At 71.0% G+C, this 114022-nt stretch carries 97 protein-coding genes, 1 tRNA gene and 2 pseudogenes (1 of these 100 only partly in view); 45 read left to right on the top strand and 55 right to left on the bottom strand.

All coding sequences use genetic code 11. From position 1 onward, the window contains the following. The 3 genes in view from zwf to pgl are tightly spaced (each overlapping or abutting the next) and all read left to right on the top strand, a layout consistent with a single transcriptional unit that may run on beyond the window. Positions 1-1239 carry the 3' portion of a glucose-6-phosphate dehydrogenase gene (gene zwf / locus ACFY2Z_RS02255; protein WP_390742266.1) on the top strand. Its footprint begins 294 nt before the window's first position, so only the last 1239 of its 1533 coding nucleotides appear in the window; its start codon lies beyond the left edge, outside the window; the stop codon is at positions 1237-1239. Beyond that, positions 1236-2324 (top strand): glucose-6-phosphate dehydrogenase assembly protein OpcA, encoded by a 1089-nt coding sequence (gene opcA, locus ACFY2Z_RS02250; protein ID WP_390742265.1) that lies wholly within the window; start codon positions 1236-1238, stop codon positions 2322-2324. Before zwf ends, opcA begins: the two co-directional genes overlap by 4 nt. Next, positions 2321-3103, top strand: coding sequence for a 6-phosphogluconolactonase (gene pgl, locus ACFY2Z_RS02245; RefSeq protein ID WP_390742264.1), 783 nt, complete (start codon positions 2321-2323; stop codon positions 3101-3103). Before opcA ends, pgl begins: the two co-directional genes overlap by 4 nt. A gap of 73 nt (positions 3104-3176) precedes the next feature. Here the strand turns inward: pgl and ACFY2Z_RS02240 are convergent, their stop codons facing one another. The 5 genes from ACFY2Z_RS02240 to ACFY2Z_RS02220 form a co-directional block, all read right to left on the bottom strand. Next, entirely contained in the window at positions 3177-4016 is an 840-nt protein-coding gene (locus tag ACFY2Z_RS02240; RefSeq protein ID WP_390742263.1) for a carbohydrate ABC transporter permease, read from the bottom strand. Further along, entirely contained in the window at positions 4013-5374 is a 1362-nt protein-coding gene (locus ACFY2Z_RS02235; protein ID WP_390742262.1) for an ABC transporter permease subunit, read from the bottom strand. The genes ACFY2Z_RS02240 and ACFY2Z_RS02235 overlap by 4 nt, the downstream gene beginning before the upstream one ends. 6 nt (positions 5375-5380) lie before the next feature. Further along, positions 5381-6706 (bottom strand): ABC transporter substrate-binding protein, encoded by a 1326-nt coding sequence (locus ACFY2Z_RS02230; RefSeq protein WP_390742261.1) that lies wholly within the window; start codon positions 6704-6706, stop codon positions 5381-5383. 37 nt (positions 6707-6743) lie between these two features. Next, positions 6744-8378 (bottom strand): alpha-amylase family glycosyl hydrolase, encoded by a 1635-nt coding sequence (locus tag ACFY2Z_RS02225; protein WP_390742426.1) that lies wholly within the window; start codon positions 8376-8378, stop codon positions 6744-6746. Between the two features lie 245 nt (positions 8379-8623). Then, entirely contained in the window at positions 8624-9895 is a 1272-nt protein-coding gene (locus ACFY2Z_RS02220) for an ABC transporter substrate-binding protein (RefSeq protein WP_390742260.1), read from the bottom strand. Positions 9896-10016: 121 nt separating this feature from the next. Between ACFY2Z_RS02220 and ACFY2Z_RS02215 the strand changes: the two genes are divergently transcribed. The 4 genes and pseudogenes from ACFY2Z_RS02215 to ACFY2Z_RS02200 all read left to right on the top strand — a co-directional run. Continuing rightward, on the top strand, positions 10017-10532 hold the full coding sequence (locus ACFY2Z_RS02215) for a PadR family transcriptional regulator (protein WP_355903542.1): 516 nt from the start codon (positions 10017-10019) through the stop codon (positions 10530-10532). Next, positions 10529-11278, top strand: a complete 750-nt coding sequence (locus tag ACFY2Z_RS02210) for an ABC transporter ATP-binding protein (RefSeq protein WP_390742259.1) — start codon at positions 10529-10531, stop codon at positions 11276-11278. Before ACFY2Z_RS02215 ends, ACFY2Z_RS02210 begins: the two co-directional genes overlap by 4 nt. Before the next feature lie 63 nt (positions 11279-11341). Continuing rightward, positions 11342-13624, top strand: coding sequence for an FtsX-like permease family protein (locus tag ACFY2Z_RS02205; RefSeq protein ID WP_390742258.1), 2283 nt, complete (start codon positions 11342-11344; stop codon positions 13622-13624). A 73-nt stretch (positions 13625-13697) separates the two neighbouring features. Then, a pseudogene (locus ACFY2Z_RS02200) lies at positions 13698-13903 on the top strand (integrase core domain-containing protein); the annotation flags it as partial. Here ACFY2Z_RS02200 and pgi read toward each other — a convergent pair. From pgi to ACFY2Z_RS02140, 12 genes and pseudogenes are all read right to left on the bottom strand, one after another. After that, the gene (gene pgi, locus ACFY2Z_RS02195; protein ID WP_390742257.1) at positions 13900-15552 is read right to left on the bottom strand and encodes a glucose-6-phosphate isomerase; all 1653 of its coding nucleotides are present in this window, start codon (positions 15550-15552) and stop codon (positions 13900-13902) included. The pseudogene ACFY2Z_RS02200 and the gene pgi sit on opposite strands and share 4 nt — an antisense overlap. 347 nt (positions 15553-15899) lie before the next feature. Next, positions 15900-16187, bottom strand: a complete 288-nt coding sequence (locus ACFY2Z_RS02190; RefSeq protein WP_210719133.1) for an RNA polymerase-binding protein RbpA — start codon at positions 16185-16187, stop codon at positions 15900-15902. Positions 16188-16462: 275 nt separating this feature from the next. Then, complete coding sequence (gene secG / locus ACFY2Z_RS02185) at positions 16463-16699, bottom strand: preprotein translocase subunit SecG (protein WP_311697112.1); 237 nt, start codon at positions 16697-16699, stop codon at positions 16463-16465. A 131-nt stretch (positions 16700-16830) separates the two neighbouring features. Next, the gene (gene tpiA, locus ACFY2Z_RS02180; protein WP_390742256.1) at positions 16831-17607 is read right to left on the bottom strand and encodes a triose-phosphate isomerase; all 777 of its coding nucleotides are present in this window, start codon (positions 17605-17607) and stop codon (positions 16831-16833) included. A 6-nt stretch (positions 17608-17613) separates the two neighbouring features. Next, a complete protein-coding gene (locus ACFY2Z_RS02175; protein WP_390742255.1) occupies positions 17614-18825 on the bottom strand; it encodes a phosphoglycerate kinase in 1212 nt (403 codons plus the stop codon). 165 nt (positions 18826-18990) lie between these two features. After that, positions 18991-19998: a type I glyceraldehyde-3-phosphate dehydrogenase gene (gene gap / locus ACFY2Z_RS02170; protein ID WP_311697109.1), complete on the bottom strand. Its 1008-nt coding sequence runs from the start codon at positions 19996-19998 to the stop codon at positions 18991-18993. Positions 19999-20225: 227 nt separating this feature from the next. Next, a pseudogene (locus ACFY2Z_RS02165) lies at positions 20226-23179 on the bottom strand (M14 family zinc carboxypeptidase). Between the two features lie 153 nt (positions 23180-23332). Then, a complete protein-coding gene (gene whiA / locus ACFY2Z_RS02160; protein ID WP_390742254.1) occupies positions 23333-24322 on the bottom strand; it encodes a DNA-binding protein WhiA in 990 nt (329 codons plus the stop codon). Beyond that, entirely contained in the window at positions 24313-25356 is a 1044-nt protein-coding gene (gene yvcK, locus ACFY2Z_RS02155; RefSeq protein WP_355903572.1) for a uridine diphosphate-N-acetylglucosamine-binding protein YvcK, read from the bottom strand. Before yvcK ends, whiA begins: the two co-directional genes overlap by 10 nt. Then, positions 25353-26357, bottom strand: coding sequence for an RNase adapter RapZ (gene rapZ / locus ACFY2Z_RS02150; RefSeq protein WP_390742253.1), 1005 nt, complete (start codon positions 26355-26357; stop codon positions 25353-25355). Before rapZ ends, yvcK begins: the two co-directional genes overlap by 4 nt. Further along, entirely contained in the window at positions 26354-28390 is a 2037-nt protein-coding gene (gene uvrC, locus ACFY2Z_RS02145) for an excinuclease ABC subunit UvrC (protein ID WP_390742252.1), read from the bottom strand. The genes rapZ and uvrC overlap by 4 nt, the downstream gene beginning before the upstream one ends. Positions 28391-28400: 10 nt before the next feature. Next, a complete protein-coding gene (locus tag ACFY2Z_RS02140; protein ID WP_390742251.1) occupies positions 28401-28655 on the bottom strand; it encodes a hypothetical protein in 255 nt (84 codons plus the stop codon). 186 nt (positions 28656-28841) lie between these two features. On the opposite strand from ACFY2Z_RS02140, the gene ACFY2Z_RS02135 reads away from it, so the two are divergent. Further along, a complete protein-coding gene (locus ACFY2Z_RS02135) occupies positions 28842-29798 on the top strand; it encodes a hypothetical protein (protein ID WP_390742250.1) in 957 nt (318 codons plus the stop codon). A gap of 534 nt (positions 29799-30332) precedes the next feature. On the opposite strand, the gene ACFY2Z_RS02130 is transcribed toward ACFY2Z_RS02135, so the two are convergent. Continuing rightward, the gene (locus ACFY2Z_RS02130) at positions 30333-30761 is read right to left on the bottom strand and encodes a Rieske 2Fe-2S domain-containing protein (protein WP_390742249.1); all 429 of its coding nucleotides are present in this window, start codon (positions 30759-30761) and stop codon (positions 30333-30335) included. 237 nt (positions 30762-30998) lie between these two features. On the opposite strand from ACFY2Z_RS02130, the gene ACFY2Z_RS02125 reads away from it, so the two are divergent. Both ACFY2Z_RS02125 and ACFY2Z_RS02120 read left to right on the top strand, forming a co-directional pair. Further along, on the top strand, positions 30999-32087 hold the full coding sequence (locus ACFY2Z_RS02125) for a LacI family DNA-binding transcriptional regulator (RefSeq protein WP_390742248.1): 1089 nt from the start codon (positions 30999-31001) through the stop codon (positions 32085-32087). Next, positions 32084-32995, top strand: coding sequence for a carbohydrate kinase (locus ACFY2Z_RS02120; protein ID WP_390742247.1), 912 nt, complete (start codon positions 32084-32086; stop codon positions 32993-32995). Before ACFY2Z_RS02125 ends, ACFY2Z_RS02120 begins: the two co-directional genes overlap by 4 nt. A 73-nt stretch (positions 32996-33068) precedes the next feature. On the opposite strand, the gene uvrA is transcribed toward ACFY2Z_RS02120, so the two are convergent. After that, positions 33069-36131: an excinuclease ABC subunit UvrA gene (uvrA, locus tag ACFY2Z_RS02115; protein ID WP_390742246.1), complete on the bottom strand. Its 3063-nt coding sequence runs from the start codon at positions 36129-36131 to the stop codon at positions 33069-33071. Between the two features lie 224 nt (positions 36132-36355). On the opposite strand from uvrA, the gene ACFY2Z_RS02110 reads away from it, so the two are divergent. The 5 genes from ACFY2Z_RS02110 to ACFY2Z_RS02090 all read left to right on the top strand — a co-directional run bounded on the left by ACFY2Z_RS02110 (position 36356) and on the right by ACFY2Z_RS02090 (position 40667). Then, a complete protein-coding gene (locus ACFY2Z_RS02110; protein WP_390742245.1) occupies positions 36356-37042 on the top strand; it encodes a maleylpyruvate isomerase family mycothiol-dependent enzyme in 687 nt (228 codons plus the stop codon). 42 nt (positions 37043-37084) lie between these two features. Further along, on the top strand, positions 37085-37741 hold the full coding sequence (locus tag ACFY2Z_RS02105) for an MBL fold metallo-hydrolase (protein ID WP_390742244.1): 657 nt from the start codon (positions 37085-37087) through the stop codon (positions 37739-37741). Positions 37742-38053: 312 nt separating this feature from the next. Beyond that, positions 38054-38938, top strand: coding sequence for an ABC transporter substrate-binding protein (locus ACFY2Z_RS02100; protein WP_390742243.1), 885 nt, complete (start codon positions 38054-38056; stop codon positions 38936-38938). Continuing rightward, positions 38935-39873, top strand: a complete 939-nt coding sequence (locus ACFY2Z_RS02095; protein WP_390742242.1) for an amino acid ABC transporter permease — start codon at positions 38935-38937, stop codon at positions 39871-39873. Before ACFY2Z_RS02100 ends, ACFY2Z_RS02095 begins: the two co-directional genes overlap by 4 nt. Further along, a complete protein-coding gene (locus ACFY2Z_RS02090; protein WP_390742241.1) occupies positions 39870-40667 on the top strand; it encodes an amino acid ABC transporter ATP-binding protein in 798 nt (265 codons plus the stop codon). The genes ACFY2Z_RS02095 and ACFY2Z_RS02090 overlap by 4 nt, the downstream gene beginning before the upstream one ends. Positions 40668-41034: 367 nt before the next feature. On the opposite strand, the gene aroQ is transcribed toward ACFY2Z_RS02090, so the two are convergent. Next, a complete protein-coding gene (gene aroQ, locus ACFY2Z_RS02085; RefSeq protein ID WP_390742240.1) occupies positions 41035-41508 on the bottom strand; it encodes a type II 3-dehydroquinate dehydratase in 474 nt (157 codons plus the stop codon). A 229-nt stretch (positions 41509-41737) separates the two neighbouring features. On the opposite strand from aroQ, the gene ACFY2Z_RS02080 reads away from it, so the two are divergent. Continuing rightward, positions 41738-43009 carry an MFS transporter gene (locus ACFY2Z_RS02080; RefSeq protein WP_390742425.1) on the top strand — a complete coding sequence of 424 codons (1272 nt, stop codon included), beginning with the start codon at positions 41738-41740 and terminating at the stop codon, positions 43007-43009. Between the two features lie 63 nt (positions 43010-43072). Here the strand turns inward: ACFY2Z_RS02080 and ACFY2Z_RS02075 are convergent, their stop codons facing one another. From ACFY2Z_RS02075 to ACFY2Z_RS02050, 6 genes are all read right to left on the bottom strand, one after another. Continuing rightward, a complete protein-coding gene (locus tag ACFY2Z_RS02075) occupies positions 43073-44173 on the bottom strand; it encodes a calcium:proton antiporter (RefSeq protein ID WP_390742239.1) in 1101 nt (366 codons plus the stop codon). Positions 44174-44311: 138 nt separating this feature from the next. Beyond that, positions 44312-45316, bottom strand: coding sequence for a TerC/Alx family metal homeostasis membrane protein (locus tag ACFY2Z_RS02070; protein ID WP_390742238.1), 1005 nt, complete (start codon positions 45314-45316; stop codon positions 44312-44314). Positions 45317-45598: 282 nt separating this feature from the next. Beyond that, entirely contained in the window at positions 45599-47563 is a 1965-nt protein-coding gene (locus ACFY2Z_RS02065; RefSeq protein WP_390742237.1) for a TerD family protein, read from the bottom strand. A 42-nt stretch (positions 47564-47605) separates the two neighbouring features. After that, entirely contained in the window at positions 47606-48184 is a 579-nt protein-coding gene (locus ACFY2Z_RS02060) for a TerD family protein (protein WP_311697090.1), read from the bottom strand. Positions 48185-48342: 158 nt separating this feature from the next. Then, positions 48343-50481 carry an excinuclease ABC subunit UvrB gene (gene uvrB, locus ACFY2Z_RS02055; protein WP_390742236.1) on the bottom strand — a complete coding sequence of 713 codons (2139 nt, stop codon included), beginning with the start codon at positions 50479-50481 and terminating at the stop codon, positions 48343-48345. Positions 50482-50520: 39 nt separating this feature from the next. After that, complete coding sequence (locus tag ACFY2Z_RS02050; protein ID WP_390742235.1) at positions 50521-51387, bottom strand: MHYT domain-containing protein; 867 nt, start codon at positions 51385-51387, stop codon at positions 50521-50523. 281 nt (positions 51388-51668) lie between these two features. Here ACFY2Z_RS02050 and ACFY2Z_RS02045 point away from each other — a divergent pair, with 281 nt between their 5' ends. The 4 genes from ACFY2Z_RS02045 to ACFY2Z_RS02030 all read left to right on the top strand — a co-directional run bounded on the left by ACFY2Z_RS02045 (position 51669) and on the right by ACFY2Z_RS02030 (position 55227). Beyond that, positions 51669-52544, top strand: a complete 876-nt coding sequence (locus tag ACFY2Z_RS02045) for a glycerophosphodiester phosphodiesterase (protein ID WP_390742234.1) — start codon at positions 51669-51671, stop codon at positions 52542-52544. Between the two features lie 78 nt (positions 52545-52622). Next, entirely contained in the window at positions 52623-53177 is a 555-nt protein-coding gene (locus ACFY2Z_RS02040) for a methylated-DNA--[protein]-cysteine S-methyltransferase (RefSeq protein ID WP_390742233.1), read from the top strand. A gap of 242 nt (positions 53178-53419) precedes the next feature. Next, on the top strand, positions 53420-54325 hold the full coding sequence (locus ACFY2Z_RS02035; protein ID WP_390742232.1) for a pseudouridine-5'-phosphate glycosidase: 906 nt from the start codon (positions 53420-53422) through the stop codon (positions 54323-54325). Then, entirely contained in the window at positions 54322-55227 is a 906-nt protein-coding gene (locus ACFY2Z_RS02030) for a carbohydrate kinase family protein (protein ID WP_390742231.1), read from the top strand. Before ACFY2Z_RS02035 ends, ACFY2Z_RS02030 begins: the two co-directional genes overlap by 4 nt. A gap of 48 nt (positions 55228-55275) precedes the next feature. On the opposite strand, the gene ACFY2Z_RS02025 is transcribed toward ACFY2Z_RS02030, so the two are convergent. After that, positions 55276-56070 (bottom strand): methyltransferase, encoded by a 795-nt coding sequence (locus tag ACFY2Z_RS02025; protein ID WP_390742230.1) that lies wholly within the window; start codon positions 56068-56070, stop codon positions 55276-55278. 196 nt (positions 56071-56266) lie between these two features. Between ACFY2Z_RS02025 and ACFY2Z_RS02020 the strand changes: the two genes are divergently transcribed. Further along, on the top strand, positions 56267-57394 hold the full coding sequence (locus ACFY2Z_RS02020; RefSeq protein WP_390742229.1) for a magnesium and cobalt transport protein CorA: 1128 nt from the start codon (positions 56267-56269) through the stop codon (positions 57392-57394). A 189-nt stretch (positions 57395-57583) separates the two neighbouring features. Here ACFY2Z_RS02020 and ACFY2Z_RS02015 read toward each other — a convergent pair whose 3' ends face one another. Both ACFY2Z_RS02015 and ACFY2Z_RS02010 read right to left on the bottom strand, forming a co-directional pair. Further along, positions 57584-58012: a CBS domain-containing protein gene (locus ACFY2Z_RS02015; protein ID WP_390742228.1), complete on the bottom strand. Its 429-nt coding sequence runs from the start codon at positions 58010-58012 to the stop codon at positions 57584-57586. Between the two features lie 154 nt (positions 58013-58166). Beyond that, positions 58167-58808: a uridine kinase gene (locus ACFY2Z_RS02010; protein ID WP_390742227.1), complete on the bottom strand. Its 642-nt coding sequence runs from the start codon at positions 58806-58808 to the stop codon at positions 58167-58169. 129 nt (positions 58809-58937) lie between these two features. Here ACFY2Z_RS02010 and ACFY2Z_RS02005 point away from each other — a divergent pair, with 129 nt between their 5' ends. Together ACFY2Z_RS02005 and ACFY2Z_RS02000 are read left to right on the top strand one after the other, a co-directional pair. Continuing rightward, positions 58938-59627 carry a DUF2293 domain-containing protein gene (locus tag ACFY2Z_RS02005; protein ID WP_390742226.1) on the top strand — a complete coding sequence of 230 codons (690 nt, stop codon included), beginning with the start codon at positions 58938-58940 and terminating at the stop codon, positions 59625-59627. Between the two features lie 368 nt (positions 59628-59995). Continuing rightward, complete coding sequence (locus tag ACFY2Z_RS02000) at positions 59996-61486, top strand: glutamate synthase subunit beta (protein ID WP_390742225.1); 1491 nt, start codon at positions 59996-59998, stop codon at positions 61484-61486. 172 nt (positions 61487-61658) lie between these two features. Here the strand turns inward: ACFY2Z_RS02000 and ACFY2Z_RS01995 are convergent, their stop codons facing one another. The 3 genes from ACFY2Z_RS01995 to ACFY2Z_RS01985 form a co-directional block, all read right to left on the bottom strand. Continuing rightward, positions 61659-62474 (bottom strand): SAM-dependent methyltransferase, encoded by an 816-nt coding sequence (locus ACFY2Z_RS01995; RefSeq protein ID WP_390742224.1) that lies wholly within the window; start codon positions 62472-62474, stop codon positions 61659-61661. A gap of 103 nt (positions 62475-62577) precedes the next feature. Next, a complete protein-coding gene (locus ACFY2Z_RS01990) occupies positions 62578-62832 on the bottom strand; it encodes a DUF397 domain-containing protein (RefSeq protein WP_365159110.1) in 255 nt (84 codons plus the stop codon). Next, positions 62833-63693, bottom strand: coding sequence for a helix-turn-helix domain-containing protein (locus ACFY2Z_RS01985; protein WP_390742223.1), 861 nt, complete (start codon positions 63691-63693; stop codon positions 62833-62835). 363 nt (positions 63694-64056) lie between these two features. Between ACFY2Z_RS01985 and ACFY2Z_RS01980 the strand changes: the two genes are divergently transcribed. Both ACFY2Z_RS01980 and ACFY2Z_RS01975 read left to right on the top strand, forming a co-directional pair. Next, on the top strand, positions 64057-64767 hold the full coding sequence (locus tag ACFY2Z_RS01980; RefSeq protein WP_390742222.1) for an ATP-binding protein: 711 nt from the start codon (positions 64057-64059) through the stop codon (positions 64765-64767). A 41-nt stretch (positions 64768-64808) separates the two neighbouring features. Continuing rightward, on the top strand, positions 64809-65222 hold the full coding sequence (locus ACFY2Z_RS01975) for a hypothetical protein (protein WP_390742221.1): 414 nt from the start codon (positions 64809-64811) through the stop codon (positions 65220-65222). A gap of 11 nt (positions 65223-65233) precedes the next feature. On the opposite strand, the gene ACFY2Z_RS01970 is transcribed toward ACFY2Z_RS01975, so the two are convergent. Continuing rightward, on the bottom strand, positions 65234-65407 hold the full coding sequence (locus ACFY2Z_RS01970) for a hypothetical protein (protein WP_390742220.1): 174 nt from the start codon (positions 65405-65407) through the stop codon (positions 65234-65236). Positions 65408-66242: 835 nt separating this feature from the next. Further along, positions 66243-67067 carry a nucleotidyltransferase domain-containing protein gene (locus ACFY2Z_RS01965; RefSeq protein ID WP_390742219.1) on the bottom strand — a complete coding sequence of 275 codons (825 nt, stop codon included), beginning with the start codon at positions 67065-67067 and terminating at the stop codon, positions 66243-66245. Between the two features lie 272 nt (positions 67068-67339). On the opposite strand from ACFY2Z_RS01965, the gene ACFY2Z_RS01960 reads away from it, so the two are divergent. Then, a complete protein-coding gene (locus tag ACFY2Z_RS01960) occupies positions 67340-67747 on the top strand; it encodes a RidA family protein (RefSeq protein ID WP_390742218.1) in 408 nt (135 codons plus the stop codon). A 28-nt stretch (positions 67748-67775) separates the two neighbouring features. Here ACFY2Z_RS01960 and ACFY2Z_RS01955 read toward each other — a convergent pair whose 3' ends face one another. Further along, the gene (locus tag ACFY2Z_RS01955) at positions 67776-68477 is read right to left on the bottom strand and encodes a uracil-DNA glycosylase (protein WP_390742217.1); all 702 of its coding nucleotides are present in this window, start codon (positions 68475-68477) and stop codon (positions 67776-67778) included. 97 nt (positions 68478-68574) lie between these two features. On the opposite strand from ACFY2Z_RS01955, the gene ACFY2Z_RS01950 reads away from it, so the two are divergent. Next, entirely contained in the window at positions 68575-69351 is a 777-nt protein-coding gene (locus ACFY2Z_RS01950; protein WP_390742216.1) for an RNA-binding S4 domain-containing protein, read from the top strand. A 17-nt stretch (positions 69352-69368) separates the two neighbouring features. Here ACFY2Z_RS01950 and ACFY2Z_RS01945 read toward each other — a convergent pair whose 3' ends face one another. Together ACFY2Z_RS01945 and ACFY2Z_RS01940 are read right to left on the bottom strand one after the other, a co-directional pair. Beyond that, positions 69369-69851: a DoxX family protein gene (locus tag ACFY2Z_RS01945; RefSeq protein ID WP_390742215.1), complete on the bottom strand. Its 483-nt coding sequence runs from the start codon at positions 69849-69851 to the stop codon at positions 69369-69371. A 162-nt stretch (positions 69852-70013) separates the two neighbouring features. Then, positions 70014-71000 carry an acyltransferase domain-containing protein gene (locus tag ACFY2Z_RS01940; RefSeq protein WP_390742424.1) on the bottom strand — a complete coding sequence of 329 codons (987 nt, stop codon included), beginning with the start codon at positions 70998-71000 and terminating at the stop codon, positions 70014-70016. Positions 71001-71109: 109 nt separating this feature from the next. On the opposite strand from ACFY2Z_RS01940, the gene ACFY2Z_RS01935 reads away from it, so the two are divergent. Further along, positions 71110-71382 (top strand): DUF6343 family protein, encoded by a 273-nt coding sequence (locus ACFY2Z_RS01935; protein WP_390742214.1) that lies wholly within the window; start codon positions 71110-71112, stop codon positions 71380-71382. Positions 71383-71536: 154 nt separating this feature from the next. Here ACFY2Z_RS01935 and ACFY2Z_RS01930 read toward each other — a convergent pair whose 3' ends face one another. The 4 genes from ACFY2Z_RS01930 to rpsA all read right to left on the bottom strand — a co-directional run bounded on the left by ACFY2Z_RS01930 (position 71537) and on the right by rpsA (position 75340). Beyond that, the gene (locus ACFY2Z_RS01930; RefSeq protein ID WP_311697067.1) at positions 71537-71917 is read right to left on the bottom strand and encodes a tetratricopeptide repeat protein; all 381 of its coding nucleotides are present in this window, start codon (positions 71915-71917) and stop codon (positions 71537-71539) included. Positions 71918-71967: 50 nt separating this feature from the next. Next, positions 71968-72576, bottom strand: coding sequence for a dephospho-CoA kinase (gene coaE / locus ACFY2Z_RS01925; protein WP_390742213.1), 609 nt, complete (start codon positions 72574-72576; stop codon positions 71968-71970). Positions 72577-72627: 51 nt separating this feature from the next. After that, positions 72628-73566: a PAC2 family protein gene (locus ACFY2Z_RS01920; protein WP_390742212.1), complete on the bottom strand. Its 939-nt coding sequence runs from the start codon at positions 73564-73566 to the stop codon at positions 72628-72630. A gap of 283 nt (positions 73567-73849) precedes the next feature. After that, positions 73850-75340, bottom strand: coding sequence for a 30S ribosomal protein S1 (gene rpsA, locus ACFY2Z_RS01915; protein ID WP_390742211.1), 1491 nt, complete (start codon positions 75338-75340; stop codon positions 73850-73852). A 344-nt stretch (positions 75341-75684) separates the two neighbouring features. Here rpsA and ACFY2Z_RS01910 point away from each other — a divergent pair, with 344 nt between their 5' ends. From ACFY2Z_RS01910 to hrpB, 3 genes are all read left to right on the top strand, one after another. Then, positions 75685-76545 carry a class I SAM-dependent methyltransferase gene (locus tag ACFY2Z_RS01910; protein ID WP_390742210.1) on the top strand — a complete coding sequence of 287 codons (861 nt, stop codon included), beginning with the start codon at positions 75685-75687 and terminating at the stop codon, positions 76543-76545. Positions 76546-76721: 176 nt separating this feature from the next. Continuing rightward, positions 76722-77057, top strand: a complete 336-nt coding sequence (locus tag ACFY2Z_RS01905) for a hypothetical protein (RefSeq protein ID WP_390742209.1) — start codon at positions 76722-76724, stop codon at positions 77055-77057. Between the two features lie 102 nt (positions 77058-77159). After that, a complete protein-coding gene (hrpB, locus tag ACFY2Z_RS01900) occupies positions 77160-79694 on the top strand; it encodes an ATP-dependent helicase HrpB (RefSeq protein WP_390742208.1) in 2535 nt (844 codons plus the stop codon). On the opposite strand, the gene ACFY2Z_RS01895 is transcribed toward hrpB, so the two are convergent. From ACFY2Z_RS01895 to ACFY2Z_RS01885, 3 genes are all read right to left on the bottom strand, one after another. Further along, entirely contained in the window at positions 79684-80676 is a 993-nt protein-coding gene (locus tag ACFY2Z_RS01895) for a DUF3068 domain-containing protein (RefSeq protein WP_390742207.1), read from the bottom strand. The genes hrpB and ACFY2Z_RS01895 overlap by 11 nt on opposite strands. 52 nt (positions 80677-80728) lie before the next feature. Further along, positions 80729-80863, bottom strand: coding sequence for an SPW_0924 family protein (locus tag ACFY2Z_RS01890; RefSeq protein ID WP_390742206.1), 135 nt, complete (start codon positions 80861-80863; stop codon positions 80729-80731). A gap of 139 nt (positions 80864-81002) precedes the next feature. Then, a complete protein-coding gene (locus ACFY2Z_RS01885; protein WP_390742205.1) occupies positions 81003-82760 on the bottom strand; it encodes a lytic murein transglycosylase in 1758 nt (585 codons plus the stop codon). Between the two features lie 266 nt (positions 82761-83026). Here ACFY2Z_RS01885 and ACFY2Z_RS01880 point away from each other — a divergent pair, with 266 nt between their 5' ends. Next, positions 83027-83881 carry a DUF4184 family protein gene (locus ACFY2Z_RS01880; protein ID WP_390742204.1) on the top strand — a complete coding sequence of 285 codons (855 nt, stop codon included), beginning with the start codon at positions 83027-83029 and terminating at the stop codon, positions 83879-83881. A gap of 98 nt (positions 83882-83979) precedes the next feature. Here ACFY2Z_RS01880 and polA read toward each other — a convergent pair whose 3' ends face one another. Beyond that, on the bottom strand, positions 83980-86706 hold the full coding sequence (polA, locus tag ACFY2Z_RS01875; protein ID WP_390742203.1) for a DNA polymerase I: 2727 nt from the start codon (positions 86704-86706) through the stop codon (positions 83980-83982). Positions 86707-86897: 191 nt separating this feature from the next. Between polA and ACFY2Z_RS01870 the strand changes: the two genes are divergently transcribed. From ACFY2Z_RS01870 to ACFY2Z_RS01835, 8 genes are all read left to right on the top strand, one after another. Continuing rightward, complete coding sequence (locus tag ACFY2Z_RS01870; RefSeq protein ID WP_390742202.1) at positions 86898-89177, top strand: FdhF/YdeP family oxidoreductase; 2280 nt, start codon at positions 86898-86900, stop codon at positions 89175-89177. 54 nt (positions 89178-89231) lie between these two features. After that, the gene (locus ACFY2Z_RS01865) at positions 89232-89720 is read left to right on the top strand and encodes a PaaI family thioesterase (protein WP_390742201.1); all 489 of its coding nucleotides are present in this window, start codon (positions 89232-89234) and stop codon (positions 89718-89720) included. Between the two features lie 371 nt (positions 89721-90091). Next, a complete protein-coding gene (locus ACFY2Z_RS01860) occupies positions 90092-90709 on the top strand; it encodes a Tat pathway signal sequence domain protein (protein WP_390742423.1) in 618 nt (205 codons plus the stop codon). A 289-nt stretch (positions 90710-90998) separates the two neighbouring features. After that, positions 90999-92231 carry a branched-chain amino acid ABC transporter substrate-binding protein gene (locus tag ACFY2Z_RS01855; protein ID WP_390742200.1) on the top strand — a complete coding sequence of 411 codons (1233 nt, stop codon included), beginning with the start codon at positions 90999-91001 and terminating at the stop codon, positions 92229-92231. Positions 92232-92342: 111 nt separating this feature from the next. Further along, positions 92343-93275 carry a branched-chain amino acid ABC transporter permease gene (locus ACFY2Z_RS01850; protein WP_390742199.1) on the top strand — a complete coding sequence of 311 codons (933 nt, stop codon included), beginning with the start codon at positions 92343-92345 and terminating at the stop codon, positions 93273-93275. Between the two features lie 5 nt (positions 93276-93280). Then, positions 93281-95107, top strand: coding sequence for a branched-chain amino acid ABC transporter permease (locus ACFY2Z_RS01845; RefSeq protein ID WP_390742198.1), 1827 nt, complete (start codon positions 93281-93283; stop codon positions 95105-95107). 5 nt (positions 95108-95112) lie between these two features. Beyond that, positions 95113-96024: an ABC transporter ATP-binding protein gene (locus ACFY2Z_RS01840; RefSeq protein ID WP_390742197.1), complete on the top strand. Its 912-nt coding sequence runs from the start codon at positions 95113-95115 to the stop codon at positions 96022-96024. Further along, positions 96021-96737: an ABC transporter ATP-binding protein gene (locus ACFY2Z_RS01835; protein WP_390742196.1), complete on the top strand. Its 717-nt coding sequence runs from the start codon at positions 96021-96023 to the stop codon at positions 96735-96737. Before ACFY2Z_RS01840 ends, ACFY2Z_RS01835 begins: the two co-directional genes overlap by 4 nt. A 79-nt stretch (positions 96738-96816) precedes the next feature. Here the strand turns inward: ACFY2Z_RS01835 and ACFY2Z_RS01830 are convergent, their stop codons facing one another. Further along, on the bottom strand, positions 96817-97467 hold the full coding sequence (locus tag ACFY2Z_RS01830) for a response regulator (protein WP_311697048.1): 651 nt from the start codon (positions 97465-97467) through the stop codon (positions 96817-96819). 97 nt (positions 97468-97564) lie between these two features. Here ACFY2Z_RS01830 and ACFY2Z_RS01825 point away from each other — a divergent pair. Together ACFY2Z_RS01825 and ACFY2Z_RS01820 are read left to right on the top strand one after the other, a co-directional pair. Beyond that, positions 97565-97647 (top strand) — tRNA-Leu (locus ACFY2Z_RS01825). Between the two features lie 84 nt (positions 97648-97731). Next, positions 97732-98508: a helix-turn-helix domain-containing protein gene (locus ACFY2Z_RS01820; protein ID WP_390742195.1), complete on the top strand. Its 777-nt coding sequence runs from the start codon at positions 97732-97734 to the stop codon at positions 98506-98508. Positions 98509-98561: 53 nt separating this feature from the next. Here ACFY2Z_RS01820 and pyk read toward each other — a convergent pair whose 3' ends face one another. Together pyk and ACFY2Z_RS01810 are read right to left on the bottom strand one after the other, a co-directional pair. After that, positions 98562-99998: a pyruvate kinase gene (pyk, locus tag ACFY2Z_RS01815; RefSeq protein WP_390742194.1), complete on the bottom strand. Its 1437-nt coding sequence runs from the start codon at positions 99996-99998 to the stop codon at positions 98562-98564. A 188-nt stretch (positions 99999-100186) separates the two neighbouring features. Next, positions 100187-100903 carry an SIMPL domain-containing protein gene (locus tag ACFY2Z_RS01810; protein WP_390742193.1) on the bottom strand — a complete coding sequence of 239 codons (717 nt, stop codon included), beginning with the start codon at positions 100901-100903 and terminating at the stop codon, positions 100187-100189. Positions 100904-101043: 140 nt separating this feature from the next. On the opposite strand from ACFY2Z_RS01810, the gene ACFY2Z_RS01805 reads away from it, so the two are divergent. After that, complete coding sequence (locus ACFY2Z_RS01805; protein WP_390742192.1) at positions 101044-102849, top strand: bifunctional metallophosphatase/5'-nucleotidase; 1806 nt, start codon at positions 101044-101046, stop codon at positions 102847-102849. A gap of 122 nt (positions 102850-102971) precedes the next feature. Here the strand turns inward: ACFY2Z_RS01805 and ACFY2Z_RS01800 are convergent, their stop codons facing one another. The 6 genes from ACFY2Z_RS01800 to ACFY2Z_RS01775 form a co-directional block, all read right to left on the bottom strand. After that, complete coding sequence (locus tag ACFY2Z_RS01800) at positions 102972-104381, bottom strand: lysine N(6)-hydroxylase/L-ornithine N(5)-oxygenase family protein (protein ID WP_390742191.1); 1410 nt, start codon at positions 104379-104381, stop codon at positions 102972-102974. Then, positions 104378-105742 (bottom strand): pyridoxal phosphate-dependent decarboxylase family protein, encoded by a 1365-nt coding sequence (locus tag ACFY2Z_RS01795; RefSeq protein ID WP_390742190.1) that lies wholly within the window; start codon positions 105740-105742, stop codon positions 104378-104380. The genes ACFY2Z_RS01800 and ACFY2Z_RS01795 overlap by 4 nt, the downstream gene beginning before the upstream one ends. A 208-nt stretch (positions 105743-105950) precedes the next feature. Then, positions 105951-108461: an aminopeptidase N gene (gene pepN, locus ACFY2Z_RS01790; RefSeq protein ID WP_390742189.1), complete on the bottom strand. Its 2511-nt coding sequence runs from the start codon at positions 108459-108461 to the stop codon at positions 105951-105953. A 133-nt stretch (positions 108462-108594) separates the two neighbouring features. After that, the gene (locus tag ACFY2Z_RS01785; protein WP_390742188.1) at positions 108595-109152 is read right to left on the bottom strand and encodes a two-component system response regulator; all 558 of its coding nucleotides are present in this window, start codon (positions 109150-109152) and stop codon (positions 108595-108597) included. A gap of 136 nt (positions 109153-109288) precedes the next feature. Then, positions 109289-109639 (bottom strand): chorismate mutase, encoded by a 351-nt coding sequence (locus ACFY2Z_RS01780; RefSeq protein WP_390742187.1) that lies wholly within the window; start codon positions 109637-109639, stop codon positions 109289-109291. Positions 109640-109890: 251 nt separating this feature from the next. After that, positions 109891-110661, bottom strand: coding sequence for a serine protease (locus tag ACFY2Z_RS01775; RefSeq protein WP_390742422.1), 771 nt, complete (start codon positions 110659-110661; stop codon positions 109891-109893). A gap of 239 nt (positions 110662-110900) precedes the next feature. Between ACFY2Z_RS01775 and ACFY2Z_RS01770 the strand changes: the two genes are divergently transcribed. Together ACFY2Z_RS01770 and ACFY2Z_RS01765 are read left to right on the top strand one after the other, a co-directional pair. Beyond that, positions 110901-111797 carry a hypothetical protein gene (locus ACFY2Z_RS01770; protein WP_390742186.1) on the top strand — a complete coding sequence of 299 codons (897 nt, stop codon included), beginning with the start codon at positions 110901-110903 and terminating at the stop codon, positions 111795-111797. A 106-nt stretch (positions 111798-111903) separates the two neighbouring features. Continuing rightward, the gene (locus ACFY2Z_RS01765; protein ID WP_390742185.1) at positions 111904-112647 is read left to right on the top strand and encodes an ankyrin repeat domain-containing protein; all 744 of its coding nucleotides are present in this window, start codon (positions 111904-111906) and stop codon (positions 112645-112647) included. 252 nt (positions 112648-112899) lie between these two features. Here ACFY2Z_RS01765 and ACFY2Z_RS01760 read toward each other — a convergent pair whose 3' ends face one another. Beyond that, complete coding sequence (locus tag ACFY2Z_RS01760; protein ID WP_390742184.1) at positions 112900-113808, bottom strand: SDR family oxidoreductase; 909 nt, start codon at positions 113806-113808, stop codon at positions 112900-112902. Positions 113809-114022 lie beyond the last annotated feature (214 nt).

Genomic DNA, 114022 nt, shown 5'->3' with positions numbered 1-114022 from the left:
CAGGGCATGCGCTTCGTCCAGGGCACCTTCGACGACGACGACGCGTTCGAGCGGCTGCGCGCCACCATCGAGGAACTGGACAAGGCACAGGGCACGGGAGGCAACTTCGCCTTCTATCTCTCGGTGCCGCCGCGCTCCTTCCCGGTGGTCATCCAGCAGCTGAAGAAGCACGGCCTGGCCGACCAGACGGAGGACTCCTGGCGCCGGGCGGTCATCGAGAAGCCCTTCGGCCACGACCTGAAGTCGGCCGAGGAGCTCAACGCGATCGTGCACGAGGTCTTCGCGCCGGACCAGGTCTTCCGCATCGACCACTATCTGGGCAAGGAGACCGTCCAGAACATCCTGGCGCTGCGCTTCGCCAACCAGCTGTTCGAGCCGGTCTGGAACCGGTCCTTCGTGGACCATGTGCAGATCACCATGGCCGAGGACATCGGCATCGGCGGCCGGGCCGGCTACTACGACGGCATCGGCGCCGCCCGGGACGTCATTCAGAACCACCTGCTCCAGCTGATGGCGCTGACGGCCATGGAGGAGCCCTCCTCCTTCGGCGCGGACGCGCTCGCGGCCGAGAAGACCAAGGTGCTCGGGGCCGTCCGGCTGCCCAAGGACCTGGGCCGGGACACCGTGTTCGCCCAGTACACGGCCGGCTGGCAGGGCGGCGAGAAGGTCATCGGCTACCTCCAGGAGGAGGGCATCGACCCGCAGTCGAAGACCGACACCTACGCCGCGGTCAAGCTGGAGATCGACAACCGCCGCTGGGCGGGCGTCCCCTTCTATCTGCGTACCGGCAAGCGGCTGGGCCGCCGGGTCACCGAGATCGCGGTCGTCTTCCAGCGCGCCCCGCACTCCCCCTTCGACACCACCGCCACCGAGGAACTCGGGCAGAACGCGATCGTCATCCGCGTCCAGCCGGACGAGGGCGTCACCGTGCGCTTCGGCTCCAAGGTGCCGGGCACGTCGATGGAGATCCGGGACGTGTCCATGGACTTCGCCTACGGCGAGTCGTTCACGGAGTCCAGCCCGGAGGCCTACGAGCGTCTGATCCTGGACGTACTGCTGGGCGATGCCAACCTGTTCCCGCGCACCGAGGAGGTCGAGCTGTCCTGGAAGATCCTCGACCCGATCGAGGAGTACTGGGACAAGCACGGCAAGCCCGCGCAGTACCCGGCCGGCACCTGGGGGCCTGTCCAGGCCGACAAGATGCTGGAACGAGACGGACGGAGCTGGCGCCGCCCATGAAGATAGACCTGACGGACTCCACGGCCAGCAAGATCAACAAGGCGCTGGTGGACGGCCGCCGCGCCATCGGCACCCCAGCCGTCGGCATGGTGCTCACGCTGGTCATCGTCACCGACGAGGAGAACGCCTACGACGCCCTGAAGGCCGCCAACGACGCGTCCCGCGAGCACCCCTCGCGGACCCTGGTGGTCATCAAGCGCGTGTCGCGTTCCCCGCGCGACCGCACGTCCTCGCGGCTGGACGCCGAGGTGCGGGTGGGTGCCGAGGCGGGCACCGGCGAGACGGTCGTCCTGCGGCTGTACGGCGAGGTGGTCAACCACGCCGACTCGGTGGTGCTGCCGCTGCTGCTGCCGGACGCGCCCGTGGTCGTGTGGTGGCCGGTGGACGCACCCCTCGACCCGGCCAACGACCCGCTGGGCGCGCTCGCCCAGCGCCGGGTCACCGACACCTACACGGCCGAGGCGCCGGTGCGGGAGCTGAGCGCCCGCGCCGATGCCTACGCGCCCGGTGACACCGACCTGTCCTGGACCCGCATCACGCCCTGGCGCTCGATGCTGGCCGCCGCGCTCGACCAGGTCACCTGCAAGGTCAAGGCCGTCGAGGTGGAGGGCGAGGAGTTCAATCCGAGCTGCGAGCTGCTCGCGATGTGGCTCGCGGACCGGCTGGACGTCCCCGTCAAGCGTTCCCTGTCCGCCGGCCCCGGCCTCACGGCCGTCCGTATGGACACGAACTGCGGCCCGATCGTCCTGGACCGGGCGGACGGCGCGCTGGCCACGCTCTCGATCGAGGGTCAGCCGGACCGGGCGGTGGCGCTCAAACGCCGCGACACGTCCGAGCTGATCGCGGAAGAGCTGCGCCGGCTCGACCCCGACGACACCTACGCGTCCGCGCTGCGGTACGGCGTCGACCGACTGACCAGCCCGGCCGCACCGGCCTCGGCCGGGACACCCGGAGCGGAGAAGTCCGCGGCCGGGGCACCCGGAGCGGAGAAGTCCGCGGCCGGGGCACCGGGGCGGACCGCCGCGAAGACGGCCCCGAAGCCGACCGCCCCGAAGGCCCCGGAGACGAAGGCGGCGGCGAAGTGAGTACCCCCCAGCTCGTGGTGCACCGCGACAAGGAGCTGATGGCCCAGGCCGCGGCCGCCAGGCTGATCACCAAGATCGTGGACGCGCAGGCCTCGCGGGGCTCCGCCTCGGTGGTGCTCACCGGCGGACGCAACGGCAACGGGCTGCTCGCCGCGCTCGCCGCCGCGCCCGCCCGTGACGCCATCGACTGGGGCCGGCTCGACCTGTGGTGGGGCGATGAGCGCTACCTGCCGGAGGGCGACCCGGAGCGCAACCACACCCAGGCGCGCGAGGTGCTCCTCGACGCCGTCCCGCTGGACCCGAAGCGCGTGCACCCGATGCCCGCGTCGGACGGCCCGTACGGGGCCGACGTGGAGGCGGCGGCCGAGGCGTACGCCGCGGAGCTGGCCCGGGCCGCGGGTCCCGAGAACCATGGCTCGGTGCCGACCTTCGACGTCCTGATGCTGGGCGTCGGCCCGGACACCCATGTGGCCTCGCTCTTCCCGGAGTTGCCCGCGGTGCGGGAGACGGAGCGGACGGTGGTCGGCGTGCACGGCGCGCCGAAGCCGCCGCCGACCCGGATCACCCTCACGCTGCCGGCGATCCGTTCGGCGCGTGAGGTGTGGCTCCTGGCGGCCGGCGAGGACAAGGCGCAGGCCGTGGCGATCGCGCTGTCGGGCGCGGGCGAGATCCAGGCTCCGGCGGCCGGCGCGTACGGCAGGTCCCGCACGCTGTGGCTGCTGGACGCGGCGGCGGCCGCCCAGCTGCCGCGTTCGCTGTATCCACCGGCGTCCGCCTGAGACACGGACGGGATCGAACGCCGGACGGGCCGCATCACGGTCCGTCCGGCGTTTCGCTGTTCCGGGAGCGGGGCTACTTGACCGACCCCGCCATGACCCCCTGCACAAAGTGCCGCTGGAAGGCGAAGAACACCACCACAGGCACGATCAGGGACAGAAACGCGCCCGGCGCGAGGACGTCGATGTTGCTGCCGAACTGCCGTATCTGTGACTGGAGTTCGACGGTCAGCGGCTGGGAGGAGCTGTCGGCGAACAGCAGGGCCACCAGCATGTCGTTCCACACCCACAGGAACTGGAAGATCGCGAGGCTGGCGATGGCGGGCCGCCCCACCGGCAGCACGAGCCGGGTGAAGATGCGCCATTCGCTCCCGCCGTCCATCCGCGCCGCCTCCAGCATCTCCTTCGGCATCTCGGCGAAGTAGTTCCGCAGCAGGAACACGGCGAACGGCAGACCGTAGGCCACGTGGAAGAGGACGACACCGGGAATCGTGCCGAACAGCCCCAGCTGCCCGAAGAGCTTGGCGACCGGCAGCAGACCGATCTGTACCGGCACCACCAGCAGCGCGACCACCAGCAGGAAGAGCGGCTCGCGCCCGGGGAAGTCCAGCCAGGCGAAGGCGTATCCGGCGAGCGCCGCGATGACGACGACCAGTGCGGTGGTCGGCACGGAGATCAGCACCGTGTTCCAGAACGCCTGGGTGATCCCGGCGTTCCTCAGCAGCGCCGAGTAGTTGTCGAAGGACAGCTGCCCCGGGCTGGCCAGTGCGGTCCACCACCCGCCCTTCGCGGTGTCCTCGGCCGACCGCAGCGACGAGACGAACAGCCCTGCCAGCGGGGTGAGCCAGATCAGGCCGATCACCACGAGGAAGGCCTGCACCAGCCCGTTTCCCAGACCGCGCCTGACCGCGTTCATCGCTGACTCCTTCGGAAGCGGCGGACGTTGAACACCATCGCGGGGATCACCAGCAGCAGAAGCAGCACACCGAGCGCGCTGCCGAGGCCCTGGTTGTTGCCGCCGCCGAACGAGACCAGCCACATCTGGGTGGCGAGCACGGTCGCGTCCTCCTGCACCGGGCCGGGCGCGATGATGTAGACGAGGTCGAAGACCTTCATCACATTGATGACGAGGGTCACGAAGACGACGGTCAGCACGGGGGCGAGCAGCGGCACGGTGATGCGCCGGAAGATCTGCCACTCGTTCGCCCCGTCCATCCGCGCCGCCTCCAGCGCGTCCCGCGGCAGGGTGGCCAGGCCCGCACCGATCAGCACCATCGCGAAGCCCGTCCAGATCCACAGATACGCCCCGATGATCGCGGGGGTGACCAGGGCCGGCCCGAGCCAGGAGACGCCCTGGTATGGCGGCGCGAAGTTCGCCGCCGGCAGCCTCACCGTGTAGGTGCCGGAGGCCAGCTTCGGGAAGCGGAAGGAGCCGTCGGACGCGGTCGCGGTACGCGCCACGGTCCGCCCGTCCTTCACCGCCTCGACCTTCATCCCCGGCAGGCCGCTCTCCCGCGGGTCCACCTTGCCCTGCCGCCCTCCCCCGCCCGGTGTGAAGTCCAGGTAGACGACTCCGCGCAGCTCGTCGGGGGCGGCCCGGCGCCCGGCCGCCGCAGCGGCGGGAGCGGCGCCCCGGGGCAGGTCCTTGGGCAGCACGCCGACCATCGGGAGCGTCACCGAGGCACCGGGTGACACGGCCTCGCTCGTGGCGTAGGAGCCGTCCCGGCTCTGGGCCAGCCCCTGCCCCTGGCGGGCGCGGGCGGCCGGATACGAGGAGGTGCCCTCGAAGGCGTCGTGGACCGAGACCACGGCGGCGTTCAGCACGCCCTTGCTCGGGTCCTCGTCGTAGGCGAGCCGGAAGATGATGCCCGCGGCGAGGAAGGACACGGCCATCGGCATGAAGAGCAGCAGTTTGAACGCGGTCGCCCAGCGGACCTTCTCGACCAGGACTGCCAGGATCAGGCCCAGCCCGGTCAGCAGCGCGGGGGCGACGACGACCCAGATCGCGGTGTTGCGGATGGCCTTCAGCGTCGCCGGGTCGCGGAACATCTCGGTGTAGTTGTCGCCGCCGACGAAGCGGGTGCCGGAGGCGTCGAAGAAGCTGCGGCCGACGGAGAACAGCACCGGGTAGACGACGAGCGCGCCGAGCAGCAGCAGCGCGGGGAGAACGAACAGCAGGGCGACGGTCCGGCCGCGCCGTCGCGTGCGCCGTGTGCGGGCGGCGGACGCGACGGGCGGGGGGCTCGCCTCTTTCGCGAGCGTGGTGGCGGTCATGACCGGTCAGCCCTGGTAGGCCTTGGCCGCGGCGGCCTCCAGCGCCGTGGCGGTCGCCTTCGGGTTCGACGGGTCGCGCAGGAAGTCCTGCAGCAGCTTCCACTCGCCCGTGCCCTTGGTGCCGCCGAAGGCCGCAGGTGCCTGGTCGGACATGTCGAAGCGGACCGAGTCCCCGGCGCCGACGAGGGACTGGGCGGTGGCACGGGTGACGTCGTCACCGTAGGAGGCGAGGTCGAGCTTCTTGTTCGGGGAGAGGAAGCCGCCCGCCTTCGCCCACACGGCCGCCGCCTGAGGGGTCGCCAGGTACTCCAGGAGCTTCATGCCGGCCTTGGCGTTCTTGCCGTCCTTCAGGACGACCGCCGCGTCACCGCCGCTGACCACCGGCGCGGTGCCGCCGTCGACCGCCGGGAACGGGAAGAAGTCCGCGTCCTTGCCGATGGACTTGCCGAACTGGTCGTGGGCCACACCGGCGACGAAGTCACCCTCGTAGACCATGCCCGCCTCGGGCTTGGGTCCGAAGACCTTCTCGACGGAGCCCGGGAAGTCGGTGTCAAGGGCTTCCTTCTGGCCGCCCGCGATCAGCTGCTTGTCCTTGAAGAGCTTGCCGAGCGTGGTGAGCGCCCTGACCACGCTCGGGTCGGTCCACTTGAGCTTGTGCGCGGCGAGGGCGTCGTACTTCTCGGGTCCGGCCTGGGAGAGGTAGACGTTCTCGAACCAGTCGGTGAGCGTCCAGCCGTCCTGCCCGGCGACGGCGAAGGCGGCGAGACCGGAGTCGGAGACCGTGTGCCCGGCCTTGAGCATCTCGTCGTACGTCTTCGGCGCCTTGACGCCGGCCTGGTTGAGGGCCTCGGGGCTGTACCAGACGGTCGACTTGTGGGCGGCCTTGAAGTACAGGCCGTAGAGGGTGCCGTCGACGCTGCCGTACTTCTTCCAGACGGGCGCGTAGTCGGCGTCGACGGACTGCTGCGTGGTGGCCGACAGCGGCTTGAGCCAGCCCTTCTTCGCGAACTGCTGGAGCACGCCGACCTGCGGAACCATCACCACGTCGGGGGCGTTGCCGCCCTCGATCTTGCTGCCGACGACGGTGGAGACGTTGTCGCCGGTGGACACGAACTGCGTCTTGGCGCCGGTCTTCTCGGTGAACGCGTCCAGCACCTTCTGGAAGTTCTTCTGTTCGCTGCCCGACCAGACGCCGGCCACGGTGACCGTCTGGCCGCTGAGCGCCTTGGCGCCGCCGCCGGCGGAGACCGGTCCGCCGCCGCAGGCCGTCGCGCCGAGCGCCAGCGCCAGGGCGGTGCAGCCGGTGAGCAGGGTGGTACGTCGTCGCATCATCGTCGATGTCCCTTCGGGGAGTGGGAAACTGAGGGGTTCAGAGAGCGAGGGCCTCGTCGCCGATCCACCAGGCGGCGGTGGAGCCGGCGAGCACACCGGGCGGGCAGGGGCCGCTGGCCAGCAGCGGGGTGCCGGAGACGGGGGCCGGGGTGGGGGCGGTGCCGAAGTTGACGGCGCAGACCAGGCCGTCGCCGCGGACGAAGCCGAGGACGCCGGGCGGTGTGTCCAGCCAGCGCAGATCGCCCTCGCCCAACTGGGGCAGCGCGGCGCGCAGTTGCAGACCGTCTCGGTACAGGTGCCAGAAGGAGCGGGTGTCGGCGAGGGCCCGGTCGGTGGCGTGCTCGGCGAACCACTCGGGCTGCGGCAGCCAGGGCTTGGCGCTCTCGGCGCCGGAGGTGAAGCCGAACGGGGAGGCCTGCCCCGACCACGGCAGCGGCACCCGGCAGCCGTCGCGGATCCTGGCACGGCTGCCGGTGCGGTGGAAGATCGGGTCGGTGAGGACGTCGTCGGGCAGATCGACGACCTCCGGCAGGCCCAGTTCCTCCCCCTGGTAGATGTACGCGGCCCCGGGCAGCGCCAGCATCAGCAGCGCGGCGGCGCGTGCCCGGGCGGTACCCAGGCCGCTGCCCTCGGTGGCGGGTTCTCCGTAGCGGGTGACGGTGCGGACCTGGTCGTGGTTGTTGAGCACCCAGGTGACCGTGGAGCCCGTGCCGGCGATGTCCTGCATGGCCTCCGAGATCACCTTGCGGAAGGCGTCGGGGTCCCAGGGGGCGCCGAGCAGGTCGAAGAAGAACGCCTGGTGCAGCTCGTCCGGGCGCACGTATCGGGCGTGGTCCCGGGCGGTCGGCACAGAGACCTCGCCGACCAGCAGGCGTTCGCGGCCGTCCCGCGCGGTGTACTCCTCGCACACCGCCCGCCAGTGCCGCCAGACCTCGTGCACCTCGGGCTGGTTCCAGGCGAGCGGGTTGACCGAGTCGCGGGTCCGGGCGTCGGCCTGCGGGTCCGGGGAGTCCGGCAGTGCGGGGTGCTTGAAGAGCCCGGCGGCGACGTCGATACGGAAGCCGTCGACGCCCCGGTCCAGCCAGAAGCGCAGCACCCGGTCGAACTCGGCGGCGACCTCGGAGGTCCGCCAGTTCCAGTCGGGCTGCCCGGGCGTGAACATGTGCAGGTACCACTGGCCGGGGCGGCCGTCCGCCTCGGTGACGCGGGTCCAGGCCGGGCCGCCGAACATGGCGTGCCAGTTGTTGGGCGGCTCTGCGCCGTCCGGTCCCCGGCCGTCGGCGAAGTGGAAGCGGGCGCGGGCCGGGCTTCCGGGCACGGCGGCGAGCGCCTCGCGGAACCACGGGTGCTCGCTGGAACAGTGGTTGGGGACGACGTCGAGAAGGACCTTGAGACCGAGCCGGTGGGCGGCCGCCGTCAGCCGGTCGAACTCGGTGAGATCGCCGAAGAGCGGGTCCACGTCGCAGTAGTCGGCGACGTCGTAGCCGTGGTCGTGCTGCGGTGAGGGGTAGAAGGGGCTCAGCCAGATCCCGTCGACGCCGAGCTTCCGCAGGTACGGCAACCCTGCCCTGACCCCGGCGAGATCACCGATGCCGTCGCCGGTGCTGTCCAGGAAGCTGCGGACGTACACCTGGTAGATCACTGCGTCGCGCCACCAGCGGTGGGTGCGGATGCGCTCGAGACTCACCCCGTCGACCTGTCTGTGCGTGCGGGAGGGCCCATGACGATGACCGGCGAGGGGCCCTGTGGTTATGCATGCATGTTAAGTAGGCGTGTCATAAGGGTGTCAACGAACCGGCGAAAGATACTGAGCAGTTGGGGAGTAATAGAGGGATATATCAACCCACTCAAGGGTCAGGTGAGACCTCCGCGTTACCTAACAAGTAACTAGGTGGCTGGTATCGGGACCGGGACGGCTCAGTGGCCGGAGACGGCGGCCAGTTCCCGCGCCAGCCGTCGCACCGCGCTCTCGGGCGTCTCGTGCCCGGTCAGCGCGTCATGGACGACCGCCTGCACGGCCAGGCTCACCTGGTCGTAGCGCGGGCTCTTGGGGCGCGGCGCGGCGGCCAGCACACTCGCGCGCAGGGTCGGCAGATACGGGAACCGCCGCACCAGTTCCGGATCGTCGTAGAGCGCCGCCCGTACGGGCGGCAGGGCGCCGCGGGTGAGGACCTGGCGCTGGACCCGTTCGCCGGTCAGATAGGCGATCAGACGCTCGGCGGAATCCGGGTGCCGCGCATGTGTGTTGACGGCCAGGTTGGAGCCGCCGAGGACGCTGGTCCCGGGCCCGTGCGGTCCCGGCAGCGGAACGGCGCCCACCTTGCCCGCGACCCTCGATCCCTTGGCGGAGGCGGCGACGTACGCGTAGGGCCAGTTGCGCAGGAAGAGCAGCCGGCCGTCCTGGAAGGCCTGCCTGGACTCCTCCTCCTTGTACGTCAGCGCCGCTTCGGGTATCCACCCCTCCCGCACACCGCGGGCCAGGAACCCGATGCCCTCGCGGGCCGCGGCCGAGTCCACGGTGACGCGCTCGCCCTCGTCACCGAGGATCGAGCCGCCCGCCGAGTACACGGCCTCGGCCGCGTTGACGGTGAGGCCCTCGTACGGCAGGAACTGGCCCGCGTAGCCGCCCAGTCCGTACTTCGGGGCGACGGCCTTGGCGTCCCGCTCCAGTTCCGCCCAGGTGCGCGGCGGCGCCACGCCCTCCCTGGCGAGGATGTCCTTGCGATACAGCAGCAGACCGGCGTTGGTGACGTACGGGACCGCGTACAGCCGCCCGTCGTAGGTCGCCGTACCGACGACCGGCGGCAGGAAGCTCTTCAGCGGGAAACGATCGCGCGGCAACGGGCGGATCCAGCCGGCCGCCGCGAACTCGGAGGTCCAGGCGACATCGATGTTGAGGACGTCGAACCGGCTGCGGTCGCCGCCGCGCAGGTCCGTCGTCATCTGCGCATGGGTCTCGTCGGCGGAGTCCGGCAGCTCGACCAGGGTCACCTTCTCGCCGGGGTGGGTGCGGTTCCAGCCCTGGAGAAGCGGGCCGAGATAGCCGGTGAGATCGCCCGCGGTGGCCAGGGTGATCGGCCCGCGGCCGCTGCCGCTCCCGTCGTCGGCGCGGGCCCCCGAGGCGACATAGCCGGTCAGGACCACGGCGAGGACGAGGAGGCCCCTACCGGCGGCGCGCATCCACCGCATAGGTTCCTCCCTGTACACCGGCACCGGGCACCCTCGCCCGGGGTCAGAGGCCATGTATACCTGTTAGGTATGGGCGATACTAGGGCCTGGAGCACATTACGAGCACAGGAGGACTGCACGCGTGCGCCTGCCTCTCCTGGCACTCCTCGCCCGCGGGCCCGCTCACGGCTACGAGCTCAAACAGGACCTTGAGCAACTGCTGGGGTCCGCGTACCCTCAGCCGAACGTCGGCCAGATCTACGTCACCCTCGGCCGCCTGGAGAAGTCGGGGCTGATCGAGGGCGAGGAGGTCGAGCAGTCCAGCCGGCCCAACAAGAAGATCTACCACCTCACCGACGCCGGGCGGGAGGCCCTGGCCGCCTGGTTCGAGGAGACCGAGGACGAACCGCGGGTGCGGGACGAGTTCTTCATGAAGCTGGCACTCGCTCCGCAGACCGGTCTCGCCGACCAGATCGCCCTGATCAACAAGCAGCGGCGCCAGTACCTCAACACCATGCGCAGCCTGTCGAGACTGGCCGCCGCCGAAGACCGTGACAACCGGATCGCCCAACTGCTGATCGAGGGCGCGATGCTGCATCTGCAGGCCGATCTCGACTGGCTGGAGCGGTGCCAGGAGGAATTGGAGGGGCTGCAGTGACCGAGGGCTCCCCACCTCTGCTGCGAGCCGAGGGCCTCGTCAAGACCCATCACGGCGAGGGCGCACCCGCCCACGCGGTGCGCGGGGTCGATCTGCGCGTCACCCGGGGCGAGTTCGTGGCCGTCACCGGTCCCTCCGGCGCCGGCAAGTCGACGCTGCTGCATCTGCTGGGCGGGCTGCAACGGCCGGACGCCGGGCGTATCTGGCTGGACGGCGAGCGTACGGACTTCTACACCGAGGCACGCTGGGCCATCGAGCGCAGAAAGCGCATCGGGATCGTCTTCCAGTTCTTCAACCTGGTCTCCGGACTGTCGGTCGCGGACAACGTCGAGCTGCCCGCGCTGCTCGCCGGGGTGCCGCCGAAGCAGGCGCGCGCCGGCCGCGAGGAACTGCTGGCGGAGCTGGGCCTCACCGGCAAGGAACGCAGCATGCCCGGCGAACTGTCCGGCGGCGAGCAGCAGCGGGTCGCGCTGGCCCGGGCCCTGGTCAACCATCCGCCGCTGCTGCTCGCCGACGAACCCGCGGGCAGCCTCGACAGCAAGGGCACCCGCGAGGTGATGCGCCTGCTCACCCGCTTCCACCAGCGCGGCCAGACCATCGTGCTGGTCACCCATGACGCCCGGCTGGCGAGCGCCGCCGACCGCGTGATCAGCTTCTTCGACGGCCGGATCGTCGACGACGCGGAGCTGGACGGGGCGCCCTCCCCGCGCGGGGGGACCTCCGGTGTGCTGGAACTGAAGGACTGATCGCGGTGCACGACCGTCCGACGCCGACCCGTTCCCCCCGCCGCGGGCAGAGGGGCTGACGCCGTGCGGGCCACCCTGCGCTGGGCGCACTCCGATCTGCGCGCGCACCGCGGCGAGGCGCTGTTCCTCGTGCTCGTCTCCGCCGGCATCGTCGCCTCGCTGCTCCTCGCCACCGCCCTGTTCGGGTATGCGACCAACCCCTGGCAGCGGGTCTTCACCCAGGCCCACGACGCCCATGTGTGGATCCACTCCGGCCGCTCGTCCGACGCCTCGAAACTGGCCCGGCTGGACGGTGTCGAGTCCGTCGCCGGCCCCTACCCCACCGAGTCCGTGACCGTCACCTCCCGCGGCACCCGGGCCTCGGTCGAGCTGCGCGGCACGCTCCGGCCGCCGTCCGTCGGCCGGCCGCTGCTCACCGCGGGCCACTGGCTGGATCCCTCGGACCCCGCCGGCGTGGTGCTGGAGAGCCGGCTCGCGCGGGCGCTGCTGGCCGAGCCCGGCGACACCCTGAGCATCCCCGGCACCGCCCGGGCCCTGACCGTCGTGGGCATCGCCGACAGCGCCGAACCCCGCTACAGCCCGGGTGAACAGCAGGGGCTCGTCTGGGCGCTGCCGTCCGCCCTGCGCGAGGCGGACGGCCAGGTCACCGGGTTGCGCCTGACGGACCCCGAGGACACGGACTACGCCGTCCAGCGGGCCGTCACCGTGCTGGGTGCCGGTGCGATCAGCGAGGTCTCCACCTGGCAGCAGGCGCGGGCCGAGGCTCAGGGCGAGAACCGGCTGCTGGGACAGGTCCTCGGGCTGTTCGGGCTGGGCGCGCTCGTCGCCGCCGGATGCGCGGTGCACGGGGCGATCGGCACCCGGGTCCGGGGACATCTGCGGGACATATCGGTCCTGAAGGCGATCGGTTTCACTCCCGGCCAGGTCGTCCGCGTCTTTCTGCTCCAGCATGTGGCGTACGCCTTGCTGGGCGCGGTGGTCGCGGCCGCGCTCACCCAGGGGCTGGGCGGCCGACTCCCGGGGCGCCTCGGGGACGCGGTCGGGGTGTGGCAGGGGCTGCCCGGGCACACCGTGGCTCTGCTCGCCGTGCCCGTGGCCGCGGTGCTGTTCATCGCCGCCACCACCGGGCTCGCGGCCTGGCGCGCGGGGCAGGTGCCCCCGGTGCCGGTGCCACGGCCCGCGGCATCGGCCGGCGGCCGTTTCACGGGCATGGCACGAGCGGCGCTCGGCCTGCGACTGCCGCCCGCGCTGGTCCTGGGCTGGCGCCAGGCGTTCACCCGCCGTGCCCGGTCGCTGGCGACAGTCGTACGGCTCGCACTGCCCCTGCTGCTGATCGTGGTGGCCATGAGCGCGTGGACCACCATCGACCGCTTCCACTCGCGGCCCGCGGACCTCGGCCTCGCCGCCGCCCTCACCGTCCGGCCCGACGCCGGTCTCGACGACGCGGCCACCCGCGCTCTGCTGGCCGGCAACCCCCGGATCGCCGCCGCCTACCCCGGTGTGGAGGTGGCCGCCCTGGTGCCGGGCCAGACCGCGACGATCGCCCTGCGCGGCCTCGGCACCCGGCAGGATCCCTACCCCTACGCCCTGGCCGAGGGCCGCCGCGCGCACGGCCCCGACGAGGCGGTGGCCGGCCAGGGGCTGCTCGATCTGCTGGACGTGCGCGTCGGCGACTGGGTGCGGATGACGGTGGGCGACCAGCCGCAGATCCTGCACATCGTGGGCCGCAGCATCGAGCCGGAGAACGCCGGACGGGTCATCTCCACCTCGCTCGACACCCTGCGCGAGAACGACCCGCAACTGCACCCCACCCTCTACCAGCTGCGGCTCCGTCCCGGCGCCGATCCCCACCAGGTCGCCGGCGAACTGTCCCGGACCGCCCACGGACACCTGGACGTGCATCCGGTGGCCAATCCCGCGGACGGGCTCTCGCCGCTGCGCGGCGTGGTCGTCGCTCTGATCGCCGTGCTCGCGCTCATCGGGATCACCGAGCTGCTGACCGCGATCGGCGGCACCGTCCGGGAGGGCGAGCGGGATCTGCTGGCGCTCAAGGCGATCGGGCTGTCCCCGCGGCAGATCACCGGGATCACGGTCACGGCCATGGTCTGCACCGCCCTGGCCGCGGTCTGCGTCGCCACGGCGCTCGGCATTCCCCTGGCCCACTGGCTGATCGACGCCCAGGGCCGGTCCAGCGGTATCGGCGCCGGGCTCGCCCAGGGGCCCTCCCTCGTCCTGCTGGTCCCGTTCGGGGCGGTCGCCGTGCTCGGGGCCGGCGCTCTCGCCGCGCTGCCCGCGTCGCGCGCGGCACGCCGACGGCTGGCGGACACCCTGAGCGCGGTGGCCTGAGCGGGGAGCGCTCCGGCCGGCGCGACCACCCGGGAGTCCACGGGAGGCGGACGGCAGCGTGCCGCCCGCCTCCCGGCCGCAGACCATCGGCAAGGCCGAACGCTTCAACCGCACCCTGCTCGACGAATGGGCCTACCTCCGCCCCTACACCGGCAACACCGAGCGCACCGAAGCCCTGGCAGACTTCCTCCACACCTACAACCACCACGCTGCCACACCGCACTCGGCGGCCACCCACCGATCAGCCGTGTGAACAACGCTTCAGGTCGATACACCTAGCGGCCGCGCAGCTGCCGGTACTTGGCGACCAGGGTCCTGGTGGACTCGTCCAGGCCCGGGACCTCGGCGCCCTCGGTCAGCGCGGGCTCCACACGCTTGGCGAGGACCTTGCCGAGTTCGACGCCCCACTGGTCGAAGGAGTCGATGTTCCAGATCGCGCCCTGGACGAACACCTTGTGCTCGTAGAGCGCGACGAGCTGCCCGAGCACCGACGGGGTGAGCTGCCCGCCGAGGATCGTGGTGGTGGGGTGGTCGCCCTTGAACGTCTTGTGCGGCACCAGCTCCTCCGGGACACCCTCGGCGCGCACCTCGTCCGGGGTCTTGCCGAAGGCCAGCGCCTGCGTCTGCGCGAAGAAGTTCGCCATCAGCAGGTCGTGCTGGGCCTCGAGGTCACCGCTCAGCTCGTCGACGGGCCGGGCGAAACCGACGAAGTCCGCCGGGATCAGCTTGGTGCCCTGGTGGATGAGCTGATAGTAGGCGTGCTGGCCGTTGGTGCCCGGCGTGCCCCACACGACGGGACCGGTCTGCCAGTCGACCTCCTTGCCGTCCCGGTCCACGGACTTGCCGTTGGACTCCATGTCCAGCTGCTGGAGGTAGGCGGTGAACCGGGACAGGTAGTGCGCGTACGGCAGCACGGCGTGCGTCTGGGCGTCGTGGAAGTTGTCGTACCAGATGCCCAGCAGGCCGAGCAGCAGCGGGACGTTCGACTCGGCGGGCGCGGTGCGGAAGTGCTCGTCGACGGTGTGGAAGCCGTCGAGCATCTCCCGGAAGCGGTCCGGGCCGATGGCGATCATCAGGGACAGCCCGATCGCCGAGTCGTAGGAGTAGCGGCCGCCTACCCAGTCCCAGAACTCGAACATGTTGGCCGTGTCGATGCCGAACTCCTCGACCTTCACGGCGTTCGTCGACAGGGCCACGAAGTGCTTGGCGACGGCTTCCTGACCGGCCTTCAGCTCGTCCAGCAGCCAGCCGCGCGCCGAGGTCGCGTTGGTGATCGTCTCGATCGTGGTGAACGTCTTGGAGGCGATGATGAACAGCGTCTCGGCCGCGTCCAGGTCCCGGACGGCCTCGTGCAGATCGGCGCCGTCCACGTTGGAGACGAAGCGGACCGTCAGACCGCGGTCGGTGTAGGCGCGCAGGGCCTCGTACGCCATCGCCGGGCCCAGGTCGGAACCGCCGATGCCGATGTTCACCACGTTCTTGATGCGCTTGCCGGTGTGGCCGGTCCACTCGCCCGAGCGGACCCGGTCGGAGAAGGCGCTCATCTTGTCCAGCACCGCGTGGACCTTGGGGACGACGTTCTCCCCGTCCACCTCGATCACGGCGTCCCGCGGGGCACGCAGCGCGGTGTGCAGGACCGCGCGGTTCTCGGTGGTGTTGATCTTCTCGCCGCGGAACATGGCGTCCCTGAGACCGAACACGTCCCGGGCGGCGGCCAGCTCACGCAGCAGCCGGAGCGTCTCGTCGGTGACCAGGTGCTTGGAGTAGTCGATGTAGAGATCGCCGACCTCCAGGGTGTATCCGCTGCCGCGCCCGGGGTCCGCCGCGAACAGCTCGCGCAGCCGCACCTCGCCCAGTTCCTCGCGGTGCTTGGCCAGAGCGGTCCACTCGGGCGTCTGATTGAGCCTGGTACGGCTGTCTGCGTTCATCTCGGACTTCCGCCTTCTTCCTTGCCTGTGCTGCTGCGCATGCCTCACCCCGCTGCCGGTCCCAACCTAGTTGATCAGGGGGTGCGATGACCTGGTGTCGCGCCGTCGTACGGCACAACAACAGGTACGTCCGGCTTGCGCCGGAGTGTCGGCACGGCGACGGACAGAAGAAGGCGGCGGCGAGCGGGCCGGGCCCGGCAGGGAGGCAGCGGACCACGGCCGCGAGCGCGGGCGCACAGGGGCGCACACCGGAGGCACCACGGACACGCGGGGTGAAGGCGGCCCGCCACCGGTGAGGAAAACCGGCTCCGGCCGGGCACCATACGGTGCCCGGCCGGACTCAGCTACTAGATCTCGCCCCGCAGTTTGGCGAGCGCCTCGGCGAGGATCGCCTCGCCGTCCGCGTCGCTGCGGCGCTCCCGCACGTAGGCGAGGTGCGTCTTGTAGGGCTCGGTACGCGGCGGAGCCGGCGGGTTGTCCCGGTCCTGACCGGCCGGAAAGCCGCAACGCGGGCAGTCCCAGGTGTCGGGAACCTGCGCGTCGCTGGCGAAGCTCGGCTGGGTCTCGTGCCCGTTGGAGCACCAGAAGGAGACGCGCAGACGCGGCGCGGATTCGCCGCGCTCGGCCTCGCCCATCGGCCCCGCCCCGACCCGGCTTCCTCGGATCGCGTTGCCACTTGCCACGTCGTAACTCCCTGCGTGATGGTGCCGCGAAGCGAGTCGGCGTTTCGCTTCGCCGCGAGCGCCTCAGTCTACGTAAGGCCCAACGCGCGTCCAGTGATGGGAGTTACCCCCGCCCCCAGACGCACGCCCCATGATAGGCCGCGTCCGAAGACGCGCACCGGACATGGGGCGTTACGTACTTCTTCATGCGCGGTCTGCCGACACCGGCCCGCGCACCCTCTCGAGCTTCAGCTCTTGACCTTCATCAGGATGCCGAGCACCACGATGCACGCCAACCAGAGCAGACCGATCACGATGGTGATCCGGTCGAGGTTGCGCTCGGCGACCGAGGAGCCGCCGACGGAGGACTGCATGCCGCCACCGAACATGTCGGAGAGGCCGCCGCCCTTTCCCTTGTGCATCAGCACCAGCAGCATCAGCAGCAGGCTGAAGATGATCAGGGCGATCGAGAACCCCAAAACCACGGCTGGACCAACTTCCTCGGACTCGGATGGACGACGGGGGCACGGTGGACGGCCACCATGCCCCCGCAAGGGTACGACGGATCGCCCCTAGGACACACTCACGGCTGCTCGGTTCGCCCGGGGGACGCCGATCACTGGTCGCGGAAGCGGACGATCTTGACGAACTCGTCGGCGTCCAGCGAGGCACCGCCGACCAGAGCGCCGTCAATGTCCGGCTTTGACATGATTTCGGCCACATTGCCCGACTTCACGGAGCCGCCGTACTGGATGCGGACCTTGTCGGCCACGTCCTGCGAGTACAGCTCGACGATCTTGCCGCGGATCGCCGCGCAGACCTCCTGCGCGTCGTCGGCACCGCAGACCTTGCCGGTACCGATGGCCCAGACCGGCTCGTAGGCGATCACGAGGGACTCGACCTGCTCGGCCGTGAGGTCCTTCAGCCCGCCCTCGACCTGCGCGAGCGTGTGCCCGACGTGGTCGCCGGCCTCGCGGATCTCCAGCTCCTCGCCGACGCACAGGATCGGGGTCAGACCGTGCTTGAAGGCCGCCTTGGCCTTCGCGTTCACCAGCTCGTCGCTCTCCTGGTGGTACTGCCGGCGCTCGGAGTGGCCGATCACCACGTAGGTGCACTTCAGCTTGGCCAGCATCGGGCCCGAGATCTCGCCGGTGTAGGCGCCGGAGTCGTGCGCCGAGACGTCCTGGGCACCGTACTTGATCTTGAGCTTGTCGCCGTCGACCAGCGTCTGCACGGAGCGCAGGTCGGTGAAGGGCGGCAGGACGGCGACCTCGACGGCCTCGTAGTCCTTGTCGGCCAGGGCGAAGGCGAGCTTCTGGACGTGGGCGATGGCCTCGAGGTGGTTGAGGTTCATCTTCCAGTTGCCCGCCATCAGCGGCGTGCGGGTACTCATCGAGGTTCAGTCCTCCAGTGCGGCAAGGCCGGGGAGCGTCTTGCCCTCGAGGTACTCGAGAGAGGCGCCGCCACCGGTCGAGATGTGGCCGAATGCGGACTCGTCGAAGCCCAGGGTGCGGACGGCCGCGGCGGAGTCGCCGCCACCGACCACGGTGAAGCCCGGGGAGTCGACGAGGGCCTGGGCGACCGCCTTGGTGCCCTCGGCGTAGTCGGGGTGCTCGAAGACTCCCATGGGGCCGTTCCAGAAGACGGTGGCGGCGTCGGCGAGCTTCGATGCGTACAGCTTGCGGGTCTCCGGACCGATGTCCAGGCCCTCCTGGTCCGCCGGGATCGCGTCCGCGGCGACGACGGTGGGGTTGGCCGGAGCCTTGGTCTTCAGGTCCGGGAAGTCCGGCGAGACCAGCACGTCGACGGGGAGGAGCAGCTCTACGCCACGCTTCTCCGCACGCTCGATGTACTCGGTGACGGCCGGGATCTGGTCCTCCTGGAGGAGGGAGATGCCGACCTCGTAGCCCTTGGCCTTGAGGAAGGTGTACGCCATGCCGCCGCCGATGAGCAGCCGGTCGGCCTTGTCGAGCAGCTGGTCGATCACGGCCAGCTTGTCCGAGACCTTGGCGCCGCCCAGGACGACGACGTACGGGCGCTTGACGTCCTCGGTGAGCTTCTGCAGGACGTTGACCTCGGTGGCGATGAGGTAGCCGGCGTAGTGCGGCAGCCGGGCCGGGAGGTCGTAGACGGAGGCGTGCTTGCGGTGCACCGCGCCGAAGCCGTCACCCACGTACACATCGGCGAGGGCGGCGAGACGGTCGGCGAACTCGCCGCGCTCGGTGTCGTCCTTGGCGGTCTCGCCGGGGTTGAAGCGCAGGTTCTCGATGACCGCGACCTGGCCCGGCTGGAGGCCGTTCACCGCGTCGTGGGCGGCGGGGCCGACGGTGTCCTGGGCGAAGGCCACGGGCGCGCCGAGCAGTTCGGCGAGGCGCTCGGCGGCGGGCAGCAGCGAGAACGCCGGATCCGGGGCGCCCTTGGGGCGGCCCAGGTGCGAGGCGACGACCACCTTGGCGCCCGCCGCGGCGAGGGCCTTGACGGTGGGCAGCACGGCGCGGATACGGCCGTCGTCGGTGATGAGGCCGTCGGCCAGCGGGACGTTCAGGTCGGCGCGGACGAAGACCCGCTTGCCGTCCACGCCTTCGGCGAGAAGTTCGTCGATCGTCTTCATAGGGACTCCATGGAGAGGGCTCTTGATCGTACGAGGGCTGATCGTTCTGCACACAAGGGGCCCCGCCGTGGGCGGAGCCGCTCGCTGCACGTGAGTCAGGGCTCGGGCAGCGCGCGCGTGCGCTGCCCGAGCCCTGTTCTCACATCAAGGTGCCTGCTTCGGCGATCAGAGCTGGTTGCCGACGAAGACCGTCAGGTCGACGAGGCGGTTGGAGTAGCCCCACTCGTTGTCGTACCAACCGATGACCTTCACGTTCTTGCCGTCCTGGACCATGGTCAGGGAGGAGTCGAAGGTGCAGGACGCCGGGGCGTTGACGATGTCGGAGGAGACGATCGGGTCCTCCGTGTACTCGAGCAGACCCTTCAGCTCACCCTCCGCGGCCTTCTGGAAGGCGGCGTTGACCTCTTCCTTGGTGACCTCGCGGGAGAGCTCGACCACCAGGTCGGTGACCGAGCCGGTCGGGACCGGGACGCGCATGGCGATGCCGTCCAGCTTGCCCTTGAGCTGCGGCAGGACCAGGGCGGTGGCCTTGGCGGCACCGGTGGTGGTCGGGATGATGTTCTCGGCGGCGGCGCGGGCGCGGCGCAGGTCCTTGTGCGGGAAGTCCAGGATGCGCTGGTCGTTCGTGTACGCGTGCACCGTGGTCATCAGACCCTTGACGATGCCGAAGTTCTCGTCGAGGACCTTCGCCATCGGCGCCACGCAGTTGGTGGTGCAGGAGGCGTTGGAGATGACGTGGTGGTTCGCCGGGTCGTAGACGTCCTGGTTGACGCCCATGACGATGGTGACGTCCTCATTCTTGGCCGGGGCCGAGATGATGACCTTCTTCGCGCCCCCGGCGATGTGCTTCTCGGCGTCTTCCTTCTTGGTGAAGATGCCGGTCGACTCGATGACGATGTCGACGCCCAGCTCACCCCAGGGGATGTCGGCCGGGTTGCGCTCGGACAGGACCTTGATGGTCCTCCCGCCGACGGTGATGGTGTCCTCGGTGTGGGACACCTCCTCCTTGAGGCGGCCGAGGATGGTGTCGTACTTCAGCAGGTGAGCGGTGGTCGCGGTGTCACCCAGGTCGTTGACAGCCACGATCTCGATGTCTGCACCCTGCTCCAGCAGCGCGCGGAAGTAGTTACGACCGATGCGGCCGAAGCCGTTGATGCCTACGCGGATCGTCACGAACCGATCTCCTCGTGGTACGCCGGCTTTCGACGCCGGCGAGCTTTGTTTGGGATGTCCCCGACCGCCTACGACCCTACCTCCCTGAGGCCCCCGGAGTGACATCGAGATGGCTCATACACGGCAGTGTGGTCCGTACCCGCCAGTAGGGGTACGGACCGCCCTGCTCTGCAGGCCCCATCACCCCTTCCGGCGATACGGAACCAACTGCCGTTGACTACAGGGGGTCAGCCGTCGAGAGCGGCGAGCGCCTTGCCCATCAGCGCGGTCCGGTCGGCCGCCGAGATGATGTGCTCCAGGCCGAAACCGAGGAGCACGGTGCGGTCCGTGGTGACCGCGCCGTAGGTGCGGAACAGCGCCCCGGTGCGCGCCCAGTCCTTGAGGACGGCGGGGCTGCCCGCGGGCGGGCCGGGCACGTTCCAGGCACCGAGGGAGACCTCGAAGCCCTCGGTCTCGGTGGCGCTGCCGCCGACGACGAGCGAGGCGTCGTCGGCGAGGACGCCTCGGCCGCCGGTGCTCGGGTCGGTGATGTAGCTCAGCGAGACCTCGACCGTCTTGCCGGCGTAGGCGCTCAGGTCGAAGGTCACCTGCTGCCAGCCGCTGGAGGCGCCGGTGAGGCTGTGCCAGGCGCCGGTGGTGCCGGTCGCGGCGCAGCCGCCCGCCGTCACGGTCAGATAGTGCTTGAGCCAGGGGTGCTCGCCGACGAGGAACCCGGCCCCGCAGTCCGCCGGGACGGCGTCGCTCGTGGCGCCCCCGGCCTCCGGCAGCGTGGTCCAGTCGTCGGCCCCGAGGGTGTGGATCTCGGCCACGGCGTGGTCGTAGCCGGGCTCGGTGTCCCACAGCAGCCGGGTGCGCAGCGCGGGCCGGTCGGCGGCGGTCACCTCGGTGAGGTCGAGGCTGCGGGTGAGCCGCTTGTACCCGTCGTCGGTGTGGACGGCCGCCGCCATGGACGAGCCGGCGTAGGGCCCGTACGGGTTGACGGTGCCGGCGAACTGGCCCGCACCGGCGCTCGCGAACCGGGGGTATGTCCCGGCGGGCAGCCGGTCCGAGGTGACGCCGTAGGTGCCGGCCCTGTCCAGGGGGTTGCCGGGCGCCTCGCCGAGCGTCCCGGTGACTCCGTCGAGCGCGCCGGAACCGGTGAATCCGGTGGCCCCCGGGGTCGAGGTGCGCGAGTAGGCGCCCAGGTAGTACTGGCTGAAGTCGTCCGAGAGGGTGCCGTCACCGAGGTCGACGGCGCCGCCCGCCTGCTCGCCCGCCTCGATGAGTCTCCCGCCCTCGTTGAGGAAGGCGCGCAGCTGGAGCTGGGTGGCGTTGCCCGGGATGCCCGCGCCCGTGTAGTGGACGACCGTGCCGAAGTGACCGAGGACGCCTAGCGCGTCGGGGGCACCCTGGGTGGCGACGTCCCAGACGAGCGCCGTGCGTCCGCTCGCCCTCAGCGCGTCGACGTAGGTCCGCGCCTGGGTGGCCTTGGCGCCCTCCTCGGCGACCACGAGGACGTCCGCCTTCGGCCGGCCGGCCACGGTGTACGTGAAGTGCGGGCTGGATGTCTTCCTGCCGCTCGCGGCTCGCCCGTGAACCACACCTCGACCCGGTCGCCCGGGCCGCCGTCCTTCACCTCGGCCCGGTACTCGTCGAAGTAGAGGTTGTCGTCGCCGCCGTACGTCTCGCCGCCCTTCCAGGGCCGGAGCGCCATGTCCCGGGTACGACCGCCGTTGACGCGGTACTTCAGTTCCTTGTCGCGCACCGACTTGCGGACGACGACGGAGACCTCCTGGTTCGCACCGCGCGCGTACGACGTCGGGAACGCGGCCGGGGTGAAGTCCGGCGCGTCGAGGGCGACCGACGAGGACGGCCGGTCGGGGTGGGTGGCGGTCTCGGCGACGGAGAGTGCGAACGGAACGTTCTTCTCGAACTCCTGCTGGATCAGCTTCTCGTCGTCGGGGAAGTTGAAGACCGACGCGCAGTCGGCCGCGTTCCAGGCGTCGTTCGGGTCGGTGTTCGAGGCGGTCTGGCAGGTCGACATCTCGGGGGTGAACATCGCCATGCCGTTGACGTTGGCGGCCTGGCCGTCCGCCTCGCCGTTCGTGGTGTACAACTCCGAGGAGACCTGGGAGTGATAGCCGGGAATCGCCGGGTTGTCAGGAGTGCCGGCGAGCGCCTTGTACAGGACGTCGTCCGGGGTCGGCGTGGCCACCTGCCAGCCCACTCCGTACAGCAGCAGCTCGGCCGCGGAGTGGTAGTTGATGCCGTAGGTGAACCGAACGCGCTTTTCGAAGGCGTCCAGCGCCCGGGTCTCGGGCTCCGACGCGGGGCTCGGTCCGCGATAGGTCTGGCTGGTGGGGTTGGGGGACGAACCCTCGTCGTCGTAGCCCCACTTGTAGGCGAAGTTACGGTTGAGGTCGACCCCGTCGCCGACTCCGATGACGCCGTCGCCGTTGGCGTCCCTCAGGTTCTTGCGCCACAGGCGCGTGGCGGGCTCCTTGAAGGTGTAGTCGTAGCCGTCGGGGTTGGCGGAGAGCACGAACCACAGTTCCGTGGAGTCGACGATCTTCTTGATGCGCCGGTCGATGGCGTAGTGGTCCAGGTAGTAGTGCATCAGCCGGCGGGTCGTCTCCGGAGTGATCCACTCGCGCGCGTGCTGGTTCGCCAGGTAGAGCACGGAGGGCCGGGAGCCGTCCCGGGAGGTCTTCGCGTTCTTGGTCAGCTTGAGCGCGAGGATGTCCTGTCCTCGTACGGTCCTGCCGATGGAGACGACCTTCGTCAGACCGGGATGGGCCCGGCCGGTCGCGACGATCTCCTCCTCCAGGCCGCCCTTGCCGCTGTACGGGCGGAACACGCCCTGGGAGGCGTCCTCGACCCGCTTCTCCGCCTTGACGGACAGGGTGTGCTCGGTGAGCGACACGCCCTGCTTCCTGAGCTTTCGCGCCTGCCGGCCGGTGAGGTAGACCTCGACGGTGCTCCGCCCGTGCCCGGTCGTCCGCTGCCCGAGCTCACGGCCGTCCTGCCCGGCCTGGAGCAGCAGGGGTATCTGCTTCTGGGTGATGTCGGCCCGATAGACCCCGACCTCGTCCGGATCGGGCGCCGGGGACGTGCCGGTCTGCGCCTGGGCTATGGGTGCGAGACCCGCTCCGCCGAGCAGGAGTGCGCCGACGGCGAGGATCGATCTCGCTCTGTGTCTCATGGACCCCCCTAGCAGTGGCTCGCCACGGCGGCGAGCACGTGCCAGGCTCATGACAATTCATGATCGAGTCAAGAGCGCCCCAAGGACACACAAACAGGCCGGTGCCGACGCCCCGAACGGGCGTCGGCACCGGCCTCTCGGAGGGCGTGTTCGTCAGCCCGCCATGTTGTCCGCCAACTCCTCGGTGAGGTTGGACTCCGTCCCCGGGATGCCCAGGTCCGCGGCGCGCTTGTCGGCCATCGCCAGCAACCGGCGGATACGCCCCGCGACCGCGTCCTTGGTCAGCGGCGGGTCGGCGAGGGCGCCCAGCTCCTCCAGGGAGGCCTGCTTGTGCTCCATGCGCAGCCGCCCCGCCGCCGCGAGGTGCTCCGGGACCTCCTCGCCGAGGATCTCCAGGGCACGGGCGACACGCGCGCCGGCGGCGACGGCGGCACGGGCCGAGCGGCGCAGATTGGCGTCGTCGAAGTTGGCGAGGCGGTTCGCCGTGGCCCTGACCTCGCGGCGCATCCGCCGCTCCTCCCAGGCGAGCACGGACTCGTGCGCGCCGAGCCGGGTCAGCAGCGCACCGATCGCGTCACCGTCCCGGACGACGACGCGGTCCACGCCTCGCACCTCCCGGGCCTTGGCGGCGATCGACAGGCGGCGGGCGGCGCCGACCAGTGCGAGCGCGGCCTCCGGGCCGGGGCAGGTCACCTCCAGGGAGGACGAGCGGCCGGGCTCCGTCAGCGAGCCGTGCGCCAGGAACGCGCCGCGCCAGGCCGCCTCGGCGTCGCAGGTGGCCCCCGAGACCACCTGCGGGGGCAGGCCGCGGATCGGGCGGCCACGGCCGTCCACCAGGCCGGTCTGCCGGGCGAGCTGGTCGCCGCCGCCCACCACGCGCACCACATAGCGGGAGCCGCGGCGCAGTCCGCCGGGGGCCATCACGATCAGTTCGGAGCTGTGGCCGAAGATCTCCAGGATGTCCCGCTTGAGACGCCGGGCCGCCATCGCCGTGTCCAGCTCCGCCTCGATCACGATGCGTCCGCTGACCAGGTGCAGTCCGCCCGCGAACCGCAGGATCGCCGAGACCTCCGCCTTTCTGCAGCAGGTCCGGGTGACGGGTAGCCGGGAGATCTCGTCCTTCACCGCTGCCGTCATCGCCATGGGCCGATCCTTCCATGCATCCGAAAAATACGGTCGTACGCGGCGGCCAGCAGCTCCGGGTCGTGCCGCGGGGTTCCGTCGGTACGAGCCACCGGCGCCAGCTCGACCGCTGCGCCGAACCGCTTGGCGGCCTCGGTCAACGAGGCGCGGTCGGGCACCGCGGCCTGGTCGGCCAGCACCACGTCCAGGGCGAGTTTAGGGGCGTGTCGTCCCAAAACCTCCAAATGACGCTGCGGTGAGAACCCTTCGGTCTCTCCCGGCTGCGGCGCGAGGTTCAGAGACAGCACCCGACGGGCCTTGGTCTCCATGAGCGCGTCCAGGAGCTCGGGCACGAGCAGATGCGGGATCACCGAGGAGAACCAGGAGCCGGGCCCGAGCACCACCCAGTCGGCGTCCAGGACCGCGGCGACGGCCTCCGGCACGGCCGGCGGGTCGGGCGGCACGAGGTGCACCGACTGCACCTCTCCCCGGGTGAGCGCGACGGTCGCCTGTCCCCGTACGGTGCCGACCTCGTCCGGGTGCTCCGGGTCGTGGCCCTTGACCAGGGCCTGGAGTTCCAGGGGGACGGCGGACATGGGCAGCACCCGGCCGTGGGCGCCCAGCAGCCTGCCCACCAGGTCGAGGGCCTGGACATGGTCGCCGAGCTGCTCCCACAGGGCGACGATCAGCAGATTGCCGACCGCGTGGTCGTGCAGATCGCCCCGGGAGTGGAAGCGGTGCTGGATGACACGGGCCCAGGTCTGGCCCCAGTCGTCGTCGCCGCACAGCGCGGCCAGCGCCTTGCGCAGGTCGCCGGGCGGCAGCACGCCCAGCTCGTCACGCAGACGCCCGCTGGAGCCGCCGTCGTCGGCGACGGTGACGACAGCGGTGAGGTCGCCGGTGATCCGGCGCAGAGCGGCGAGCGAGGCGGACAGGCCCATGCCTCCGCCGAGGGCGACCACCTTGGGCTGGGTGCCGCGGCGGCGCGGCCTGCCGCCGCGGCCCTCGGGCACCACTCGGCGCAGCCTGCTCAGCCGCAGAGTTCGTCCGGTCACTCGCGCCCCATGTCCCGGTGCACGACCACGGTCTCCACTCCCTCGGAGGCCAGGCGGGCGGCCAGCTTCTCGGACATGGCGACGGAACGGTGCTTGCCCCCCGTGCAGCCGATGGCGATCGTCACATAGCGCTTGCCCTCACGGCGGTACCCGGCCGCGATGAGCCGGAGCAGCTCGGCGTACCGGTCGAGGAACTCCTTGGCGCCGGGCTGGTTGAAGACATACGCGGCGACCTCCTCGTTGAGGCCGGTGTAGGGGCGCAGCTCCGGCACCCAGTGCGGGTTGGGCAGGAACCGCATGTCCGCGACCAGGTCGGCGTCGACCGGCAGGCCGTACTTGAACCCGAAGGACATGACGGTGGCCCGGAGCTCGGGCTCCTCCTCGCCGGCGAACTGGGCGTCCATCTTGGCGCGCAGCTCGTGCACGTTCAGGCTGGAGGTGTCGATCACCAGATCGGCGTCGCCGCGCAGCTCGCGCAGCAGCTCGCGCTCGGCGGCGATCCCGTCGACGATGCGGCCGTCGCCCTGCAGAGGATGCGGCCTGCGCACCGACTCGAAGCGGCGGACCAGGGCGTCGTCGGAGGACTCCAGGAAGACGATCCGCCGGGTGACGTGCTTGGCCTCCAGGTCGGCCAGGGACTCGCGCAGGTTGTCGAAGAAGCGCCGGCCGCGGACGTCCACGACGACCGCGATCCGGGCGACGTTGCCCTGGGAGCGGGCGCCCAGCTCCACCATGGTGGGGATCAGCGCGGGAGGCAGGTTGTCGACGACGAACCAGCCGAGGTCCTCCAGACACTTGGCGGCCGTCGAACGGCCGGCGCCGGACATGCCGGAGATGATCACCAGCTCGGGGATGCCCGCGTCGGCCGCCCCGGCCGTCTCACTACTCACCTGTTCTCCGTTTTCCTGGACCGTCGCCTGCGTCCGGTCCTCGCCCATCTCGCTCGGGGCGGTCTGGCCCTGGGCTGAGCGTTCTTCTGCGCTCTGGTCGTGCTCAGTCATGTCTCCTGCCCCCGTCGCTCGTCCGGGGCACCCGCGGACACGGGCTCCCCGGGGGAACCCGGCATCGTCCCGGATTCTTCCTCTTCCATGATCTCTCCAGTCGCCGTGTTCACGGCGGGTGCGGCCGGAGCCGCCTGGGCGAGGGCCACGGCGATCGTCTCGGCCGTCTTGCGGCCGATCCCGGGGACCTCCTGAATCTGGTCGATTGTCGCGGATCGCAGCTTTTTCACCGAGCCGAAATGCTTCACGAGCGCCTGTTTACGGGTGTCACCGAGTCCCGGCACCTCGTCCAGGGGGCTCGACCTGATGCGTTTGGCCCGCTTGGTGCGCTGATAGGTGATCGCGAAGCGGTGGGCCTCGTCCCGGACGCGCTGGAGCAGATACAGACCCTCGCTGGTGCGGGGCAGAACCACCGGGTCGTCCTCCTCCGGCAGCCAGACCTCCTCCAGACGCTTGGCGAGACCGCACACGGCGATGTCGTCGATGCCCAGGTCGTCCAGGGCCCGACGGGCGGCGGCGACCTGCGGCTGCCCGCCGTCGACCACCACGAGCTGCGGTGGGTAGGCGAACCGCTTGGGCCGTCCGTCGTCCTCGGTCGGGGCGATCTCCCCGTCCGCCCACTCGCCCGTCTTCTCCTTCTCCGCGAGGTAGCGCCGGAAGCGGCGGGTGATCACCTCGTGCATGGAGCGGACGTCGTCCTGGCCCTCGAAGCCCTTGATCTGGAAGCGGCGGTACTCGCTCTTGCGCTGCAGTCCGTCCTCGAAGACGACCATGGAGGCCACCACGTCCTCGCCCTGGAGATGCGAGATGTCGTAGCACTCGATGCGCAGCGGGGCGCTGTCGAGGTCCAGTGCCTCGGCGATCTCCTCCAGGGCGCGGGAGCGGGTGGTCAGGTCGGAGGCGCGCTTGGTCTTGTGCAGGGCGAGCGCCTGCAGGGCGTTGCGCTGCACGGTCTCCATGAGCGCCTTCTTGTCGCCGCGCTGGGGGATGCGCAGCGACACGTTGGACCCGCGGCGGCCGGTGAGCCAGTCCTGGACCGGCTCTATGGGGTCGGGCAGCGCGGGGACGAGGACCTCCTTGGGCACGGAGTCGCCCGTCTCCTCGCCGTAGAGCTGCTGGAGGGCGTGCTCGACGAGAGCGCCGGTCGTGACGTCCTCCACCTTGTCGGTGACCCAGCCGCGCTGACCGCGCACGCGCCCGCCGCGCACATGGAAGATCTGCACGGCCGCCTCCAGCTCGTCCTCGGCGACCGCGATGAGATCGGCGTCGGTCGCGTCGGTGAGCACGACCGCGTTCTTCTCCATGGCCTTCTTCAGGGCCTCGATGTCGTCGCGCAGACGGCCGGCCCGCTCGTACTCCATGTCCTCGGCGGCCTCCGTCATCTGCTTCTCCAGACGGCGGAGGTACGCGCCCGTGCGGCCGGCCATGAAGTCGCAGAACTCCTCGGCCAGTTCGGTGTGGTCCTCGGGCGAGATCCGGCCGACGCAGGGCGCGGAGCACTTGCCGATGTAGCCGAGCAGACAGGGGCGGCCGGTGCGGGCGGCGTTCTTGAAGACGCCCGCCGAGCAGGTGCGCACGGGGAACACACGCAGCAGCAGGTCCACGGTGTCGCGGATCGCCCACGCGTGGGAGTACGGCCCGAAGTAGCGCACGCCCTTGCGCTTCTGGCCGCGCATCACCTGCACGCGCGGGAACTCCTCGTTCATCGTCACCGCGAGGTAGGGGTAGCTCTTGTCGTCGCGGTACTTGACGTTGAACCGGGGGTCGAACTCCTTGATCCAGGTGTACTCCAGCTGCAGAGCCTCGACCTCGGTGGACACCACGGTCCACTCCACGGATGCGGCCGTGGTGACCATGGTGCGGGTGCGCGGGTGGAGGCCCGCCAGGTCCTGGAAGTAGTTCGCCAGGCGCTGACGCAGGCTCTTCGCCTTTCCGACGTAGATCACCCGGCGGTGCTCGTCCCGGAACCTGTAGACCCCGGGAGAGTCCGGGATCTCGCCCGGCTTGGGTCGGTAGCTGGAGGGGTCGGCCATGTCTCACACCCTACTGGCGGGCGCCGACACCGCGGCGCCCCTGTGGACAACCTCCGGCGGGATCCCGCCCCGGCCCCGCCGGGCCGTCCGGGCCCGCCCGGTCGCCCTCTTCAAGGCGACGCGCCGACGCGGAGTCGCCGTCCGGCCGGATCGCGGGGGCGGCCTTGTCGGCCACACCCGCGGCGAGCCCGCGGATGTCCGATTTCGGCACCTCCGCACAGCAGTCGGTGATCGCGCCACAGCAGCGGGTACAGCCTTCGGCCATGGTCCGCCGTCCGTCGGAACTCAAGTGTTGTCGGGGCTTGGTCAACACGCTTCAATGCGGGAAAACTTCGGGCCGCCGCCGGAGAGGTTCGCTTGTGAACGGACCTCACACGCCTCCGGCGTGGCCCGGTACGACCCCGCGCGCGGTCCGACCAGCCGCCGCGCACCTTCACAGAAAGGCCCCTGTATGCGGCACGGCACACAGCACGCGGACGTCGTTCCGGTCGTTCCGGCGGAGTTGGCGGCAGCCCTGCGCGGCGGCCCCTTCCATGTCGCTCTGCGCGCCGCGATCACCGCCCGCGGACTGCCGCTGCAACGCGTGCAGCACCATCTGTCGCGATACGGGGTCAGGGTCGGGGTGACGAGCCTGAGCTACTGGCAGCAAGGGGCGCGCCGCCCCCAGCGTCCCGAGTCCCTGCGCGCCGTACGGGCCCTGGAGGAGATCCTCCAGCTGCCCGACGAGTCGCTCATCCGGCTGCTCGCCGAGACCGCCGGGCCGACCGGCCCCGACCGTCCGACGGGCCGGTCCTACCGCTCCCTGGTGGAGGCCTCGGACGTGCTGGAGCGGCTCCTCGCTGAGCTGGAGGCGCCGCTCGACAGCGGACTGCACACCATCGGCCTTCAGGACCACGTCCGTATCGGCGCGCGCCGCGAGCTGCTGGCCAGGGAGTCGCAGCACATCGTGCGTGCCCACACGGACGGGGTGGACCGCTATCTCGCCATCCACCACGGGGACCCGGAGTGCGCCCCCGAGCGGATCGCGGTGCACGCGCTGGAGAACTGCCGCACCGGCCGGGTGCGCCGGCACCGCGACACCGGCATCCTCGTCGCCGAACTGCTCTTCGGCACCCGGCTGCACGCTGGGGATACGTTTCTCTTCCGCTACGCCTTCGAGGACGGCACCGCCGGCGCGTCCTGTGAATACGTCCGCGGGTTCGGTCTGGCGGGCGGCCAGTACGCGCTTCAGGTGCGCTTCGACGAGGAGGCGCTGCCGGTGCGCTGCCACCGGTTCAGCCAGCACAACCCCGCCGCTCCCCGCAGCGGCCGCCAGGAGCTGCGGCTGAGCGGGAGCCACCGTTCGGTGCACCTGGTGGAGCCGAGGGTGCGGTCGGGGATGGTGGGGATCGGGTGGGACTGGGAGTGATCCGAGGCCGCTGAGCTTCGGGCCCGGTGAGCCCGCTGGGCCGCCGGGCGCGCTGGGCCGCCGGGCGCGCCGCCGCCGGGCGCGCTGCCGCCGGGCGGGCGGGCGGGCGCGGTTTCGGGCGGGCGCGGTCAGGCGTCGGGCGGGCGGGCGCGGTCAGGCGTCCGGCGGGCGGGCGCATCGAGGCGCCGGGCGGACGCGCTCAGGCGTCCGGCGGGCGGGCGCGGTCAGGCGCCGGGCGGGCGCGGTCAGGCGCCGGGCGGACGCGCTCAGGCGTCCGGCGGGCGGGCGCGGTCAGGCGCCGGGCGGACGCGGTCAGGCGTCCGGCGGGCGGGCGCGGTCAGGCGCCGGGCGGACGCGCTCAGGCGTCCGGCGGGCGGGCGCGGTCAGGCGCCGGGCGGACGCGCTCAGGCGTCCGGCGGGGCGGGCCATCGAGGCGCCGGGCGGACGCGTTGAGGCGTCGGGCGAAGGCAGCCGCGTCCGGTGGTCAGGCCGTCGGGCCCGCTGAGCCGTCGGCCGGTCGAGCCCGCAGGGTGGTCAGGCCGTCGGGCCCGCCACGATCCGGCCGTTCTTGACCTCGACGGACAGCTCGTGCAGCGGCTCGGTGGCCGGGGCCTGCACCACCTTGCCCGTGACGGCGTCGAACCGGCTTCCGTGGCAGGGGCAGATCAGCGTCGTGCCCGCCAGCTTGTTGATGGCGCATCCCGCGTGCGTGCAGATGGTGCTGTACGCCTTCAGGGAGCCGTTCGCGGCGCGGCTCACGACGACGTTCTCGTCCCGGTACAGCTTCGCGCTCCCCGCGGGAACCTCGCTCTCGGGTCCGAGCGCGACCGGGGCGGTGGGCGTGGCCTGCGTCGCGCCGGAGTCGCCGCCGGGCGAACAGGCCGCGATTCCCAGCCCGGCGACCGGGGTGAGCGCCGCCCCGCGCAGAACGGTACGACGGCTCGCGGAGGGACGGGCGGACATGAGATCTCCACTGGTCAGGGGGCGGTGCCCGCCGGATGGGTGACAGGCCGACGATACCGGTGGCGGACATTCCGCCCACGGCCGGGCCGGCGGTGCCCGACGTCGGGCACAGAAGGTGCTCAGCGTCGGCACAGAAGGTGCTCGGCGTCGGACCCGGACGTAAGCGCTCGCGCAAGCGTTTACGTCGGCCGCCGAATGGGATACGTTCCCGCCCTGACGCCCGAGAAGGGGGACACGTTGGCGACGATGGCCGATGTCGCACGGAGCGCGGGTGTGTCCGTCGCGACCGTCTCCCATGTGCTCAACGACACCCGCCCCGTGCTGCCCCACACCCGCCAGGCCGTCCTGGACGCCATCGACGAACTCGGCTACACCCCGAACACGCTCGCCCGCTCCCTGGTGACCTCGCGCACCCGGTCCATCGGGCTCGCGGTGTCGGCCATCAGCAATCCGTACTTCACGGAGATCCTCCAGGGTGTCGAGGCCCGCGCCCGGGAGCACGGCTACGGCCTGCTCATCGCCGATCCGCACGACGACCCGGAGCACGAGCGCGAGGTCGTCCGGCTCCTGCACGAGCGCCGGGTCGACGGCGTGATCGTCGCCCCCTCCGCGGACCCGCGCGGGCTCCTCGCCCTCCTCGCGCGCCACCGCGTCCCGACGGTGTTCCTCGACCGCCTGGCCTCCCCTGCCGCTGCGCACGAGGACACCGTGGGCGCCCCCACAGAGGACGAGGACACCCACGGCGCCTTCCGCTTCGACCAGATCTGCGCCGAGAACGCCGCCCCCGTGGCCCGCCTGGTCACCCACCTCGCCGGACTCGGCCACCGGCGGATCGGCCTGGTCGCGGGTCTGCCCGGGTTCAGCACCACGACCGAGCGGATCAACGGGTACCGGCACGGTCTCGCGGCCGCCGGGCTCCCCCACGACGAGCGGCTGGTCGTTCACGGCGACTCCGCGGCGGAGGGCGGCCGGCGCGCCACGGCCGCCCTGCTGTCGCTCGCCGCACGGCCCACGGCCCTGGTGACCGCCAACAACGCGATGACCATCGGAGCACTGCGGGCGCTGCGCGATCACGGGCTGTCCGTACCGGACGACCTGGCGCTCGTCTGTTTCGACGACTTCGCCTGGGCCGATCTGTTCACGCCCCGGCTCACCGCCGTCGCCCAGCCCAGCAAGGAGATCGGCGCGGAGGCCGTGCGGCTGCTCCTGGAACGTCTCGACGCGCCGGACCGTCCCTCCCGCACCGTGCGGCTCCCCTGCACCTTCGTCCACCGCACCTCGTGCGGCTGCCCCGACACCCATTCCGAGAAGGGAACCGTCTCGTGATCATCGTCGCCGGTGAGGCCCTGATCGACCTGGTCCCGCAGGATGCGGGCGCCCTCGCACCGTTGCGGCCGGCGCTCGGCGGCGGCCCCTACAACACCGCTGTGGCCCTCGGCCGGCTCGGCTCCCCGACGGCCTTCTGCTCCCGTCTGTCCTCCGACTCCTTCGGAGAGGCCCTGCTCGACGGGCTGCGTGCGGCGGGCGTGGACGTGTCGGCGGTGCAGCGGGGCCCGGAGCCGACCACGCTGGCCGTCGCCACGATCGACGACCATGGCTCGGCCGCATACTCCTTCTACGTCGACGGCAGCGCCGACCGGCTGTTCACGGCACCGGAACGCCTGCCGCAGGGCACGCGGGCGGTCTCGTTCGGCACCTGCTCCCTAGTCCTGGAACCGGGGGCGAGCGCCTACGAGGAACTGATGCGCCGTGCCGCCGCCCAGGGCGTGTTCACCGCTCTCGACCCGAACATCCGCGCGGGCCTGATCCCGGACCCCGACGCCTACCGGGCCCGCTTCAAGAGCTGGCTGCCGTCGGTGTGCCTGCTCAAGCTCTCCGCCGAGGACGCTCAGTGGCTGGGCGGCACCCCGCAGGAATGGCTGGCCTCCGGGCCCTCCGCGGTGGTGATCACCCACGGGCGCGACGGCATGACGGTCTTCACCCGCGACGGGGCGCAGCATTCCGTGCCAGGGGTGCCGGTCGAGGTCGTGGACACCATCGGTGCCGGGGACACGGTGAACGCGGCGCTGCTGCACGGCCTGGCCGCGCACGACGCTCTCTCCCCGGAGGCGGCAGCCGCCCTGGACGCCGACGACTGGTGTGAACTGCTGCGCTTCGCGGCCCGTGCCGCGGCGATCACCTGCTCGCGGGCCGGCGCGGAACCGCCGTACGCGTCCGAGCTGACCGCCTCGTAGCCCGGCCGTCCAACGCGCGGCGCCCCGCGGGGAGATCCGCGGGGCGCCGGGTTCACACAGGGGTCAGGCGGGTTCAGGCCTTGGGTGTCCGCGTGGTCTTCTTCGCGGGTGCCGCCTTCTTCGTGGCGCCGACGGCCTTCTTGGTCGCCGTGTTGTTGACGGTCTTCGCGGTCTTGGCCGGCGCGGTCTTCTTCGCCGTCCGGGCCGTCGCCGTCTTCCTGGCCGTCGACGTGGCCGCGACCGCCTTGGCCGCCGCCTTGCGCGGCGCCTTGACCGAGGCCGCGTCGCTGACGCGGTCCGCGCCGAGGACCTCGCGCAGGAACTTGCCGGTGTGGCTGGCCGGCTCCCCCGCGACCTCTTCGGGCGTGCCCTCGGCGACCACGAGACCGCCGCCCGCGCCGCCCTCGGGGCCCATGTCGACGATCCAGTCGGCGGTCTTGATCACGTCGAGGTTGTGCTCGATGACGATGACCGTGTTGCCCTTGTCGACCAGTCCGCCGAGCACCGTGAGCAGCTTGCTGATGTCCTCGAAGTGCAGACCGGTGGTCGGCTCGTCGAGCACGTAGACCGTGCGTCCCGTGGACCGCTTCTGCAGCTCGCTGGCGAGCTTCACCCGCTGGGCCTCACCACCGGACAGGGTGGTCGCGGACTGGCCGAGGCGGACGTAGCCGAGCCCGACGTCGTGCAGCGTCTTCAGATGGCGGGAGATCGCGGGCACCGCCTCGAAGAAGTGCATGGCCTCCTCGATCGGCATGTTCAGGACCTCGGCGATGGACTTGCCCTTGTAGTGGACCTCCAGGGTCTCCCGGTTGTAACGGGCGCCGTGGCAGACCTCGCACGGGACGTAGACGTCCGGGAGGAAGTTCATCTCGATCTTGATGGTGCCGTCGCCCGCGCAGTTCTCGCAACGGCCGCCCTTGACGTTGAAGGAGAAGCGGCCCGGTTGGTAGCCCCGGACCTTCGCCTCGGTGGTCTCGGCGAACAGCTTGCGGATGTGGTCGAAGACGCCGGTGTACGTCGCCGGGTTCGACCGCGGGGTACGGCCGATGGGCGACTGGTCGACATGCACGACCTTGTCGACGAGATCGTCGCCGTCCACGCGCGTGTGCCGCCCGGGGACGTTCCTCGCGCCGTTCAGCTCGCGGGCGAGGTGGGTGTAGAGGATGTCGTTGACCAGGGTCGACTTTCCGGAGCCGGAGACACCGGTGACGGCCGTGAACACGCCCAGCGGGAAGGACACGTCGATGTCCTGGAGGTTGTTCTCCCGGGCGCCGTGCACCGTGAGCTGCCGGGACGGGTCGCGCGGGCGCCGGATGTCGGGCAGCGGGATCGACTTCTTGCCCGAGAGGTACTGTCCGGTCTGCGACTCGTCGTTGGCGAGCAACCCCTTCAAGGAGCCGCTGTGCACGACCTTGCCGCCGTGCTCACCCGCGCCGGGGCCGATGTCGACGACCCAGTCGGCGACCTTGATGGTGTCCTCGTCGTGCTCGACGACGATGAGCGTGTTGCCCATGTCGCGGAGACGGACCAGGGTCTCGATCAGCCGGTGGTTGTCGCGCTGGTGCAGGCCGATGGAGGGCTCGTCGAGGACGTACAGGACGCCGACGAGTCCGGAGCCGATCTGGGTGGCCAGGCGGATGCGCTGAGCCTCACCACCGGAGAGGGTGCCGGCCGCACGGTTCAGCGACAGATAGTCCAGGCCGACGTCGACCAGGAACCGCAGCCGTTCGTTGACCTCCTTGAGGACCCGCTCGGCGATCTTCTTGTCACGGGCGTCGAGCCTGAGCTCGCCCAGGAAGTCCGCGCAGTCGCTGATCGACATCGCGGAGATCTCGGCGATCGACTTGTCCATGATCGTGACCGCGAGGACGACCGGCTTGAGCCGGGTGCCCTGACAGGTGGGGCAGGGCACCTCGCGCATATAGCCCTCGAAGCGCTCCCGGCTGGCGTCGCTCTCGGCCTCGCTGTGGCGGCGCTTCACGAAGGGGACAGCGCCTTCGAAGGGCGTCGTGTAAACGCGCTCGCGGCCGTACCGGTTGCGGTAGCGGACCTCGATCTGCGTCTTGTGGCCGTAGAGCAGGGCCTTCTTGGCGCGCTGCGGCAGACCCGCGAAGGGGATGTCGGTCCGGAAGCCGAGCGCGTCCGCGAGGGCGCCGATGAGACGGCCGAAGTAGTCCTTGGTGTGCCCGTGCGACCAGGGGTGGATGGCGCCCTCGTCGAGGGTCTTCTCCTCGTCCGGGACGATCAGCTCGGGGTCGACCTCCATGCGCGTGCCGATGCCGGTGCACTCGGGGCAGGCGCCGAAGGGCGAGTTGAAGGAGAAGGAGCGGGGCTCCAGCTCCTCGAAGGACAGGTCGTCGTACGGGCAGTACAGATGCTCCGAGTACATGCGCTCGCGCTCCGGGTCGTCCTCGGGGAGGTCGACGAAGTCGAGCACGACCATGCCGCCGGACAGTCCGAGCGCGGTCTCCACGGAGTCGGTGAGACGGCGCTTGGCGGAGTCCTTGACCGTGAGGCGGTCGACGACCACCTCGATGGTGTGCTTCTCCTGCTTCTTCAGCGTGGGGGGATTCGTCAGCTGGATCGTCTCGCCGTCCACCCGGGCACGGCTGTACCCCTTGGTCTGCAGGTCGGCGAAGAGGTCGACGAACTCTCCCTTGCGCTCGCGCACCAGCGGCGACAGCACCTGGAAGCGGCTGCCCTCCGGCAGCTCGAGAACCCTGTCGACGATGGCCTGCGGCGACTGGCGGGAGATCGGGCGGTGGCACTCGGGGCAGTGCGGCTTGCCGATGCGCGCGAACAGCAGTCGCAGATAGTCGTAGACCTCGGTGATCGTGCCGACCGTCGAGCGCGGGTTGCGCGAGGTCGACTTCTGGTCGATCGAGACCGCGGGCGAGAGGCCCTCGATGAAGTCGACGTCCGGCTTGTCCATCTGGCCGAGGAACTGCCGGGCGTACGAGGACAGTGACTCCACGTAGCGCCGCTGACCCTCGGCGAAGATCGTGTCGAAGGCCAGCGAGGACTTGCCCGACCCTGACAGGCCCGTGAAGACGATGAGCGAGTCGCGCGGCAGGTCGAGCGAGACATTCTTCAGATTGTGCTCGCGCGCGCCACGGACGATGAGACGGTCGGCCACGCCGGTCCGCACCTTTCTTGAGAGAAGCGACAGGGGCGGGGCCCCCGCTGCTTTCCCAGACTAGGGGGAGCCACTGACAACGCCGGTCGGATTCCTGGGTTGATAACAACCCCCGGCCATCCAGCATGCCCGACGTCGCACTCGACCATATAGCACGTGCATTCGATTTGCGGCCGGAGTCCGCCTCCTTCACCCGAAGGAGTGGCCGGGCTAGGGTCGGGCCCATGATGGATCACGCGCGCGACCTGGCGTCTGTACATGACGCCACCGAGCGACTTCTCACCGCAGTCACCCGACTGGACGACGCGGCGGTCGCCGAGTCGTCACGGCTGCCCGGCTGGACCCGGGGCCATGTCCTCGCCCATGTCTCCCGCAATGCCGACGCCCTCGTGAACGTACTGGAGGGGCGTCCGATGTACGTCTCCGGTGAGGCGCGGGACGCCGACATCGAGCGGGACGCCCCGCGCCCCCTGGAGGTCCAGCTCGCCGACCTGCGCGCGAGCGGGGACCGGTTCCAGAAGACCGGGGACGCGCCGGCGGACTGGTCACGCACGGTGGAGCTGCGCAACGGCGTCACCGACGCGGCGGCCCGGGTGCCGTTCCGGCGGTGGGTCGAGGTCGAGCTGCACCACGTGGACCTCGGGATCGGCTACGAGCTTCAGGACCTGTCGCCGGAGTTCGTCGAGCGCGAGATCGTCTTCCTGACCGAACGGTTCACCGGGCTCACCGAGGTGCCGCACACCCGTGTCACGGACGGCACGCGCGCGTGGAGCACGGGCCGGGAGGCGGCCGAGCCCGAGGTCACGGTGCACGGACCCGCGCCGGTGCTGCTCGGCTGGCTCGCGGGCCGTAACGACGGTGCCACGCTGCACGTCGAGGGCGGGCCGCTGCCGACGCTTCCGCCGTTGTAGCCCGACGCCCCCTGGGCCCCGTCACGGCTATAGGCTGCCGCCATGACGTACAGCGGACAGGTGACGGTCGGCGGCCCGGCGGATGTGCACGAGCTCAAGGACCTGATGATCACCAAGATCGCGGTCGGCCCGATGGACAACAACGCCTATCTGCTGCGCTGCCGGGCCACGGACGAGCAACTGCTGATCGACGCGGCCAACGACGCCAGGACGCTCATCGGCATGATCGGTGACGACGGCATCGCGTCCGTCGTCACCACTCACCGGCACGGGGACCACTGGCAGGCGCTCGCCGAGGTCGTGGCGGCCACGGGCGCGCGGACGTACGCGGGCCGGCACGACGCCGAGGGCATTCCCGTGCCGACGGACGTGGCCGTCGACGACGGCGACACGATCCGGGTGGGACACGTGGAGCTGACTGCGCGCCACCTCGTGGGCCACACACCGGGCTCGATCGCCCTCGTCTACGACGACCCGCACGGACACCCCCATGTGTTCACCGGCGACTGCCTCTTCCCGGGCGGCGTGGGCAACACACACAAGGACCCGAAGGCCTTCGCCAGCCTGATCCACGACGTCGAGACGAAGATCTTCGACGTGCTTCCCGACGAGACCTGGGTCTACCCCGGGCACGGCAACGACACCACACTGGGCGACGAGCGTCCGCACCTGCCGGAGTGGCACGCGCGAGGGTGGTGAACGCAAACCCCGCAACGCGCCCGGCGCGCAAGGCCGGGCGCACGCGCCCCGTGTGAACCGTTCGCACACGCCGGTCCCCCGCGCGCGCTCCCGGCGCAGACGTCGATGCGGTCAACTGAAGCGCAGCCCCGCTCAGGACGACGGCTCCTGCGCGGCACGGGCCGCCGGTCCCTCGTCTCCCGCCCTCGGCCGGCGGCCCCGGCGCGCGCCCACCGCCTGAGCGTTCACATCGTTGCAACACCCGTTCCCACCATACGGACAGTTGCCCGCGTGACCTCGACAAACCGTGTGCAGCGCTGCCACTCTCCCGCCATGCACCGTGTCCAACGCGCTCTGCGCCGCGCCGCGTCCGGCGCCACCGTCGCCCTGCTCGCCCTCGCCGTGGGATGCGCCCCGCAGCCGGAGGGCAACGCTTCCGCCACGGCTTCCGGGACGGCCGCAGGCACCTGTGCGCAGGGCGAGTTGGCCACCAAGACCTCGGGAAGGCTGACCATCGCGACCGACGAGCCCGCGTACGAACCCTGGTTCAAGGACGACAAGCCGTCCGACGGCAAGGGCTTCGAGTCGGCGGTGGCCTACGCGGTGGCGGGGCGGCTCGGCTACGGCCAGAGCGCCGTGGTCTGGCAGTCCGTCCCCTTCAACAAGGCTTTCGCGCCTGGTGAGAAGACTTTCGACTTCGACATCAACCAGGTCTCGATCAGCACCGAGCGCAAGCAGGCCGTGGACTTCTCGTCCGGCTACTACGACGTCCGCCAGGCCGTCATCGCCCTGAAGGGGTCCAAGGCCGCGCAGGCGAAGAGCATCGCGGATCTGAGGGCTCTCAGGCTGGGCGCCCAGGTCGGCACCACCAGCCTCGACTACATCACCGACGTGGTGAAGCCGACCCGGCAGCCGGCCGCGTACGCCAAGAACGACCAGGCGAAGTCCGCCCTGAAGAACGGTCAGGTCGACGCCGTCGTCACCGATCTGCCGACCGCCTTCTACATCACCGCGGCCGAGGTCACCGACGCGAAAATCGTCGGTCAGTTCGAGAACCAGGGCGACACTCCGGAGCAGTTCGGGCTCGTCCTGGACAAGGGCAGCGCCCTCACTCCGTGCGTGACCTCCGCCGTGGACGCCCTGCGCAAGGACGGCACCCTGGCCAGGCTCGAGAAGCAGTGGCTGTCCGACGCCGTCGACGCCCCGGTGCTCAAGTGACCGTCATCGAGGAGGAGTCCGGGGACGGATCCGGCGAGCGCGATGGGGCGGTCGCGGACGATACGGCGGACAGGGCCGGCGGGGACGACGCATACGTCCCCTCCGAGCGGCGGATCGAACGCGAAAGGTACAAGCGTGCCCGCGCCCGCCGCGCCACCGCCGTCGCCGCCGTGTCGACCCTCGTCACCGGCGCCGTCCTCTATCTGATCGTCGTCGACGCGCCGGGCTGGCCGCGTACCAAGGAGACGTTCTTCAGCACGCGTTATGCGCGCGAGGCCCTCCCGAAAGTCCTCGACGGTCTGTGGCTGAACGTCCGTCTGCTGCTGGTGTGCGGGGTCGCCGTCCTGGTCCTCGGCATGCTGATCGCGGTGGCCCGCACACTGCGCGGGCCGGTGTTCTTCCCGCTGCGCGTGATGGCCGCCGCCTACACGGACTTCTTCCGCGGACTGCCCCTGATCATCAACCTGATGATCGTGGTGCTGGGCGTGCCCGCGCTGCGCCTGCAGGGCGTGACCGTGGACCCGGTCCTGCTCGGCGGCACGGCGCTCACCCTGACGTATTCCGCGTACGTCGCCGAGGTGTTCCGCGCCGGTATCGAGTCGATCCACCCCTCGCAGCGGGCCGCGGCCCGCTCCCTCGGTCTCACCAACCGCCAGGCACTGCGCTACGTCGTGCTTCCGCAGGCCGTACGGCGTCAGGTGCCGCCCCTGCTCAACGACCTGGTGTCGCTGCAGAAGGACACCGGACTCGTCTCGATCGGCGGCGCGGTGGACGCGGTGCGGGCAGCGGACATCATCGTGGGCCGCAGTCTCAACTACACGCCGTACATCGTCGCGGGGCTCGTCTTCGTGGCGCTGACCATCCCCATGACCCGCTTCACGGACTGGGTGACCGCCCGGATGGACCGGCAGCGGGCGCAGGGAGGGAATCCATGAGCGACATCCTCCCCTCGGTCGGCCCCGCCGAGGACTCCGAGGCCCCCGGCTCCCCCGTGCTGCGCATGGAGTCGGTGCGCAAGAGCTTCGGCGGCTCGGTCGTCCTGCGGGACGTCGATCTGGAGGTCGCACCGCACTCGGTGACGGCACTGATCGGCGCCTCCGGCTCCGGCAAGTCGACGCTGCTGCGCTGTACGAACCTCCTCGAGGACATCGACGACGGCGCCATCTGGCTGGACGGCGAGGAGATCACCGACCCGCGGATCGATCAGGACGCCGTACGCCGCCGGATCGGCGTGGTCTTCCAGGCCTACAACCTCTTCCCCCACATGACCGTGCTGGAGAACATCACCCTCGCCCCGCGCCGGGTGCACGGCGTGGACCGCGCCACCGCGGAGGAGCACGCCCGAGGGTTGCTGGACCGCCTCGGGCTCGGGACCAGGGCGGGCGAGTACCCGGACCGGCTGAGCGGCGGCCAGCAGCAACGGGTGGCGATCGCACGCGCGTTGGCCGTACGCCCCCGGTTGCTGCTCCTGGACGAGATCACCGCCGCCCTCGACCCGGAGCTCGTCGGCGAGGTCCTCGCCGTCGTCCGGGACCTGAAGGAGGAGGGCATGACCATGGTGCTGGCCACCCATGAGATGGGCTTCGCCCGTGAGGTCGCGGACCAGATCTGCTTCCTGGACGGCGGCGTGGTCCTGGAACGGGGCACGGCCGAGGAAGTCTTCGGCGATCCCCGGCAGGAGCGCACCCGGCGCTTTCTGAGCCGGATCGTGGAGGCGGGGCGGCTCTGAGGTACGGGTGTCCGAAGGCCGGTCGCCCCGCCTCGCCACCCGGACTCAGGCCAGCAGCGGGCTGCCCTCCGGTATCTCCGTCCATCGCCGCGGCGGCCCCGCGACCGCGCGCTGGTGGAGTCGTCGCGGTCGGGATCGGGGCGCGGCGGATCGGCCGGCCCGTCGTCGGAGCGCCCGGCGGGACCGACGACGGTGGTGATGATCTCCCCCGGCCTCGTGGCGACGAGGAAGCCCTGCTCGCTCTGGGACCGCGCCCGGTGCGGGGGTTCCGGCGCGGTCGATCCGTCGAAGAAGTTCATGAGTCGAGCGTGGCACCTGCCACTGACAACCGGACTGGACCTCTCCGCTCAAGTCCGGTGACGGGGCGTCACGCCTCCGTGCGCCGCGCCCCCGCGAGCGTCGCGACCCGCTCCACCGCGAAGGCGTAACCCTGCACACCGCACCCGGCGATGACGCCGTCGGCGCGCAGGGAGACGTACGAGTGGTGCCGGAACTGCTCGCGCTGGTGGATGTTGGAGATGTGGACCTCCACGACCGGCAGTCCGTCACAGGTGTTGAGCGCGTCCAGGATCGCGACGGAGGTGTGCGAGTAGGCGGCGGGATTGATCACGATCCCCGCGTGGTTCAGCCGCGCCTCCTGGATCCAGTCCACCAGTTCGCCCTCGTGGTTGGACTGCCGGAAGTCCACCGTGCCCCCGTGGGCGGCCGCCGTCTTCACGCACAGCGCCTCGACCTCCGCGAGCGTGTCGGAGCCGTAGATCTCCGGCTGACGCTGTCCGAGGAGGTTCAGGTTGGGGCCGTTGAGGACCATGATCGCGGCGTTGGCGAGAGTACGGGGCACGGTTCCTCCGGTCGGTTCGGATCCACCGGTCCACGCAGGACCGTTGCTCAGCCCCGGTCTATCACGACCGCCCGGCGCATCACCGTGGCGTACTGATCACCCCGCGGCCCCGGGCGTACGCCCCCTCCTGTCACGTCGTGCACCGAGCCCCCGTGCGCCCCCGTAACCGCCGATCACGGTGGGTAATTGAAGCGGCATGCATCATGCACGCAATGTGAGGGCGCCTTCCCTGCTGCGGCTCGCGGCTGCTTCCCTGGCGGGGACCGCCATCGAGTTCTACGACTTCTTCGTCTACGGGACCGCCGCCGCCCTGGTCCTGGGGCCTCTGTTCTTTCCGACCTTCTCGCCGCTGGGGGGCACGCTGGCGGCCTTCGGCACCTTCGGGGTGGGCTTTCTGGCCCGTCCGCTCGGTTCGGTGCTGTTCGGGCACATCGGGGACCGGCGCGGACGACGGCCGGTACTCATCGCCTCCCTGATTCTGACCGGCGCCACGACGGTGGCGGTCGGCTGTCTGCCGACGTACGGCACGATCGGCACTGCCGCGCCCGTGCTCCTTCTGGTACTGCGCTTTCTGCAGGGGCTCGGGCTCGGCGGGGAGTGGGGCGGTGCGGTGCTGCTCACCATGGAACACGCGCCGCCCGGCCGACGCGCCCTGTGGGCGAGCTTTCCCCAGGTGGGCCCCTCACTGGGGTTCGTACTGGCCAATGGCATGGTGCTGTGGCTGTCGACGACGCTGTCGGACGCGCAGTTCGCCTCCTGGGGGTGGCGGATCCCCTTCTGGGCGGCGGGGCTGCTGGCGGCAGCGGGTCTGTGGCTGCGCTCCTCGGTGACGGAGAGTCCGCTCTTCCTGGAGATCGACGACCACGCGCGCGTGCCGCTCGCCGAGGTCGTGCGTGTCCATTGGAGGCTGGTGCTGCTCACGGCCGGCGCGCTCGCGGTGGGGTACGCGGTCTTCTACTCCGTGACGACGTGGTCCCTGGCGTACGCGACGGAGCGGCTCGGCGTGAGCCGTCCGGTCATGCTGACGTGCGTCATGGCCACGGTCCTGGTGCAGGGCGCCCTGACGCCCCTCGCGGCCCTCCTGGGGGACCACTACGGGCGGCGGTCCCTGTGCCTCACAGGGTGCACCGGGGTCGCCCTGTGGATGTTTCCGATGGTCGCGCTGCTGGCCACGGGCGAGCCTGTGCTGATGTTCCTGGGGTTCCTGGGAGCGATGCTCGCCTTCATCACGATGTTCGCCGTGACCGCCGCGTATCTGCCGGAGTTGTACGAACCCCGGGTGCGGTGCACGGGCGCGGCCGTGGGCTACAACCTCGGAGGGGTGCTCGGCGGCGCCCTCACCCCGATCGTGGCCACGACGCTGGCCGGGTACGGGGGCCGGGTGCCCTGGGGGGTCGGCGCCTATCTGACGGCCGTGGCCCTGGTCAGTCTGGGGTGCTTCGCGCTGCTGCCGGAGACCGCTCCCGGGCCTGTCCCGGTGACGGAACCCGCGCCCGGCTGAGCGGACGAAAGTCCACCGGCGCCCGCAGGCCGGCCTGTCCGCCGGTCGTGGGCGCCGGGCCGTCTACGGGCTCACCGCCAACTCCAGATACGCCCCGAACAGCACGAGGTGCACACCGCCCTGCAGTGGGGTGGCACGCCCTGGCACCACGGTCAGCGAACTCACCACCACCGTCAGGGCGAGCAGCACCATGTGCAGAGGGCCGAGGCCGAGGAGGAGCGGTCCGGACAGCCACACGGACGCGAGCGCGACGGCTGGAATGGTCAGGCCGATACTGGCCATCGCCGAGCCGAGGGCCAGGTTCAGGCTCGTCTGGACCCGGTCGCGGCGTGCCGACCGCAGGGCCGCGATGGTCTCCGGCAGCAGCACCAGCAGTGCGATCACCACCCCGACGACGGACTGCGGCATGCCCGCCGCCGCCACTCCGGACTCGATGGCGGGCGAGACACCCTTGGCGAGTCCGACGACCCCGATGAGGGCCAGCGTGAGCAGGCCCAGGCTGAGGGCGGCGGCACGGGCGGACGGCGCGTCGGCGTGCTCGTCCGCACGGATCACCTCTCCCTGCCGGGTGATCGGGAGGAAGTAGTCCCGGTGGCGCACCGTCTGGGTGGTCACGAACAGCCCGTACAGGATGAGCGAGGAGAGCGCGGCGAAGGTGAGCTGGGCCGGGGAGAACTGCGGACCGGGCTTGCTCGTCGTGAACCCCGGCAGAACCAGGCTGAGGGTCGCCAGGGTCGCGACGGTGGCGAGCGCGGCTCCGGTCCCCTCGGGGTTGAAGACCGCGATCCGGTGGCGCAGCGAGGCCACCAGGAGGCTCGCGCCGACGACGCCGTTACAGGTGATCATCACCGCCGCGAAGACCGTGTCGCGGGCCAGGGTCGCGCTCTTGGCTCCGCCGTCGGCCATGAGGGTGACGATCAGGGCGACCTCGATGACCGTGACCGCGATGGCGAGGACGAGCGACCCGAAGGGCTCACCGACCCGGTGCGCGATCACTTCGGCGTGGTGGACCGCCGCAAGGACGGATCCCGCGAGGATCACCGTCACCAGGACCACGCCCCCGCCGGGCAGAGCGCGTCCCCAGGTGAGGGCCAGCAGCACCACCGCGGCCACCGGCACGACGGCCGGCCAGCGCGCCGGGAGTGATCGGAACCGGACGACCATGCTAACGACCGTCGCAGACCCGTACAGGGCCCGCATTCCGGGTCAGGCCCCCACCGCGCCGCCCGACGCCCGCCGTGGGGATGCGCGGCGCCGCGCCGCGCATCCCTGCCGGCCGACTGCTTCGCTCTCGTGGGCTCATCACGTCTCGACGCTGTCCTTCCGTGCGCGCTCGCCGCCCTCGTCCTCCGCCTCGACCGCCTCTCGCTTTCTGGAGGCCGTCAGGCTGGTGATCGTCGTGACGGCCAGCACGACACAGATGACGCCCAGGGAGACCGGTATGGAGATCTCAGGGACGCGCACACCGGACTCGTGGAGCGCGTGCAGCACCAGCTTGACCCCGATGAAGCCGAGGATGATCGACAGGCCGTAGGAGAGGTGGACCAGCTTCTTGAGCAGGCCGCCGATGAGGAAGTACAGCTGCCTCAGGCCCATCAGCGCGAACGCGTTGGCCGTGAAGACGATGTACGGATCCTGGGTCAGGCCGAAGATGGCGGGGATCGAGTCGAGGGCGAAGAGCACGTCCGTGGTGCCGATCGCCAGCATCACGACCAGCATCGGCGTCATGACCCGCTTGCCGTGCTGCCGGATCCACAGCTTGGTGCCGTGGTACCGGTCGGCCACACCGAAGCGGCGCTCGACTGCCTTCAGCAGCTTGCTCTCCTCGTACTCCTCCTCTTCCTCCTTGCCGGTCCTGGCCTCCTGGATCAGCTTCCAGGCGGTCCAGATGAGGAAGGCGCCGAAGAGATAGAAGACCCAGGAGAAGGACCCGAGGATCGCGGCGCCCGCGGCGATGAACGCGGCCCGCAGGACCAGGGCTATGAGCACGCCGACGAGAAGCACGCGCTGCTGGTACTGCGAGGGCACCGCGAACTTCGCCATGATCAGGACGAAGACGAAGAGATTGTCGACGCTGAGCGATTTCTCGGTGATGAAGCCGGCGAAGAACTCTCCGGCCGGCTGACCGCCCCCGAAGACGAGCAGACCCAGGCCGAACAGTCCGGCCAGGGCGATCCAGACGATCGTCCAGATGCCGGCTTCCTTGATCGACACGTCGTGCGGTTTGCGGCCGATGCAGAAGTCGACCGCGATGAGGGCCGCGAGGCCCACGATCGTCAGGACCCACAGGGTCAGAGAAACATTCACTGCGCCTCCGGCAGTACGTCACGGCGGATTTCAGCGTCGTCGCTACCGGAGGTCTCTTCCACCCGAGGCCCGGGACGCGCGATGCGTCCGGTACCTACGGGCCGGCGCCCCGGGATCTGGCCTGATCCGTACTGACGGGTGCGCCGCAGCAGACAAGGAGTACTCCCCTCCGTGGGAAAGACAGTACCCGAATCACCAAGTAAAGGTAAAGAGAAAAGTAAAGAAAGATCCAAACTACCAGCTCAGGATACTTTTACCTATCCTTGAGGAACGGGAGGCCCGTCAGTGGTCCCAGGCGCTGCGGGACTCCGCGACCCGGCTGAGCACCTGGGTGAGTACCTGGCTGCCCCGGGACACCCGCGGCGGCTCGTACGTCCACGCATGGCCGACCCACGGGTCCACGAGGTGGTCGTCGGGAACGGGGGTGAGCCGCAGCAGTGAGCGCCAGAGCGGGTCGAGCAGCGGACCGTAGGCGGCGGCGTCCTCCCGGTCGGCGACCATCATCAGCTGCACACCGACGGACGGGCCCTCGTCCGCGAGATAGCGCAGCTGGGTCACCGCCCGGTCGTCGAAACCGTGCGGGAAGTCATGGACGATCAGCAGACGTCCTGCGGCGTCGAGACCCGGCGGCAGAGCCTCCGAGGCGCCGCCGCGCACGGCCATCTGCAGCAGGTCGACGCGCTGGGTCAGCCGGGTCAGCATGTCGGCGACGCCCGCGCCGCCGACAGCCGGCGGCTCGACGAGCACCCCGGACCGCACCAGAGGCGCAAGTGCCGATGCGCCCGAGCCCGCCGGGTCGATCACCTGCACCGCGAACTCGCCGGGCGGGTACACCGCCAGCAGCCGTGCCGCGTGCACCACCGCCGTCTCCATGGCGAGTCCGCGCAGTTCGTCGGAGTCCACCAGCAGGTCGAGGGATCCCGAGCGGCCGCTGTCGATCCACAGCCCGCGCTGCAACGGCAGTCTGACCAGCATGGGGATGCGCAGAGCCTCGCTCTCGGGGAGGTGCAGGTCTCCGAGGCGCACAGCCATGGGGATCTCCGTCGGCACCTGGTACCCGTGCCAGACCGGGCTGTCCCAGCCCGCGAACGCCGGGGGCAGAGCCGGCTCGACGACATCCGACTCCGCGTCGAGCTGGGTGAGGTCACGGTCGAGCGAGGCCCTGGCCTGCGTGAGGAGTCCAGTGTGCCTGCTCCGGGCCGCCTCACACGCCGCGTCGCCCTGCCCGCCGATCCGGTTGCGCGGATCCGCCAGCGTCCTGTCCAGCTCCCGCTCCAGGCGCGAGTCCGCGAAGTCGACGGCACTGCGGTACGCGGCAGCCGTGCGCGCCAGGTCCTCGAACATGCCCCACACCTGGTTGTAGAGCCGCTCCTCCATGGACCAGCCGGTGGCGTCGCCCGCGACCGGCTGCGGGGGCTGCCCCGGCGGGGTCCCGGGCGCGGTCGGCGGGGGCGTCGGCGGTGCCGCACCGCCCCGACGGGGGTGCACATAGTCGATCGGGCCGCCGGAGGCCGGTTGCGGAACCAGGCCGGGCGAGCCGGTGGCGTCGTGCGGGGATCCCTGCCGCGGCACGCCCGGCGGACCCTGGTGGGGCGGTACGGCGCCGGACGCCCCCTGAGGTGCCGCAGGGGCAGCCGTCTGCCGGGTGCGGTCGCCGTCCGGGAGGCGCGGCGGTGGCGGTGCGATCGAGCGGGCCAGACCCTGGACCACCGCCTCGTTGATCCCGCCGGCGAGAGGCTCGGCCTCGGACAGGCCCTGGTCCGCGAGGAGCGCGGCGAGCCCGCCCGCATACCCCTGGCCGATCGCGCGGACCTTCCAGGCCCCCTGCCTGCGGTAGAGCTCCAGCGCGATGACCGCGGACTCGGCGTCCAGGCCGCTCATGGTGTAGTGCGCGACCCCTGAGCCGTCGATCCCGGTGACCGTGGCGACGGGGGCGGCGAGGCCCCCGAACCGCGCCGGTCCACCGGTCCCCGTGGGCAGGGCGAGCAGCACGCTGACCCGGTGCACGCTCTCCGGCAGCGCGGCCAGATCGAACGCCAGCCGGTGGTCGGCCGCAGCCTGCCGGGAGACCTCCAGGCCGGGCAGCGTGGGCGCGCCCGGGTGGGCCACCCACTCGACGCCGGGCACCCTGCCCTGCGCATCGGCGAGCGTGGCCCCGGCCACGACCGGTGTGCAGGCCGACACCCGGACCTCGAGGCGGCCGTGCGGAAGCGGATGGTTCTGCCCCCGGACCAGCTCGGCCGTCATCGCCTCGTCCCCCTGTGTCGCTTTGTGTGCCCGGCGCCCGGACTACAGATGCGGCAGGATCGCCGGCATCAGGTCCTGGAAGGTACGGCCGTTGGCCGGGGTGCCAAGGGCCGTCATGGTCCAGCCCCCGCCCTGGCGGTGCACCTTGGCCATGATCTGCGCCGTGTACGCGCCCCCGCCGGCCAGCGTGTAACGGGCCAGTTCCTGGCCGTTGGTCTCGTCGACCAGACGGCAGAACGCGTTCTGCACCTCCTGGAACGTCTGGCCCGTGAACGAGTTCACGGTGAAGACGATCTGGTCGATGTGGACCGGCACGCGCTGGAGATCCACGAGGATCGCCTCGTCGTCGCCGCCCTGTCCCGCACCGCCGACGAGGTTGTCGCCCGTGTGCCGCACGGATCCGTCGTCGCTCACCAGGTGGCGGAAGAAGACGACGTCGATGGGCTGCTTGTCCGCGAAGAGCACGGCGGACGCGTCGAGGTCGATCTCCCGGGTGCGCGAACCGAACAGCCCGCGCCGGGGGGCGGCCTGCCAGCCGAGCCCCATGCGCACCGCGGTCAGCGTGCCTCCGTCGTTCTTCTGCAGGCTGATGGCCTGCCCCTTGGTCATGTTGACGGTCACGCCGTTCCCCTCTCGAACCGTCCCCTGTGGCCGCGGAATCCGCGGATGCCAAAACCCTACGCAGCGGCACTGACAGTGACGAACCCCGGACCGCGCTTTGTGTCGGTCTTGCAACACATCGCGCACATTCCGGGGTCCGCCACGGGGGGGCGGGGCCATCAGGCCAGGCCCGCCTCCCTCATCTGACGCAGTTCCTTCTTCATCTCGGAGACCTCGTCGCGCAGCCGGGCCGCGATCTCGAACTGCAGATCCGCGGCCGCGGCCCGCATCCGCGCCGTCAGCTCCTCGATCTGCTCCGCGAGTTCGGCCGCCGGACGGTCGGTCGGGACTGTCTCCTTCGCCTTGCCCTTGGCGGGCTTGGCGCCCTTCGCCGTCTGGCCGCCGAGCGAGGGGACGGGGGCCTTGGCGCCCTTGCCGTCCTTCGTCTTGCGGTACCCGGTGCCGAGCAGCTGTTCCGTGTCCACGTCCTCGCGGGCGATCTGCGCCACGATGTCGTTGATCTTCTTGCGGAGCGGCTGCGGGTCGATGCCGTTCGCCTTGTTGTACGCGATCTGCTTCTCGCGGCGGCGGTTGGTCTCCTCGATGGCCTTCTCCATCGCCGGAGTGATCTTGTCCGCGTACATATGGACCTGACCCGAGACGTTGCGCGCGGCACGGCCGATGGTCTGGATGAGGGAGGTCCCCGAGCGCAGGAAGCCCTCCTTGTCGGCGTCGAGGATCGCCACCAGCGAGACCTCGGGCAGGTCGAGGCCCTCCCTGAGGAGGTTGATGCCGACCAGGACGTCGTAGTCACCGGCCCGCAGTTCGCGCAGCAGCTCGACCCGGCGCAGGGTGTCGACGTCGCTGTGCAGATAGCGCACCTGGATGCCGAGTTCCAGGAAGTAGTCGGTGAGGTCCTCGGCCATCTTCTTGGTGAGCGTGGTGACCAGGACACGCTCGTCCTTCTCGGTGCGCTTGCGGATCTCGTGCACCAGGTCGTCGATCTGGCCCTCGGTGGGCTTGACCACGACCTCCGGGTCGACAAGTCCGGTGGGGCGGATGATCTGCTCGACCTGGCCGTCGGACCGGGAGAGCTCGTACTGCCCGGGGGTCGCCGAGAGATAGACCGTCTGGCCGATGCGCTTCTGGAACTCCTCCCACTTCAGCGGGCGGTTGTCCAGGGCGGAGGGCAGGCGGAAGCCGTGCTCGACCAGGGTGCGCTTACGGGAGGCGTCGCCCTCGTACATGGCACCGATCTGCGGCACCGTGACGTGTGACTCGTCGATGACGAGCAGGAAGTCCTCCGGGAAGTAGTCGAGCAGGGTGTTCGGCGGGGAGCCGGGCTCGCGGGCGTCGAAGTGCATCGAGTAGTTCTCCACGCCGGAGCAGGTGCCGATCTGGCGGAGCATCTCGATGTCGTACGTCGTGCGCATGCGCAGCCGCTGGGCCTCCAGGAGCTTGCCCTGCTTCTCCAGCTCGGCCAGGCGCACCTCCAGCTCCTTCTCGATGCCGTTGACCGCCCGCTCCATGCGCTCGGGTCCCGCGATGTAGTGGGAGGCGGGGAAGACGTACAGCTGCTCGTCGTCGCTGATGACCTCGCCGGTGAGCGGGTGGAGGGTGGAGAGGGCCTCGATCTCGTCGCCGAACATCTCGATGCGGACGGCGAGCTCCTCGTAGACCGGGAAGATCTCGATGGTGTCGCCGCGCACCCGGAAGGTGCCTCGGGTGAACGCCATGTCGTTGCGCGTGTACTGGATGTCGACGAAGCGGCGCAGCAGCTGGTCGCGGTCGATCTCGTCGCCGACCTTGAGGGTGACCATCCGGTCCACGTACTCCTGCGGGGTACCCAGGCCGTAGATGCAGGAGACCGAGGCGACCACGATGACGTCACGCCGGGTGAGCAGCGAGTTGGTCGCGGAGTGGCGCAGGCGCTCCACCTCCTCGTTGATCGAGGAGTCCTTCTCGATGTAGGTGTCCGACTGCGGGACGTACGCCTCGGGCTGGTAGTAGTCGTAGTACGAGACGAAGTACTCGACCGCGTTGTTCGGCAACAGCTCGCGGAACTCGTTGGCCAGCTGGGCGGCCAGCGTCTTGTTCGGGGCCATCACCAGGGTGGGGCGCTGGAGCTTCTCGATCATCCACGCGGTGGTCGCGGACTTACCGGTGCCGGTCGCGCCCAGCAGGACCACGTCCTTCTCACCTGCGCGAATGCGCTTGTCGAGCTCCGCGATGGCCGTGGGTTGGTCACCGTTGGGCTGGTAGGAGCTGACGACCTCGAAGGGCGCCACCGAGCGTTCGATCTGGGAAACGGGCCGCATGTTCTCCACCGTACGACCCCGCACTGACAACGGGGGCGGTCACCGGTTCTGCGGGGTCCGGAAGTTCCGCTGTGCGGTGCGCCGGCGGGGGTGGTAGGACGGGCGCCCTCCGGTGTGGGTCACCTGCGAGTGCGCCGGGATCCCGGGCTTGCGCTCCACCGGCGTCCAGTCGGGCTTGCCCATGACCATCAGCGGGTCGAACATCACGACGACGCCGGCCAGGCACAGGAAGGCCAGCGGGCCGATCATCATCGGGGCGAGCAGGGCGGCGGGCTTCTCGCCGTCCGGGGTTCCCCCGATGCCGTGCAGATGGACACTGAGCGCGGCCATGCCCGTGTAGTGCATGCCCGTGACGGCGAGTCCCATGACGAGGCTCGCACCGACGCTCCAGAGGAAGCCACGTATCTGTCCGGCGGCCCAGAGGGCGGCGGTCGCCGCAACGACCGCTATCACGACGGACGCGGCGACGGTGACGGTGTTGTACTCCAGCATGCCGTTGAGACGCATCCCGGCCATACCGAGGTAGTGCATCGAGGCGATGCCCAGACCGGTGACGGTGCCACCGGTGAACAGCGCCACTCCGGTCGCGCCCCGGTACCCCACGATGAAGACGCCGACTCCGACCATGACGATGGCGACGGCGAGGCTCGCGAACGTGATCGCCTTGTCGTAGTGGATCGGGGTCTGCTGGACGGTGAACCCCATCATCGCGATGAAGTGCATGGTCCAGATGCCGGACCCGATGGCGGCCGACCCCAGGGCGAGCCATCCGGCCCGCCAGGACTGGGCCACCAGCATCGATCTCGTGGTGCAGCGCAGACCGAGCGCGCCGCCGAGGCAGGCCATGAGGTACGCCACCACCGGGGTGACCAATCCGTAGCTGAAGCCGTCGACGGTGCCCTGCATACGCGGCGGCCCTCCTCACCCTGTACGTCCCTGAAAATCCGGAAATGCCCCCCATCCCCAGGACCGCGACGACGGTCAGGGCTGTGGCAGAGAGTATGACTCCCACCGGAACGGACGAACGATTTTCCGGCAAAGAAGCACGACGCTGCCGCACTTGTGCGGCGCTTGTGAGCACTTCTGGGTAACGCCTGCCCAACTGCGCCTGCCTCGTTCCGTCACTTACTTGACTCTCTGCCGCCACTCTGATGCTCTGAGTGACCACCTCGAGGCGAGGAGTACGTATGCACGCGCGCGTTGCAGTCACCGCCACGGCCATCGCGTTCTTCGGAATCGGCATCCCCATCCTGCCGACGCCGCACGCGGGTGCCGACGGCAGCGACCGACTGGTCGTCGTGGCCCACCGCGGCGCCTCCGGCTATGCGCCCGAGAACACCCTGGCCGCCATCGACAGGGCGGCCGCCATGGGCTTCGGCTGGGTCGAGAACGACGTGCAGCGCACCAAGGACGGCCGACTCGTCGTGATCCACGACGCCACGCTGGACCGGACGACCGACGTCAAGAAGCTGTTCCCGCACCGGGCGCCCTGGCGGGTGAAGGACTTCACCGCCAAGGAGATCGCGCGCCTGGACGCAGGAAGCTGGTACGGCCGCCGGTACGCGGGTGTGCGTGTGCCGACACTGCGGCAGTACATGGAGCGCCTGTCGCACAACCACCAGAGCCTGGTCCTGGAGATCAAGAATCCCGAGCTGTACCCGGGCATCGAGCGGCAGACCCTCGCCCTGCTGGACAAGGAGGGCTGGCTCGACTCCGGCCATCTGGGGAACCGGTTGATCGTCCAGAGCTTCAGCGCGGCCAGTGTGCGCACGGTCCACGACCTGCGGCCGCCGATCATGACCGCCTACCTGGGCACGCCGCCGGTGTCGGAGCTGCAGGCGTACTCCCGGTTCGCCGACCAGATCAACGGGGAGCACACCAAGCTCTGGCCCGGCTATGTCTCCGCGGTGCACGCGCTCAAGGGGCCGCACGACAAGCCGATGAGGGTCTTCGCCTGGACCGTCAACAAAGCGGACGAGGCCCGGCGGGTGGACGACTTCGGCGTGGACGGTGTCATCACGAACGTCCCCGACGTGGTGCGGCGGGCGGTCACGGCCAGCTGACCCCGCGGCGCCCGTGTGTCCGGCCGCCCGGCGCCCGCCCACGGCGGCTCTGTCGGTGGCGGGTCGTACCGTGGGCGCATGAACAGTGACGGGCAGGACGAGCAGTACCTGGTGTGGACCGTGGTCGCCACGGACATCGGACCCCTGCTGCTGGCCGCGACGCGCGAGGGCCTGGTGAACGTGGTGTTCCACGCAACGGAGGCCGTGCGCGACAAGGCCCTGGCGCGACTGGCGTCCCGGTTCGACACGGAGCCTGTCGAGGCGCCGGACGCCCCGGTCCTGGCCGAGGCGATACGCCAGCTGGCGGCCTACTTCGCGGGTGAGCTGCGCGGCTTCACGCTGCCGTTGGACTGGTCCCTGATCACCGGCTTCAACCGGCAGGTGCTGCGCGCGCTGGACTCCGGAGTGCCGTACGGCGCCGTGGTGGGGTACGGCGACCTGGCCCGCCGGGTCGGTCAGCCGGGCGCGGCCCAGGCCGTGGGGATGGCGATGGGTGCGAACCCGCTGCCGGTGGTCGTGCCCTGCCACCGCGTGGTCGAGAGCGACGGCGGCCTCGGCGGGTTCGGGGGCGGGCGGGAGACCAAACGCCAGTTGCTCGCCCTCGAAGGGGTACTGCCGGAGCCGCTCTTCTGACCCGCGCCGCGGGCTGCCCGCAGTGCCGTGCCTCGAAGACTCTCCCGAGCGTTTTCAGGGCGGCCGCCTCCTCATGAGAACCGGGGGCTGCGTCGCGGTCCCATAGGACGACACGGTCGAGACATGGCGAATTGTCCGCCATGCGCCCAGGCTGGTGTTCTCCCCTCCACGGCTCGCATGTGTTTGGTCCCGGGCGCCGCCCGCCAGAGATGAGGGAAGACCGAGAGACAGGAGGCACGCGCGTGCTGATGGTGTCCGAAGAGGTACGGGAGGCCCTCGCCGCCCGCCGACCGGTGGTGGCCCTGGAATCGACGATCATCGCGCACGGGCTGCCCCGTCCGCGGAACCTCCGGACCGCGCTGGAGCTGGAGGACCTCGTACGACAGGAGGGCGCCGTACCGGCGACGATCGCCGTCCTGGACGGCCGGGCCCATGTCGGGCTGGACAAGGAACAGGTCGAGCGGATCGCGAACCAGGAGGGGATCCGCAAGCTGGGCCATCGCGACCTGCCGCTCGCGGCCGCAACGGGCGTGAGCGGGGCGACGACGGTGTCCGCGACGGCCCTGCTGGCCTCGCTCGCCGGGGTACGGGTCTTCGCGACCGGCGGCCTCGGCGGGGTGCACCGGCAGTGGACCGCGACCCAGGACGAGTCCGCCGACCTGGGGCTGCTGGCCAGGACGAGGATCACCGTGGTGTGCGCGGGCGTGAAGTCGATCCTGGACGTGCCGGCGACGCTGCAGCGTCTGGAGACGCTGGGCGTGGCGGTGGCCGGTTACCGCACCGACCGCTTCCCGGGCTTCTACCTCTCCGACTCCGGGCATCCGGTCGACTGGACCCTCGGATCCCCGGAGGAGGTGGCGGCCGTCATGCGGGCGCAGGACGCGCTCGGCGGTCCGCAGTCGGCGCTCGTCGTCGCTCATCCCGTTCCGGAGGAGGAGCAGCTCGATCCGCAGCTCCACGCGCGCGTGCTCTCCGCCGCGCTGCAGGCGTGCGAGGACGAGGGGGTCACCGGTCAGGCGGTCACACCGTTCCTGCTCGACTATCTGGTACGGCACACCGAGGGGGCCTCGCTGAGCGCCAATCTGGCCGCGGTGCGCGGCAACGTACGTCTCGCCGCACGGATCGCGGCGGCCTGGGCGAACGCGTGAGCGGGGCGCTGCTCGTCATCGGGGACGTCGTCACGGATGTCGTCGCCCGGCACCGCGGCCCGCTGGCGGCGGGCACGGACACGGCCGCCGTCATCCGTACGCTCCCGGGCGGCGCCGGTGCGAACGTGTCCTGCTGGGCGGCCCATTGGGGCTGCCCGGACGTGCGGCTGCTCGGACGCGTCGGGGCCGACACGGCAGCCTGGCACGAACGGGAACTGACCGGGTCGGGGGTACGGCCCCACCTGGTCGTCGACGCGGAGGCGGCCACGGGGACGGTCATCTGTCTGGTGGACCGAAGCGCCTCGGCGGAGCGCACCTTCCTCACGGACAGCGGGGCCTGTCTGCGGCTGGACCCCGGGGACTGGTCGGACGCGCTGCTCGACGGGGTCGCACGACTGCATCTGTCGGGCTATCTGCTGTTCTCCGAGCCGAGCCGGGCGCTGGTGGGAGTGGCCCTGGGGGCGGCACGCGCGCGTGGTGTGCCGGTGAGTCTGGATCCGGCGTCGGCCGGGTTTCTCACCGAGCTGGGGGTGGGCCGGTTCCTGACGCTCACCGAAGGCGTGGACGTGCTGCTCCCCAGCCGGGACGAGGCGTGTCTGCTGACCGGGCTGCCCGACCCCGCGGACGCGGCCGCCAAGCTGAGCCGCCATCTGCCCCTGGTGATCGTCAAACAGGGTGCGGAAGGGGCACTGGTGGCCGTGTCGGGAACGGTCCGTGCCCGGATCCCGGCAGTGCCTGCCACCCCTCGCGACACTACGGGCGCGGGCGACGCCTTCACCGGCGCCTTTCTGGCGGCCCTCCTGTCGGGGGCGGAGCCGGCGGAGGCGACGGCGCAAGGGTGCAGGGCCGGGGCCGTGGCGGTGGAGAGAGTGGGAGGCAGACCTCCGGCGGCCGTCCGGTAGGCGGCTCCGGTGGCGGCGCCCGGCAGGCGCCGCCGTCCCTGTGTCCGACTACTCCTTGCGGCCCCACGCCGAGATCAAGGGGGCTGTGGCCAGGTCCATCGTGCCGGACGCGACATGGGACAGATGGCGGTCGATCTCCTCGTCCGTGGCGAGGCCCGCGGCGACGAGCCGGTCGCGGATCTGCCGGACCGTCGCGGATTCGAGGGCCGAGCAGGCGGGCGAGGTGATCGGGAAGTACGCGTCGGCCTCCACCCGCTGCAGTCCCGCCTCGCGCAGCAGGCGCGGAAGCCGGCGGCCGTAGGAGAGGTCGGCGCCGCGTTCGGCGAGGAGCGAGCGGAAACCCTGGCGCAGACGGTTGGCGAGCTGTTGCTCGGGGCCGTACTCGTCCGGGCAGATGAGGGGCTGGAGGGCAGGGTCGGCGTCCTCGATCAGCAGTCGTCCGCCGGGGCGCAGGGCCTTGATCATCGACTCCAACGCCCTTTCCCGGTCCGGTACATGGACGAGGACGAGCCGGGCGTGCACCAGGTCGAATCCCTCCCCCGGCGGCTCTTCGGTCCCGACGTCGTGGGTACGGATCTCGATCGGGGGCCTGGCGGCCGACACCGCCCACGACGTGTCGATGTCGGTGGCGAGGACCTGTCCGGTCGGACCGACCTTCTCTGCCAGCCAGGAGACCACAGAGGTGCCCCCGGCGCCGACCTCCCAGCAGCGCCAGCCGGGGCCGATGCCGAGGTCCTCGATATGGCGGAACGTGGTGGGGTCGAAGAGGGCGGAGAGCGCGTCGAAGCGCCGCCCCGCCTCGGCCTGCTGGTTGTCGAGGAGATACCCGTCGCTCTGCGTCATACAACGATCATCTCAGCCGGCCGCGCGGGCCCTGCCCGACGACGCTCCGAGCGAACGGCGCAGCGTGACGCCCCCTGCGCATCGAAGCGGAACTCTCCGTTGCCACAGGCTTTTCCGGCGATCGAGGCCGACTGGCAGACTGGCTCGCGAAGGCGCGGAATGCGCGGCGCGAGGAGATCCACGCAAGGAGATCCAGATGTCCATGGCAGGGAATCTTCGGAAGGTCACGGGCCTCGACAGGGTCAGCGGCCTCCGTAAGGTGGCGCGGTTGGCGCGGCGTCGAACACGCGTCGACCTCAGCCACCCCGCCCGGTCACCTCTGGGCTCCGCGGTGGTCAACTGCGTGACGTATCAGAAGGGCGTCCGCGTTCCCGACGCCGGCGATCTGGTCGACTCCGTGGAGCGGGTCCGCAAGAGCGCCGACGGGTTCGTCTGGCTCGGGCTGCACGAGCCGACGGACCAGGAGTTCGCGGGGATCGCCGAGCTCTTCGATCTGCATCCGCTCGCGGTCGAGGACGCGGTCGAGGCGCATCAGCGCCCGAAGCTGGAGCGGTACGGGGAGACGCTGTTCGCGGTGTTCAAGACCGTCTGCTACGTGGAGCACCAGGAGTTGACCGCGACGAGCGAGGTGGTGAGCACCGGCGAGATCATGGTGTTCATCGGTCCCGCCTTCGTCATCACGGTGCGGCACGGACGGCACGGCTCGCTCGGGCCTCTGCGTGAGGAGCTGGAGGCCCACCCTCAGCAGCTCGCGAAGGGCCCCGCCGCGGTGCTGCACGCGATCGCCGACCAGGTGGTGGACGACTATCTGAGCGTCACGGACGCGGTGCAGGAGGACATCGACCAGGTCGAGGCGGACGTGTTCGCGGAGAACAGCGCGCGACTGGATCCGGGCCGCATCTATCAGCTCAAAAGAGAACTCCTGGAGCTGAAGCGGGCGGTGGCGCCCCTGGACCGCCCCATCCAGGAGCTGGCCACCAGGCCGATCCGGGTGATCGATCCGGAGATACAGGCGTACTTCCGGGACGTCTCCGACCATCTGCTGCGCGCCATCGAGCAGATAGCCGCCTTCGACGAACTGCTCAACTCGATTCTGCAGGCACATCTCGCGCAGGTGAGCGTCGCTCAGAACGAGGACATGCGCAGAATCACGGCCTGGGCCGCGCTGATCGCGGTGCCGACGATGCTCACCGGTGTGTACGGCATGAACTTCACGCACATGCCCGAGTTGCGCTGGAGATTCGGCTATCCGGCGGTTCTGGTCGTGATAGCCGTGGGCTGTCTCGCCCTGTACCGGGGGTTCAAGCGCAACGGCTGGTTGTGACCCCGCGGTCCCTTTCACCCAGCCGCCGACGGACCTCAGCGCATCCAGCGCCGCCGGTCCGAGCCGGTCGACGAATGCCGGCCGGCCGGCGGACGGGCCTCGGGCGGCCTTCGCCCCGGGCGGGGGCGATCGGCGGGCAGGTGGCGCCGCGTGGTCCGGTTCGGTGGGTCCGGATCGGCGTGCTCCGGGTCAGCGTGAGGTGCTCCTCGCGTAGACGTTGCCGACCCACTCGACCATCTGCCCCTGCGTCAGGTGCTCGGCCAGGTCGACTTCGCTGATCATGCCGACGAGGCGCTTGTTGTCGATGACGGGAAGCCGGCGGATCTGGTGTCCCTCCATCTCCTGGAGGACCTCGCTGATGTCGGCCTGCGCGTCGACCCAGCGCGGAGTGCCCTGGGCCATCTCGCCCGCGGTCACACGTGCGGGGTCGTGCCCCGCGGCCACGCAGCCGACGACGATGTCGCGGTCGGTGAGGATGCCGCAGAGCCGCTCGTTCTCGTCACTGATGGGCAGCGCGCCGACGTTGAGTTCGCGCATCAGCTGGGCGGCACGGTCCAGGGTTTCGTGCGCGGGGATCCACTGGGCACCACGGTGCATGATGTCTCCGGCGGTGGTCATGTAGTACCTCCCGTTGCCGGACGGCCGGCGCGGCACGGGACGCACCGCATGTCCCGGCGCCCTCAATTCTCGCCGTGCCCGCGCGGTAGTGCACCCCGAGGCGTGGGACGGGCGGGTGCGGCCGGGTCGGCGGCAGGACGGCTTGGCGTGGGTGTCAGCCGTTCCAGGCAGGGTGACGCGGGTCGTCCGCGCGGACCAGGACGTCGGCGAGGGCGCCCGGGTCGGTCTCCGCCTCGTAGCGCTCGAAGGCGGGAAGCGTCCAGTGCTCGGACTCGGGGGTGCGTCGGCGCAGGGCGCCGGCCGACAGGAGCACATGGACGGTCAGATCGAAGGGGAACCAGTGCCGAAGGAGGAGGGGACCGTGGAGCAACAGAATGCCGCCGGGCGGAAGTTGGACGTAGGGGCTCCGAGTGGCACGGTCGGTGACCGGGTCCCACAGATCGGGCAGGACGCTGCCGCCGCCGCCGGGTTCGAGGGGGCCGAAGACCTCGCGCCACAGCGCGCCGGTGTCGAGCCATCCGTCGTAGTAGGAGTCCAGGTCCCGGTGGCCGTACTCCAGGCGGACGGAGGCGGGGCGCAGGAAGCCCTCCGCGCCGACGACGAGCGAGGAGCGGCCGCGTATCCGCAGGGCGTCGGACACACGCCGGGCGAGGTCGCCGGGGCGCGCGGCCGGGGCTCCGTCGAAGGCGACGCGTGGCCAGGGGCCGCCGTCGTCGGGCTTCAGCTCGAGCAGCCGGTCGGCCAGAACGTCGCCGAGCCGCTCCCAGGTGATCGCTTCGAGTCGCACAGGGCCCATGATGCCGCGCCACCAGGGGGGAACCACGACCCGGCCGCTGAGCGCCCGCAGGGGCGGAGCGCGACGAAGCCGCCGCCGGGCCGGCGTCCCTCGGGGTCACCGCTGAACCGGATGGGGAACGAGAGGGGTATGGCAACGAGCGCAACTCCCCCGCCTGGTGGCGGACTTCTCGTCTTCCAGCCACTGAGACGGCGGCATTGCGCCGCATGCAGCCGCGGGCCTTTGTCGCTGCTGGTGCTGGAGGAGGGCGCGCCTCGGTGCCTGGACTGTGCGGATCTCGGGCATCTGGTGTTCCTGCCGCGCGGCGACACGGCACTGACCCGGCGGTCGCGGGAGGCGAGTGCGCTCTCTGCGGTAGTGGTGCGCTTCAACCGACGGCAGGGCCGGTACGAGCGGCAAGGGGTGCTCGTCGAGGAGGAGGCGCTGGCGCTCGCCGAGGAGCGGTGCCTGGCGGATGCGGAGGCCCGGCGCAGACGCCGGGCGCGGGACGCACGGCGGCGGGCGGCCGAGGACCTGCGGTTCACGGAGGCATTCGCGCGGGAGATCCGTCGTTTGTTCCCCGGGTGCCCGGCCGGGCGTGCGGAGGAGATCGCGGCGCATGCCTCCGTGCGTGGGAGCGGACGGGTCGGCCGCAGTGCGGCGGGGCAGGCGCTGTCACCGGACGCGGTGTCGGCCGCGGTACGGGCGTCGATACGGCACCTGGAGACGCCGTACGACCAGCTGCTGATGAACGGGGTGCCGAGACCCGAGGCGCGTCGGCAAATCGCGGCGAGCGTGGAGGCGGTGCTGCGGGAGTGGGGGTTTCAAGAGGCGGCGTGACAGGGCGGGCGCATGGGTCGGAGTGAAGCAGGCCAGTTCGGGCCCGCCCAGGAAGGGCCCCGACGGAGCCCGAGGGGCGGCTGTCGGGTGGAGGGGTCGGTTGCCCGGCCTGGGAGCGTCCGGCCACCCTGCGGGAGGTCGGCTGAGCCTCGCGTCCTTCGTCCGCGTGGGGCGACCGCGTGATCACTGGCCTCATACGCGGCGTGACGTACGGCGACCGTAGGCCGTGAAGGTCCGCGGCTTCTTCATCGCCCGCGCCTGGGCGGCCCGAGCCCTGGCCGGGGGCCCCGATGACGAGGGGCGGAGCGGCGTAGGGCGTCGTACCCTGACACGAAGCGACCCCGTACGCGCGCGCAAGGGGGAGGGCCATGGGCGATCCCAAGGGCTTTATGAGCACCCCCCGGGAGGAATGGCCTCGCAGGCCCGTGGAGGAGCGGGTGCGGGACTGGAACGAGGTGTACGTCCCGGGCGCGCTGCTGCCGATCATCAGCCGCCAGGCGAACCGGTGCATGGACTGCGGGATCCCGTTCTGCCACGAGGCCTGCCCCCTCGGCAACCTGATCCCCGAGTGGAACGGCCTCGTCTCGCGGGAGGACTGGCGCGCGGCCAGTGACCGGCTGCACGCCACCAACAACTTTCCGGAGTTCACGGGACGGCTGTGTCCGGCGCCGTGCGAGGCGGGGTGTGTGCTGGCCATCAACCAGCCCGCGGTCACCATCAAGAACGTGGAGGTGGCCATCGCCGACCGGGCCTGGGAGGAGGGGTTCGCCCAGCCGCGTCCGCCTGAGCGGCTGTCCGGGCGCACGGTCGCGGTCGTGGGGTCGGGTCCGGCCGGGCTCGCGGCGGCCCAGCAGCTCACCCGCGCCGGGCACACGGTGGCGGTGTACGAGCGCGCGGACCGGATCGGCGGGCTGCTGCGGTACGGGATACCGGCGTTCAAGATGGAGAAACGGCATCTCGACCGGCGCCTTGGGCAGATGCGGGCGGAGGGGACGAAGTTCCGTACGTCGACGGCTATAGGCAGGGACATCGGGGCCATGGAGCTGCGGGCACGGTACGACGCGGTGTTGATCGCGACGGGCGCCACCGCATGGCGGGAGCTGGACGTGCCCGGGCGGGAGCTGGCCGGGATTCATCAGGCGATGGTGTACCTGCCGCTGGCGGACCGGGTGTGCGAGGGAGACCTGGAGGTCTCGCCGTTGTCGGCGGCGGGAAAGCACGTCGTGATCGTGGGTGGCGGGGACACGGGGGCGGACTGTCTGGGTACCGCGGTGCGCGAAGGGGCGGCGTCCGTGACCCAGCTCGACATCTACCCGCAGCCGGAGCCGGTACGGAACGAGGACTCCGAGCCCTGGCCGACGTACCCGAAGATCTACCGGCTGTCCGCCGCGCACGAGGAGGCGCGCGATCTGCGCACGGCGCCCGCGGCGGACGCGGACGCGCGGCTGTTCGCGGCGTCCACGCTGAGTTTCACGGGGGACGCCGAGGGACATGTGCGCGCACTCCACCTGACCGAGGTGGACGAGCGGCGCCGACCGGTGTCGGGCACCGGGCGGACGCTGCCCGCGGACCTCGTGCTGCTCGCGCTGGGGTTCTCGGGGCCCGACCGCGAGGACGGGCTGATCGACCAGCTCGGGATCGCGCTCGACGCACGCGGGACCATCGCGCGGGACGAGGACTTCGCCACGAACGTCCCGGGGGTGTACGCCGCGGGGGACGCCGCGCGCGGGCAGTCGCTGATCGTCTGGGCGATCGCCGAGGGGCGGGCCGCGGCAGCGGCGGTCGACCGGCGGCTGACAGGCGGTGCGTCGCGCCTGCCGGCCCCGATCGGGCCGTACGACAGGCCGATGACGGCGTAGCGGCGCGGCCGATGACGGGTGACCCGGCGGCCCGGGTGACCGGGCAGACCGGGCGGCCCGGGCGGACCGACGTGGAGCGGGCTGGCGATGATGCCCGCTCCCCAAAGGCGACGATCGGCTGTTGCCGAGGATCCACGGGATCCCATGGATCCTCGGCCTCCGGATCCCGGGGTTACAGCTTGCGGGCCACCGCGCCGTAGCCGGGAATGACTCCGTCGTCCTGGCCCGGGACCGGCTCGCCCAGCTCCGGGTGCCACTTGTGGGCCACCTCCACCCCGGGTTCGACGAGGTCGAGCCCGTGGAAGAAGCGGGCGAACTCGTCGCGGGAGCGAAGCGCGAGGGTGACCCCGGCCGCCCTGAGCTTCTCGGTGGCCGCCGCGGACTCCTCAGGGGTGAAGTCGGCGGTGGCGTGGGTCATCATCAGATAGCTGCCGGTGGGAAGTTCGGACAGCAGCCGGTCCACCAGGGCGTGCGCGCCGTCCTCGTCGGGGACGAAGTGCAGCAGCGCCACGAGGGACAGCGCGACGGGCTGGTCGAAGTCCAGAATCCGCTTGGCGCCTTCGATGATGGTGTCCGGCTCCCGCACATCGGCCTGCAGGTACTCGGTGACCCCCGCGGACGTGCTGCGCAGCAGGGCCGCCGCGTGGGCCAGCACGATGGGGTCGTTGTCGCAGTAGACGACGCGCGCGTCCGGCGCGATCTCCTGCGCGACCTGATGCAGGTTCGGCTCGGTCGGGATGCCCGTGCCGATGTCCAGGAACTGCCGTACGCCGTGGTGCGCCAGCCAGCGCGTGGCACGGTGCATGAACGCACGGTTGACCCGTGCCATCACCGGCACCCTCGGGTCGAGGGCGAGCATCTGCCGGCCCATCTCCTCGTCGACGGGATAGTTGTCCTTCCCGCCGAGGTACCAGTCGTACATCCGTGCCGGGTGCGGCTTGCTGGTGTCGATGACGACGGCGTCCGGTGCGGGGTTCTGCCCGGTCATGAAGGAACTCCGTAATTCCATGGGAACGTCAATGATCAACTCAACTGAAAGGCTGAACGACAAGTCAGTGGTGCGGACAGCAACGCCGTGGAGTGACGGCCGGTCACGACAGCAGGAAGTCGGCCACCCCCGCCTTGGCCCCCTCGATGAACGCCGTCATCTCGTCGGAGGTGTAGATCAGCGCGGGCCCGTCCGGGTCGGTGGACTGACGGACGGCGATCCGGCCGTCGGCGAGCTTCATCGCCTCCAGACAGTTGCCGCCGTTGCCTCCGCTCCACGGCTTGTGCCAGCCCTCGCTGCCGAGTTCACGGGCGGGCATGCCGTTGTAGACGCGTTCGCGCGGCGTGATGCGGTCCATTCACAGCTCCTTGCGGAGACCCTCGAGGATCTCCTTCGTGCGTTGTGCCGTAGCGGCCTGGGCCGCCATGCGGTCCATGACCTCGAGGTGGGTCGCCACCTCGGTGCGCGCGTCGAGGTAGACCGCGCCGGTCAGGTACTCGCTGTAGACCATGTCCGGCAGTTCTGACATGGCAAATCGGAACAGGACGAAGGGCCCGTACGTACCGGCGTGCGGTCCCGAGGAGAACTCCAGCACCTGGAGCGTCACATGGGGCAGCTGGGTGACCTCCAGCAGCCTCTCGACCTGGGCACGCATGACGGCGGGCCCGACGACCGGGCGGCGCAGCGCGGTCTCCTCCATCACGACCCAGATCCGGGGCGCGTCCTTGCGTGAGAGCAGTTCCTGACGCTGCATGCGCAGCGCAACATGACGCTCGACGTCCTCGGGACTGGTCTGCCCGACGGCCCCCGACCTCAGGACACCGTGGGCGTACGCCTCGGTCTGCATGATGCCGGGCACGAAGTGCGGTTCGTACTGGCGGATGAGCGCCGCCGCGCCCTCCAGGCTGACGTACATCGAGAACCAGCCCGGCAGGATGTCGTGAAACCGCTGCCACCAGCCCGGTTTGTTGGCGTCCTCAGCGAGTTGGACGAAGGCCTCGGCCTCCTCGTCGCTCACTCCGTACGCCTTCAGCAGCAACTGAAGGTACGGGATCTTCAGGGCGACCTCGGCCGTCTCCATGCGGCGGACGGTGGCGGGCGCGACGCGCAGAATGCGTCCGGCCTCCTCCCGTTTGAGGCCCGCGCGTTCACGGAGGTCCAGCAGGCGCCGACCGAGGACGACCTGACCGACCGTCGGTGCTGACCGCGGCTCGCTCACCTCGCGTTCCTCCCGTCCTGATGTGTCCTGACAGCCCGGACGGCGCCGTTCCGGACCGTGCGGCGCTCTCGCCGCACGCCCGTGTTCGGCTTCGATCCGTCACTGCCGGTTCGATCCGTTTCCGTACTGATTCGATCCGCTCGGTGCTGGTTCGATCCGCTTCGGTGCCGGTTCGACCCGTTCCCTGCGGTTCGATCCGTTCTCAGCCGGTGTGGGTACCGCACCCGGCCGTCCGTGCTTCGGACCTCAACTGACTCCGCTTCGCGGGCCGTTGCGAGCAGTGTGCCATGGCCTTTCGTCGAGTCACACTGCACTCTGCATTTTTCAGAGTGACCCTTGCCAAGTGTTCATGCCACAGCGATAGTGGCAGACGTGATTCCGTCCGCGCCGTTAGGAACAGACGCCGCCGCAGACCGGTTCGGCCGGGGCGGCGGCTCAGTGCCGCGCCCCGCCGCGGCTGCCGAGCGCCGTTTCCGCTTCGAGTTGGCCGCACGCCCGGGCTCCGTCGGACAGGCCCGGCGGTTGGCACGCGCCCGGCTGTCCGGCTGGGCGGTGTGCGAGGACACATGCGACACGGCCGCCCTGATCGTCTCCGAACTGGTCACCAACGCGATCGTGCACACCGCCGGACAGCATGTCGTGTGTGAACTGCACGACACCGGCGACCTGGTGCGCATAGCCGTCCAGGACGAGGGATGCGCTCCGGGTGAGCCGCACACGGGTCCACAGCGCCCCGAGGAGGAGCACGGGAGGGGACTGCTTCTCGTCGCGGCGCTGTGCCGGGCCTGGGGAGCCCAGGAGGCGGGGCCCGGCTTGCTGGTCTGGGCGGAGCTGGCACGGGATGCCGAAGAGTCGGCGTCCGGGCCCGAGCAGTCGTCCCGGGACCTGTCGTGTTCCGGCGACAGGTCCCGGGCGACCGAGGACACGACGGCCCGGTCCGACCTCGGCTGGGGCGCCAAGAAGCCGCCCCCGGACGACCAGGCGCGGTGCGACCTGGGTTGGGGCGCGAAGCGACCTCCGGCCGACGGCCGGGGTTCCGGGGCGGAGGCGTCCCGGGGGACGGGGACCACGTGAGCGTGAGGGGCACCGGGGCCCTGGGGCAGGGAGCCGGAGCGATGCTGTCCCTGGACTCGCTGCTCCGCCTGGAGCGGGCACGGCGGACGTCCGGGGCGATGCCCGGGAGGCTTGCCCTGCCCGAGGACATGGCCGCGCCGCTCGGCTGTGACGCGGTGGCCGTACCCGCGTCCTACGGCCCACTGCTGCTGTCCAGACTGCCGAGGGTGGGCTGTGTCTACGCCGACCGCGCCGACTGGTGGTGGATCGTGCCGTCGGACTCCGACGTCGCACTGAACTGGCCCGCGCCCGCGCGCTACGCGAGGAAAGCACTCGTCCCGGAGGAGTCGGACGGCCCTGGGCTCATCCACCGGCCGGACGACGCCGTGCCGTACACCCCGCCCATCCCGCTGTACCTGGCCGTGTGTCAGGTCACGGGCACGGCGCCGGCGTGGTCACGGCCGCTCAGCGCCTGACCAAGGGCGCGTCACTCGGCGGCGTCGGCCCCCCGCACGATCACCAGGAACGCGTCCGTCGCCAGGTCCATGACGACCTCCGCGGGCTGCCCCTCCAGGCGGCGCGCCTGCGCGTACTCCTCCGCGGGCCACGAGCCGCGCGGACCGCCTGCGGGAAAGCACTCCAGAACCATTCGCCCGCTCACCCTGCACCTCCTTGCAAACGCCGAGTCTCGGCGGCCGATCCCGATCGGCACGTAGAGTTAAACGACAATCTCCCGGTGAACGGATCGTGAAGTGACGGTACTGAGACGTATTCGACACTCAGTCACAGTCCATTGATGAGGAAAATCCTGGAGCGATCCGATTTGCCCGGCCACAGGAACACCTCAAGTCCCTTGCGTCACCGGCGAACACGGACGGCCATCGGGCCCGCGGACCGAGACAACCGCGGTAGCTGTATCGCGTCGAGCCCCGCCTGAGCGCGCCGCTCGGCGAGTTCGGCGAGGAGTCCGGTGCGCCGTTCGCGGTGGCGGGGCGACAGCCGCCCGCTGTCGTCGAGGTGCACGGCGCACGCGGTGGTTGTGAACCAGCCGTTCGAGCGTGGCGGCCGCCTCCGCCGTGCCGACGTCGTCGAGGGCGCGCGCCGCGGATGCGTCGTGGGCGGGGGCGGGCAGCGGTCCGGCGCGCCGGGGCCCGAGTACGACGGCGAGCAGCAGTGGTCCGGCGGCGAACGCGCCCCGCGCAACGGCGCTCCAGGGCACCGGCCCGCGCTGGGCACGCAGGGCGTGGGCGAGCCAGCGAGGCGGGGAGAAGGCGCGGCACGGCACGGGGCTCCTGCCGGACGAGGACGGTCTGCCCTCGGACGTCGGTGGCCGGGCGCGGGGGGCCACGGTAGATCGCAGGGTGAGCACGAAGGAGACACAGACCGTTTCCGCGATGTGAAAAGGCGGGACGAGACCGCGATCTCCATGAGCGCGATCGCCGGGCAGGCAGGGGCGAGCGCAGTCGCGGGGCGCGGAACCGTACGCCCCGCAGGGACTACCGGGCCGCCGCTCCCCGCGCGGCGGCGAGGGCGTCCTCGAAGAGCCTCTCGGCCGCCGTGACGGCCGCCACGAGCCCGTCGTGATCGGCCCGCAGCCCTGCCACGATCCCGTCCACGGCCCGCAGCCCCGCCCGCTCCAGCAGCCGCTTCTCGTTGGTCACCCATTCCCCACGTGCCGCGAGCACCGCGTGCGCGGTGTGCGCGGCAGCCAGGGCGAGGGCGCCGGCGACCTCGGTGAGGCGGCCCTTCGGGGCGTGGTTGGCCTTCGCGTACGCGAGGGTCGCGCCGGCTGTGTCGTGCCAGCGGCCGGGGGCGGAGGCGCGCAGCTTCCGCGGGTACGATGCGGGGCGTGGAAGGGTGCCTCGCAGCACCCGGTTGACGGCCAGTTCGGCGACCACCAGGTAGCTGGGGATGCCTGCGAGGTGGAAGAGCAGCGGCTCCACGTGGAAGCGGCCTTCCTCGGCCTCCGCCAGCTGATGTTCCACGACATCGAGATCTCGGTAGTGCACGTCGACCCGCCGGCCCTCGACGGTCAGCCAGGCGCCGCCGTTGAACACGCCTCCGCCCCAGCCGCCGATCTCGGAGACCTCACCGGGCCGGCCGATGGCCCGGAGGTCGGCGGGGTCGAATCCCGGGCCCCGGTAATAGACGGCCAGATCCCAGTCGCTTTCCGGGCCGTGAACGCCCTGTGCGCGGGAGCCGCCGAGCGCGACGGCCCGGACGGTGGGCAGCGCGGCAAGGCGGTCCGCCACGCCGTCGAGAAACGCCGCGTCGTACGTGGGCATCGGGGTCGTCGCTGTCACCTCCGTCAACGGGTCCATCAAGCCCTCCTGTTGAGGGGACGGAACCTAGCTCAGTTCCGCGGCGGACCGGTGTGCGTCCGTGGTGACGTGGGGACCGGAAAATCGGATGCGCGAGCCGTCCCGCCCCCGCATGATCGGGGATTGGCGTCGACCGGCGGGATCCCCTCCATCGGCGGACTGCCGTCGTCCGGCGGACTGCCGTCGCTCGACGGGTTGCCGCTCAGGCCGGCGCTTGCCGCTCGGGCCGGCGCTCGGCCGGGCCGAGACGAGGCACGTTTCCGGGAGGTCCCATGCTCAAGCGCATCACCGTTCCCACCCTGTTCCCGCCGCCCCACTACGCGCACGCGTCCATCGTGGAGGCGGGGACCCGGCTCGCGTTCCTGGCCGGATCCGTGCCCCTCGACGCCGAGGGGAAGCTTGTCGGCGAGGGCGATCCCGTACGGCAGGCGCAACAGGTGCTCGTCAACCTCGACGAGCAGTTGCACGCGGTCGGCAGCGACCTGGCGCATGTGGTGTCCACGGATGTGTATGTGGTCAGCGCCGAGCCGGCGGTGCTCTCGGCCGTGTGGGACGTCGTCGAGGCGTCGGGGCTCAGCACCGGGCCGCATTCCTCGACGCTGATCGGCGTGGCCTGCCTCGGCTACTCCGGCCAGCTCGTGGAGATCACCGCGACCGCTGTGGTTCCCACCGAGCGCTGAACCGGTGGTGGACCGCGCCGGTCCGTCGCTACGGTGCGTTCGGCAACCCCGCCGCCCGCGCCGCCGTACGCAGCACGTCCCGCAGCATCTCAGGGGTGAGCCGGCCGGTGAACGTGTTGCGCTGACTGACGTGGAAGCAGCCGAAGAGCTCCAGCCCGTCCAGCGGCACCCGGGCCCCGTGCCCGAAGGCGGGTCGTGGCCGGGGCAGCACCCAGCCCGCCTCGGCGAGCGAGGTCAGCGAGGCCTGCCAGCCGAAGGCACCGAGCGCGACCACTGCGCGCAGGGAGGGGCGCAGCAGCCGCAGTTCCTGGACGAGCCAGGGCCGGCAGGTGTCCCGCTCCTCGGGGGTCGGCTTGTTGGCCGGCGGGGCGCAGTGGACGGGTGCGGTGACGCGTACGCCGTAGAGTTCGAGCCCGTCGTCGGCGGACACCGACGCGGGCTGCGACGCCAGCCCGACGGCGTGCAGAGCCTCGTAGAGCACGTCTCCCGACCGATCGCCGGTGAACATCCGTCCGGTCCGGTTCCCGCCGTGCGCCGCGGGTGCGAGCCCTACGACGAGCAGCCTCGCGTCGGGCGGGCCGAAGCCCGGTACCGGCCGTCCCCAGTAGGTCCAGTCGGCGAACGCGGCGCGCTTGGTACGGGACACCTCCTCACGCCAGGCGACCAGGCGGAGACAGGCACGGCACCCGATGATCCGCTCGTCCAGCCTGGCGAGGCTGCTGTCTTCCATGCCTCCACGGTAGGTCTGGACGGCGAGGGTCCGGGCGGTCGGGCCCCGGCGGAAAAGGCGTCGGGTGCCCGGGGCCCGGCGGGCTAAGGTCGGGGGCATGGCTTCCGAAGGCACGGACGACGAGAAGGCGGGCGGGACCGGGGGAACCCGCGCGACGGCGACGGACCAGGAGTCCGGAGCACGCCGGGACGGCGAGACGGACTCCCGGGACTCCGCTGCGGGCGCGCCGGACGCGGCCGCCCAGGCCATGGACCCGAAGACCGCCGCCGCGGTGGCCGCCGCCGAGGCGGCCGGCCCGTCGAACGGCGAGAGTGTGCGCATCGACAGCTGGATCTGGTCCGTGCGGCTCATCAAGACCCGCTCGGCCGGCGCCACCGCCTGCAAGGGCGGACACGTCCGGGTCAACGGCGAGCGTGTGAAGCCCGCGTACGCCCTGCGGATCGGCGACGAGGTACGGCTGCGGCACGAGGGCCGGGAGCGGGTCGTCGTCGTGAAGCGGCTGATCCGCAAACGGGTGGGAGCCCCGGTGGCGGTTCAGTGCTATGTCGACAACAGCCCGCCTCCGCCGCCCCGCGAGGCCGTGGCCCCGGCGGGCGTCCGCGACCGCGGGGCCGGCCGTCCCACCAAGCGCGACCGCCGCGAGATGGAACGCCTCCGCGGTCTGGGCACGGCACCGGGCACGCCGTACGGCGGCTACGCCGAGGCCCTCGGCGCCCAGAGCCGGGGCCGGTCGGAGGACCAGGACCGGGCCGGTGGCAAGGACCGGGCCGGTGGCAAGGGCGGGTCGTCCGGTGGACGGGACCGTTCCGGTAGCCACGGCGAGTCCGGCGGTCACGGCCGGCCTCAGGGGCGAAGCGGCTCCGGCGGTCGCTGAGGAGATGACGGAGGCGGTCACACCCGGCGGCGCGCCAGGCGCGCCAGGTCGGCGATGCGGTCGCGGCGGGTCCAGGCGATCACGGTGAGCGGGACGATCAGGATCAGCGGGGTCGCCGCGTACTGTCCGTCGAAGACGGTGAGCTGAACGACGAAGGCGCCGACCATCAGCCCGGACAGCGCCACGGCCGTGACCGACGACAGCAGGGGCACGACCAGGCCGACGGCACCGGCCAGTTCGAGTGCGCCGATGGTGTACATCCCCGTGCTCCCCCAGCCGATCCTGTCGAAGGACTCGACCGCCGACGGGTGCGCGATCAGCTTCGGCAGTGCGCTGGCGAGGCCGTAGAACAGCGCCAGGACGATCTGCAGGGCGCGCAGGGAGATCTCGGCGCGCCGGCTCCGGCCTCGGTTCACCGACGAGGCGACGGAGGCCGGGGCAGAGGCAGTAGCCGAGGGGGCGGAGGTGGCTCGCCGGGCAGCGGCGGCGGTCTCGGACATGGGGTCCTCCTCAAGGCAGCGAGTGCGCGTTTTGTCAGAGGTATGACCCTTGTCCGTCGCGGAACTCATCGCTGCCCCGGGCCTTAGTTGATGCCCCGGGCTCATCGATGCCCAGGGGCCTTGTCGCACCCGGACGGTCCGCCCCGGTTCGCCGCTCCAGGCTCACAGGGCGAACCAGCCGTGCCCCGTGTACCAGTGCCCGCCCCCGCGCAGGTGGTCCGCCACCGCCCGCTCGACGCCGGAGCGTCGCGGCAGGTGCTCCACCGGCAGATCGGGATCGCCGAAGACGAACCCGACGGGCACCCCGTCGTCGGGGGTCGCCTCCTCGTACGCGAGCTCGAAGCGGTCCTGGAAACGGATGATGTTGGAGTCGGCGGGCAGGTACCGCTTGAGCTGCGGATCCAGCAACCACGAGTGGCACACGGCGATCTCATGGCGTTCGTCCGGGTAGTGGCGCGCGAAGAACTCCCGCGCCAGGCCCAGGGACCGCTCGCAGGCGGACGGTGACAGCGGGCCCCGGAAGTCGGGTATGTGCAGTTCCAGGCACGGATCGCCGGGCCCCAGCCCATGGCCCGCCGCCGCGACGGCCCGGCCCGTGCGCTCGCCGAGCCGTCCGCGCTGGAACTGCAGCCGCCCCAGCTGGAACAGCTCCCCGTGGAAGTGCAGGGCCGGCCACCACGGGAACAGCAGTCCCCCGGTGCCACGTCGTCTTCGGTGGACCGCGACCTGACGTCCGAGATCCGCGAGCGTACGGCGGGTCACCTCGTCCGGAACACCGCGCTCCCGATGGTAGGCGCGCACATACGGAAGCGAGGCGACGAAGACGTAGAGATGGAAGAGCCGCCCGAGCGCCCCGGCCGAGTCCGGGAACGAGGGCGGCTCACAGGCTTTCCCGATCTCCCCCATGTCCCGCACGAAGCGGGTGACACACCGCGCCAGCAGCGTCATCGCCTCGGCATCCCGCGCGAGCCGGACGCGCAGCGCGACCACTTCGTTGATGTCCTCGTGGGGTACGGCCAGGTCGAGCAGGATGTCGGGCAACTCGTCCGCATCGGGCAGGACGACCGTCACCCACGCCCCGTCCTCACGTTCCAGGTCCTTCAGCCACTCGGCGAGCCTCGCGTCCGCCCGCACCGCGTCCAGCAGCACCGTCGCCTCCCCGGGTGACCACGGCCGCGCCCCCGCGCTGCCGGATTCTGGTCGCCGTTCCATGGTGAACATGCACCACGAAGGGTACGTGTCGGGTCAGGAGCAGGTGATGGCGATGCGTACAGGCAGTGAACCGGCGACGGCACGCAGTGCACTGCGGATGCGCTTCTGGCTGAGCGTCTGGGGCCTGGCCTGGGCGACCTTCGGAACGGTCATCTTCGCCCTCGTGGGGCGACCGGGCTGGGCGGCGGCGTGCGGTGTGTTGTGGCTGGTGATCAGCGCGGACCTGATCATGATCGTGCGGCACATCCGGCAGGGGCCCCACTGGCAGCCGGGCCGCGACGTGCCGCCGTATCCGCCGCCGGAGCGACGCCGCTGGTGACGGCCGGCCGTCGCGCATCGGCGCCGTCCCGATACGGACCGAAGCCCGAGCCCGTCCGCATCCGGACTACGAGCCGAGGCCCCAGCCCTCCGAATCCGGAAGCCACGAACCCAAGCCGCGTCCGGACCACGCCCCTGAGTCCGCCGCATCCGCGCTAGGAGTCGAAACCCGCCGCCTTCAGATACTGCGGGTTCGGGTCCAGCGCGGCCGCCAGGCGGAAGTGCCGCTTCGCCTCCTCGGGCCGCGCCTGGCGCTCATAGGTGCGGGCCAGCGCGAAGTGCGCGAACGCGTTGTCCGGCTCACGCTCCAGCACGATGCTGAACTCCAGCTCGGCAGGACGCAGTTGCGCGGCGGCGAAGAAGGCACGGGCGCGCAGCAGCCGGGCGGCCGTGTTCTCGGGGTGCGCGGCGATCACGCCGTCCAGCAGCTTGACCGCGCCCCTCGGATCCCGTGCGGCGAGCAACTGCTCGGCGGCACGGAAATCGATCACATGGGTCTCCGGAGTACGTCCGGTCGGATCGCTGATCTCGGGCACGGCTGAGTCCTTCCCTCACTGGAGCGATTCAACGCTCCTCGCGGCGATCGCTATTCCGGCGAACGTCCGGCCCTGCGCACGAGATCCGCCCATATCTCCCCCACCCGGCGTCGCAGTTCCTCCAAGGGAACGTCGTTGTCGATGACGATGTCCGCGATCTCCAGGCGCTTCTCGCGCGGCGCCTGGGCGGCCATCCGCGCCCGTGCGTCCTCCTCCGTCATGCCGCGCAGACGGACGAGCCGGTCGAGCTGGGTGCCGGGGCTCGCGTCGACGACGATCACCAGGTCGTAGAGCGGGGCGAGTCCGTTCTCCGTGAGGAGGGGCACGTCGTGGACGACTACGGCGTCCTCGGGCGCGGCGGTCTCCAGCTCACGGGAGCGGGCGCCGACCAGCGGGTGCACGATCGAGTTGAGGACGGCGAGCTTCTCGGGATCGGAGAAGACGAGGGAGCCCAGTCTCGGGCGGTCCAGGCTGCCGTCCGGGGCGAGGACGTCCTCCCCGAAGGCCTCGACGATCGACGCGAGCCCAGGGGTGCCGGGCTCGACGACCTCACGCGCGATGCGGTCCGCGTCGATCAGCACGGCCCCGCACTCCACGAGCAGCCGCGACACCTCGCTCTTGCCGGCGCCGATACCGCCGGTCAGGCCCACCTTCAGCATGACGGGAAGCCTACGGCCTGCCACTGACAGTCTCGGTGGCAGGCCGTGCGTTCAGCCCTCGCCCTCCCGCTCCGCCAGGAAGCGCTCGAATTCCTGTCCGATCTCGTCCGCGGACGGGATCTCGACGGGCTCCGCGAGCATGTTGCCGCGTGTCTCGGCGCCCGCGGCGGCGTCGTACTGGTGCTCGAGGCCCTGGACGAGAGCGACCAGTTCCTCGTCGCCCTCCTGGATCTGGCGTTCGATCTCCGTCTGGGTGCGGTGCGCGTCCGTGCGCAGCGAGTGCGCGATCCCCGGCAGGACGAGGCCGGTCGCGGCCGTGATGGCCTCCAGAACGGTCAGCGCGGCGTCCGGGTACGGGGAGCGGGCGATGTAGTGCGGGACATGCGCGGCCACGCCCAGAACGTCGTGTCCGGCCTCCATGAGCCGGTACTCGACCAGGGACTCGGCGCTGCCCGGGACCTGCGCCTCGTCGAAGGGGCTGCGGTGACCCGGCACCAGGTCGGTGCGGTTGCCGTGCGGGGTGAGCCCCACCGGGCGGGTGTGCGGCACGCCCATGGGGATGCCGTGGAAGTTGACGGCCAGGCGCACTCCCAGCCGCTCCACGATCTGCCCGACGGCCGCCGCGAACCGCTCCCACTCCACGTCCGGTTCGGGGCCGGACAGCAACAGGAAGGGCGCTCCGGTGGCGTCCTGGACGAGGCGCACCTCGATGGACGGGACCTCGTAGTCCGTCCATCGGTCCCGCTTGAAGGTGAGCAGCGGACGGCGCGCGCGGTAGTCCACGAGCCGGTCGTGGTCGAAGCGGGCCACGACCTGATGAGGCAGTGAGTCCAGGAGCCGGTCGACGATCTGGTCGCCGGTCTCGCCCGCGTCGATGTATCCGTCGAAGTGGTAGAGCATCACCAGGCCCGCCGACTCCTGGGCGAGCGCCATGTCGACCACGGCGAGCCCCTTCGGCTCCCATGCGTACAAACCCTGCGGATCAAGCACTGTGGACCGCTCCTCCTCGTGTTCTTCCCGGCACAACGCGCTCCGGGACGTGGGCATTCCCGGACCACGCCCTTCCGCCTGCCTCTCCTGCCGGTTGGGGCGGCCGCCTCGGGGCGACGGACGGGGTCCGTGCGAGGTCTGCGGCGAGGTCTGTTACGCGCGCGTGGAGGGCCGGCCGTGACCGCCCTGGAAAGAGCACTGGAGACACACCGGAGACACGCTGAGGGCCCGCCCCCAGGGGGGACGGGCCCTCAGTCAGTGGCTAGTGCCTAGCGACGCGCGCTCAGCTCTGGCCGCCGGCCAGCTTCTCGCGCAGGGCAGCCAGCGCCTCGTCCGACGCCAGGGCGCCGGAGGTGTCGCCACCCTCGGAGGAGTACGAACCGCCGGTCGCGGCCGGAGCGGCGGCCTCGCCACCCTCGGCGGCAGCGGCAGCGTCGGCCTCGCGGGACTTGATGACCTGCTGCTGGTGCTGCTCGAAGCGGGTCTGCGCCTCGGCGTACTGGCGCTCCCACTCCTCGCGCTGCTTCTCGTAGCCCTCGAGCCAGTCGTTGGTCTCGGGGTCGAAGCCCTCGGGGTAGATGTAGTTGCCCTGGTCGTCGTAGGACGCGGCCATGCCGTACAGGGTCGGGTCGAACTCGACCGAGGCCGGGTCGGCACCGAAGGACTCGTTGGCCTGCTTCAGCGAGAGGCTGATGCGGCGGCGCTCGAGGTCGATGTCGATGACCTTGACGAAGATCTCGTCGTTGACCTGGACGACCTGCTCCGGGATCTCCACGTGGCGCTCGGCCAGCTCGGAGATGTGGACCAGACCCTCGATGCCCTCGTCCACGCGGACGAACGCACCGAACGGAACCAGCTTCGTGACCTTACCGGGCACGACCTGGCCGATCTGGTGGGTGCGAGCGAACTGCTGCCACGGGTCTTCCTGGGTCGCCTTCAGCGACAGGGAGACGCGCTCGCGGTCCATGTCCACGTCGAGAACCTCGACGGTGACCTCCTGGCCGACCTCGACGACCTCGGACGGGTGGTCGATGTGCTTCCAGGACAGCTCGGAGACGTGGACCAGACCGTCGACGCCACCCAGGTCCACGAAGGCACCGAAGTTGACGATCGAGGAGACCACACCGGAGCGGACCTGACCCTTCTGCAGGGTCGTGAGGAACGTCTGGCGGACCTCGGACTGGGTCTGCTCCAGCCAGGCACGGCGGGACAGGACCACGTTGTTGCGGTTCTTGTCCAGCTCGATGATCTTGGCCTCGAGCTCCTTGCCGACGTACGGCTGGAGGTCGCGGACGCGGCGCATCTCGACCAGAGAGGCCGGGAGGAAGCCACGGAGGCCGATGTCGAGGATGAGACCACCCTTGACGACCTCGATGACGGTACCGGTGACGATGCCGTCCTCTTCCTTGATCTTCTCGATGGTGCCCCAGGCACGCTCGTACTGGGCGCGCTTCTTCGAGAGGATCAGGCGGCCTTCCTTGTCCTCCTTCTGGAGGACCAGGGCCTCGATCTCGTCACCGACGGCGACGACCTCGTTGGGGTCGACGTCGTGCTTGATCGAGAGCTCGCGGCTCGGGATGACACCTTCGGTCTTGTAACCGATGTCGAGCAGGACCTCGTCCCGGTCGACCTTCACGATGACGCCGTCGACGATGTCGCCGTCGTTGAAGTACTTGATCGTCTCGTCGATCGCTGCGAGGAAGGCTTCCTCGTTACCGATGTCGTTGACCGCTACCTGCGGGGTGGTGGCGGTGGTCTCGGTGCTGCTCGTCATGTGGGAAAGGGCTCCGGTACGGACATTGAAGTCGTAGGTACTGCTTACGCCGGGAGCCTGTTTCGCTCTGCAGAAGCCGGACAGCCAAGGAAGCGCCCCACCAATCACTGGTGATGGCGCCTCGAGAACCGAGGGGACATACAACAGATGCGAGCGCAGCCTGCTACGTCTGAGGTGCGCAGGCCCGCAGCGCAACTTGTAGCATACGGGGGCAGCCGGACAGGGTCAATGCGCGAAGTCGCACACCCGGGGCGGATCGCCGCATTCCAGGCACAAGGCGGCGTGCGACACCACCCGTATACCGGACACGCCACGAGGCCGCGCAGGCCTGAGACACCTCTTCCGTGACTCCGCCGAAGCGGGATGGACGGAAGAGTACGACGAGGGAGCCGATCATCCAAGAGCCCGAGCAGTCCGAGCCGGAAGCCACCCGACGTACGGCGGGCGTCACGGAGAGTTCCCGGGCCAACCGGGGCTGGTGGGACGGGAACGCGGACGAGTACCAGATCGAGCACGGTACGTTCCTCGGCGACGACCGCTTCGTCTGGGGCCCGGAGGGGCTCGACGAGGTCGAGGCCGAGCTGCTCGGCCCGCTGGAGGACCTCAAAGGCAAGGAGGTCCTGGAGATCGGCGCCGGCGCGGCCCAGTGCTCCCGCTGGCTGGCCGCGCAGGGCGCCCGTCCGGTGGCCCTGGACCTCTCCCACCGCCAGCTCCAGCACGCCCTGCGCATCGGCGGGACCTTCCCCCTGGTCCAGGCCGACGCGGCCGTACTGCCCTTCCGGGACGGCTCCTTCGACCTCGCGTGCTCCGCGTACGGCGCACTGCCGTTCGTCGCGGACCCCGTCCTGGTCCTGCGCGAGGTGCACCGGGTGCTGCGTCCCGGCGGCCGCTTCGTCTTCTCGGTGACGCACCCGATCCGCTGGGCGTTCCCGGACGAGCCGGGTCCCGAGGGTCTGTCGGTGGCGGCCTCGTACTTCGACCGCACGCCGTACGTCGAGCAGGACGAGGAGGGACAGGCGGTCTACGTGGAGCACCACCGCACGCTCGGTGACCGGGTGCGTGACATCGCGTCCTCCGGCTTCCGGCTGGTCGATCTGGTCGAGCCCGAGTGGCCCGCCTGGAACACCTCGGAGTGGGGCGGCTGGTCCCCGCTGCGCGGCGGTCTGATCCCGGGCACGGCGATCTTCGTGTGCGAGCGGGACTGACGGAGCGGGACCGAGCGCCCGCGCGGGGGTGGGCTGTTCCGGAGGGTTCCGGTCAATCAGCGGCGCGGGCCGCCGTCCGCGTGTGCCCGCCGTACGGGCCGGGCACAAACGACGAGTCGACAAGTCGTCGCCGTCAGAGCTGCGGTGAGCGGTGCCACGCGGTGGGGGGTGCGCGCATGCACGTCTGTCACGTCTGCCCGGTCTGCGGGCGCAGCGACAGCACCACGAAGCTCAGCGTGCACTGGAGGGCGCTGTCGGCCGGCCAGCGGGCCGGGGCACCGCACCTCGCGCGCCCCGCGCTCCACGACGAGCGCTGGAGCGAGCCGCTCGGGCTGCTCACCCTCGGCTGCGCCCTCCTCGTCTCCGAGGCATGGCTGGGGCTCGTCGGGGTGGCCGGCGGGGGCGTCTGGCTGGTGTCGCTGCGTGACAAGGTGGCCCAGGCGGCGCGGCTACGGGCCGACTGGCACCGGAAGCAGTTCTGCCGTCGCTGCCACCACGCCTTTCTCCCGTGACGTCGCTCCCTGACCTCTCGCCCGTGACGCTGCCGCCGCGTCCGCGACACCGTGCGGCTTCTCCCACGACACCGTGACCGGGCCGCCTGGAACACTGGTGCGGTGATCCGCCACGACGCCCTCGACCGCCTTCCCGTCCGCTCGGCCGTGCCCGCCCTCGGGAACGCGCTGGACGAGCACGGGGTCGCGGTGCTGTGCGCGCCGCCCGGTACCGGCAAGACGACCCTCGTGCCGCTGGTCCTCGCCGGGCTCGTCGGCGGCGGCCCGGCCCGCCGTGTGGTGGTCGCCGAACCGCGTCGGATCGCCGCGCGGGCCGCGGCCCGGCGGATGGCGTGGCTGCTCGGGGAGCAGCCCGGCCACAGCGTCGGCCACACGGTGCGCGGGGAGCGGGTGACGGGGCCGCACGCGCGCGTGGAGGTCGTCACGACCGGTGTGCTGCTGCAGCGGCTGCAGCGGGACCAGGAACTCTCGGGCGTCGACGTGGTCGTCCTCGACGAGTGCCATGAGCGGCATCTGGACGCCGACACGGTCGCCGCCTTCCTGCTCGACGTACGCGAGGCCCTGCGGCCCGAGCTGCGGCTCGTGGCGGCCTCGGCGACGACGGACGCGGAGGGCTGGGCCCGGCTGCTGGGCGGGGCCCCGGTCGTCGAGGCGGAGGGCGTGTCGCACCCCGTGGAGGTGGTGTGGGCGCCGCCCACGCGTCCGGTGCGGCCGCCGCACGGGTTGCGCGTGGACCCGGCGCTGCTCACGCATGTGGCGTCGGTGGTGCGGCGGGCGCTCGCCGAGTGCGAGGGCGACGTCCTCTGCTTCCTGCCCGGGGTCGGGGAGATCTCGCGGGTGGCCGGGCAGCTCGGGGGCCTGGGGGACGTCGAGGTGCTCCAGGTCCACGGGCGGGCTCCGGCGGCCGTGCAGGACGCCGTGCTGTCCCCCGGCGCCGGACGGCGGGTGGTGCTGGCGACGGCCGTCGCGGAGTCGTCGCTGACGGTGCCCGGGGTGCGGGTGGTCGTCGACTCCGGGCTCGCGCGGGAGCCGCGGGTGGACCACGCGCGCGGGCTGAGCGCGCTCACGACGGTACGGGCCTCGCAGGCGGCGGGACGGCAGCGCGCGGGCCGGGCGGGGCGTGAGGCGCCGGGCCGGGTCTACCGCTGCTGGTCCGAGGCTGAGGACGTACGACTGCCCCGTTTCCCGGCGCCCGAGATCAGGCTCGCCGACCTGACGGGGTTCGCGTTGCAGACGGCGTGCTGGGGCGATCCGGACGCGTCCGGTCTGGCGCTCCTGGATCCGCCGCCCGGCGGGGCGATGGCAGCGGCGCGGTCGGTGCTGACCGCGGTCGGCGCGGTGGACGCGACGGGACGGGCCACGGACCGGGGTGTGCGGATGTCCCGGCTCGGTCTGCATCCACGGCTGGCCCGGGCCCTGCTGGACGCGGCGCCGGAGGCGGGCGCGAACCGGGCCGCCGAGGTGGTCGCCCTGCTGAGCGAGGAGCCGCCGCGGGAGTACGGGGACGATCTGGCGGCGGCCTGGCGGGCCGCCCGGCGCGGGAGCGACGCGTACGCGGGCCGCTGGCGGGACGAGGTGCGCCGGCTGCGGTCGGCGGCGGACAGCCTTCCCGTACGGGCGGACGGAGCCCGGCACCGCGACGCGGAGCGGCCGACGAGGCCGACGGACGATCAGGTGGCCGGTCTTGTCGCGGCCCTCGCCCACCCCGAGCGGCTCGCCCGCGCCGACGGCGGCTCCTGCCTGATGGTGAACGGCACCCGTGCCGAGCCGGCGGACGGGTCCGGACTGCGTGGGGCTCCCTGGCTGGCGGTCGCCGTGGCCGACCGGCCCGTCGGCGCGGTCCACGCGCGCGTGGGGCTCGCCGCGGTGGTGGACGAGGACGTGGCGCGACGGGCCGCCGCCGCGCTGCACACCGAGGGCGAGGAGGTCCGCTGGGCCGACGGGGACGTCGTGGCCCGTCGTGTCGAGCGGCTCGGGGCCGTGGAGCTGACGGTACGGCCGCTGCGGGACCCGGCCCCGGGCCTGGTGCGGGATGCGCTGCTGGCGGGGCTGCGGGAGGAGGGGTTCGATCTGCTGCGGTGGTCGCCCGGGGCGCATGTGCTGCGGCAGCGGCTCGCCTTCCTGCGGCTGCACCTGGCCGATCCCTGGCCGGACGTCCGCGACGACGCGCTCCACGCGCGCGTGGAGGAGTGGCTGGAGCCCGAGCTGAGCCGTGCGCGGCGGCGCGCCGATCTCGCGCGGATCGACGCGGGACAGGCGCTCTCGCGGCTGCTGCCCTGGTCCACCGGGGACGCGGCCCGGCTCGACGAGCTGGCGCCCGAGCGGATCACCGTCCCGAGCGGGTCCGCCGTCCGGGTCGACTACGGCGACCCGGAGCGGCCGGTCCTCGCCGTGAAGCTCCAGGAGATGTTCGGGCTCCAGGAGTCGCCCAGGATCGCCGGTGTGCCCGTGCTGGTGCATCTGCTGTCCCCCGCCGGGCGGCCGGTCGCCGTGACCGCCGATCTCGCCTCCTTCTGGCGGGACGGCTACCGGGCCGTACGGGCCGAGCTGCGCGGCCGGTACCCGAAGCACCCCTGGCCCGAGGACCCCGCCTCCGCGGAGCCGACCCGGCACACCAACGCGCGGCTCAGGCGGTGACCGGCTCGGGCTCGGCCGGCCGGGCAGGCGCCGGTCCGGCCGGGCGGCGGCCGCGCGCCTCCAGGTAGAGCGACAGCGCCAGCAGACAGAGGCCCAGGGAGAGGAAGCCCCAGGGCAGATACGACGTCAGCAGCAGGATCGGCAGGCGGTTGTGCTTGACGAGCGCGACGGTCGACCTGATGTAGTCCTCGCGCATCTTCACATCGCCCGCGAACGCCGTGACCTTGGCGCGGCCCCCGAGAAGTGCGCCGCCGCGCAGTTCCTCCTGGTGGATCTCCTCCCCGTAGACCGGCGCCCCGGTCAGGGGTTCGACCCAGAACCTGCGGACCGTGGTGTACCAGCGGGTCGTGCCGGTCTTCGCGACCCCCTCGGCGGTGATGCCCTTGACGGGCATGACCTTGGGGAAGGGCACCTTGGTCCAGGGGATGGTCTGTTCGAAGTAGTAGACCGTCACTCCGCGGAAGGTCCGGGTGCCCTTGTAGTGGATGGGAGCGGTGACGCGTGCCTGGGCGTCGAAGTACTCGTAGTCCCTCTTCTGCGTGAGAAACGGCCACTTGAACTCGACGCCGTCGCGCCGGACGGCGTCCTGATCGACCATCTCGCCCGCGGCGTGGACGGGTTGCTGGCTGTGCGCGTCGAAGATGTAGCGCTCGGGAATGCGGGAGACCATCTGCCCGTCGGGGCCCTGCGCGTAGGACAGGCCGTCCCAGACCACCACCTCCCGGCCCGTCGTCCGCCGGATCGTCCGCGCGGCCTCCACGTTGCCCTTGAGGGTCTGCACGACGGTGACCTCGGGGACCGTGCGGGAGGTCATGGTGGAGTAGTCGAGGAGGGTGGCGTTCTTCGCCTGGAGCACCGTGGTCTGGTACTGGTTCGCGGGGACCTTGACCAGGCGCGGGAAGACGTACCAGCGCAGCAGGGGCGACAGCGCCGTGAAGAACACGGCGAGGGCGAGCAGGATCAGACCGGCCTTGCGTCGCATCTCGGCGTCCTCCCTGTGCGTACGCTGCGGGCGTCCGGGGCCCGCTCGTCCGTCACGGATGGCTGGGGACGGTCGTCAGCAGTGGTTTCGGTGACGTACCGCCGGACGGCGGGCCCAGTGCCGACAGGGCGAACACCAGGGCGAGCGCCGCGGCGAGACCGATCACGGCGGCGACGAGGGCGCGCATACGGGCCTCCCCGGGCGAAACTGACAACCCATCAGGTCCGGCACCGTAGCAACGGGCGCGCGAGATGAGAACACGTGCTGCAAGAAGGCGGCGCCCCTCCCTGACGGAAGGGCGCCGCCGTCCGCGGGCCGGTGCGGCTCTACGCGCTCGGGCTGGGCGACGGGCTGTCCGAGGCACTCGGGCTGGGCGACGACGAGGCCTGCGCGACGTTCAGCTCGACCGTGAGGGTCGCGCCGCCCGCGGTGGTGATGCGGAGCAGGAACGTGCCGGTGGTGTCGTCGGCGTACAGCTTCGGGAGCTTCAGCAGGCCCTTGGCGTCCGTCTGCAGGCCCGTGAGGGTGCGTACGGTCTTGCCGTGGTCGTCCTTGAAGTAGGGGCCCTTGTCGTTCTCGGTCGGGTCGTCGGCCGACTTGACGAGGGTCGCGGTGGCGGCGACACCGTCGGCGACGGCGCCCTTGTACGTGGCCTTCACCTCGACCTGGTCCGCGAACTCGCCTCCCGGAGTGCAGGTCAGCGCGGTGTCGCTGGTGCGGGCGAGGGTGTCGGCCTGGCGTTCGGTGACGGTGGCCGTGTACTCGGTGGCCACCGTGCGGCCCACGAGGAGGGCGCGGACCTTGAAGTCGCCGCTCTTCTGGCCGGCCACGAGCGCCGGTGCGGTGGCCTTGCCCGATGCGTCGGTGATGACGGTCGCCACGGTCTCGCCGCCCGTGAAGGTGGCGTCCGTACCGGCCTCGATGGTGAACCGCACACGGACCTTCGGCACCGCCTTGCCCGCCTTGGTCACGGCCGTCAGCGCGATCTTCCGGTCGAACGTGTCGCCCGTCCTGGCCGAGAGCGTGCCGGTGGCGGCGTCCGCCAAGTGGTCCACCGTGTCGCTCGCGGTGGGCGGCTTGGACGGGGGCTTGCCCGGCGTCGACGGGTCCGAGGGGGAAGTGGTCGGGCCGCCGGGCTTCTGGGGGCGGCCGGGCTTGTCCGGGCGGCCCGGCTCGTGGGTGCCGGAGTTCTCGGTGCTCCCCGGCTTCGGGTCGTGGTTCGCGCCGGAGTCGCTGCGGTGCCTGGGCACCGTGCCCGTACCGTCCGGGACCGAGTGGGTGCCCTTGAGGTAGTACTCGTACCAGGACAGAACGGTGTTCAGATAGTCCTGCGAGGCGTTGTAGCCGAGGATCGCCTCGTTCATGTCGGCCTGGACCGACAGATCACGGTCGGAACGGCACAGGTAGTGACCGGCGGCGAGGGCGGCGTCGTAGACGTTGTTGGGGTCCTTGGTCCCGTCGCCGTTGCCGTCGCGGCCCGCCCATGCCCAGGTGGACGGGATGAACTGCATGGGGCCGACGGCTCGGTCGTAGGTGACGTCACCGTCGTAGGCACCGTGGTCGGTGTCCTTGATGTTCGCGAAGCCGTTGCCGTCCAGGAGCGGGCCGAGGATCTTAGAGTGCGTCGTGCCGTTCGCGTCGACATCGCCGCCGCGGGCCTGGCCCGACTCGACCTGGCCGATGGCGGCGAGCAGCTGCCAGGGCAGATTGCAGCCCGGCTTGGACTGCCGGAGCTCCGCGGCCGCCTTCTTGTAGGCGTCCAGGACGGTGGCCGGTATTCCGGCCTCCGCCGCGCCGACGGGGCCGCCGGGGGTGGGACCGGCGGTCGGACCGGGGGACTCGGTGGGGCTGTTGAGCGGCGGGAGGTCGGTGTAGTAGCCGCTGTTGCCGGTGGCGGTGCCGTCACCGCCGTCGAGGGCGGTGCTGTCCGCGTCGGGGGTGGCCTGCGCGCCGGTGGTCTGTCTGCCCTGGTCGTCGGTGGTCACTCCCGGAGCCTGGGACGCTGCCAGAGCCGCGACCGCTGCCGCGGCCACAGCCGTGCTGGCCGCCCCCTTGCGCAGCCGCCTGCCGATATGCGCCGCCATTGAGTGAACCCCTCCTGTCGACGACCTTATGTAGTGGTCTGTCTGTTTGTGCGACCGTGTCCCCCGGCACAGTGACCAAGTGACCCTACGACAACTTCCGCCGCCCCGGCACCCGTTGGCGCCCGGTTTTCACCAGTTGGTCATGTGCCCTTGGGCTGGGACACGGGAGTCGGGCACTCACCTCACCCGTTTCTTGTGTCCCTCATACTGGACGTCTGTGATCGCCGGGTGGTTGTGCCCGGTCAATGCCTGCCGAGGGAGCCGACTTGCCGTTCACCCTCAGCCATGCCGCGGCGGTACTGCCCGCCGTACGCGGGGACGGATCCGGGCGCGGACGACTGGTGCCCTCGGTCCTCGTCGCGGGTTCGTTCGCGCCCGACATGACCTATTTCGCGGCGAGCGTGGTGTCCGGAGCGATGGACTTCGGTGCCGTCACCCACTCCATCGCCGGGGTGTTCACGGTGGACGTGCTCATCGCGTGGGCGCTGATGGGGGCATGGCTGGTGCTGCGGGAGCCGGTGGTGGCGCTGCTGCCGGCGGCGGCACAGGGGCGGGTCGCCGCCCTGCTGCGCTGTGGCACACCGCGCCGCACGGTCTCGTTCGCGCTGCTCGTCCAGTGGTACGTGTCCGCGGCGCTGGGCGCGCTGACCCATGTCGTCTGGGACGCGTTCACGCATCTCGACCGGTGGGGGACCCGGTTGTTCCCGGTACTGCTGAGGCCGGTCGGGGAAACGCCGCTGTACACGTATGTGCAGTACGGCAGCTCCGTGGTGGCGGCGGTGGTGATCGCGGTGTTCGTGACGGTGCTGCTCCGGCGGATGCCGGCCGTCCCGGCCGCGGCGTCGGGAGTGCCGGTGCTGTCCTGGGCCGACCGGTGGCTGGCGGGTGCGGTGATCGGCGGCTGCGCGACGGTGGGGGCGGTGCAGCGGGCGTCCCGGTGGTGGGCCTACTGGGGGGCGACCGCGAAGCCGTGGGACATGATCCCCCCGGTGTGCTTCGGGGCGGGCGCCGGGCTCGCCGTCGGGCTCGCGGTGTATGTGGCGGGGGTCAGGGCGTTGCGCCCGGCCCCCGCCGGCCCATCGGCCCCCCGGCCGGAACGAAGCCGGCCCACCGCCCCCTGATCCCGGCCACCGGCCCCGACCGCCGACGCGGAACGGGGCCACGGCTGCCGGGCACGGGGGTGGGGGTGGGCGGCACGGGTGTCCGGCGATCAATACACCTAGTGCGCCGCCGACTCCCAGTCCGCTCCGTCACCCACCGACACATCCAGCGGCGCCCTCAGCTGAACCGCGCCCGCCATCTCGCGGCGGACCAGTTCCTCCGCCTTCCGGCGCTCGCCGGGCGCGATCTCCAGCACGATCTCGTCGTGCACCTGGAGGAGCATGCGGGAGGCGAGGCCCGCCTCATGCAGGGCACGGTCCACGTTCAGCATGGCGATCTTGACGATGTCCGCCGCCGTGCCCTGGATCGGGGCGTTCAACGCCATGCGTTCGGCCATCTCCCGGCGCTGACGGTTGTCGCTGTTCAGGTCCGGGAGATAGCGACGGCGGCCGAAGAGCGTCTCGGTGTAGCCGGTGGCCCGGGCCTCGTCCACGACCCGGCGCAGATAGTCCCGCACTCCGCCGAAGCGCTCGAAGTACGTGTCCATCAGGGCCCGGGCCTCCGCCGCCTCGATGTTCAGCTGCTGGGACAGACCGAAGGCCGACAGACCGTAGGCCAGACCGTACGACATGGCCTTGATCTTGCGCCGCATCTCCGCGTCGACCGCGTCCCGGGCCACCCCGAACACCTGGGAGGCGACCGTGGTGTGCAGATCCTCACCGGAGGTGAAGGCCTGGATCAGACCCTCGTCCTCCGACAGATGCGCCATCACCCGCAGCTCGATCTGGCTGTAGTCCGCCGTCATCAGGGACTCGAACCCCTTGCCCACCACGAAGCCGCGGCGGATCGCCCTGCCCTCGTCCGTGCGCACGGGGATGTTCTGCAGGTTCGGCTCCGTCGACGACAGCCGGCCGGTCGCCGCGACCGTCTGGTTGAACGTCGTGTGGATCCGGCCGTCCGCCGCGATCGTCTTGATGAGACCCTCGACGGTCACCCGCAGCTTCGCCTGCTCGCGGTGCCGCAGCATGATCACCGGCAGCTCGTTGTCGGTCTGGGTGGCGAGCCACGCGAGGGCGTCCGCGTCCGTCGTGTAGCCCGTCTTCGTCTTCTTGGTCCTGGGCAGACCCAGCTCGCCGAACAGGACCTCCTGAAGCTGCTTGGGCGAGCCCAGGTTGAACTCGTGTCCCGCCGCCGCGTGCGCCTCCTTCACGGCCTGCTGGGCAGCGGCCGCGAACAGTTGCTCCATGGCCTCCAGATGTGTGCGGTCCGCCGCGATGCCGTGCCGCTCCATACGGGCGAGCAGCGCGGAGACGGGCAGTTCCATGTCGCCCAGCAGGTCCGCCGCGCCGACCTCGCCGAGCTTCTCCTCGAACGCCTGGCCGAGGTCGAGGATCGCGCGGGCCTGGATCATCAGCGCGTCGGCCTCGGCACCCTCGTCGGCACCGAACGCGAGCTGGCCGTCCGCCGTGGCCGCGGGCGCCAGCTCCCGGCCGAGGTACTCCAACGACAGCGCGTCCAGCGCGAACGAACGGCGGCCCGGCTTCACCAGGTACGCGGCGAGCGCCGTGTCCATGGCCACGCCCGCCAGGGACCAGCCGTGCTCGGGGAAGACCCGCATCGCCCCCTTGGCGTTGTGCAGCACCTTGGGCCGGGCCGGGTCGGCGAGCCACTGTGCGAACGCCTTCTCGTCCGCCTCGTCCAGCTCCGTCGGGTCGAACCAGGCCGCCGTCCCGTCGGCCGCGGCGAGCGCGATCTCCGCCACGGAGCCCGCGCCCAGTCCCCACGAGTCGACCGTCGCCAGGCCGAGGAGCTGGTCACCGTGCGCGGCGAGCCACGGCTTCAGCTCGCCCGCGCCCAGCACCGCGCCGTCCAGCTCCACACCGGCCGCCGCGACCGGCGTCGTCTCGGCCTCCTCGGCCCCGGGGTCGACGGCGAAGAGCCGCTCGCGCAGCGAGGGGTTCCTGATCTCCAGGGTGTCCAGGACCATCGTGACGGTCTTGCGGTCGTACGCGGCCCGCTCCAGGTCGAGGACCGCCTTCGGCAGCTCCACCTGCCGCTCCAGCTCCGTGAGCCGGCGGTTCAGCTTCACCGACTCCAGGTGGTCGCGCAGGTTCTGCCCGGCCTTGCCCTTGACCTCGTCGACGCGCGCCACCAGCTCCGCGAACGAGCCGAACTGGTTGATCCACTTCGCGGCCGTCTTCTCGCCGACGCCCGGGATGCCCGGCAGGTTGTCCGACGGGTCGCCGCGCAGCGCCGCGAAGTCCGGGTACTGCGCCGGCGTCAGCCCGTACTTCTCGAAGACCTTCTCCGGGGTGAACCGGGTCAGCTCCGAGACACCCTTGGTCGGATACAGCACCGTCGTGTTCTCGGTGACCAGCTGGAAGGAGTCGCGGTCGCCGGTGACGATCAGCACCTCGAAGCCCTCGGCCTCGGCCTGGGTGGCGAGCGTGGCGATCACGTCGTCCGCCTCGAACCCCTCGATCGCGAAACGGGGGGCCCGCATCGCGTCCAGCAGCTCGCCGATCAGCTCGACCTGGCCCTTGAACTCGTCCGGGGTCTTCGACCGGTTCGCCTTGTACTCCGTGAACTCCTCGGAGCGCCAGGTCTTGCGGGAGACGTCGAACGCCACGGCGAAGTGCGTGGGCGCCTCGTCGCGCAGCGTGTTCGCCAGCATCGACGCGAAGCCGTAGATCGCGTTCGTCGGCTGGCCCGTCGCGGTCGTGAAGTTCTCCGCGGGCAGCGCGAAGAACGCGCGGTAGGCCAGCGAGTGCCCGTCCATGAGCATCAGCCGGGGACGGCCGCCGCCGGAGGTCTTCTCGGTCTTCTTCGATGCTGTTTCTGCCACGTCCCCGATCCTGCCACGCTCCACCGACACTCGGGCCCGCCCCGGCCCGCCGCCCTCCGCGCCTCGGGGCCACCGACCCCTCCACGCCGCGGGGCCGCCGCCCTACTCCACGACCGGGCGCAGTCCTTGTCGGCGGCGCGTGCGAGGATCGGAGACGTACTTCACAGGTGGACGCGAAGGGGAGGACCGCGATGGCCAGCAAGCCGCCCACAAGTGACCCGGTTCAGGACGCACCGCAGGTCGCCGAGCCGAAGCACGCGGCGGCGGGACTGCCCGCCATCGGACACACCCTGCGCATCGCCCAGCAGCAGATGGGAGTGCGCCGCACCGCGCTCACTCTGCTCCGTGTCAACCAGAAGAACGGCTTCGACTGCCCGGGCTGCGCCTGGCCGGAGCCCGACCACCGGCACACCGCGGAGTTCTGTGAGAACGGCGCGAAGGCGGTCGCGGAGGAGGCCACCCTGCGCCGGGTCACCCCGGAGTTCTTCGCCGCGCACCCCATGGCCGACCTCGCCACCCGCAGCGGCTACTGGCTGGGACAGCAGGGGCGCCTCACGCACCCCATGTACCTCCCCGAGGGCGCGGACCACTACGAGCCGGTCACCTGGGAGCGCGCCTTCGACATCGTCGCCGAGGAGATCGCCGCGCTGGGCTCCCCCGACGAGGCCGTCTTCTACACCTCGGGCCGCACCAGCAACGAGGCCGCGTTCCTCTACCAGCTCTTCGCCCGCGAGCTGGGCACCAACAACCTTCCCGACTGCTCCAACATGTGCCACGAGTCGTCCGGTTCCGCGCTCTCCGAGACGATCGGCATCGGCAAGGGCAGCGTCCTGCTGGAGGACCTCTACCGGGCGGACCTGATCATCGTCGCCGGGCAGAACCCCGGCACCAACCACCCGCGCATGCTGTCGGCCCTGGAGAAGGCCAAGGCCAACGGGGCGAAGATCATCAGTGTCAACCCGCTGCCCGAGGCGGGCCTGGAGCGCTTCAAGAACCCGCAGACCCCCCAGGGCATGCTCAGGGGCGCCGCCCTGACCGACCTGTTCCTGCAGATCCGCATCGGCGGTGACCAGGCCCTCTTCCGCCTCCTCAACAAACTGATCCTCCAAACCGAGGGCGCGGTCGACGAGGAGTTCGTCCGCGAGCACACCCACGGCTTCGAGGAGTTCGCCGAGGCCGCGCGCGCCGCCGACTGGGACGAGACGCTCACCGCGACCGGGCTCACCCGCGCCGAGATCGAGCAGGCCCTGCGGATGGTCCTCGCCTCGCAGCGCACCATCGTCTGCTGGGCCATGGGCCTCACCCAGCACAAGCACTCCGTGCCCACCATCCGCGAGGTCGTCAACTTCCTGCTGCTGCGCGGCAACATCGGCCGCCCGGGCGCGGGCGTGTGCCCGGTGCGCGGCCACTCGAACGTGCAGGGCGACCGCACGATGGGCATCTTCGAGCGTCCCGCGCCCGCCTTCCTGGCCGCCCTGGAGAAGGAGTTCGGGTTCACCCCGCCGCACGAGCACGGCTACGACGTCGTGCGGGCCATCCACGCGCTGCGTGACGGCGAGGCGAAGGTCTTCTTCGCGATGGGCGGCAACTTCGTGTCCGCGTCCCCCGACACCGAGGTGACCGAGGCGGCCATGCGCCGGGCCCGGCTCACCGTGCATGTGTCGACCAAGCTGAACCGCTCGCACGCGGTCACCGGCGCGCGTGCCCTGATCCTGCCCACCCTGGGCCGCACCGAGCGTGATCTCCAGGACAGCGGCGAGCAGTTCGTGACCGTCGAGGACTCCATGGGCATGGTGCACGCCTCCCGGGGCCGGCTGGACCCCGCGAGCCCGCACCTGCTGTCGGAGCCGGCCATCGTGTGCCGCCTGGCGCGCCGCGTGCTCGGCGACGGCAGCGTGGTGCCGTGGGAGGAGTTCGAGAAGGACTACGCGACCGTCCGTGACCGCATCGCCCGCGTGATCCCCGGGTTCGAGGACTTCAACGCGCGCGTGGCCCGCCCCGGCGGCTTCGCGCTCCCCCACGCGCCGCGCGACGAGCGCCGCTTCCCCACCGCCACCGGCAAGGCCAACTTCACGGCGGCCGCCGTGGAGTACCCGAGCCTGCCCGAGGGCCGGCTGCTGCTGCAGACCCTGCGCTCGCACGACCAGTACAACACCACGATCTACGGCCTCGACGACCGCTACCGGGGCATCACGGGCGGTCGCCGGGTGGTGCTGGTGAACCCGGAGGACGCCCGCGCCCTGGGTGCGGCCGACGGGGCGTACGTCGACCTGGTGAGCGAGTGGAAGGACGGCGTCGAGCGGCGCGCCCCCGGCTTCCGCGTCGTCCACTACCCGACGGCCCGCGGCTGCGCGGCCGCCTACTACCCGGAGACGAACGTCCTGGTTCCGCTGGACGCCACCGCCGACACCAGCAACACCCCCGCGAGCAAGTCCGTCGTGGTGCGCCTGGAACAATCGGCGGCCGACTGAGCGTTTGCTCAGCCGGAGGCGAGTGACCGACCCCGACGAACGGAGCCATGTCCCATGGGCGAGCAGCACACAGTGAAGTTCCCGCAAGAGATCGTCGACGAGTACGCCGCGCTCGGCGTCGACCTGCCCGCCCTCTTCTCCGCCGGACACCTCGGCACCCGTATGGGCGTCCAGATCACCGAGGCCTCACCGGAGCGGGTCGTCGGCACGATGCCCGTGGAGGGCAACACCCAGCCGTACGGACTGCTCCACGGGGGCGCCTCCGCCGTGCTCGCCGAGACCCTCGGCTCGGTCGGCTCCATGCTCCACGGCGGCAGCTCCAAGATCGCCGTCGGCGTCGACCTGAACTGCACCCACCATCGGGGGGTGCGCTCCGGTCTGGTCACCGGCGTCGCCACCCCCGTCCACCGGGGCCGCTCGACGGCGACGTACGAGATCGTGATCAGCGACGAGGACGGCAAGCGGGTGTGCACGGCCCGGCTGACCTGTCTGCTGCGCGATGTGCGGCCGGACGACGGGGACAACATCCCGCACGCGGGCTGAACCGGCGTCCGCAGCGCCGTTGATCCCGGGGCACCGGCGCCTTAGCTTCATGGCATGGCGACGGGCAGAGCCTCCAGGCCGGGGCTGACGGTGCGTGGACTGCGTCTCGTACCGGCCCTGTTGACGGGTGCGACGACGACCGCCCGCGCCCGCACGGGCTCCGCCGGCCCGACCGGCGCCGAGGCGGCCGTCGCCGCCTCGGCGTCCCCCGGGCCCACGCCTCCCGGGGAGCCGGGTGCGCGGCGCGGCGCGGGCGGGGACCTGAGAGGACGTCAGGGTGGCTTCTCTGCCGATCGGTTGACGGACCGTCGGGTGGGCGAGTGCAGTGCCGACCGGAGTCGTACCGGCGGCCCGAGCAAGGGCCCGTGGCAGTGAGCGGGGTCGGTCCCGTCGAGCCCGGCGAGGGCACGCGCGCGGGTGACGACGACCCGGATCCGGGCCCGGCGCGCCCCCGCGGACGCCTCGCCCGGCTGTACGGCCGGCACCGCCGGACGCTTCTCACGGCGACGACGGTGGTCGCTCTGCTCACCGGCGGCGGCTACCTCTACGTCACCCGCCCGCAGAGCCCGCCGCCGCCCCCGCCCTCTCCCCCGCCGTACCCCTCCCAAGTCGTCGACGTCAGCTACCTGGACGCGGAGCCCGCGCTCCGGAGCGCACCGCCTCGAAGCTTCCGCCTGTCGGTGGTGCTGAGCGTGCGGTCGGGCCCACCCGTCACCGTGACCGGGATAGCCCAGCCCTATGCGGGCCTTTCCGTGATCTCGTCCCCGCGGCCCCCTTTCCGCACAAAGGCGGGCTCTGCCCGCAAGATCGACATCACCATGCATGTGACCGAATGCGGAAAAGTACCCGAGAACGCCGGACTGCCTTTCCTGGACGTAACTCTGCGTAATACGCGGGCAATAGAGGTCCACAGTTACATCCTCGGTTCACGCTATGCGCACGACCTCTCGGCGGCCCTGCACGTCGCCTGCGGCAACCGTTCCCGGTAATCACCAAAACGGCCGACACACCTGAACGCACCACCGCGCGTCCTGCGGATTCTCAGCATGCGGACCGGGCGAATCGGCCGGAATTCCGCTGTTCCACCCGTGCAGTACCGCTCTGCATTACCTCGTGTCATAACAAGAGCGTCACAGCCTCGGTCAGACCCTCCTCCATGTTCCCCACGCACGCTTAGAGTCACGGCCAGTCACCGCGCGGTCTGAATGTCACTTCGGCCCAGCGCTCGACTCGGCCCCTTCCAGGTGGGGAGGGACCGTGCCAGGGAAAGGACTGATCGTGCGTCAACGTTCGCTCATCGCCATCACCGCCGCGCTGGCGGCGGGTGCACTGACCCTCACCGCCTGTGGCTCGCGCGACAACGGCAAGAGCTCGGATTCCAGCAAGGGTGGCGGCACCACCGTCACCATCGGAGTCGACGCCCCGCTGACCGGCGACCTGTCCGCCATGGGTCTCGGCATCAAGAACTCGGCCGACCTCGCCGCCAAGAACGCCAACAAGCAGAACTACGTCAAGGGCGTCACCTTCAAGATCGAGCCCCTCGACGACCAGAAGCAGCCGTCCCAGGGCCAGCAGAACGCCTCCAAGCTCGTCGCCGACAGCAACGTCCTCGGCGTCGTCGGCCCGCTGAACTCCTCCGTCGCCGAGTCCATGCAGAAGGTCTTCGACGACGCCAAGCTCGTCGAGATCTCGCCGGCCAACACCGGCCCCGCCCTCACCCAGGGCGCCGACTGGCAGACCAAGAAGGTCCGTCCCTACAAGTCCTACTTCCGCACGGCCACCACGGACGCCATCCAGGGCCCGTTCGCCGCCCAGTACGTGTACAACGACGCCAAGAAGAAGAAGGTCTTCGTCATCGACGACAAGAAGACCTACGGGGCGGGCCTCGCCGCCACCTTCACCGACGAGTTCAAGAAGCTCGGCGGCAAGGTCGTCGGCACCGAGCACATCAACCCCGACACCACGGACTTCTCCGCGGTCGTCACCAAGGTGAAGAACTCCGGCGCCGACGTCGTCTACTACGGCGGCGAGTACCCGCAGGCAGGCCCGCTCAGCAAGCAGATCAAGGCCGCCGGTGCCAAGATCCCGCTCGTCGGCGGCGACGGCATCAACGACGCCACCTACGGCAAGCTGGCCGGCCCCGAGAGCACCGGCGACCTCGCCACCTCGGTCGGCGCCCCCGTCGAGTCCCTTCCCTCCGCCAAGCAGTTCGTCTCCGACTACAAGGCCGCCGGCTACAAGGACGAGTACTCCGCCTACGGCGGCTACTCCTACGACTCCGCCTGGGCGATCATCGAAGCGGTGAAGAAGGTCGTCGAGGACAACGGCGGCAAGCTGCCCTCCGACGCCCGCGCCAAGGTCACGGCCGCTACGCAGAACGTCTCCTTCGACGGTGTGACCGGCAAGGTCTCCTTCGACGAATTCGGTGACGCCACCAACAAGCAGCTCACCGTCTACGCCATCAAGAACGGTGTCTTCACGCCCGTCAAGTCCGGCACCTTCACCGGCTGACCAGGCCCGCACCATCCCACGAGCCGCGCGGGGCGCTGTTCCACTGGCGCCCCGCGCGGTCTCGCATCCGGCCACATCCGTCGAACGTCCGAAAGTCTCGGAGGACATGCGGTGAACGAACTGCCGCAGCAGCTGGTCAACGGCCTGCTACTAGGATCCATGTACGGGCTGGTCGCCATCGGCTACACAATGGTCTACGGCATCGTCCAGCTCATCAACTTCGCCCACGGCGAGATCTTCATGACCGGGGCCTTCGGCGCCCTCACGGTCTACGCGTACATCCTGCCCGACGGCACCTCCATGTGGGTCGCCCTGCCACTGATGCTCATCGGCGCCGTCCTGGTCGCCGTCATCGTGGCCGTGGGAGCAGAGCGGTTCGCCTACCGGCCCCTGCGCAGCGCTCCCCGCCTGGCCCCGCTCATCACGGCGATCGGTCTCTCCCTCGCCCTCCAGCAGGCGGTCTGGGCCTGGTACCCCGACGCCAAGTCCGCCCGCACCTTCCCGCAGATCCACGGCGGCCCCTTCCACATCGGCAACGTCACCATCCAGACCGGTGACATCTTCCTGCTGATCGCGGCCCCCATCAGCATGGCCGTCCTCGCCTACTTCGTCATGAAGACCCGCACCGGACGCGGCATGCAGGCGACCGCCCAGGACCCCGACACCGCCAAGCTCATGGGCATCAACACCGACCGCATCATCGTGGTCGCCTTCGCCCTCGGCGCCGCCTTCGCCGCCATCGGCGGTGTCGCCTACGGCCTGAAGTACGGTCAGATCGACTTCCGCATGGGCTTCATCCTCGGCCTCAAGGCCTTCACCGCAGCCGTCCTCGGTGGCATCGGCAACATCTACGGAGCCATGATCGGCGGCATCGTCCTCGGCGTCGCCGAGACCCTGGCCACCGCCTACATCGCCGACCTCCCCGGCATGGAGAAGTTCGGCAGCCAGTCCTGGGCAGACGTCTGGGCGTTCGTACTCCTCATCCTCGTGCTGCTGTTCAGGCCCCAGGGCCTGCTCGGCGAGCGCGTCGCGGACAGGGCGTGACACCGATGACCACACAGACCACCGCACCCGACACCCCGAGCACCCCTGCCACAGGCGCCCCGTCCGGTCTCATCGGCATCCCGCCGCACATCGGCCGCGCCCTCGCCACCGCCGGCGGCGTCCTCACCATCATCTCCACCTTCCTCTCCTGGACCTGGACCGCCGACTTCCCCGGCGACCTCACCGTCTACGGCTACCCGGGCGGCCTGCAGGTCCTCGTCCTCATCGGCGGCGTCCTCACCACCCTGTTCGCCCTCGCCTCCTACGGCGTCAAGGGACTTGGCTGGCTCGTCCCCGCCGGCGCCGACGGGGCCCTCAAGTTCGCCGCCCTCACCACCTTCACCACCGCCTGGTACACGGTCCTCGCGATCAGCGTCGAACTCGGCGGAATCGTCAACCTCGAACCCGGCGGCTACCTCGTGGCCGTCACCAGCCTCGCCGCCCTGATCGGCGCCCTGGCCCTGCCCTTCCAGCGGCCCGTGCCCGAGCCCGCCGACCCCGACGAGACGTCCGGGGAACGCTTCCGCCGCAAGGCCGCCCACCAGTGGGAGACGGTCAAGGCCTCCTTCGCCTCGGGCACCCCGCGTCCCCTCGGCAAGCTGCCCGCGTACGCCGAGATCCTGATCATCGTCGGGGTCCTGGCCCTGGGACTGATCGTCTTCACCTACGGCATCGGCACCGAGTACGACGAGCTCTTCATCGGCTTCCTGCTCACCGCCGGCTTCGGCTTCGCCGCCCTGAACAAGGCCGGCCTGATCAGCCAGGCCTCCCAGCTCACCGCCCGCCACCAGAGCATCACCATCTGCGGGGCGTTCGTCGCGGCGGCGCTGTTCCCCTTCACCCAGACCGACGACCAGTACGCGACCATCGGCGTCTACATCCTCATCTTCGCCACCGTCGCCCTCGGCCTGAACATCGTCGTCGGCCTCGCCGGCCTCCTCGACCTCGGTTACGTCGCCTTCCTCGGTGTCGGCGCCTACGCCGCCGCCCTGGTCTCCGGCTCCCCCAACTCGCCCTTCCACGTCCACTTCCCGTTCTGGGCCGCCGTCCTCATCGGCGCCGCCGCCTCCCTGGTGTTCGGCGTCCTCATCGGCGCCCCCACGCTGCGCCTGCGCGGCGACTACCTCGCCATCGTCACCCTCGGCTTCGGTGAGATCTTCCGGATCACGGCGAACAACCTGGACGGCACCTCCGGTCCGGACGTCACCAACGGCTCCAACGGCATCGCGTCGATCCCGAACCTCGACATCCTCGGCTTCGACTTCGGCGCCCAGCACGACGTCGCCGGGTTCACCATCGGCCGCTTCGCCAACTACTTCTTCCTGATGCTGATCATCACCGCCGTCGTCGTGCTCGTCTTCCGGCGCAGCGGCAACTCCCGCATCGGCCGGGCCTGGGTCGCCATCCGCGAGGACGAGACCGCCGCCCTCGCCATGGGCATCAACGGCTTCCGGGTCAAGCTGATCGCCTTCGCCGTCGGCGCCTCCCTCGCCGGTCTCGCCGGCACCGTGCAGGCGCACGTCACCTACACGGTCACCCCCGAGCAGTACCTCTTCGCCGGCCCCATCCCGCCCAACTCGGCCTTCCTGCTCGCCGCGGTCGTCCTCGGCGGCATGGGCACCATCAGCGGTCCCCTCATCGGCGCCGCACTGCTCTTCCTCATCCCCAACAAGCTCCAGTTCCTCGGCGACTACCAGCTCTTCGCCTTCGGTGTCGCGCTCATCCTGCTGATGCGCTTCCGTCCGGAGGGCCTCATCCCCAACCGGCGCCGTCAGCTGGAATTCCACGAAGAGGCGGAAGCGCCCACAGTCCTCAGCACGACAGGGGCCTGACCACCATGACCACCGACACCACCACCCAGGACGCCACCCCGGGCGCCACCGCCCCCGGCGAGGTCGTGCTCGACGCACGCGGCGTCACCATGCGCTTCGGCGGCCTCACCGCCGTGCGCGGCGTCGACCTCACCGTCAACAGCGGCGAGATCGTCGGCCTCATCGGCCCCAACGGCGCCGGCAAGACCACCTTCTTCAACTGCCTGACGGGCCTGTACGTCCCCACCGAGGGCGAGGTCCGCTACAAGGGCAACGTCCTGCCGCCCAAGTCCTTCAAGGTCACCGCCGCCGGCATCGCCCGCACCTTCCAGAACATCCGTCTCTTCTCCAACATGACGGTCCTGGAGAACGTGCTGGTCGGCCGGCACACCCGCACCAAAGAGGGCTTCTGGTCCGCCGTGCTGCGCGGCCCCGGCTTCCACCGGGCGGAGGCCGCCTCCCGCGAACGCGCCATGGAACTCCTGGAGTTCGTCGGCCTCGCCGGCAAGGCCGAACACCTCGCCCGCAACCTCCCCTACGGCGAACAGCGCAAGCTCGAGATCGCCCGCGCCCTCGCCAGCGAACCGGGCCTGCTGCTCCTGGACGAGCCCACCGCCGGCATGAACCCGCAGGAGACCCGGGCCACCGAGGAACTCGTCTTCGCGATCCGCGAGAAGGGCATCGCCGTCCTCGTCATCGAGCACGACATGCGCTTCATCTTCAACCTCTGCGACCGCGTCGCCGTCCTCGTCCAGGGCGAGAAGCTCGTCGAGGGCGACAGCGCGACCGTCCAGGGCGACGAGCGCGTCATCGCCGCCTACCTCGGCGAGCCCTTCGAGGACGCCCCCGGCGACGAGGAGATCGCCGAGGTGGAGGCCGCCGAGGCGCAGGCCGAGGCCCAGACGGACGCCGCGCCCGGCAAGGAGAACGACCGATGACCGCACTGCTCGAAGTCGAGGACCTCCGGGTCGCCTACGGCAAGATCGAAGCCGTCAAGGGCATCTCCTTCAAGGTCGACGCCGGCGAGGTCGTCACCCTCATCGGCACCAACGGCGCCGGCAAGACCACCACCCTGCGCACGCTCTCCGGGCTCCTCAAGCCGGTCGGCGGCCGGATCAGGTTCAACGGCAGATCGCTCAAGAAGGTCCCCGCCCACCAGGTGGTCTCCCTGGGGCTCGCCCACTCCCCCGAGGGGCGGCACATCTTCCCCCGGATGACCATCGAGGACAATCTGCGGCTCGGGGCGTTCCTGCGCAGCGACAGGCCGGGCATCGAGAAGGACATCCAGCGGGCCTACGACCTCTTCCCCATCCTCGGGGAACGCAGGAAGCAGGCCGCGGGCACCCTCTCCGGCGGCGAGCAGCAGATGCTGGCGATGGGCCGGGCCCTGATGTCCCAGCCGAAGCTGCTCATGCTCGACGAACCGTCGATGGGTCTCTCCCCCATCATGATGCAGAAGATCATGGCGACCATCGCCGAGCTGAAGTCCCAGGGCACGACGATCCTCCTGGTCGAGCAGAACGCCCAGGCGGCACTGTCGCTCGCCGACCACGGTCATGTCATGGAGGTCGGGAACATCGTGCTCTCCGGCACCGGGCAGGACCTGCTGCACGACGAGTCGGTGCGCAAGGCGTACCTCGGCGAGGACTGACCGCAGGCCCGGACCGACACGGCGAGGCCCGCACTCCCTGAGCAGGGGTGCGGGCCTCGCCGTATGCCGTACGCGCTGTTCAGCCCTTGGAGGACTTCTTCTCCTCGGCGTCCTGGATGACGGCCTCGGCGACCTGCTGCATCGACATCCGGCGGTCCATGGAGGTCTTCTGGATCCAGCGGAAGGCGGCGGGCTCGGTCAGCCCGTACTCCGTCTGGAGGATCGACTTCGCGCGGTCCACCAGCTTGCGGGTCTCCAGCCGCTGCGTGAGGTCCGCGACCTCCTTCTCCAGCGTCTTCAGCTCGTTGAACCGCGAGACGGCCATCTCGATCGCCGGCACGACGTCGCTCTTGCTGAACGGCTTCACCAGGTACGCCATGGCACCGGCGTCGCGCGCACGCTCGACGAGGTCGCGCTGCGAGAAGGCGGTCAGCATCAGCACCGGGGCGATGCGCTCCTCGGCGATCTTCTCGGCCGCCGAGATGCCGTCGAGCTTCGGCATCTTCACGTCGAGGATCACCAGGTCGGGCCGGTGCTCACGGGCCAGCTCCACGGCCTGCTCACCGTCACCGGCCTCCCCGACGACGTTGTAGCCCTCTTCCTCGAGCATCTCTTTGAGGTCGAGCCGGATGAGCGCCTCGTCCTCCGCGATGACGACACGGGTCGTCAGCGGGGGCACGTGCGACTTGTCGTCGTCGGCAACGGGCTGGGGCGACTCGGGGGCGGTCACTCGGGCTCCTCGTACGGGCTGGGCAGGTGGTGCTGCTAATGCAGCCTACCTAGAGGCGCCGGACGATGATGACCCGGTACACTCTCCGAGGTGCCCGGCCGGGTTGGTGGAACGGCATACACGGAGGTCTCAAACACCTCTGCCCGTGAGGGCTTGCGGGTTCGAATCCCGCACCCGGCACAGCCATCGAAGCGGAGGCTCACGATCTCGTGAACCTCCGCTTTTTTCTGCCCATGGTCACGAATGGTGACGCAGAGTGGCCGCATGGAGCACAGTTCTTCGATCCGCGCACAGGCAGTCGCACTCATGCGCCAGGGAGTCCCGAACCGCTTGGTCGCGGAGCAGCTGAATCTCCCGCGCGGGACCGTCGGCTGGTGGCGCAGCGAAGACCGCAGAACACGCGGTGAGACCTACGAACGGCCCATGGACTGCCCCCGCTGCACGGGCCGGGACGTCGACCGCCCGGCCTACGCCTATCTGCTCGGCCTCTACCTCGGTGACGGCCACATCATCGCGAAGCCCAGGCAGCACCATCTGTCCGTCTTCTGCAACGCGGCCCAGACAGGTCTGATCGCGGCGGCCGAGGAGGCGATGTGCCGGGTGATGCCCCTGTCGAGGACCACCCGGCACCGCAAGCCGGGCTGTGTCGAGGTCAAGTCGTACGCCCAGCACTGGACTTGCCTGTTTCCCCAGCACGGCCCCGGCAAGAAGCACGAGCGCCGGATCGCCCTCGAACGCTGGCAGCAGGACATCGTCGATGCCCACCCGTGGGAGTTCCTCCGCGGCCTGATCCACTCCGACGGCTGCCGCACCACCAACCGGACCACTCGCCTCGTCGGCGGTGAACGCAGGCACTACGAGTATCCGCGGTACTTCTTCACCAACGTCTCCGACGACATCCGCCGGCTCTGCACGGACACCCTCGACCGGCTCGGTGTCGAGTGGACGCACTGCACCCGCAACGGAAACCCGTACAACATCTCCGTCGCCCGCAAGGCCTCCGTCGCCCTCCTGGACGCCCACGTCGGTCCCAAGTACTGACGACATGCGAAAAGGGCCCCTCCATAAAGAGGGGCCCTTCGTGTTCGCGTTGCTCACTTCGGGCTGTCGTCCTCGCCGATGTGGTGGACCCGGACCATGTTCGTCGAGCCCGACACCCCGGGCGGGGAGCCCGCCGTGATCACCACGACGTCGCCCCGCCGGCAGCGGCCGTACTTCAGCAGCAGTTCGTCGACCTGCTCGACCATTGCGTCCGTCGAGTCGACGTGCGGTCCCAGGAAGGTCTCCACACCCCAGGTGAGGTTCAGCTGGGAGTGCGTGGCCGGCTCGGGGGTGAAGGCGAGGAGCGGGATCGGGGAGCGGTAGCGGGACAGCCGGCGGGCGGTGTCGCCCGACTGGGTGAAGGCGACCAGGAACTTCGCCCCGAGGAAGTCGCCGATCTCCGCCGCGGCGCGGGCGACGGCGCCGCCCTGGGTGCGCGGCTTGCTGTTCTCGGTCAGCGGCGGCAGGCCCTTGGCGAGGATGTCCTCCTCGGCCGCCTCGACGATGCGGGCCATCGTCCTGACCGTCTCGATGGGGTGGTTGCCGACGCTGGTCTCGCCGGAGAGCATCACCGCGTCCGTGCCGTCGATGACGGCGTTCGCGACGTCCGAGGCCTCGGCGCGCGTGGGGCGCGAGTTCTCGATCATCGAGTCGAGCATCTGGGTGGCGACGATGACGGGCTTGGCGTTGCGCTTGGCGAGCTTGATCGCACGCTTCTGGACGATGGGCACCTGTTCGAGCGGCATCTCGACGCCCAGGTCGCCGCGGGCCACCATGATGCCGTCGAACGCCGCCACGATCTCGTCGATGTTCTCGACGGCCTGCGGCTTCTCCACCTTGGCGATGACGGGGAGGCGGCGACCCTCCTCCTCCATGATGCGGTGGACGTCCTTGGCGTCCCGGCCGCTGCGGACGAAGGAGAGCGCGATGACGTCGCAGCCGGTGCGCAGGGCCCAGCGCAGGTCGTCCTCGTCCTTCTTGGAGAGCGCGGGGACGGAGACGGCGACGCCCGGCAGGTTCAGCCCCTTGTTGTCCGACACCATGCCGCCCTCGACGACGGTGGTGTGGACCCGGGGGCCGTCGACGGAGGTGACCTCCAGGCACACCTTGCCGTCGTCGACGAGGACACGTTCACCGGGAGTGACGTCGGAGGCGAGACCGGCATAGGTGGTTCCGCAGGTGTGGCGGTCTCCTTCGACGCCCTCCTCCACGGTGATGGTGAAGGTGTCCCCGCGTTCAAGGAGTACGGGCCCTTCGGCGAATCGACCGAGTCTGATCTTCGGGCCCTGAAGGTCGGCGAGGATTCCGACGCTACGGCCGGTTTCCTCGGAAGCCTTGCGTACACGCTGGTAGCGCTCCTCGTGGTCGGCGTAACTGCCGTGGCTGAGGTTGAAGCGGGCGACGTCCATTCCGGCCTCGACCAGTGCCTTGATCTGGTCGTACGAGTCGGTGGCGGGCCCCAATGTACAAACGATCTTCGCTCGGCGCATGCTTCGAGCGTATGCCTTACCGGTGGGTAGAGAATTCGTTCGGCGTGACCACTCAACAACCTTTGCGTGAAGCCTTATTGACAAGTGTTGAATTGTGCGGTGCCGCGCTCCGATGAGCATCCCGGAACGAAATAGGGATGGTTTTCCCTCGCACCTCGCATTTCACTGATCCCCGTGATGCCGGGTGGCTAGAGCCGCGGCGGCGCCATGGTGAATCGTGCGTCGATCCGGGCGTGGACATGTTGCCGCCGGGGTTCGAGGGCGAGGGCGGTGGGCCCGTCCGCGAGATCCGTGCCGTCGAGAGTCGCCCGGCGCGCGGACCGGGCCGCGAACGCGGGCCGCTCGGCGTTGTCGGCGCCGATGTCGGCGAGCTCGACGAGGGCCGTGAGGGTGGTGTCGAGGGCCTCGGCGTATTCGCGGGCGCGTCGCACCGCGTCGTGCACGGCTTGCCGGCGGGCTTCGCCGTGGGCGGGTGAGTCGGGGTCGAGATCCCACGAGGGGCCGTCCACCTGGGTGAGTTCGAGGGCGGCCAGACGGGTGGTCAGTTCGCCGAGTGCCGTGAAGTCGGTCAGCTCGGCGGTGATGTGGACGCGGCCGTGGTAAGCGTGGACGCGTTCGCCGTGGCCGCCCTCCGTCAGTTCGGGGCTGAGGGTGAAGTGCCCGGTCTCCAGCCGCCGGACGGCGTCCGCGTAGGTCCGGACGAGGTCGAGGACCGTGGCGTTGCGCCGGGTGAGGTCGTCCAGGGTGGCGTGGCGGTCGGTGCCCCGTGCGCTGACGGTGATGCCGAGGCGGGCGATGTCGGGGGCGACCTCGAGGTGGGCCTCTCCGCGGACGGCGAGGCGGGGGACGTCCGGGGTGCCGTAGGAGACGGGCGCCGACTGGGGTTTCACAGGGGTGGAGGTCATGCGCCCCACTCTGTCATCGGCGGCCTGACGTGGCGCCGTGTATCGGTCACCTGATCGAGACTTCCGGAGCCTGTTTCGGCTGGCCATGAACGGGTCAAAATCTACGCGCGTCGTTGACCAGGTGCTGAGGAGTACGAGAGATGCCGTTGAACCGCCGGAAGTTCCTGAAGAGATCCGCTGTGACCGGGGCGGGGGTGGCGCTGGCCGGCGCCGCGGCGGCTCCGGCGGCCCAGGCGTCGCCCGCGGCCTCGGTGAAGAAGGGCCCCAAGCGGTACGCCCTGACGGTGATGGGGACGACGGATCTGCACGGTCACGTCTTCAACTGGGACTACTTCAAGGACGCGGAGTACACGGACAGCGCCCGCAACGCGATGGGCCTGGCCCGGATCTCCACCCTGGTGAACCAGGTCAGGAAGGAGAAGGGCCACTGCAACACGCTGCTGCTGGACGCGGGCGACACGATCCAGGGCACTCCGCTGACGTACTACTACGCGAAGGTCGACCCGATCACGGCCAAGGGCGGCCCGGTGCACCCGATGGCGCAGGCGATGAACGCGATCGGGTACGACGCGGCGGCGCTCGGGAACCACGAGTTCAACTACGGCATCGAGACACTGCGGAAGTTCGAGTCGCAGTGTCACTTCCCGCTGCTCGGCGCGAACGCGCTGGACGCGAAGACGCAGCGCCCGGCGTTCCCGCCGTACTTCATCAAGCGGTTCAAGGTGCCGGGCGCCCCGCCGGTGAAGGTCGCCGTCCTCGGTCTGACCAACCCGGGCATCGCGATCTGGGACAAGGCGTATGTGCAGGGGAAGCTGACCTTCCCGGGGCTGGAGGAGCAGGCGGCGAAGTGGGTGCCGAAGCTCCGGTCGATGGGCGCGGACGTGGTGGTGGTGTCGGCGCACTCCGGTGCCTCCGGGACGTCGTCGTACGGTGACCAGCTGCCGTACGTCGAGAACGCGGCCGCCGATGTGGCCCGGCAGGTGCCGGGCATCGACGCGATCCTCGTGGGCCACGCGCACGTGGAGATCCCGGAGTTGAAGGTCACCAACGTGCACACGGGGAGGACGGTCGTGCTGTCCGAGCCGCTGTGCTACGGAGAGCGGCTCACCCTCTTCGACATCGAGCTGGCCTTCGAGAAGGGCAGGTGGCAGGTCGAGTCCGTCGCCGCCTCCCTGCGCAACGCGGGCACGGTCGCCGACGACCCGAAGATCGCCAGGCTGCTGTCCGACGAGCACGCGGCCGTGGTGAAGTACGTCAACCAGGTGGTCGGCCGGGCGACGGACACGCTGACGACGGTGGAGGCGCGGTACAAGGACGCCCCGATCATCGACCTGATCACCAAGGTGCAGGAGGACGTCGTCAAGGCGGCGCTGGCGGGCACGGAGTACGCGTCGCTGCCGGTGATCGCGCAGGCGTCGCCGTTCTCGCGCACCTCGGAGATCCCGGCGGGCGAGGTGACGATCCGGGATCTGTCGAGCCTGTACGTGTACGACAACACGCTGGTGGCGAAGCTGATGACGGGTGCGCAGATCCGGGCGTACCTGGAGTATTCGGCGGAGTACTTCGTGCGGACGGCCGCGGACGCGGCGGTCGACGTGGAGAAGCTGACCAACGCGAACGGCCGCCCGGACTACAACTACGACTATGTGTCGGGGCTGCGCTACGACATCGACATCGCGCAGGCGGCGGGTTCCCGTGTCAAGAACCTGACCCACGCCGGTGCCCCGCTGGACGACGCGCAGCAGTTCGTGCTCGCGGCGAACAACTACCGTGCCAACGGCGGCGGCGCCTTCCCGTATGTGGCCTCGGCGAAGGAGCTGTGGTCCGAGTCGACCGAGATCCGGACCCGGATCGCGGAGTGGGTGACCGCGAAGGGTGTGCTGGACCCGAAGGACTTCGCGTCGGCGGACTGGAAGCTCACGCGCGACGGCACGGCGGTCTTCTGAGGCTTCGGGACTGCTCGGGTTCCTGGAGGCGGGCCGGATCGGCGGCGTCGGCGCGGTGGTCGCGGCGGCGCCGCCGGCGTCAGGGGGACCGGGCTCCCTGGCTTCTCGGGCTTCCCGCCCGTCTACCGCCCTTCGGCGACCGGGGTCAGGCCCCGGGCCGCCGGGACGGACGGTCTCGGGGCGGATTGCCGGAGTCCGAAGGTGGTGAAGGCGGTGCGCCGGGGCAGCGGGTAGGGCTCCTTGCCGGTGAGGGAGTTGAGGATGGTGGCGCTGCGCCAGGCGGCGAGGCCGAGGTCCGGGGTGCCGACGCCATGGGTGTGGAGTTCGGCGTTCTGGACGTAGAGGCGGCCGGTGACCGAGGGGTCGAGGACCATGCGGAACTGGTCGTCGATATGGGGCCGTTCGCTGCTGTCGCGGCACAGGTGGGGGGCGAGTCCGGCGAGGATGCGGTCCATGGGGCGTGCGCGGTAGCCCGTGGCGAGGACGACGGCGTCGGTGGTGAGGCGGAAGCGGCCGCCCTGCTGGGGGTGTTCCAGGTGGAGTTCGATCGTGCCGGTGGGGTGGCGTTCCGCGGTGCGGACGTGGACGCCGGGGGTGAGGACGGCGTCGGGCCAGCCGCCGTGCAGGGTGCGGCGGTACAGCTCGTCGTGGATGGCGGCGCTGGTGCCGGCGTCGATGCCCTTGTGCAGCTGCCACTGGGTGGAGACGAGGTGGTCGCGCACGGGTTCGGCGAGGGCGTGGAAGTAGCGCGTGTAGTCGGGCGTGAAGTGTTCCAGGCCCAGCTTGGAGTACTCCATGGGGGCGAACGCCTCGGTGCGGGCGAGCCAGTGGATCCGCTCGCACCCGACCGGCCGGTGGCGCAGCAGGTCGAGGAAGACCTCGGCGCCCGACTGGCCCGCGCCGACGACGGTGATGTGCCCGGCGGTGAGGAACCGCTCTCGGTGGCGCAGGTAGTCGGCGGCGTGGATGACGGACACACCGGCTGCGTCGACGAGAGGGCTCAGCGGTTCGGGGACGTGCGGTTCGGTGCCGACGCCCAGGACGACGGCGCGCGCCCGGGTGCGGCCGAGGGCCTCGTCCTCGCCGTCCGGGCCGAGGCGGGTGAAGTCGATCTCGAAGAGCTCGTACTCCGGGTCCCAGCGGACGCTGTCGACGCGGTGGCCGAAGTGGAGTCCGGGGAGGTGGCCTGCGACCCAGCGGCAGTAGGCGTCGTACTCGGCACGCTGGATGTGGAAGCGCTCGGCGAAGTAGAAGGGGAAGAGGCGGTCCAGGCTCTTGAGGTAGTTGAGGAAGGACCAGGGGCTGGCGGGGTCGGCGAGGGTCACCAGGTCGGCGAGGAAGGGGACCTGGAGGGTGGCGCCGTCGATGAGGAGGCCGGGGTGCCAGTCGAAGCCGGGGCGCTGCTCGTAGAAGGCGGTGTCGAGTTCGGTGAGGGGGTGGGCGAGGGCGGCGAGGGAGAGGTTGAACGGGCCGATGCCGATGCCGACCAGGTCGCGGGGGGCCTGGGGGTCGGGGTGCGGGAGGTGGGTCATCGGGGCGTGCTTCCTTCCACCAGGTTCAGGAGCGCGGCCAGGTCGCCGGGCCGGGTGTGGGGGTTGAGGAGAGTGGCCTTGAGCCAGAGGCGGCCGTCGAGCCGGGCGCGGCCGAGGACGGCGCGGCCGTTGTGGAGGAGGGTGCGGCGGACGGCGGCGACGGTGTCGTCGGGGGCTCCGGCGGGCCGGAACAGGACGGTGCTGATGGTGGGCGGGGCGTACAGCTCGAAGGCGGGGTGTGCCGAGATGAGCTGCGCGAGGTCCTGTGCGCGGGCGCAGACGTGGTCGACGAGGGCGCCGAGTCCGCTGCGGCCGAGGGTCTTGAGGGTGACGGCGATCTTGAGGATGTCGGGGCGTCGGGTGGTGCGCAGCGAGCGTCCGAGGAGGTCGGGCAGGCCGGCCTCGGTGTCGTCGTCGGCGTTGAGGTAGTCCGCGCGGTGGCGCAGGGCCCGCAGGTCGTGCGGGTCGTGTACGGCGAGGAGGCCGGCGGCGACCGGCTGCCAGCCGAGTTTGTGCAGGTCGAGGGTGACCGTGTGGGCGCGGTCCAGGCCGGCGAGCTTCGGGCGGTGGCGGTCGCTGAAGAGGAGTCCGCCCCCGTACGCGGCGTCGATGTGGAGGCGGGCGCCGTGGGCCGCGCACACGTCGGCGAGGGCGGACAGGGGGTCGATGAGTCCGGCGTCGGTCGTGCCCGCGGTGGCGGCCACGAGGAGGGGTCCGCGCGGGTGGGGCAGGCCGGTGAGGGCCGCGGCGAGGGCGGTGGGGTCGAGGGTGCCGCGCGGGGTGGGGACGACGACGGGTTCGGGCAGGCCGAGGAGCCAGGCGGCGCGGGCCAGGGAGTGGTGGGCGGCTGATCCGCAGACGAGCCGGACCCTGCCGTGGGCTTCGCGGGCCAGGAGGAGGGCGAGTTGGTTGGACTCGGTGCCGCCGGTGGTGACGAGGGCGGTGGCCGCGCCGGCCTCCCGGGCGAGGGCCGCGGTGACCAGGGACTCCAGTTCGGATGCCGCCGGGGCCTGGTCCCAGGAGTCGAGGGAGGGGTTGAGGGCGGAGGCGGCGAGGTCGGCGGCGGTGGCGACGGCGAGGGGTGGGCAGTGCAGATGGGCGGCGCAGCGGGGGTCGGCGGGGTCTGCGGCGCCCTCGGCGAAGGTGCGTACGAGGGTGTGGACGGCGTCCGGGTCGCCCTTCTCCGGCAGTACGTCGCCGACGGCGTCGCGTACCTGCGCGGCGACGGCCGCGGGACCACCCGCGGGCAGCGGCCCGCCGCGCAGCCGTACGCCTTCGTGGAGGGCGTCGAGGACGGTGGCGAGCAACGGCCCGAGGGCGCTCGGGCCTTCGGGGCCTGAGGCGAGGGGTGGCAAGCTCATGGGACGTCCTCCGGGCATGGGGCGGGGGGATCAGGCCTGCATGCGAGGGAGTTCGCCCGCTCGCAGAGGACAACGATCCGACCGGGAGGGGGTATCGCCGTGGGCGGGAAACGTCGGGGTGAGGTGCCGCGGGGTGGTGCCGGGTGAGGCGCGAGGTGGGAGCGCTCGGGCCGGCCGGCGCCCGGTGAGGGGTGCCGGCCGGCGCGGACTATGCCTCGCGGACGCGCAACGCGCGTGCCAGGTCGTCGAGTTCGTCGATGAGCCTGCGGTGCAGTGACGGCACGAGGTCCTTCTTGCGCAGGCACTTCTCGCCTCGGCGGAGGGTGTCCGCGTCGATGGCGTAGCGGGGGAAGGCCCAGCGGCCCGCGGCGGCGGCGATCGCGGGGCCTCGGCGGGCGGCGAGGGCGGGTACGTCGGCCCAGTAGCGGTCGACGTACTCGGCGACGAGGTCGGCCTGTTCGGGCTGCCAGAAGCCCCTTGCGGTGGCCGTGAAGAGGTAGTTGGACAGATCCCTCTGCTCGTCGGTGGTGAACATCGCCTCCCAGGCGCGCCGTTTGGCCTCGGGGTCGGGCAGGGCGGCGCGGCAGTGGGCGGCGCCTTCCTGGCCGGTGGCGCTGGGGTCGCGCTCCAGTTCGCCGTCGATGGTGGCCCCGTCGACGGCGCCGAGGACGGCGAGACGGCCCAGGATGCGCCAGCGCAGCTCGGGGTCGAGTTCGGGTCCGCCGGGCACCGTGCCGTCGGCGAGCCAGGCGGCGATGGTGTCGGGGTGGGCGGCGGCGTCGATGAAGTGGCGTACGGCGATCAGCCGCAGCCCGGGGTGGGATCCGTCCTCGGTGCGGCGGATGAGGTCGCGGCACAGGCGGGCGAGGGCGGCGAGGGCGGCGGGCCGCTCCTCGGGGGGCAGGTAGCGGTCGGCGACCTGGGCGGAGGCGAAGGCGAGGACTCCTTCGGCGAGGGCCAGGTCGCTCTCCTGCGGGAGGTGGGTGCGGGCGGTCTCCAAGTAGGCGGTGGCGGGGAGGCGGCCGTCGCGTACGGCGTCGCGCAGGGCGTTCCACACGACGGCGCGGCTGAGCGGCTCGGGCAGGGCCGACAGGGCGCTCTGGACGGCCTTGAAGGAGTCGGGATCGAAGCGGACCTTGGCGTAGGTGAGGTCGCTGTCGTTGAGCAGGAGCAGGGCGGGGCGCTTGCCGAGGGGCTGCGGTGCCGTCTGCGGGATGTCCAGCTCGATGCGTTCGCGCAGGGTGAGGGCCCCGTCGTCGGCGAGGTCCTGGTCGTAGAGGCCGACGGCGATGCGGTGGGGGCGGCTGCCGTCGCGGTCGACGGTGAGGGAGCAGGTGCCGTCGTCGGCCTGGGTGAGCTGCGGGGTGAGGGTGTCGACGCCGGTGGTGCGCAGCCAGGACTCGGCCCAGGCGTGCACGTCCCGTTCGGTGGCGGCGGCCAGGGAGTCGACGAAGTCGGCGAGGGTGGCGTTGCCGAAGCGGTGGCGGGCGAAGTGGGTGTTGATGCCGGCGAGGAAGTCCTTCTCGCCGAGCCAGGCCACCAGCTGCCGCAGCGCGGAGGCGCCCTTGGCGTAGGAGATGCCGTCGAAGTTGAGGAGCGCGGAGGCGGTGTCGTCGACCGCGTCGGGGGCCACCGGGTGGGTGGAGGGGCGCTGGTCGGCCTCGTATCCCCAGGCCTTGCGGGCGACGCCGAAGTCGGTCCAGGTGTCGGTGAAGCGGGTGGCTTCGGTGAGGGTCTGGTAGCCCATGTACTCGGCGAAGGACTCGTTCAGCCAGATGTCGTCCCACCAGCGCAGGGTGACCAGGTCGCCGAACCACATGTGGGCCATCTCGTGGGCGATGACCATGGCGCGGGTCTGGCGCTGGGCGTCGGTGACGGCGGAGCGGTAGACGAACTCGTCGCGGAAGGTGACGAGGCCGGGGTTCTCCATGGCTCCGGCGTTGAACTCGGGGACGAACGCCTGGTCGTAGGAGTCGAAGGGGTAGGGCTCCTCGAACTTCTCGTGGTAGCGGTCGAAGCACTGGCGGGTTATGTCCAGGAGCTCGTCGGCGTCGGCGTCGAGGTACGGGGCGAGGGAGCGGCGGCAGTGGATGCCGAAGGGCAGTCCGCGGTGCTCGGTGCGCACGGAGTGCCAGGGGCCGGCGGCGACGGCGACGAGGTAGGTGGAGATGAGGGGGGTCTCGGCGGCGCGCCAGATGCCGTCGCCCTCGTGTGTGGTGATGCCGTTGGCCAGGACGCTCCAGCCTTCGGGGGCCTTGACGGTCAGATCGAAGACGGCCTTGAGATCGGGCTGGTCGAAGGCGGCGAAGACGCGCTGGATGTCGTCCAGGAACAGCTGGGTGTAGGTGTAGGTCTCACCGTCGGTGGGATCGGTGAAGCGGTGCATGCCCTCACCGGTGTGCGAGTAGCGCATGGCGGTGTCGATGCGCAGCTCGTGCTCGCCCGGGGTGAGACCCGTGAGCGGCAGCCGGTTCTCGACGAGGGTGTCCGGGTCGAGGGGGTGTCCGTCGAGTGTGGCGGAGCGCAGCTCGGCGGGCTTGAGCTCGACGAAGGTGTCCGTGGCCGGCCCGTCGCCGCGCACCGTGAAGCGGATGGCGGTACGGGAGTCGAAGGTCTCGTCGCCGCAGGTCAGATCGAGTTCGATCGCGTAGCGGTGGACGTCGAGGAGCCGGGCACGGGTCTGCGCTTCGTCGCGCGTCAGTACGGACATGAGGGACATGCTGCCTGATGCCGCCGACAGCGCACAGGGGCGGTCCGGTACGCGTTCTTTGTTCGCCCCCCTACGCCACCTGCTCGCGTCCCTCGTACGGCGCGCACGCCCCCTGCTCGTCGTGCCGCGCGCCTCGCGTCGCCTATGGATGCCTCTCGTGGCGGGCCGCGGTGCTCTCGGGGCACGGGTCGGCCGGGGCGTCCTCGCGCTGGCCCGGGACATGTGCGTCCGGGTGGGTAAGGGCGCGACCGGGGGGCGCGCCGGATGCCTTGAGCCGGGCGCGCAGGGCGCGCACCTCCTGTTCGAGGGCCTGGGAGCGCTGGTGGGCGTCGTAGAGGTAGCGGACCTTGGTGCGCAGGGTCCAGGGATCGACGGGTTTCAGCAGCAGGTCGGCGACGCCGAGGCCGAAGGCGGCGGAGGTGAGTGCGGCGTCGGTGCCGAAGCCGGTGAGCAGGATGACCGGAATGTGCTGGGTCTGCTCGACGCGCCGCATGTACCGCACCACGTCGAGTCCGCTCACCCTGGGCATGCGCACATCGAGGAGGAGTAGGCCCACCTGGCCGCGCAGGACCTCCTTGAGCGCATCGTCGCCGCTGGTCGCGCGGGTCAGCCGGTAGCCCAGCGGGGCCAGTGCGCTCTCCAGGGCGTAGAGCGTGCCCTCATGGTCGTCGACGATGAGAATCCTCGCATCAGACGGCATGGCCCGACGTCCCCTCGTTTGGGCGGAACCAGCTTATGCCCGAACCGTCCTACCGCGTGTTCCTTTGACCTGACAAAGTGTCACTCGGCCGAACGGGCGAGCCGTCCGCGTGGCAGGCGTCGTCGGTGCCCGGTGCTCACTTCCCCGGTGTGTCGGCGGTGGACGTGGCGTCGTCCGCGATGCGCTCGTGGTGGCGGATGACCTCCGCGATGATGAAGTTGAGCAGCTTCTCGGCGAAGGCGGGGTCGAGCTTGGCGCTCTCGGCCAGCCGACGGAGCCGGTCGATCTGGGCGGACTCGCGAGCCGGGTCGGCGGGCGGCAGGTGATGTGCGGCCTTGAGGTGGCCGACCTGCTGGGTGCACTTGAAGCGTTCGGCGAGCATATGGACGACGGCGGCGTCGATGTTGTCGATGCTGTCGCGAAGCCGGTCGAGTTCGGCACGGACGGCCGGGTCGACATCGCCGGTGGCGGTGTTGCGGGTGGTCATGGGCGTCCACCCTACGGGGCGCGCGGGCGCTGTCCCATTCCTGTCCGGACTGCGGATCGTCTCCCGGGGACAGCCGGTACGCCGCCGCCCGGGCGTGCACCGGGGTCCACGCGCGCGTGGAGGCCGTGCGGAAGACGTCCGGGAGGCCTTCACGGCCGGTCGGGCTGCGGTCCGGGGAGGGCGCCCGCGGCACGGGGCGGGCCGCGGGCGTCCTCGTCAGGGACTCTGCGGTGTCATATACCTGTCGTCCCTCAGAGGCCGGCGGCCGCCCGGGCTATGTCCGCCGCGAATGTCGAGACCTCGGTGTAGACGCCGGGGTAACCGGCCCGGGCGCAGCCCTCGCCCCAGCTGACGATGCCGACCTGGAGGTACGCGCCCGTGGCGTCCTTGCGGAACATGGGTCCGCCGGAGTCGCCCTGGCAGGTGTCGACGCCACCCTGCGGGAACCCGGCGCAGATCTCGTCGCCGGGCACCAGGTCGTTGCCGTACGCCCGCTGACAGGTGGCGTCGTCGACGAACGGGACCTGCGCCTTGAGCAGATAACGCTGCTGGCCGCCGCCCTCGCGCGCCGCGCCCCAGCCGGCGACGGTGAAGTCGCCGTTGTTGTAAGCGGTGCCGGTGGCGACCGGCAGCGTGGGCAGGTCGACGGCCCGGGCGAGCTTGATCAGCGCCCAGTCCTTGCCCTTGCCGTTGTAGCCCGGCGCCTGGAGCACCTTGGCCGACTTCACCTTGATCGCGCTGCTGCTCTGGAGGTCCACGACCCCGGCGGTCGCGGTGATGGAGGTGTTGGTGCCGGATCCGTTCACGCAGTGCGCGGCGGTCAGGACGATGTTCTTGGCGTAGAGGGCCCCGCCGCAGCCCATGGAGAGCCGCACCATGAACGGGAACTCCCCCTGGGCGGCACGCGTCCCGCCGACGACGGGCCGGGGAGCCGCCTGCGCCGACAGGGGCTGGAGCGAGAGGGCGGCGAGCGCGACCGCGACGGCCGCGAGGGCTCTCTTGAGGACGCCGGTCTTCTTCAGAGGCTTCACCGTGCTTCCTTTCGTGGGGGGTTGATCGCCCGGCGGCAGCCCGCGAGTAGCACGGATGACATGCTCCCGCCAAGTCTTTACGGATTATTGAGAGAACCGGGCGGGGCGACAAGGACCGCTTCCGGCCAGCCCGCGCACGCCGCGACGGCCGTCCGCGCGCACACGCTCCGCCGCCGACGGGAAGCGCGCATACAGTGGAGGCAGGGCCGGCGTCTTCAGGGGGTGCGGAGGTGGCGAACGGCGGACCGGTGAAGCACGGCTATCCGCATCTGGACACGGTGCGGGCGGCCATCACCGCGCTGTACAAGCGGCTCTCGTACGACACCGTCCGCTCCTTCGCGACCAGTGTGGCCCCGGCCGACGTGGCCTTCTCCGACCAGGACGACCTGCATCTGGGCGCGCAGCGCGTGGCGCACGAGATGGTGCGCCACTACGGGCTGCCGGACGCCCGGATGATCGTCAGCTTCCGCGAGATGACCCACGCGGCGAATGTCGAACTCGCCGCCGGCCCCGAGTACTTCGTGGAGCTGAACGACCGCTTCCGCACCCACCGCCGCGATATCGGCGCGGCCCTCGCGCACGAGGTGATGCACGTGTATCTGCACCGCCTCGACCTGTCCTTCCCCGGCACGCGCGACAACGAGATCCTCACCGACACGGCGGCGACCTACCTGGGCGCGGGCTGGCTGCTCCTCGACGCCTTCCGCGAGGACGGCGCGTCGTCGCAGAAGCTCGGCTATCTCACACCGGAGGAGTTCGGCTACGTCCTCGCCAAGCGCGCGCTGCTGTTCGGCGAGGACCCCGCGATCTGGTTCACCAGCCCGCAGGCGTACACCGCGTACACGAAGGGCCTGGCCCAGGCCCGCCGCGACGAGCAGCAGCCCCCGTTGACGGCGGCCGGCTGGGCGGGCCGCCGCCGCTATGCCAGGGACCGCCGGCACGCCCAGGACCACTCCGCGCCCGGCTCGCATCCGGGCGTGCCCTACTCCTTCACCTCGGCCGGCCGCGGCCCGCTGGGCGTCTGCTTCCCCTGCCCGACCTGCCACCAGCGGATCAGGGTGCCCGTGCGGGGGCGGGTGCGGGCCCGCTGCGGGCTGTGCCGGACCGTGCTGGAGTGCGACACCTGACCTGAGGCCCGGCTCCGGCCGGAGGGGACGGGGAAGCACCCGAAGGTGGCACAGAACACCCGAAATGCCTTTGCCCTCGCCCCCCTTGGCGAGTGAGGGTCGAGGCATGAACACGCACCAACCGCCCGGACTGTTCGCGGCGGTGTACTCAGGGGACGAGAACGCGGTCCTACGGCTGCTGCGCTCGGGCACCGATGCCGAGTCGGTGGACGCCGACGGCCAGACCGCCCTGTATCTGGCGGCGGTGAGCGACGCACCGGGCATCGTACGGCTGCTGCTGGCGGCGGGCGCGGACCCCGACCGCCTCAGCTCGGGTGCCGACGCGCCGCTGTGCGGGGCCGCCTGCGGGGGCCACTTCGAGGTCGTGCGGGCGCTGCTGGCGGCCGGGGCCGCGCCCGACCTGCGGGAGGAGTACGGGTTCCGGGCCCTGACCTGGGCGGTACAGGGCGGACACACCGCGGTCGTCCGGGCACTGCTGGCGGCGGGCGCGGACCCGGACCTGCCCGGTCCCGGCGGCGATCCCCCGCTGGTGGCGGCCGCCCGGCGCGGCTCTCCCGGCTGTGTACGGGAGCTGCTGGCACACGGGGCGCGGGCGCGGCGCGAGGCCCTGACCGAGGCCCGGCGGTGGCTGACGCTGGATGTCGAGGCCGAGCTCCGCGCGGGCCTGGAGGCGGCGTACGGCCCCGGATACGAGTACGTCACCAGCCGCCGGGAGGACGAGCCCGGCACGGAGACCGTGGAGGTCGCGCTCCTGCGCGACGGCCGGCCCGCGGCGGGCAACAACCGGCAGACGGGGCACCGCACGATAGTGGCGCTGCTGGATCGGGATCCCGGCCCGCCCGCGGGGTAGCCGCTCCGCCCCGCCCGAGCGGTAGCTGCTCCGCCCCGCCCGAGGGGTAGCCGCTCCGCCCGAGGGTAGCCGCCCCGCCCGAGGGGTAGCCGCCCCGCCCGAGGGGTAGCCGCTCCGCCCCCCGCTTCCTCCCGTACACCGCCCGGGGCAGTTCTACTCCGCCCCGTACACGACCCCCGGGCAGCTGTACTCCGCCCCGTACACGACCCCCGGGCAGCTGTACTCCGCCCCGTACACGACCCCCGGGCAGCTCTACTCCGCCCCGTACACGACCCCCGGGGGCTCGGCCCGCGCCAGCAGTCTCCGGACCGTCTCCCCTGCCTCGGCCGGTGTGCGGCGTACCCCCGCGTCGGCGGTCGGGCCCGGCCGCCATCCCTCCATCACCGTGATCCGGCCCCCCTCGGCCTCGAAGACCCGGCCCGTGACACCGGAGCACGCGGCGGAGCCGAGCCAGACGACCAGGGGCGAGACGTTCTCCGGGGCCATCACGTCGAAGCCCGCGGCCGGGGCGCTCATCGTCTCGGCGAAGGTGTGCTCGGTCATCCTGGTGCGCGCGGCGGGCGCGAGGGCGTTGACCTGTACGCCGTAGCGTCCGAGTTCTGCCGCCGCGACCAGGGTCAGGGCGACGATCCCCGCCTTGGCGGCGCTGTAGTTGCCCTGCCCGACCGAGCCCAACAGTCCCGCGCCGCTGCTGGTGTTGACGACCCGGGCGAACGGCACACGCCCCGCCTTCGCCTCGGCCCGCCAGTGCGCCGCGGCGTGCCTCAGCGCCAGGAAGTGACCCTTGAGGTGGACGCGCAGTACGGCGTCCCAGTCGTCCTCGTCGAGGTTCACGAGCATTCGGTCCCGCAGGAACCCGGCGTTGTTGACGAGGGTGTCGAGGCGCCCGTACGCCTCCAGCGCGGTCGCCACCAGGGAGGCAGCTCCGGCGCCGGTCGCGATGTCGCCGCCGTGCGCGACCGCCTGGCCGCCCGCCGCGCGGATCTCCTCGACGACCCGCCCGGCCGGGCTGCCGGCACCGGGGGCGCCGTCGAGGCCGACTCCGAGGTCGTTGACGACGACTCTCGCGCCCTCGGCGGCGAACGCGAGGGCATGCGCACGGCCCAGACCACGGCCCGCCCCGGTGACGATCACCACCCGGCCGTCGGCGATACCCGTCACGTCGTACCCCCTTCTTCCCCCGCCGCCCTCGTTCCTTGAGGAGCCGCGGCGAGTGCGAGTGGTTCGTGGTGATGGATCGACTTGTCTCCATGTCGTCGATTCCGTCAATGCCGTCGCAGCCTGCCGTCTCGATCCGCCGTCCCGATCCCCGTCCTGGTCCGCCGTCCCGATCCGCCGTCCTGGTCAGCCGTCTCGATCCGCCGCCCCGATCCCC

The organism is Streptomyces sp. NPDC001222 (genome assembly GCF_042896945.1).
Classification (GTDB): Bacteria; Actinomycetota; Actinomycetes; order Streptomycetales; family Streptomycetaceae; genus Streptomyces; species Streptomyces gibsoniae.
This window is presented reverse-complemented; position numbering and strand designations above follow the sequence as displayed.

Excerpts from the sequence above, each read along its gene's own strand:
- opcA (WP_390742265.1), top strand. The coding sequence starts at position 1,236 with ATGAAGATAGACCTGACGGACTCCACGGCCAGCAAGATCAACAAGGCG.
- ACFY2Z_RS02240 (WP_390742263.1), bottom strand. The coding sequence starts at position 4,016 with ATGAACGCGGTCAGGCGCGGTCTGGGAAACGGGCTGGTGCAGGCCTTC.
- ACFY2Z_RS02235 (WP_390742262.1), bottom strand. The coding sequence starts at position 5,374 with ATGACCGCCACCACGCTCGCGAAAGAGGCGAGCCCCCCGCCCGTCGCG.
- ACFY2Z_RS02230 (WP_390742261.1), bottom strand. The coding sequence starts at position 6,706 with ATGATGCGACGACGTACCACCCTGCTCACCGGCTGCACCGCCCTGGCG.
- ACFY2Z_RS02220 (WP_390742260.1), bottom strand. The coding sequence starts at position 9,895 with ATGCGGTGGATGCGCGCCGCCGGTAGGGGCCTCCTCGTCCTCGCCGTG.
- pgi (WP_390742257.1), bottom strand. The coding sequence starts at position 15,552 with ATGAACGCAGACAGCCGTACCAGGCTCAATCAGACGCCCGAGTGGACC.
- ACFY2Z_RS02190 (WP_210719133.1), bottom strand. The coding sequence starts at position 16,187 with ATGGGCGAGGCCGAGCGCGGCGAATCCGCGCCGCGTCTGCGCGTCTCC.
- tpiA (WP_390742256.1), bottom strand. The coding sequence starts at position 17,607 with ATGAGTACCCGCACGCCGCTGATGGCGGGCAACTGGAAGATGAACCTC.
- ACFY2Z_RS02175 (WP_390742255.1), bottom strand. The coding sequence starts at position 18,825 with ATGAAGACGATCGACGAACTTCTCGCCGAAGGCGTGGACGGCAAGCGG.
- whiA (WP_390742254.1), bottom strand. The coding sequence starts at position 24,322 with ATGGCGATGACGGCAGCGGTGAAGGACGAGATCTCCCGGCTACCCGTC.
- rapZ (WP_390742253.1), bottom strand. The coding sequence starts at position 26,357 with ATGACTGAGCACGACCAGAGCGCAGAAGAACGCTCAGCCCAGGGCCAG.
- uvrC (WP_390742252.1), bottom strand. The coding sequence starts at position 28,390 with ATGGCCGACCCCTCCAGCTACCGACCCAAGCCGGGCGAGATCCCGGAC.
- ACFY2Z_RS02140 (WP_390742251.1), bottom strand. The coding sequence starts at position 28,655 with ATGGCCGAAGGCTGTACCCGCTGCTGTGGCGCGATCACCGACTGCTGT.
- ACFY2Z_RS02135 (WP_390742250.1), top strand. The coding sequence starts at position 28,842 with ATGCGGCACGGCACACAGCACGCGGACGTCGTTCCGGTCGTTCCGGCG.
- ACFY2Z_RS02130 (WP_390742249.1), bottom strand. The coding sequence starts at position 30,761 with ATGTCCGCCCGTCCCTCCGCGAGCCGTCGTACCGTTCTGCGCGGGGCG.
- ACFY2Z_RS02110 (WP_390742245.1), top strand. The coding sequence starts at position 36,356 with ATGATGGATCACGCGCGCGACCTGGCGTCTGTACATGACGCCACCGAG.
- ACFY2Z_RS02105 (WP_390742244.1), top strand. The coding sequence starts at position 37,085 with ATGACGTACAGCGGACAGGTGACGGTCGGCGGCCCGGCGGATGTGCAC.
- ACFY2Z_RS02100 (WP_390742243.1), top strand. The coding sequence starts at position 38,054 with ATGCACCGTGTCCAACGCGCTCTGCGCCGCGCCGCGTCCGGCGCCACC.
- ACFY2Z_RS02090 (WP_390742241.1), top strand. The coding sequence starts at position 39,870 with ATGAGCGACATCCTCCCCTCGGTCGGCCCCGCCGAGGACTCCGAGGCC.
- ACFY2Z_RS02075 (WP_390742239.1), bottom strand. The coding sequence starts at position 44,173 with ATGGTCGTCCGGTTCCGATCACTCCCGGCGCGCTGGCCGGCCGTCGTG.
- ACFY2Z_RS02065 (WP_390742237.1), bottom strand. The coding sequence starts at position 47,563 with ATGACGGCCGAGCTGGTCCGGGGGCAGAACCATCCGCTTCCGCACGGC.
- uvrB (WP_390742236.1), bottom strand. The coding sequence starts at position 50,481 with ATGCGGCCCGTTTCCCAGATCGAACGCTCGGTGGCGCCCTTCGAGGTC.
- ACFY2Z_RS02050 (WP_390742235.1), bottom strand. The coding sequence starts at position 51,387 with ATGCAGGGCACCGTCGACGGCTTCAGCTACGGATTGGTCACCCCGGTG.
- ACFY2Z_RS02045 (WP_390742234.1), top strand. The coding sequence starts at position 51,669 with ATGCACGCGCGCGTTGCAGTCACCGCCACGGCCATCGCGTTCTTCGGA.
- ACFY2Z_RS02040 (WP_390742233.1), top strand. The coding sequence starts at position 52,623 with ATGAACAGTGACGGGCAGGACGAGCAGTACCTGGTGTGGACCGTGGTC.
- ACFY2Z_RS02025 (WP_390742230.1), bottom strand. The coding sequence starts at position 56,070 with ATGACGCAGAGCGACGGGTATCTCCTCGACAACCAGCAGGCCGAGGCG.
- ACFY2Z_RS02020 (WP_390742229.1), top strand. The coding sequence starts at position 56,267 with ATGTCCATGGCAGGGAATCTTCGGAAGGTCACGGGCCTCGACAGGGTC.
- ACFY2Z_RS02015 (WP_390742228.1), bottom strand. The coding sequence starts at position 58,012 with ATGACCACCGCCGGAGACATCATGCACCGTGGTGCCCAGTGGATCCCC.
- ACFY2Z_RS02010 (WP_390742227.1), bottom strand. The coding sequence starts at position 58,808 with ATGGGCCCTGTGCGACTCGAAGCGATCACCTGGGAGCGGCTCGGCGAC.
- ACFY2Z_RS02005 (WP_390742226.1), top strand. The coding sequence starts at position 58,938 with ATGGCAACGAGCGCAACTCCCCCGCCTGGTGGCGGACTTCTCGTCTTC.
- ACFY2Z_RS02000 (WP_390742225.1), top strand. The coding sequence starts at position 59,996 with ATGGGCGATCCCAAGGGCTTTATGAGCACCCCCCGGGAGGAATGGCCT.
- ACFY2Z_RS01995 (WP_390742224.1), bottom strand. The coding sequence starts at position 62,474 with ATGACCGGGCAGAACCCCGCACCGGACGCCGTCGTCATCGACACCAGC.
- ACFY2Z_RS01990 (WP_365159110.1), bottom strand. The coding sequence starts at position 62,832 with ATGGACCGCATCACGCCGCGCGAACGCGTCTACAACGGCATGCCCGCC.
- ACFY2Z_RS01975 (WP_390742221.1), top strand. The coding sequence starts at position 64,809 with ATGCTGTCCCTGGACTCGCTGCTCCGCCTGGAGCGGGCACGGCGGACG.
- ACFY2Z_RS01965 (WP_390742219.1), bottom strand. The coding sequence starts at position 67,067 with ATGGACCCGTTGACGGAGGTGACAGCGACGACCCCGATGCCCACGTAC.
- ACFY2Z_RS01960 (WP_390742218.1), top strand. The coding sequence starts at position 67,340 with ATGCTCAAGCGCATCACCGTTCCCACCCTGTTCCCGCCGCCCCACTAC.
- ACFY2Z_RS01955 (WP_390742217.1), bottom strand. The coding sequence starts at position 68,477 with ATGGAAGACAGCAGCCTCGCCAGGCTGGACGAGCGGATCATCGGGTGC.
- ACFY2Z_RS01950 (WP_390742216.1), top strand. The coding sequence starts at position 68,575 with ATGGCTTCCGAAGGCACGGACGACGAGAAGGCGGGCGGGACCGGGGGA.
- ACFY2Z_RS01945 (WP_390742215.1), bottom strand. The coding sequence starts at position 69,851 with ATGTCCGAGACCGCCGCCGCTGCCCGGCGAGCCACCTCCGCCCCCTCG.
- ACFY2Z_RS01935 (WP_390742214.1), top strand. The coding sequence starts at position 71,110 with ATGGCGATGCGTACAGGCAGTGAACCGGCGACGGCACGCAGTGCACTG.
- coaE (WP_390742213.1), bottom strand. The coding sequence starts at position 72,576 with ATGCTGAAGGTGGGCCTGACCGGCGGTATCGGCGCCGGCAAGAGCGAG.
- rpsA (WP_390742211.1), bottom strand. The coding sequence starts at position 75,340 with ATGACGAGCAGCACCGAGACCACCGCCACCACCCCGCAGGTAGCGGTC.
- ACFY2Z_RS01905 (WP_390742209.1), top strand. The coding sequence starts at position 76,722 with ATGCACGTCTGTCACGTCTGCCCGGTCTGCGGGCGCAGCGACAGCACC.
- ACFY2Z_RS01895 (WP_390742207.1), bottom strand. The coding sequence starts at position 80,676 with ATGCGACGCAAGGCCGGTCTGATCCTGCTCGCCCTCGCCGTGTTCTTC.
- ACFY2Z_RS01890 (WP_390742206.1), bottom strand. The coding sequence starts at position 80,863 with ATGCGCGCCCTCGTCGCCGCCGTGATCGGTCTCGCCGCGGCGCTCGCC.
- ACFY2Z_RS01885 (WP_390742205.1), bottom strand. The coding sequence starts at position 82,760 with ATGGCGGCGCATATCGGCAGGCGGCTGCGCAAGGGGGCGGCCAGCACG.
- ACFY2Z_RS01870 (WP_390742202.1), top strand. The coding sequence starts at position 86,898 with ATGGCCAGCAAGCCGCCCACAAGTGACCCGGTTCAGGACGCACCGCAG.
- ACFY2Z_RS01865 (WP_390742201.1), top strand. The coding sequence starts at position 89,232 with ATGGGCGAGCAGCACACAGTGAAGTTCCCGCAAGAGATCGTCGACGAG.
- ACFY2Z_RS01845 (WP_390742198.1), top strand. The coding sequence starts at position 93,281 with ATGACCACACAGACCACCGCACCCGACACCCCGAGCACCCCTGCCACA.
- ACFY2Z_RS01840 (WP_390742197.1), top strand. The coding sequence starts at position 95,113 with ATGACCACCGACACCACCACCCAGGACGCCACCCCGGGCGCCACCGCC.
- ACFY2Z_RS01835 (WP_390742196.1), top strand. The coding sequence starts at position 96,021 with ATGACCGCACTGCTCGAAGTCGAGGACCTCCGGGTCGCCTACGGCAAG.
- ACFY2Z_RS01820 (WP_390742195.1), top strand. The coding sequence starts at position 97,732 with ATGGAGCACAGTTCTTCGATCCGCGCACAGGCAGTCGCACTCATGCGC.
- pyk (WP_390742194.1), bottom strand. The coding sequence starts at position 99,998 with ATGCGCCGAGCGAAGATCGTTTGTACATTGGGGCCCGCCACCGACTCG.
- ACFY2Z_RS01810 (WP_390742193.1), bottom strand. The coding sequence starts at position 100,903 with ATGACCTCCACCCCTGTGAAACCCCAGTCGGCGCCCGTCTCCTACGGC.
- ACFY2Z_RS01805 (WP_390742192.1), top strand. The coding sequence starts at position 101,044 with ATGCCGTTGAACCGCCGGAAGTTCCTGAAGAGATCCGCTGTGACCGGG.
- ACFY2Z_RS01800 (WP_390742191.1), bottom strand. The coding sequence starts at position 104,381 with ATGACCCACCTCCCGCACCCCGACCCCCAGGCCCCCCGCGACCTGGTC.
- ACFY2Z_RS01795 (WP_390742190.1), bottom strand. The coding sequence starts at position 105,742 with ATGAGCTTGCCACCCCTCGCCTCAGGCCCCGAAGGCCCGAGCGCCCTC.
- pepN (WP_390742189.1), bottom strand. The coding sequence starts at position 108,461 with ATGTCCCTCATGTCCGTACTGACGCGCGACGAAGCGCAGACCCGTGCC.
- ACFY2Z_RS01785 (WP_390742188.1), bottom strand. The coding sequence starts at position 109,152 with ATGCCGTCTGATGCGAGGATTCTCATCGTCGACGACCATGAGGGCACG.
- ACFY2Z_RS01780 (WP_390742187.1), bottom strand. The coding sequence starts at position 109,639 with ATGACCACCCGCAACACCGCCACCGGCGATGTCGACCCGGCCGTCCGT.
- ACFY2Z_RS01765 (WP_390742185.1), top strand. The coding sequence starts at position 111,904 with ATGAACACGCACCAACCGCCCGGACTGTTCGCGGCGGTGTACTCAGGG.